Source organism: Microbacterium sp. SZ1 (assembly GCF_002362255.1).
Taxonomy (GTDB): domain Bacteria; phylum Actinomycetota; class Actinomycetes; order Actinomycetales; family Microbacteriaceae; genus Microbacterium.
Genome location: NZ_LPVV01000038.1, coordinates 57672 through 167741, shown reverse-complemented (window position 1 = coordinate 167741; position 110070 = coordinate 57672). Strand labels below are relative to the sequence as shown.

The window sequence follows — 110070 nt, the reverse complement described above, 5'->3', positions numbered from 1 at the left end:
GCGCGGCTTCATCGAGCCGATCGCGCGCGAGCTGCCCATGGAGTACGCGATGGAACTGAACAAGCTCATCGAGATGGGCATGGAAGGATCGGTCGGCTGAGATGACGACCCCGACGACGACGCCCACCGCGTCGCGCTTCTCCAGCGCGCACGTGGACCCCGCCGCCCAGGTGGCCGACGCCGGTTTCGTGCCGGTCCAGACGCGTTCCGAGCGACCGCACTCGTACGATCCGACCGACTTCGGCACCCCCTCGGGGCGCGAGGTCAACTGGAAGCACACGCCGGTCGCGAAGCTCGCTCCGCTGTTCGCTGTCGCCGGCACCACCGACGGTGTGACCCACTCGTTCGGGGCGGGGGAGCAGTACGCATCGGCTCCGCTCGCCGCCGACGCGGCTCCGCGGGGCGAGGTGTTCCTCGCCGAGGACGTCACGTCGGCGGTCGCATGGCAGGGTGCGTCCGAGGCGCTGCACATCCGTATCCCTCGCGAGGAGGAGGTCGCCGAGCCGATCTTCCTCACCATCGAGGGCCAGGGCGCTGACCAGCGTGCCGACGCGCACATCGTGATCGAGGCGCTCGAGCACAGCGCGGCGACCGTCGTGCTGCAGCACACCGGCTCCGCCCAGTACGCGCAGAACGTCGAGATCATCGTGCGGGACGGCGCGAAGCTCAGCGTCATCAGCCTGCAGCAGTGGCAGGATGACGCCGTGCACGCGTCGGCCCACCAGGCCCGCGTCGCGGCCGATGCCACGCTCAAGCACTTCGTCATCAGCTTCGGCGGCGGCGTCGTGCGGGTGAACCCGAGCGTCGAGCTCGCGGGCGCCGGCTCCGAGGGCTACCTCTACGGCCTCTCCTACGCGGATGCCGGGCAGCACCTCGAGAGCCAGGTCTACCTGCACCACAAGGGCCCGCACACGAAGGGCGACGTGCTCTACAAGGGCGCCCTTCAGGGCGAGAGCGCTCACTCGGTGTGGATCGGCGACGTGCTGATCGGCCCGGATGCCACGGGCACCGACTCGTACGAGGCGAACCGCAACCTCGTGCTCACCGAGGGCGCGCGCGCCGACTCGATCCCGAACCTCGAGATCGAGACCGGCGACATCGTCGGCGCGGGCCACGCCAGCGCGACCGGTCGCTTCGATGACGAGCAGCTGTTCTACCTGCAGGCCCGCGGCATCACCGAGGAAGAGGCGCGCCGCCTGGTCGTGCTCGGCTTCCTCAGCGACATCGTGCAGCGCCTCGGCATCCCCTCCCTGGAGGAGGAGCTGCTGGCCGCCATCGAGACCGAGCTCGCCGAGGTGAACGCATGACCGCCCAGCGCGTGTGCGGCGTCGACGAGCTCGAGCTCGACACCCCTCTGCGTGTCGAGCCGAACGGCATCCCCATCACCGTGATCAAGGACTCCGAGGGCGTGATCCACGCGATCGGCGACACCTGCACCCACGGCGACATCTCGCTCTCCGAGGGCTTCGTCGAGGGTGACACGGTCGAGTGCTGGGCCCACGGCTCCGCATTCTCCCTGATCACCGGCAAGCCCCAGAACCTCCCCGCTTATGAGCCCGTCCCGGTCTACGTCGTCGAGATCGACGGCGACGACGTGCTCATCGACCCGACTGTGACGAAGGAAGTCTGAATGTCTGTTCTCGAAATCCGCGACCTGCACGTGACGGTCGAGACCGAGGCGGGGACCACCCCGATCCTCAACGGGATCACCCTCACGATGAACACGGGTGAGACCCACGCCATCATGGGCCCCAACGGCTCCGGCAAGTCCACACTCGCCTACACGATCGCCGGTCACCCGAAGTACACCGTGACGTCCGGCTCGATCACCTTCGACGGCCAGGACGTGCTCGAGATGAGCGTCGACGAGCGTGCGCGCGCCGGCCTGTTCCTCGCGATGCAGTACCCCGTCGAGATCCCGGGCGTCACCGTCACGAACTTCCTCCGCACCGCGAAGACGGCTCTCGACGGCGAAGCGCCCTCGATCCGCCAGTGGACGAAGGACGTCAAGGCGTCGATGGCGAACCTGCGCATGGACCCGAAGTTCGCGCAGCGCAACGTCAACGAGGGGTTCTCCGGCGGCGAGAAGAAGCGCCACGAGATCCTGCAGCTCGAGGTGCTGAAGCCGAAGTTCGCCGTGCTCGACGAGACCGATTCGGGTCTCGACGTCGACGCGCTGAAGATCGTCTCCGAGGGCGTGAACCGCGCCAAGGAGGCCACCGGCCTCGGCGTGCTGCTCATCACGCACTACACCCGCATCCTCCGCTACATCCGTCCGGACTACGTGCACGTCGTCGTCGCGGGTAAGATCGTCGAGGAGGGCGGCCCCGAGCTCGCCGACCGTCTCGAGGACGAGGGATACGACCGTTTCCTCGACCCCGCGGCTCCTCTCGAGGCGTAGGCTGATCGCATGACAGCCGCCACCCTCACCGACGAGAAGTACGACGAGGTCACCGAGGCTCTCAAGGACGTCATGGACCCGGAGCTCGGGATCAACGTCGTCGACCTCGGTCTCATCTACGACCTCGCGTGGGATGACGAGAACGACGCTCTCGTCATTCACATGACGCTCACCAGCGCCGGCTGCCCGCTCACGGACGTGCTCGAGGACCAGACCGCTCAGGCCCTGGACAACGTCGTCGAGCGCTTCCGCATCAACTGGGTGTGGATGCCACCGTGGGGCCCCGAACGGATCACCGACGACGGCCGCGACATGATGCGCGCCCTCGGCTTCGCGATCTGAGGATGCTCGAGGTCACGGCGCTTCCGCTCGCCGAGCTGCGACAGCGCACGAGCGAGAAGTGGCGCGAGTACCCCGACGACGTGCTGCCGCTGTTCGTCGCCGAGACGGACTTCCCGCTCGCTCCGACGATCTCGAAGACGCTGCACCACGCGATCGACATCGGCGACACCGGCTACATCGCGTCCCGCACCTCGCTTCCCGCGACGTTTGCGGCGTTCGCCGAGCGCCGTTTCGGCTGGATCCCCGATCCTGCTCGCATGCGCACCACGGCGGACGTCAGCATGGGGATCGTGGAGATCCTCCGCCGCGTGACGCAGCCGGGGGAGCGCGTGGTCGTGACCCCTCCGGTGTACCCGCCCTTCTACGACCTCGTCGACGAGGCGGGCGCCGAGGTCGAGCGGGTACCCCTGCGCGACACCGGCACAGCGTGGGAACTCGACCTCGACGGCATCCGCTCCGCCCTCGAAGACGGCGCGACCGCGGTCCTGCTCTGCAATCCGCACAACCCGACCGGCACCGTGCATGATCGTGAGTCGCTGCGAGCCCTCGCCGAGCTCGCCGACGAGTTCGGCGCCGCCGTCGTGTCCGATGAGATCCATGCGCCGCTCGCACAGCCTGGGACCGGCTTCACGCCGTTCCTCGACACCGGAGAGGCGGCCGAGCGTGTCGGCTACGCGGTGGTCAGCGCGAGCAAGGCCTTCAATCTGGCGGGGCTCAAGTGCGCGCTCATGGTCACGGCGTCCGACGCGACGAGCGCGGTCGTGCGCGGCCTGCCGATCGAGGTGGAGTGGCGCACGGGTCAGCTCGGTCTGCTCGCGGCGACCGCGGCGTTCTCGGAAGAGAGCGATCCGTGGCTCGACGGCCTGCTGCGCACTCTGGACGAGAACCGCGTGCTGTTGGAAGACCTGCTCGCGGCTCGTCTCCCGCAAGCGCGGTATCGCATACCGGAGGCGGGCTACCTCGCCTGGATCGACCTGTCGGGACTCGGGTGGGGTGACAATCCGTCTCGTCGCATTCTGCGCGAGGCGAAGGTCGCCCTGCACTTCGGTCCCGCGTTCGGCGCGGAGGGCGCGGGATACGTGCGACTGAACTTCGGCACGAGTCCCGAGATCATCACCGAGGCCATCGAGCGCATCGCCGCGCTCGTCGGTCGATGAGCGACGCCGCCGCCGTCGTCTCCATCTGGGACCGCGAGCGGATATGGGTCACCGCCGGCTCGGTCGCCCTCATCTTCCTGGCGGCCATCGAGGCGCTGGCCGTCACCACGGTCATGCCCATCGTGAGCGACGCTCTCGACGGGCAGGCGCTGTACGCTGTCGCGTTCGCGGGTACGCTGGCGACCAGCGTGATCGGGATGGTCGCGGCCGGAGCCTGGTCGGACGCCCGCGGGCCGCGTGGCGCGCTGTACGTCGCCGTCACGCTGTTCATCGTCGGGCTGCTGCTGTCGGGGCTCGCCACGACGATGCACCAGTTCCTCGTCGGCCGCCTCGTGCAGGGGCTCGGCACCGGCGGACAGACCGTGGCCCTGTACGTGGTCGTGGCCCGGCTCTATCCGCCGCACCTGCACGGGCGGATCTTCGCGGCTTTCGCAGCGGCGTGGGTGGTGCCCTCGATGATCGGACCGTTCCTCGCCGGGGCGGTCGCGGAGTACCTCGACTGGCGCTGGGCGTTTCTCGGGGTGGCCGTTCTCACTGCTGTCGCATTCGTGATGATCGCCGTGCGTCTACGCGGACTCGACCTCGGGCAGGGCGAGCCGCAGAACCGGCGTGCGCTGGTCGTGCGGATGGCGCTGGCGGTCGTGGTCGCGGTGTGCGCCGTCGTCGTCGGGTTCAGCGCCGACATGGATGCCGCGTTCGGCTGGCCGGTCGCGCTGGGCGCGATCGCCGTGATCGCCATCGCCGTGCTGCCGCTGCTGCCACGTCGAACCCTGCGTGCCGGCCGCGGTCTGCCGAGTGTCGTGCTCATGCGGGGGATCGTCGCCGGCACGTTCTTCGCCGCGGAGGCCTACATCCCGTACCTCCTCATCGAGCGGTACGGCTTCACCGCGACGTGGGCGGGGCTCGCGCTCATGTTCGCCGCCTTCGCGTGGGCCGGGGCCTCGCAGCTGCAAGGGCGGTACGGCGAACGGCTCGGGAACCTGCGCATCACGCTGCTCAGTCTCACCCTGCTTTTCGTCGCCATGATCCTGGTCATCCTGGCCGCTCTCGGCGCTGTCTCGCCGGTACTCGTCGTCATCGGCTGGGGCTTTGCCGGGGGAGGCATGGGGCTGCTCTATCCGCGGCTCACCGTGCTCACGCTCGCCTACTCCGAGCCGGGCAACCAGGGCTTCAACTCGTCTGCCCTGTCGATCTCGGACTCCACCGGTGCGGCCATCGTGATCGCGGTCGCCGGTTTGTCGGTCGCCACACTCGGGGGTGGGGTCGATGCCTTCCCGGTGGTCTTCGCGCTGTGCATCGTGCTGATCGTCGTCGCGCTCGTCCCGGGCCTGCGGCTGGGTCACGGCGGGGAGCCGGCCGCAGAGCCGGCCACGACCTCGGGCTCCTGATTCAGGAGACGGATCGGGAGCGCGCGGAGCCGGCCAGGGCCGCGATCCCGAGGTCGAAGACACGGTCGAGGCCCGCGGTCGCGTCGTCGCCGGCAGCGGGCGATGCGGCGCCGTAGCTGTCCGCGTGCATACGCTGCTGGACGAGGGTCGCGTGGCCCAGGATGAAGTGCATCAGCGCGAGCGCCCGGTTCGGCGGGTCGTCGGCATCCGCTCGCCTCAGCGCGTCTTCGAGAGCGGACTGCGCGTGCGACGATCCGAGCCCGAGTGCGGACGTGCTGAGCACCAGCTCCGCGCCGTCGCGATAGGTGAACAGTGCGTCACGGATGCGGCGAGCGAGGGCGACAACGTCGTCGTCGGCAGCACGGACGGGGGCGGTGATCCGATCGCTGAGCGCGGCGAGCAGCTCCTGCTTGCTGGCGAAGTGCCAGTACAGCGCGCTCGGCTGCACGTCGAGGCGGGCTGCGATCCGCCGCATCGAGAGATCGGCCAGGCCGACCTCGTCGAGCAGCGCGAGAGCGACGTCCGCGACGCTGTCGCGGTCGTATCGCACCGAGTTGTGCTGCGGAGTCATGACCTCACTATAGTGAACACCGTTCAGGTGAACACTGTTCAGGAGGAGTTCCATGACCCCGCACCGCCCCGAGATCGGCCGCGATCTCGCCCGCATCGCCGTCTTCGCCGCGCTCATCGTCGTGCTCGGCTCCGTCACCATCCCGATCCCCGGGGGCGTGCCGATCACCGCCCAGACGCTGGGAGTGATGCTCGCCGGCGCCGTGCTCGGCCCGCGCCGCGCTCCGCTCGCGGTCATGCTCGTCCTCGTCCTCGCAGCCGTGGGTCTTCCCGTCCTCGCCGGCGGCCGCGGCGGACTCGGGGTGCTCGTCGGACCGACGGCGGGATATCTGGTCGGCTGGGTCTTCGGAGCCGTCGTGATCGGTCTCATCGTCCACGCTGGTCGGATCACGTGGTGGCGCACGGCGCTGGGTGTCGTGGTCGGCGGGATCACCGTCGTCTACGCGTTCGGCATCCCCGTGCAGGCTTTCGTGCTCGGTATGGATCTCGTCCCCACGGCGCTCTCGAGTCTCGCCTTCCTGCCCGGAGACCTCCTCAAGGCGGCCGCCGCCACCGCGCTCGTCCTCGCCCTGCGCCGCGCCTACCCGCCGGCGTTCGGGCTGCGACCGACGACGACCGCTCCGTCGCGTGCGGTCTGAGGTCGGCCACCCCGCGCACGCGGTCGATGGGGCTGCCGCGGACCGCGTCTCGATCGACGGGGTCTCCGTGCTCAGGGAGGGGCGGAGGATCCTGCGTGACGTGACGCTGGACCTCTCCGCTCGGCGCACGGCGGTGATCGGCGCGAACGGCTCGGGCAAGTCGACGTTCGCACGCCTCCTGAACGGACTGGTCGCGCCGACCAGCGGCCGGGTGCTCGTTCACGGAGTCGACGTGCAACGAGACCTCAGGGCCGTGCGGCGCGAGGTCGGATTCGTCTTCACCGATCCGCAGGCGCAGATCCTCATGCCGACTCCCGCGGAGGACCTCCTGTTATCGCTGCGCGATCTCCCTCGCTCAGAGGCGCGGGAGCATATCGCAGCGATCCTCGGTGAGCATGGTCTCGCCGGCCACGCCGACGCCCCGGTCTCGACCCTGTCGGGAGGCCAGCGTCAGCTGCTGGCACTGGCCTCCGTGCTCGCCACGAGGCCATCGCTGATCGTGGCGGACGAGCCGACCACCCTGCTCGACCTTCGCAACGCACGGCGGATCGGCGACCTCCTGCTGGCCCAGGATGCCCAGGTGATCATCGTCACGCACGACCTCGACCTTGCGGCGAGATGCGACCACGCGGTGCTGTTCGACGACGGGGGCGTCGTGGCATCCGGCCAGCCCGGCGCGGTGATCGACGACTATCGCCGGAGCTGCGCGTGATCCAGCTCTACCGCCCCGGCACCAGCATCCTGCACCGACTGCCGGCAGGACCGAAGCTCGCGGGGCTCGCCGTCGTGGCGGTCGCCGTGTCGGCGTTCGCGCACGACGTGTGGGCGTCGTCGGGTGTGCTCGTCGGCGTATGCGCGCTCTACGCCCTGGCGCGGATGCCGTGGCGAGTCCTCGCAGCGGAGGTCTGGCGTCTCCGGTGGCTGGTGCTCGTGCTGGGCGGATTCCTCTGGGTCTTCGTGTCGCCGACGGCAGCGTGGGTGAGCACGAGCCGCGTCGTCGCTCTCATCCTGCTCGCGAGCCTGCTCACGCTCACCACCCGGATGGGAGATCTGCTGGCGACTCTGCGTCGTGCCCTCCGACCATTCCGGCGCTGGGGTGTCGACGTCGACGCGGTCGCGATGACGATCTCCCTTGTGATCACGATGATTCCGGTGGTGGCCAGCTTCGCGAGCGATCTGCGTGACGCGCAGCGGGCGCGGAACGCGCGGGTCGGCATCCGCGGCATCGTTCCGTTGCTGGTGCGCACGCTACGCCACGCGGACGACGTCGGCGACGCCCTCGCGGCGCGAGGGCTCGTCTGAGCGGCGCGCGAGCCGCAGGGCTGCAACGAACGCGAGCACCGCGATGGCGGCCGTGAGGATCGAGGTGCCGGCCGTCAGCAGCAGCACGACCGCGCCGATGGCGACGACGAGGGCGGACCGCAGCCGCCGATGCGATGTCGTCGGCGCCGGTGCCGCACGGTTCTCGAACCGCCCGAGCAGTACGGCGACGAGCGCGGTGACGGCGAGAGCGGTCGCGAGCCAGAGCGGACGCTCCATCCACCAGACAGCGCTGCCGGGTTCCGACGGCAAGACCCCGGTGAACATCGCGGCGAGGGCCGTCAGCCCCGCCATCGTCAGCAGGACCGGCATGTGCCAGAGGTAGATCGTCATGGTGCGGCGATTGACGAACGCCGAGAACGCGGCGGGGGTCCGACGACGGCTGACCCGCGCGATGCGCTCGCGCAGCAGCGAGACGGCGCTGAGGTGCACGGTGCCCACGAGAAGCAGCGCGCCGGTCGGCGGGTTGATGTTCGCGACGAGATCGGGGGAGTAGACGCCCGAGACGAAAGTCGCCATCAGCGCGACGAGCGCAGCACCGCCGGTGGCGGCGACGATGCTCCGACGCAGACGACCGATCGTGCCGTCGGCGAGGAAGAACCCGAGCTGCTGCAGGGTGAGCCAGACGAACGCGAGGTTGAGGAAGCCGATGCCGTCGATCCCGGTCATGGCGCGCGCCACGTCGACGACGATCGACGCCAGCACGAGCACCGCGAGCGTCAACGCCGGTGCACGGCGATGCGCTGCGGCCAGAGCGGGCAGCAGGGCCTGGCACAGCAGGAACACCCCGAGGAACCAGAGCGGCTGACCGAAGCGGAAGCCGGCGGTGGCGACGATGTCGGCCGGAACGCCGTTCAGACTCAGCACGGCGAGCAGGACTCCCACCACACCGACCGTGAGGGCGGCCGGGCGCAACAGCCGGTGCACGCGGCCCGCCACGAAGGATGCGGCGGTTCCTCCCCTCTTCGCGGCGCGGCGGTGGGCGAGATACCCGGCGAAACCGCCGATCACGAAGAACAGCGGCATCACCTGCAGCGTCCAGCTCACCGGGACGATCCACCACGCACCCTCGCTCGCGTTCTCGAAGACGGGGCCCGTATCGGTCACGGTGACGCCGACCATGATGGCGTGCAGCAGCACGACACCGAGCACGCAGAGCGCGCGGAGCAGGTCGATTCCGGTGTCCCGCCCGCCGGGCTGCGATGCGGGTGGTGCAGTGAGACGGGGTGCCTCGACGATGGCCATGTGTCCTCCTCGGATCAGCTGTCCGAGGAGCGTATGGAGCCGATGACACCGCCCGCATCACACCGGGGTGTCGTTCCGCCCCCTACCGGGGTGGGAGTCAGGAGGCCGGTTCGACGAGTCCGGTGTCGTAGGCGAGGATCACCGCGTGCACGCGGTCGCGGAGGCCGAGCTTCGACAGCACCTTGCCGACGTGGGTCTTGACCGTCTGCTCGGCGATGAACAGGTCTGACGCGATCTCGGAGTTCGACCGGCCCCTGCCGATCAGCACGAGGACCTCGCGCTCGCGATGGGTCAACTCCGCAAGGACGGTGGATGCGCGCGGCGCGCGCGGACGGCGCCCCGCGAACTGCTCGATCATGCGCCGGGTGACGCTCGGTGCCAGCAGCGCATCGCCCGCGGCGACCACTCGGACGGCGTGCACGAGCTCCTCCGGCAGCGCATCCTTGAGCAGGAACCCGCTGGCTCCCGCCTCCAGAGCGTCGTACACGTAGTCGTCGATGTCGAAGGTCGTGAGCATGAGGATGCGGGGCACATGCGCGGCGGGGTAGGTCGGCCCGAGGATGCGGCGGGTCGCCTCGATGCCGTCGACCTCCGGCATCCGCACGTCCATGAGGATCACATCGGGATCGAGCCGAGCGGCCATCGTCACGGCTTCCGCGCCCGTCGCGGACTGTCCGAGGACGCGGATCCCTTCGTGCGCATCCAGCAGGGCGGCGAAGCCCGCTCGCACCATGGCCTGGTCGTCGGCGATCAGGACGGATACGGTCACGAGGTCTCCTGGGAGTCGGGGGCGGAGGAAGGAAGAGGGACCGAAGGAGAGAAGGGCAGGGACGCCGCGACCTCCCAGCCTCCCTCGGCGGTCGGGGACGCGATGAAGGTCCCGCCCAGCAGCTCGACGCGCTCCCGCATGCCGCGCAGGCCGTGACCTGAGCCTCGGGATTCGGTGACCTCTTCGGGCGGCGAGTTGCGGACCCGGATGCTGATGGCGGCAGCGTCCGCCTGGATGCGCACCGTCGCGGCAGCCCCGTGCGCGTGCCGCACCGCGTTGCTCAGCGCCTCCTGGGTGATCCGGTATGTCGCGATCTGCACGGCCGACGGCGCGTCGGTGACCGGACCCGTGATCTCCAGACCGACCGTCACCCCGGCGCGGCGGATCGTGTCGACGAGGGTCGGGATGTCGTCGATGCGCTGCTGCGGCGCGAGATCGACGGTCTGATCCTCGGTGCGGAGCACACCCAGCATCCGGCGCATCTCGGTCAACGACGAGCGCGCGGTGGCCGCGATGCTCTCGAACTCCGCGATCGCCGCCTCGTCGAGGTCGGTCAGACGGTAGCGGGCGGTCGACGACTGCACCTGGATCACCGACATGCTGTGGGCGATCACGTCGTGCAGCTCGCGTGCGATGCGTGTGCGCTCCTCCACGAGGGCTCGTCGCGATTCCTCGAGGGCCGAGTGCTCCCGCTCCCTCGTGAGCTCGGCGGCGACGCGGAGGCGACCAGCGATGAGGGTGGAGATGAGATAGGCGGCGGTGGCGACGGATGCGGTGACGACGAGGTTCGCCGTGACGTTCGCCGCCGCGGCGCCGCTGGAGACGACGTCGGAACGCAGCATCGGGGCGGTGAGCGAGGCGAGCGCGCCGATCACGAGCGGGAACGCCCCGAGTCGGGCGCCGTGGCGGAACGTGACCACGCCGACGGTGAGCACGAATGCGAGGAGCGCCGGGACCGACCAGGGCCACGGTGCCTCGGTCGCGAGCTCCGCCGGCACGAGCAGCGGCAGAACGAACGATGCTCCCGTGAACGCCACGATCGCCCACCGCGGCCGGGTGACGGCGAGGAGCGGTGCGCCGCAGAGCGCGGCGGCCAGGATGAACGCGAGCGGCAGGGGAGTGCCGTAGAGGACGGCTGCGAGCGGCACGAGCGTCGCATACAGCGTGATCGACGCGGCGCACAGCAGTGACAGAATCACCGCGCTGCGGGTGAGACGCGGGCGCTCTTTGCGCTGCCGATCCCGTGCCATGACAGTCATCCTGCCAGGTGCGCGACCGGCACGCGCCGACGACGGGCCGCCGTGACCCGGTCGATCATGAGGCCGAGGGTGAGGGCGATCACGATTCCGATGCCGGCGCTCGCCAACGGCTGGTCCTTCACCCAGCTGCCCGCGATGAGACCGATGGCGAGACTGAGCGTGCTCCAGCTCACGCCGGCGATCAGGCTCAGCGGCAGGAAGCGCCGCCACCCGAAACCGAGCGCACCCGCCGACATGTTCACCGCCACGCGGCCGACCGGGATGTACCGAGCGCCGAGGATCAGTGAGGCGCTGCGCCGGTCGAGCGCCCTCTCAGCGTGGGCGAAGGCGGCGGCCACTCGAGGTCGCCGCATCCACGCCCACCGCGTCGTGCCCATCGAGCGCCCGATCGCGAACGCGATGTTGTCGCCGATCGCGGCGCCGATCGCCGCGATGAGGCCGAGCGGCACCAGCATCCACCATTTTCCTGTGGATGCCGCGACCGCGGCCGCCGCGACCAGCACCGTCTCACTCGGTACGGGCGGGAAGAACCCGTCGATCACGGTGACGGCGAACAGCACGACGTACAGCCAGGGAGAGGCGACGGTCTGCAGGATGAGCTCGTTGATGACGTCCACCCGAGAAGGCTAGGAAGCCGGGCGGGGCGCGGTCATCACTCCGCGGTATCGTCCGCATCACCCAGGAGAGTGAGATCGCGACGCGGCGGGTGCTCTCAGCTCGGCGATCTATACTGGGAGGCTGGCCGCTCGGCCGCCCTCCCCTCTGACGAACGGACATCCGCTGTGCTCGCCGTGCACGACCTCGAGATCCGCGTGGGCGCACGTCTCCTCATGGAGAACGTGTCGTTCCGCGTCAGCGACGGCGACAAGATCGGACTCGTCGGCCGCAATGGAGCCGGCAAGACGACGCTCACCAAGGTGCTGGCCGGAGACGTGCTGCCGTCGGGCGGGAACGTGACGCGCTCGGGCGAACTGGGCTACCTGCCGCAGGACCCGCGCTCCGGCGACCCGGAGATGCTCGCGCGCACCCGCATCCTCGACGCCCGCGGGCTCGGCAGTCTCGCGCTCGGCATGGCGGAGGCGACTGTGGCGATGGGATCGGACGACCCCGCCGTGGCCGACAAGGCCATGAAGCGCTATGCGCGGCTGACCGAGCAGTTCGAGGGCCAGGGCGGATACGCCGCCGAGGCCGAGGCGGCATCGATCGCCAACAACCTCTCGCTGCCCGACCGCATCCTCGACCAGCCGCTGAAGACCCTCTCCGGAGGTCAGCGTCGTCGCATCGAGCTGGCGCGCATCCTCTTCTCGGATGCCGAGACCATGATCCTCGACGAGCCGACCAACCACCTCGACGCCGACAGCGTCGTCTGGCTGCGCGAGTTCCTCAAGAACTACAAGGGCGGACTGATCGTCATCAGTCACGACGTCGAGCTCGTGGGCGAGACCGTCAACCGGGTGTTCTACCTCGATGCGAACCGGCAGGTCATCGACGCGTACAACATGAACTGGAAGAACTACCTCCGTCAGCGCGCCGCCGACGAGGAGCGCCGTAAGAAGGAGCGCGCGAACGCCGAGAAGAAGGCGACGACCCTGCAGCAGCAGGCCGCGCGCTTCGGTGCGAAGGCGTCGAAGGCCGCCGCCGCGCACCAGATGATCGCCCGTGCCGAGAAGCTCCTCGCAGGACTCGACGACGTCCGTCAGGAGGATCGCGTCGCGAAGCTGCGCTTCCCGAAACCGGCACCCTGCGGCAAGACGCCGCTCATGGCCTCCGGGCTGTCGAAGTCCTACGGCTCGCTGGAGATCTTCACCGACGTCGACCTCGCGATCGACCGCGGCTCGAAGGTCGTCGTGCTCGGCCTCAACGGCGCGGGCAAGACCACGCTGCTGCGCATGCTCGCCGGCGTCGACCAGCCAGACACCGGGCAGCTCGAGCCGGGGCACGGCCTGAAGGTCGGCTACTACGCCCAAGAGCACGAGAACCTCGACGTGAACCGGTCGGTGCTCGAGAACATGGTCTCTGCCGCGCCGCACATCACCGAGACCGAGGCGCGCAAGGTGCTCGGCTCGTTCCTGTTCACCGGTGACGACGTGCTCAAGCCCGCCGGCGTGCTCTCGGGTGGCGAGAAGACACGACTGTCGCTCGCGACGCTCGTCGTGTCGTCCGCGAATCTGCTGCTGCTCGACGAGCCGACGAACAACCTCGACCCCGCATCGCGCGAGGAGATCCTGGGCGCTCTGGCGCACTACGAAGGCGCGGTGGTGCTCGTCTCCCACGACCCGGGAGCAGTGCAGTCGCTCAACCCCGAGCGAGTGCTCATCCTGCCTGACGGCGTCGAAGACATCTGGAACCAGGAGTACCAGGAGCTCATCGAGCTGGCCTGATCCGCTCCGCGGGCGTCGGTCCGGGTGTCTTAGGCTCGAGACGTGACCCACGACGACTCGACTCCCGGCACCGCGCTCAACGACGGGCTGCGCGGCAGGCACGCCCTCACCGGCGACGCACCTGAGTGGGATCTCGAGGCGCTGCCCGACGACCCGGCGGTGCTCTTCGCCGAGTGGCTGGCGGCGGCGGATGCCGCGGCGGTTCCCGAGCCGCACACCGCGACGCTCGCGACGGTGGATGCCGAGGGCATGCCGGATGCGCGCACCCTCATCCTCAAGCGCGTCGACGAGCGCGGATGGGCGATCGCGAGCACGCGGTCGTCACGGAAGGGAGCGCAGCTCGATGCCGCCCCGGCCGCAGCGCTGAACTTCTGGTGGCAGCCGCAGGTGCGCGCCGTGCGGGTGCGCGGTCGCGTCGAGGAGGCGACAGTGCAGGAGAGCGCCGCCGATCTCGCCGCTCGGTCACCGGCCGCCCGGGCACTCGTCGCTGAGGGGGACTGGGTGCTCTGGCGCATCGTTCCCGAACGCATCGAGTTCTGGCAGGGATCACGAGGCCGACGTCACACCCGCGCTGTGTACGTGCCGGACGGGTCCGGCTGGTCGCACACCGTCACCGTCGACTGAGCAGGCTGCCGACCAGTCAGACGTTCGCGTCGAGCAGCTCGTCCTCGACGTCGGCATCCGCATCGCGGCGGCGCGACTTCTTCTCGGGCACCGGTCGCCCCTCGACCTCTTCGCGATGCTTCACGATCTCGGTGCGGATGATGTACCCGATGAAGATGAAGCCCATGAGGGCGAACAGGATCCACTGGATCGCGTACGACAGGTGGGGTCCGGGGTCGTCGGTGGGGGATTCGAAACCGCCCAGTGTGCCCGCGCCCGCCGGGTCCTCGCTGACGAGCTGGCCGTATGCGCTCGTGATGACGTCGTCTCCCACGATCTCGGCGATCGACGGAACGTTGATCGTCGGCACCTGCCCCTCGGGCGCGCCACGGCCCGAGGCGGGAAGCTGCTCGCTCGGCCGCAGACGCACCACGACCTCGACCTGGCCCTCAGGTGGCGCTGGGACGGCGTCGGGAGAGTCGCCCTCGCCCGGCGGGACCCACCCGCGATCGACGATGAGGACGCGGCCGTCGACGTCGCGGAAGGGCACGAGCACCTCGTAGGCGCTCGTGCCGCCGTGCGGGCGGTTGCGAGCGAGGAGCTGCTCGTCGGCCAGGTACTCGCCGCGGAGGACGACCGGATGCCACACATCGCCCCGGTCGAGCTCGCCGTCGGTGCCGATGAGGTCAGCGAGAGGGACAGGCTCGGCGTCGTAGTTCTTCTCGACGAGCGCGATCTGCTCGGCGCGGGACTCGTTCCGCTCGAACTGCCAGTTCGACAGGAACGCGCAGGCCACGGCGAAGCCGATGGCGATCAGCACGTACACGGTCCATCGCAGCATCCGCGCGCTCATGAGGGCACCCCGTCTCGCACGGTCACCGGAAAGTCGCGAGCGGCGAGGTAGTCGCGAAGGAACTCCACGTGCTCGGCGCACGCCAGCCAGATCTTCTCGCGATCGGCGGCGTGGATGCGGGGATTGCGCCACACCACTTGAGCGATCGCCGCGTCCCGGCACCCGGCGCGCGAGCACTGCAGTTCGCTCACGCGTCGCCCTTGCGGCGCTCGTGGATCGTGATCACCAACGGGTCCGAGGTGCTCTCTTCGACCACTGTCGGCGGGGGAGCCGGGGCCTCCAGCTCCTGCACGGGCGACTCCGCCGTCGTCTCGGTGCTGTCGCTGCCGGCGTTCGCGAACACGACAGCGATGTAGGGGAGCACTGCCGCCGCCAGCGCGAAGACCCACGTGTACCAGCCGTAGGGCTGCACGAACATCATCAACGCGAAGCAGACGATGCGGATCGTCATCGTGATGGCGTACCGGCGCACGCGGTGGTCCGCCTCGGCCTGCGGCGCCTGCGGCAGGGAGGTGACAGCGGGGACCAGTCGCTTGTTCTTCACGATGAGTCCAGCCTACGCCGCTGCGCGGTCGACGGCGCGCCGAGGACGGCACGAAGAACGCCTCGACCGCGGCGGTCAGGACGAGAAGACGAAAGGCAGCGTGAACGCCCCCATGAAGAGGAAGCCGAAGATGAACACGGCAGCGACGATCAGCTGGATCCCGACCATGATGTACCCCATGATCAGCCCGGCAAAGGCCATGCCGCGACCGCCGACATTCGGGTCCGACTTGGTCTTGCGCAGCGCGATGTGGCCGGTGACGATCGCCACGCCGGAGGCGATAAACGGCAGGAAGAGCCAGAACAGGAAGGTGCCGAAGACCACGCCTGCGATGCCGCAGACGAGCGACGTGATCGCAAGTCCGCTGGTCGGGCGCGACGCCGGATAGATCGAAGCCGGATACACGGATCCGTACTGCTGCGGCGGAGCGCCGTAGGGCTGCACTCCGCCCGCCGTCGGCGCCGAACCCGGGTACGCCTGCGCCGGAGGAGTCGAGGACGGATAGGCGGGAGCCTGCGGGTAGGCGGGAGCCTGCGGATACGAAGGAGCCTGTGGGTACGAGGGCGCTGCTCCGTAGGGCTGCGGCGGCTGATAAGGCTGCGCCGGTGGAGCCGCAGGAGGCGGCGGGGGAGTCGGCTGTACGCCGGAGGGGTGGTTGTCGTCGCTCACGGGCATGCCTTTCGTCGCGTTCAGCGTTCCAGTCGCACCGTGGTTCTGTCAAACATGCAGCCATTCCCGACGAGGAGCGGCGGATAGGATCGATGGCGACCCGGCCGTCGATCCTGCGCGGCCAGATCTGGAGTGGGAAATGAGTACTGATCGCGTCGTCCTCGTCACCGGCGGAAACCGCGGCATCGGCCGCGCCATCGCCGAGAGGTTCGTCCGTGACGGTTATCGCGTCGCCGTCACCGCCCGCAGCGGCGAGGGTCCGGAAGGCACGCTCACCGTGCGCGCGGACGTGACGGATGCCGCGGCCCTCGATGCCGCGTTCACCGAGGTCGAGCAGCAGCTCGGCCCGGTCGAGATCGTCGTCGCGAACGCCGGGATCACGAAGGACACCCTCCTGCTGCGCATGAGCGAAGACGACTTCGACAGCGTCGTCGCCACCAATCTCGGCGGGACCTTCCGCGTGGTCAAGCGGGCGTCGAAGGGCATGCTGCGCGCGCGCTTCGGCCGCGTCATCCTCATCTCCAGCGTGGTCGGACTGCTCGGCTCGGCCGGACAGGTCAACTACTCGGCCTCGAAGAGCGCGCTGGTCGGGTTCGCCCGTTCGCTCACCCGCGAGCTGGGCGGACGGGGGATCACCGCCAACGTCGTCGCACCCGGCTTCATCGAGACCGACATGACCGCGGAACTGCCCGAGGACACCCAGAAGCAGTACAAGGCGAGCATCCCCGCCGGTCGCTTCGCGACGCCCGACGAGGTCGCCGGTGTCGTCACCTGGCTCGCCGGCGACGATGCGGGCTACATCTCCGGCGCGGTGATCCCCGTCGACGGCGGACTCGGTATGGGGCACTGACGCGGCAGGGCGTCACCCGTTGCGCGTGGCCGCGGCGTCGATGAGGGCAGCGAGTCGCCCCGGCACGGAGAACTGCGGCCAGTGGCCGGAGCCGATCTTCACGACCTCGACGTCGTCGATCGCGCGGAACTCGTCGGCGTAGGGCCCCCAGTTCTGCAGCCGCGATTCCAGCGACGGCTGATCGAGACCGCCCATCAGCAGCGTCGCCGGCACGCGGTGCCGACCGCCCTCGAGGACGATGTCATCCGTCGGCACTTGCGCCGGGACGCTCTTCGTCAGCGGAGCCGTGCGGGCTCGCGTCTCGTCGTCGAGGTCCGCCACATCCTCGGCGTCGAAGCTGTCCCAGCCGGGGAAGAGGACGACCCCGTCGACGACCTCGAACTCGCTGATGCCGAAACCCGACGGCGGCGGAACGGTGTCGACGAAGATCACGCGGGAGACGGCGTCGGGCCGAGCGTCCGCGACGCCCCAGGCGACGTTCCCGCCGCCGCTGTGCCCGACGACCACGACCGGTCCGTCGATCTCATCGACCGCGGCGACGCCAGCGCTGACCCAGTCGGCGATGCCGATGTCGGCGGACTCCGATGCCGGAGCGCCGACTCCCGGCATGGTGAGCGCGCGCACGCGGTGACCGGCGCGCTCGAGGTCGGCTGTCACGTCATTCCAGCTCGAGGCGTCGAGCCACAGCCCGGGGATGAGGATGATGTCCATGGCCCGACGATAGACCGGGCCTCCGACATCCGCTACGGCAGCAGCGGGATGACCTCGGAGAGGTCTTGCGGCCCGATCACGAGGCTCGCCGCGGCGCGCACCGCGGGCTTCGCGTTGAAGGCGAGTCCGAGCCCTGCGACGCCCATCATCAGCAGGTCGTTCGCGCCGTCGCCGATCGCGATCGTCGCGTGACGGCGGACGCCGAGCTCGTCGGCCCACTCCTGCAACGACGCGGCCTTGGCCGCGGCATCCACGATCTCGCCGTCGACGACCCCCGACAGCGCGTCATCGGCCACCGCGAGGCGGTTGGCGCGCCAGCGGTCGACGCCGAGCTGCGGAGCGATGTGGTCGAGGATCTCGTGGAAGCCACCGGACACGACGCCCACGACGCCGCCGCGCGCGTGCACGGCAGCCGTCAGCTCGTGCACGCCGGGTGTCGGCTCGACGCGCGCCCGCACCCGCTCGAGTCGTGCCACGGGGACGTCCTCGAGCGCGGCGACCCGGGAGCGCAGACTGGCCGCGAAGTCCACCTCACCGCGCATCGCCGCCTCGGTCGCGGCCTGCACCTCGGCACGGCGTCCGGCCTCGTCGGCGATCAGCTCGATCACCTCATTGCGGATGAGCGTGGAATCGGCATCGAGAACGACGAGGAAGCGCGCTGCGGTCACTCGACGAGCCTACCGAGCGCGGCAGCCCGATCCGCGCCGGGCGTCAGAGTGCGTCATCGATCGATGAAGACGCCCTTGCCCACCACGGTGATGCCGGAATCGGTGACCGTGAAGCCGCGGGCGAGGTCGCGTTCGCGATCCACCCCCACCGTGGCGCCGTCGGCGAGGACGACGTTCTTGTCGAGGATCGCTCGATGCACCCGGGAGCCAGCGCCGACCTGCACGTGATCGAAGACCACGGAGTCCGTGATCGTCGACCCGCCGCCGGCGAGGGTCCACGGGCCGACGACGCTGCGCTCCAGGTGCGTGCCTGACAGAACGGACCCGAGCGAGACGATCGAGTCGATCGCGTTGCCGATGCGGCCCACCGAGTCGCGCACGAACTTCGCGGGCGGCGAGTTGACCGCCTGCGAGTGGATCGGCCACTCCATGTTGTACAGGTTGAAGATCGGCAGCGTCGCGATGAGATCGCGGTGCGCGTCGTAGAAGGAGTCGATCGTACCCACGTCGCGCCAGTAGGAGCGGTCGCGCGGCGAGGAGCCGGGGACCTCGTTCTGCTTCATGTCGTAGTAGCCGGCCTCGCCGCGGTCGACGAAGTAGGGGACGATGTCGCCGCCCATGTCGTGCCCGGAGGTGGGGGACTCGCCGTCCGCCTCGACGGCCGCGATCAGCGCATCCGCGTCGAAGATGTAGTTACCCATCGATGCCAGCACCTCGTGCGGGGAGTCCTCAAGACCCGTCGCATCGGTCGGCTTCTCGAGGAACTGCTTGATGCGTCCGGTCTCGGTGTCGGCGTCGATCACGCCGAACTGCGACGCCATCGCGAGCGGCTGGCGGATGCCGGCCACGGTCGCCTTCGCGCCGGATTCGATGTGCGCATCGAGCATCTGCCGGAAGTCCATCCGGTAGACGTGGTCGGCGCCGATCACGACGACGATGTCCGGCTTCTCGTCGTTGAGGAGGTTCATGCTCTGCAGGATCGCGTCGGCCGATCCGGAGAACCACCGCTTGCCGAGACGCTGCTGCGCGGGCACCGATGCGACGTAGGAGTCGAGAAGAGCCGACATGCGCCAGGTCTGCGAGATGTGCCGGTCGAGACTGTGCGACTTGTACTGCGTCAGCACCACGATCTGGCGCAGGCCGGAGTTGATCAGATTCGAGATCGCGAAGTCGATCAGACGGTACTGCCCGCCGAACGGCACGGCGGGTTTCGCGCGATCGGCCGTGAGCGGCATGAGCCGCTTGCCTTCGCCACCGGCGAGGATGATCCCGAAGACCTTCTTTGGTGCTGACATGCACCCACCATAGATGCCGTTCGGCTCAGGCAACTAGCATCTGGACAAGTGAGTCACTAGCGTCTAGGCATGCGCGTCGAAATGATCACGAAGGAATACCCGCCGGAGATCTACGGAGGTGCCGGCGTGCACGTCGCGGAGCTCGTGACCGCGCTGCGGCGCGACGTCGACGTGCGTGTCCGCGCGTTCGGCGGGGAGCGTGACGAGCAGGGGACCTTCGCCTACCGAACCCCGTCTGGCCTGGCCTCGGCGAACCCGGCCCTGCAGACCCTCGGCACCGATCTCGAGATCGTGGCGGCCATCTCCGACGCCGACGTCGTGCACAGCCACACCTGGTACGCGAACTTCGCGGGACACCTCGCCTCGCAGCTGCACGGCATCCCGCACGTGCTCACGGCGCACAGCCTCGAGCCGCTGCGCCCCTGGAAGGCCGAGCAGCTCGGTGGCGGGTACGCGGTGTCGAGCGGCATCGAGAAGCTCGCCTACGAGAACGCCGCCGCCGTCATCGCGGTCAGCGCGGGGATGCGCGCCGACATCCTCCGCAGCTACCCGGCCGTCGACCCGACCCGTGTTCGGGTGATCCACAACGGCATCGACGTCGACAAGTGGCACCCCGTGCAGAACGACGCGTTCCTGCAGTCGATCGGAATGGACCCGACCCGTCCGTCGGTCGTGTTCGTCGGGCGCATCACCCGACAGAAGGGCCTCCCGTACCTGCTCCGCGCTGCGGCACTGCTCCCGCCCGAGGTGCAGCTGATCCTGTGCGCGGGCGCGCCGGACACACCGGAGATCATGGCGGAGGTGCAGGAGGGGGTGCGTCTGCTGCAGCAGACGCGCGAGGGCGTGGTGTGGATCGAGCGGATGCTGCCGCGCGAGGAGCTCTCTGCGATCCTCACCGCCGCGACGACCTTCGTCTGCCCCTCCGTGTACGAGCCCCTGGGCATCGTCAATCTCGAGGCCATGGCGTGCGGCGCCGCCGTCGTCGGCACCGCGACCGGCGGCATCCCCGAGGTCGTCGCAGACGGAGTGACGGGCCGGCTCGTCCCGATCGACCAGGTGCAGGACGGCACCGGCACGCCGGTCGACCCCGATCGCTTCGTGTCCGACCTGGCCGCGGTGCTCACCGAGGTGGCGACGGATCCGGCACGTGCACGGGAGTACGGCGACGCCGGACGCGAGCGCGCTCGGACCGACTTCAGCTGGGCCGCGATCGCCGACACCACGCGCGCCCTCTACGCGGAGCTGACCGCCTGAGCCGATAGGCTGGAGGGCATGTCGAGCGCTCTGGAATTCACCGACGTCGTCGTGCGCCGCGAGGGGCGCAACATCATCGATCACGTGACCTGGCAGGTCGCCGACGATCAGCGGTGGGTGATCCTCGGACCGAACGGCGCAGGCAAGACCACGCTGCTGCAGCTCGCCGACACTCTCATGCACCCGACCTCGGGGACCGTGACGGTGCTGGGAGAGACCCTCGGGCGGACGGATGTTTTCGAGGTGCGCCCGCGCATCGGCTTCGCATCGTCGGCGATGGCGAAGCGCGTGCCCCGCGACGAGACCGTGCTCAACACCGTGCTCACGGCGGCGTACTCGGTGCTCGGACGCTGGAACGAGAGCTACGAGGACATCGACGAGCGCCGGGCCCTGCGGGTGCTCGGCGACTGGCGGCTCGACCACCTGGCGGACCGCACGTTCGGAACCCTCAGCGACGGAGAGCAGAAGCGCGTCCAGATCGCGCGTGCCGTCATGACCGACCCCGAGCTGCTGCTGCTCGACGAGCCGACGGCGTCGCTCGACCTGGGCTCCCGCGAGGAGCTGCTCGCGCTGCTCAGCGGCTACGCGTCGTCGCCGACCACCCCGGCGATGCTCATGGTCACCCACCACGTCGAGGAGATCCCCGTCGGCTTCACGCACGTGCTGCTGATCCGCGACGGGTCGGTCGTCGCGGCGGGGCCGATCGCCGAGACGCTGACAGCCGAAGCCCTCGGCGAGACCTTTGGCATGCCGATCGCCCTGAGCAGCGAGGACGGCCGCTACTCGGCCCGCGCGGCATCCTGATCGACCGGTCACCGAGCACGCGCAACTCCTGTTAGAATTGATCCTTGGTGCATTCGGCACCGCAGACTTCCCTCGTCCCTGGCACAATCCAGGGCAGTAGCTAAGGAATCCCATGAAGACTGACATCCACCCCGAGTACAAGGCCGTCGTGTTCCGCGACCTCGGATCGGGCGAGACCTTCCTCACCCGTTCGACCGTGACCAGCGACAAGACCGTCGAGCTGGACGGCGTGGAGTACCCGGTGATCGACGTCGAGATCTCCTCGGCCTCGCACCCGTTCTACACGGGCAAGCAGCGCATCATGGACTCGGCCGGTCGCGTCGAGAAGTTCAACCAGCGCTTCAAGGGCTTCGGCGGCTCATCGAAGTAACGACATCGCCACGACGAAGGCCCCGGTTCCTCGGAACCGGGGCCTTCGTCGTGTTCGGGGCGCCGAACCGGCGGTCGCCCTGTCAGAGATCGAGCGTGATGCGGTCGCCGCGGATGCCCTCGGGCGGGTCTCCCGCGACGGGAGCCGGTGCCGTGCGCTTCGTCTGACGGTCGCGCTCGACGCCGGCGTCGTGCGCGGACGGCATCCAGACGGCGTCGAAGGAACCGCCGAGCCCTCCGCCCGGGCCCTCGTACTTCCGCTCGAGGGGCATCCGCGAGTAGACGGCCACGATCACGACGACGATGGCGATCACGACCAGGAGAACGATCGCGATCGTCAGAAGCATCCCTACCGTCTCGGCCATGGAACCAGGCTAGGCGACCTCGCGGTCAGCGACATCCGCCCGTGGGATGATCTCAGCGGATGCGCCGGCCGTGGGCCAGGTCGATCAGGTGCGTGAGCACCGGACCCGAGCGCAGGCCGTTGTGCTCGTGCTCGCTCGTCACCCAGAGCTCGACGCCCGGAAGCAGCCGACCTGTCTCGAGCGAGAACTCCAGCGGCACGTACACGTCGTTCGCGTAGACGGCGGCGGCGCCCGTGGTGCCGGAGGTCTCGATGGCCACGCGGTCGTACAGGCGCGGCCACTCGAACTCGGCGAGCTCCAGCGCGACCTCGCGCCACGGCTGGAACGCCGGGACGGTCTCCGTCCACTCGCGGCGGATGTGCTCGCCGGTGAAGAGCGTGACGTCATCGCGGAAGTCGTCCGGCTCGGTGCGCTCCGCCGACCACCGCGTCGCATGTCCGTCGGCGTAGCTCGACTCGTGGAAGACGAAGTAGAGGGGGTTGCGGCCCCCGTACGGCATCGCGTTCATGAGGTCGTAGCGGAAGGCGTTGGAGCGGTGATCGCGCTCGAGGAGCGACCAGAGCGTCTGCCATCCCTCGTTCATGCCGAGCGCCGAGCCCACGGAACGCAGGCGTGAACGGGACACGACCTCGCCGTCGGGAAGGACGATCTCTCCTGCGTCGGCATGATCGACCAGGCGGCGCATGCGGTCGCGGTGCTCAGGGAACCGGCGGTAGTAGCGCTCCGAGGCCTCGCGCATCTTGTCGTAGCAGAGCGCGTAGACGTCGTCGGGGTGTCGTCCGACCGCGCTGAGTCCGCCGGTGATGAACACGTCGGCGAGCGAGCTCGCGTCGGTCGAGAGATAGGCGAGCGTCGTGAACCCGCCGAACGACTGTCCGAGCACGCTCCAGGTGATGGCGCCCAGATGCTCGCGCATCGCCTCGCAGTCACGGACGATCGCGTCGGCGCGGAGGTGGGTGAGGTACTCGGCGACGACGGATGAGCCCCGGCTCAGGTCGTCGTCTCCGACCGGCGTCGACAACCCCGTGCCACGTTGATCCAGCATCACCACTCGATAGTGGGCGAGCGCCTCATCGAGCCAGGCCGGCGCGGTCGACGAGTGGAACGGTCGCGGAGCCTCGTGCCCCGGTCCGCCCTGGAGATAGACGAGGTAGGGGAGCGAATCCCCGCCGTCCCTGGTCACCACCCGCGCGAAGATGTCGATCGTGCGGGTGTCGGCCGGATCGTCCCACACGAGCGGGACGGGCAGGGTGTGCTCCTCGATCGCGAGGTCGAGCAGGCGGTGGATGGTGGTGGTGCCGGTCATGTCACATCACGTTCCCGATGTAGGAGTACTTCACGAAGACCTCCGAGGCGATGACCGCCTCCTGGAGCACGCCCTGGACGGCGCTCATCATGTAATTGGAGTCCCAGCCCATGTAGAGGTGGTGGGTGTCGTCGAGCTGGTCCCACTGGCCCTTCCATGCGGTCTGATCGTAGATCGGTCCGCCGTGCGCCGCACAGTACGAGACTGCCGCGTCGCGGGTGTCGGTCCAGGCGCGGCGGAAGACCCGGTTGAAGAGGTGCTTGACGTCGTACACCTCCCAGCGCTCGCCCCGGTACTCGACGTACTCGAACTCGCGCTCCCATCCTGCGGGCCAGCCGCGGCGCCGCACGGCGTCGAGGATCGGAGTCAGTCCGTCGTCGTCGATCTCGGGCAGCGCCGGTCGCGCCCAGATCCGCAGCAGCTCGGCGGTGAGGCGCACCGTGCGGTGCGAGATGGCCGCTGTTCCCCAGGTCTCGGTCTGCTGCAGCTCCGCCGTCTCGGTCACGGTGCTCCCGGCGTACGCGGAGTCGCGCTTGACCGGGTAGGACTCGCCGAAGTACCGCTCCGACAGCGCCTGCTCCAGCAGGGTGAGGTTGCCCAGCGTCGGGGCGAGGGCGCGGTGCGCGTTCCGCTCGTCGTCGGAGTAGTCGATCCACTCGCGCACGCCGTCGCCCGACCAGCTGTCGCTCGGGACGGTCGGGACGATGTGCTCGACGTCGAAATCGGCGGTGTCGTCGACGCCTTCGAGGCGGCCGAGCACGTACGCGGGGTGGGGGAGCTCGCTGTACTTGAGCACCGCGCTCACCCGCTCGTCCGAGGGTGTGATGCGCGCGAAGGCCCGCTCGAGTGCCTCAGGGCCGAGCGCGCGCGCCCGGACCAGCCGTGCCACGAGGCGCTCGTTCGGAAGGTTCACGAGGGTGCGCCGCAGGTACATCGCCTGGATCCGCTCCAGGGTGAGGATCAGCTGGTCGCGGGGGATCAGGCCGCGCGCGTGGTCGCTGTAGGCGCTCAGCACGAGCGGATACGCCGCGCGTCCGAAAGTGTTGACGAACTGCAGCTGCCTGGCGATCTCGGGATCGCTCTCGAGCGAGGGATCGAGCAGGATGCCGTAGATCTCGGCGTAGTGGCGCCAGACCTCGGCATCCGCCTGCAGGTGCTCGACGTCGACACGTGGGAAAGAGTGCCGGAACGCGCTGTAGACCCCGTGCTCGCCGTTGGCCGCGACTTCCCTTCCGGTCGTCATGACGAGGTAGTGGCGCCAGAAGGCGCCGATCGTCTCGCCCGTGTGCCGCTCGATCGGAAGCCAGAATCGCGCTTCGACGTCGAGCTGCTCGGCGTGCGTGAGGCCCATGAGGATGTAGTTGTGGATGAGCTCGTGGTCGCGAAGCGGCTCGCCCGTCGAGTTCAGGCTCTCGAAGATCTGCTGCGCGTTCGCGCCCGAACCGAGCGTGATCGACACGTGCTCGAGCCGTCGCAGTCCGCGCCAGATGGCCGCTGCCTCGTCGGCGTGCACCTGGCTGCGGAAGAACGCGTAGTTGTCGTCGAACCTCGACTCGCGTTCGGTGCTGTCGCCGCGCTCGAGCACGACCGACTCGTACAGGTCCGCCCAGGCGTCGTGCGGTCGGAGCTTGGTGCGGTCGGCATCGTCGGGCCGCACCAGCACGCGGGCGAGCTCCGCCGCGAGCGCGGGGTCGCTGTCGCGCACGGCGTGCTGCAAGGCGGCGACGAGCAGCATCAGTGTGGTGATGCGCTGCTGCCCGTCGATGAGTACGAGGTCGGTGTCGGCATCCGAGTCATCCGCTGCCGAGAGGATCGAGCCGAGGAAATGCCGGTGCGAATCGTCCTCGGCAGCGACCGCGCGAACGTCGGCGAGCAGCCGCTCGCATCCGCCGATGTCCCAGCGATACTGCCGCTGGTACACCGGTACGACGATGGTGGTGGAGTCCGCTGCGAGCCATTCGATCGTGTTGACAGCTGTCGCCTCGACGTTGGTCGCAGTGCTCATGCTGATGTCTCGCCCTCCCATGACGCCGGCCGCCGTGGAGTCGCCAGGCGCCCGATTCAGTCTATTCGCTTATTCACGGCGGCCCTCGGCTGGCGCTCCGCGGCCCGCTGTTAGGCTTGCCTTATCAGGGCCTGTTAAAACGTGCTGGCCCCCGATGAGAGGACATGACTCAGATCATGGGATACATCAAGTCCAAGGCGCTCGAAGACAAGGGCTTCGTCGTGCTCGACAGCTACAACCAGGAGCTCGACCCCAAGGAGTGGCTCGACATCGAGTACAACGACTGGAAGTCGTCCGGCGACACCCGGTTCGCGCCGCTCGCGAGCGCCAAGGGTGAGATCGAGTGCAACGGCTTCTGGAACCACAAGCCGCCGCGCACCGACAAGGACGGCGTCTGGATCGACTCGCAGACCGCCAAGGCCCCGAACCTGACGCGCCGCGCTCAGGAGCCCGGTGCGAACGTGGGCCGTTGCCGCGTCATCGAGCTGCAGCCGACGCCGTACGGGGAGTGCCTCTACAACCTGCACCAGGACGACAACAACCGGCTGAACCCCGATGGCACCGGCTGGGTCGTCCGCGGGTTCTTCAACCTCACCGATGACAAGGACAGCTTCTTCGTCCTGCGCGAGAACCGCACCGACCCGAGCATCGAGTACCGCATCGCTCTGCCGGCCGGCGCGCAGCTGATCGTCGACACGCAGCGTCTGTGGCACGCCGCCACCCACGTCGGCACCGAGCCGCGCTACTGCCTCATCACCTCGTGGACCTCGGGCCCCGAGCTCGACGCCTACATCGAGAAGTACCACGGCACCCAGGACGTCCCGAACGTCGAGGTGCCGCAGGATGTGCTCGAGGCCGGTTACGCGGAGCAGGCTCGCCGGGACGCCGCTCGCGCCGCCTACTACGCCGCCAAGGGACAGCAGGTCAAGCAGGCCATGAGCGAGGCGTGACGCTCTTCTGAGCAGACCCGTACGGGTCGGAGGGCCCCGGTCGCGAGACCGGGGCCTTCCTCATGGGAATGACACGCTTGTGATTTCCTCGTCTCTGGGCGAGAATGGGCGCATAACCGCATAGATCCGCCGGACTCTCGGTGGTCAGGTCGTTGGGGAAGACGCACCTGATGAAACGGAGAGATCATGGCGACGACGTACGCACGCGGAGTGGTGTTCATCCACTCCGCACCTCGCGCGCTCTGCCCGCACCTCGAATGGGCGGTGGGACGCGCTATCGGTCGTGCAGTGAACTTCGATTGGTCGGACCAGCCTGTGCTCGACGGCGCTCGCCGAGCGGAGTTCTACTGGGACGGACCGGTCGGCACCGGTGCTGCTCTCGCGACCGCGATCCGCGGCTGGGAGCACCTGCGCTTCGAGGTCACCGAGGATCCGACGCCCCGCAGCGACGGCGGTCGCTGGCTGCACACTCCGGACCTCGGCATCCACTACGCGCAGACGGATGCCGCGGGCAACATCGTGATCGGCGAGGACCGCATCCGGTACGCGATGGAGATCGCCGCGGGAAGCGCCACGGAACTGCAGCGCGAGCTCGACATCGCGCTCGGGTCGGCCTGGGACGAAGAGCTCGAGCCGTTCCGTCACGCCAGCGACGACGCGCGCGTCGTCTGGCTGCACAAGGTCGGTTAGGCGCGGAGACGTGGAGCGGGGAGGCGCGAGTATCGGATGCCGGTGATCTCTCCCGGACGCTGAGAAGGCGTATCCCCCTCCGGATGACGAGGACCCCGCCCCACCAGGGACGGGGTCCTCGTCTGCGTCAGATGACGGCGGAATGCGGGACGTCAGCCGCGCGCGGCGTGTGGCCGGCGTAGACGTCGTTCCAAGCCGCACGGAGTCGCTCCATCGCGAGCGCCGTGCGTTCCGGCGGGAGCGTGATGGGGATCCGCAGCCGCCGCTCCAACACGCCGCCCATGGCGAATCGCGGTCCCGGCGGCACGACGAGCCCGCGGGCGCGCGCCGCCAGCGACAGGGTCGTCGAGACGGGCGCGCCGAGATCGAGCCAGGCGGAGAGGCCACCCGGCGCGGGAGGCATGTCGACGCCGTCCAGGTCGGCGACACCTCGGGCCACGGCACTGCGTCCGTCGCGCAGGCGGGAGCGGATGTGCGCGGTCAGGGCGGGCATGTCCTGCAACAGTTCGAGCGCGATGCACTGTTCGAGGAGAGCTGTGCCCAGTTCGAACGAGGGCCGCACGGCGAGCAGACGCGTCACGAGGGAGCGCTCCGCGCGCATCCATCCGATTCGCAGGCCTCCCCACGCGATCTTCGACATCGATCCGACCGTGATCACCTCGGGGCTGAAGGCCGCCAGAGGTGTCGGAGTCCATCCCCGGTCGATGTCGAGCTCCGCCGTCGTCTCGTCGACGATGACGTGCGTGCCGACGTTGCGCGCGGTCGTCGCGATCCGAGCACGGGCGGACTCGGGCAGCGTCGCCGCGGTCGGGTTGTGGAAATCGGGGATGAGGTACGCGATGTGCGGGCGGCCGTGCAGGAGCGTGTCGGTGACGTGACGCTCGTCCCAGCCGTCGTGATCGACCGGTGTGGGGAGCATCCGATACCCGTGGCGGTGGATGGCTTCCAGGGCGTGCGGGAAGGTCGGCTGCTCGACGAGTGCGCGGTCGCCGCGGCGGTTGAGGGTCGCGAGGATGAGGTTCAGCGCGTTCAGGGCGCCGGAAGTGATGATGATCTGCTCGGGGGTGGTCGGCACACCGCGGGCGGAGAAGCGCTGCGCTACGGCATCCCGCAGCTCGGGAAGTCCCTGCAGCGAGTATCCGCTGGTCCTGCGCAGGGTCGCCAGGCGGGGGAGAGAGCGGACCGTGGCGTCGTACAGCCCCGGTGTCGAGTCCATCGACGCGATGGACAGATCGATCATCGTGTCGTCGTCGACGGTCGGGATCACGGTGTCGGAGTGGGGAAGCGCCGCTCGGGTGCCGCCGCCGTGCACGCGTGAGACGAAGCCGTCGGCCTCGAGGAGGCCGTAGACGCGGGTGGTCGTCGAACGCGACCGACGCAGCTCGATCGCGAGTGCTCGTTCGCTGGGCAGTCGTTCGCCGACGGTGATGCGCCCGTCGAGGATGAGGGCGCGGATGCGATCGGCGAGCTCGATGGCGGTGGCACCGGCGACGTGGCGCGCGCCGAGCTGTTCGACGAGGCGGGAGGTCATGTCCCCATGATGCCCGAAAGTGGCCTGGTTTCTGCATGCCACTTTCAGAGGAGTGGACTCGCCTTCGCTGCGCGCGGTGCCGTCACGATGGAGAGATGCAGCTTCGTTCCGTGTTCCTCCCGATCGCCGCGACCAGCCGTCGCGACCTCGTCGAGCGTCTCGTCCAGCTCCTCGTCGGCCTGTTCCTCTATGGCGTGGCGCTCGGTCTGATGGTGCGCGGTGGCATCGGTGTCGCACCGTGGGACGTGCTCGCCCTCGGAGTGTCGGAGCAGTTCGGGCTGGGATACGGGTTGGTGACCGTCCTCGTCTCGATCGTCGTGCTACTGCTGTGGATCCCGTTGCGCCAGCGCGTGGGCATCGGCACCGTGCTGAACGCCCTGCTCATCGGACCGGCGGCCGATCTCACGCTCGCGGTGCTGCCCGCGCCCACGACGGTCTGGATCGGTGCCCCGATGTTCGTGGCGGGGCTCGTGCTGCTCGCCTTCGCGACCGGCCTGTACATCGCCGCCGACTTCGGTCCCGGCCCGCGCGACGGGCTCATGACGGGGCTCGTCCGTCGCACCGGATGGCGGGTGTGGATCGTGCGAACCCTCATCGAAGGAAGCGTGCTGCTGATCGGCTTCCTTCTTGGGGGTCCCGTCGGCGTAGGTACGGTGCTGTTCGCCTTCGGCATCGGCCCGCTCGTGGGCCTGTTCCTGCCCTGGGCGACGCGCCTGCGCGAGGCGCGCTCCCGACAGCTCGCCACGCTCTAGGCCGCCGCCGCATCCGCGGCGTGCGCCGTCTCGGCGTGTGGCACACCTGAGCAGCTACGAAAAAGCGCCGTGCCGCTCTGCGAATCGCGGAGCGGCACGGCGCTGTCGTCGAACCGACTCAGTCGGCGGACGGATTCAGTCGGTGCCGGCGAACACCGCGACGGCGTTGTGGCCGCCGAAGCCGAACGAGTTGCTGATCGCGATCTGCGGCCCGTCGCCGAGGGGCTGCGCCTCGCCCGAAAGCCGGAACGGCACGGCGGGGTCGGGCTCGGTCATGTTGATCGTCGGCGGCGCGACACGGTCACGCAGCGCGAGGATCGAGAAGATCGCCTCCAGTGCGCCGGTCCCACCGAGCAGGTGTCCCGTGGACGCCTTGGTCGCCGAGACGGGGATCTCATCGATCCGGTCGCCGAACACCTTCTTCAGTGCGACGTACTCGTTCGGGTCGCCGACCGGGGTCGATGTGGCGTGCGCGTTGATGTGCGTGACCTGGTCGGCGCTGATGCCGGCGCCCTCGAGCGCCTGGGTGACGGCGCGAGCCGCCCCGTTGCCCTCCGGGTCGTTGCCGGTGATGTGGTAGGCGTCTGCGGTGACGGCGCCGCCGAGCACATAGCCGTAGATCTTCGCACCGCGAGCCTTCGCGTGCTCCTCGGTCTCGAGGATGAGAGCTGCAGCGCCCTCTCCCATGACGAAGCCGTCTCGGTCGACAGCACCGGGGCGCGAGGCCGTGGACGGGTCGTCGTTGCGACGCGACAGGGCCTGTGCGGAGGCGAAGGCGGCCATGGTGATCGGGTGGATCGCCGACTCGGTGCCACCGGCGATGACGACGTCGGCGAGCCCCTCCTGCAGGTGGTCGTACGCGTGGATGAGTGATTCCGTGCTGGACGCGCAGGCGCTGACGACCGTCTGGGCGTAGGCGCGGGCCTCGAACTGCAGCGACAGGTTGCCGGCCGCAGCGTTCGGCATCAGCATCGGCACCGTCAGGGGCATGACGCGACGCGGGCCCTTCTCGCGCAGAGTGTCCCACGCGTCGAGGAGCGTCCAGAGGCCGCCGATGCCTGTCGCGAAGTCGACGCCGAGGCGCTCGGGTGCGACCTCCGGAGACCCGGCGTCGGCCCAGGCCTCGCGCGCCGCGATGAGGGCGAACTGCGAGGACGGATCGAGGCGCTTCGCCTCGTGGCGGGGCAGCACCTCTTCGGGGCGGACGGACGCCTCGGCGGCGAAGGTCACGGGGAGGTCGTACTGCTCGACCCAGTCGTGCTCGAGCGTGCGGGCACCCGAGACGCCGGCCAGCAGGTTGGTCCAGTTCTCGGGGGCGGTGCCGCCGATGGCGGACGTGGCACCGATGCCGGTGACGACGATGCGCTTGGTCATGTGTGGTTCCTTGTCAGGCGGATCGAACAGAAGATGGGCAAGGCAGAGGATGCCACGCCCCGCGAGCGCGGGGGTGGCATCCTGAGTGGATTACTCCTGGCCTGCGACGATGAAGTTGACGGCGTCGCCGACGGTCTTGAGGTTCTTGACCTCGTCGTCGGGGATGGTGACGCCGAACTTCTCCTCAGCGTTGACGACGATCGTCATCATCGAGATCGAGTCGATGTCGAGGTCGTCCGTGAACGACTTCTCGAGGGCGACCTCGGAGGCGTTGATGCCGGTCTCGTCGGTGATGAGCTCGGCGAGGCCTGCGAGGACCTCATCGTTGGTGAAAGCCATGGTGGTCTTCCTTCTCTTACGGGGTTGATTTCGGAACCGTGGAACAGTCTAGGGAAGGTCGGCGCGTTCTCAGGGGAGGACGACGACCTGGGCGGCGAAGACGAGCCCCGCGCCGAACCCGATCTGCAGGGCGAGACCGCCGGACAGCTCGGGGTGCTCGGCCATGAGCCGGTGGCTCGCCAGCGGTATGGACGCCGCGGAGGTGTTGCCGGTCGTCTCGATGTCACGCGCGATCACCGTGGTCTCCGGCAGCTTCAGCTGCTTCGCGAACTCGTCGATGATGCGCATGTTGGCCTGGTGCGGGATGAACGCCGCGATGTCGTCGGGACCGACGCCCGCCTTGTCGAGGGCCTCGCGGGCGACCTTCGCCATCTCCCACACGGCCCAGCGGAAGACCGTCGGCCCCTCCTGTCGGAGAGTCGGCCACGCCGCCGCTCCGTCGCGGAAGTCGGTCAGGGTGTTGTTCATGCCGACGGCGTCGGCCTTCGAGCCGTCCGAACCCCACACCGCCGGGGCGATGCCCGGCGTGTCGCTCGGACCGATGAGCGCCGCGCCTGCGCCGTCGCCGAGTAGGAACGAGATGCTGCGGTCGGTCGGGTCGACGATGTCCGAGAGCTTCTCGGTGCCGATCACGAGGGCGTAGCGCGCAGCGCCGGCCCTGATCAGGGCGTCCGCCTGCGTGACGGCGTAGGCGTATCCGGCGCACGCCGCATTCACGTCGTACGCCGCCGCGGGGTTCGCCCCGACGCGGTCGGCGACGATGGCCGAGACGGAGGGCGTCTGCTTCGGGTTGCTGATGGTGGCGACGATCACGAGGTCGACCTGGTCGGCCGGCACGCCGGACTTCTCGATCGCCTCGGCGGCAGCGGTGGTGGCGAGATCGATCGCGTCGGTGTCCTTGCCGGCGCGGGTGCGGGTCACGATTCCGGTGCGCTGACGGATCCACTCGTCGCTGGAGTCGATCGGTCCCACGAGGTCGTCGTTCGGAACCGCGTTCTCGCCGCGGGCGGCGCCGTACGAGTAGATGCGCGTGTACGCGGGACCGGTGAGCTGGGTCAGCGTGGCGGTCATGCGGCTTCTCCGTTCAGCAGCGCGACGGCCGCGTCGAGGTCTTCGGGGGTCTTGACGGCGACCGTCGGCACGCCGCGGAGCCCGCGCTTGGCAAGCCCGGTGAGGGCGCCGGCCGGGGCGAGCTCGATGAGTCCGGTGACTCCCTGCTCGGCGAAGGACGCCATGCAGAGGTCCCAGCGCACCGGCGACGACACCTGGTCGACGAGGTAGTCGAGCGCCTGCTGACCGCCGGAGACGACGGAGCCGTCGCGGTTGGTCCACAGGGTGATCGACGGGTCGGCGGGGGTCACGGTGGAGACCGCGTCGCGCAGCGCATCCACCGCCGAGGCCATGAACGACGTGTGGAAGGCACCGGCGACCTGCAGCGGGATCACGCGGGTGCCCTTGACCGGCTCGGCGGCCAGCGATGCGAGGGCGTGGAGCGAGCCGGCGACGACGAGCTGTCCACCGCCGTTGTAGTTCGCGGGGGAGAGGTCGAGCTCGGCGAGACGCGAGAGGACGGCGTCCTCGTCACCGCCGAGGACCGCGCTCATGCCGGTCGGGGTCTGCGCCGCGGCATCCGCCATCGCGCGACCGCGGATGCCGACCAGACGCATGCCGGTCTCCGCATCGATGACGCCGCTGTTCACGAGAGCGGCGATCTCGCCGACGGAGTGCCCGGCGACGCCGTCGGCGCGGCGGCCCGCTCGCGACTCCAACGCAGAGGCGGCGACGAGCGACGCGGCGACGATGAGCGGCTGCGCGATGCGCGTGTCGCGGATCGTGTCGGCATCCGACTCCGTGCCGTGGAGGCGGAGGTCGACCTCTGAGGCATCGGAGAACGCGGCGACGGTCTCAGCAACGCCGTCCAGCTCGAGCCAGGGGGAGAGGAAGCCGGGGGTCTGCGAGCCCTGTCCTGGGCATACGACGACAATCACAGACCAAGTCTGCCAACGATCCTCGGGAAACGGTGGATGAACCATCACAAGATTTCGAAGAACCCTTGTGTGTGGCGAACAGATCCGAGCCGTGGAACCGGGTCAGCGTGTCGGACGACGCAGCGGCGCCCGACGACGGCCCTGGTCGGCCGCCCCGATGGAGCCCAGGATGAGAGCGGTCTGCAGGATCAGCGCCTCGCGCGGACCCGTGGCATCCCATCCGATCACCTCGCTCACCCGCTTGAGACGGTAGCGCACGGTGTTGGGGTGCACGAACAGCTCGCGGGCGGTCGCCTCGAGGGAGCGCCCGTTGTCGAGGTAGCTCCACAGGGTCGTGACGAGATCGGTCGAGTGCGCCTGCAGCGGGCGGTAGATCCGCTCGATGAGAGTCTGCTTCGCGAGCGGGTCGCCCGCGAGGGCGCGTTCGGGGAGCAGGTCGTCGGCCTCGACGGGGCGGGGCGCGCTGCGCCACGCCCGGGCGACGGCGAAGCCGGCGAGGGCGGCCCTCGCGCTCTGGCTGGCGTCGACGAGAGCGGCCACTGCCGGTCCGAGCACGACGTAGCCGGGTCCGAAGGACGGTTCGAGACGCGAGGCGATCTCCTCGAAGCCGAGCTCCTCCTCCTCGGTCTCCTGACCGGGCACCCGTGCGCGGCCGATCACCAGCACGAGGCGAGAGCCCTGGACGCCGATCAGGACGTCGACGGCCAGCTTGCGAGCAGTGCGCCGCACGAGGTCGACGTCGAACTGCGGGGGAGTCGTGCCGACGAGCACCGCGACCTCGCCGTGGCCGTGCCAGCCGAGAGCAGCGATGCGGCTCGGCAGCTCCTCGTCGGCCTCGCCCGTGAGGATCGAGTCGACGACCAGGGCCTCGAGACGGGCATCCCACAGTCCGCGCGCCTCGGCGGCACGCGCGTACACATCGGCGGCCGCGAAGGCCACGTCGCGCGAGTAGAGCAGGATCGCCTCGCGGAGATCCTCACCCTTGCCGGCGACGCGCTCCTCGGTCACCTCGACCGTCACGCGGATCAGCTGCAGGGTCTGCTGCAGACTGACGCTGCGGAGCAGTTCCCGCGGAGCCGCGGCGAAGATGTCGGCGGCGATCCACGGCGTCGACGTCGGGTCGTCGTACCACTGGATGAACGACGTGATGCCCGCCTGGGCCACCAGCCCGACCGCAGAGCGGCGGGCCGGTGGCATGTCGGCGTACCAGGGGAGCGTGTCCTCCAGGCGCTTGATCGTCACCGAGGCGATGTCACCGGAGATCCGTCGCAGCCAGGTGAGTGTCGCGGCCTTGTCCATGCCGCGAGGAGACGATCCTGTCACCGATGGCTCAGCTTTCGCCGCCCGCGTTGCCGCTGGTACCGGCGTTCACGTCGTGCAGGCGGTACTTCTCGATCGCCTGCGCGGCGAGCGAGCGGTCGACGGTGCCTTCCTCGGCCAGCGCCTGCAGCGTGCGCACCACCATCGAGGGTCCGTCGATCTTGAAGTAGCGACGAGCCGCCGCGCGCGTGTCGGAGAATCCGAAGTCGTCTGCGCCGAGCGTGGCGTAGCGGTTCGGGACCCACGGGCGGATCTGGTCCTGGACGGCGTGCATGAAGTCGCTGACCGCGACGACCGGCCCCTCCGCGCCCTGGAGCTTCTGCGTGAGGTAGGCCGTGCGGGGTTCCTCCTCGGGGTGCAGGAAGTTGTGCTCGTCGGCGGCGAGGCCGTCGCGGCGCAGCTCGGTCCAGGACGTGACCGACCAGACATCCGCGATCACGTTCCAGTCGTTCTTCAGCAGCTCCTGCGCCTCGAGGGCCCAGGGCAGGCCGACGCCCGACGCGAACAGCTGGGCGCGGGGCCCGTCGCCCTCGCCGACGGAGACGCGGTGGATGCCGCGCACGATGCCGTCGACATCCACGTCCTCCGGCTCCTTGGGCTGGACGAGCGGCTCGTTGTAGACCGTCATGTAGTACATGACGTTCGGGTCGGGGTGGTTGCCGCCGTACATGCGCTCGAGACCGTCGCGCACGATGTGCGCGATCTCGTAGCCGTAGGCCGGGTCGTACGACACCGTGGCCGGGTTCGTCGACGCGAGCAGGTGCGAGTGGCCGTCGGCGTGCTGCAGGCCCTCACCCGTCAGGGTGGTGCGGCCCGCGGTGGCTCCGATGATGAAGCCGCGCGCCATCTGGTCGCCGGCCGCCCACTGGGCGTCGCCCGTGCGCTGGAAGCCGAACATCGAGTAGAAGATGTAGATCGGGATCAGCGGCTCGCCGTGCGTGGCGTACGAGGTGCCCGCCGCGGTGAACGCGGCCAGTGCTCCGGCCTCGTTGATGCCGACGTGCACGATCTGACCCTGCGGGCTCTCCTTGTAGGCGAGGAGCAGCTCACGGTCGACCGAGGTGTAGTGCTGGCCGTTCGGGTTGTAGATCTTGGCCGTCGGGAAGTACGCGTCCATGCCGAACGTGCGCGCCTCGTCGGGGATGATCGGCACGATGCGGTGGCCGAACTCCTTGGTGCGCAGCAGGTCTTTCAGCAGACGGACGAACGCCATGGTCGTGGCGATCTCCTGCGTGCCGGAGCCCTTCTTGGGCAGCGCGTACGCCGAGTCGTCGGGGAGCGAGAGACCGACGTGCGTCGAGCGGCGCTCCGGCAGGAAGCCGCCGAGGGCCCTGCGGCGCTCGAGCATGTACTGGATCGTCTCGTCCTGGGGCCCCGGGTTGTAGTACGGGGGCAGGTACGGGTTCTCCTCGAGCTGCGCATCCGTGATCGGGATGTGCATCGTGTCGCGGAACGTCTTGAGGTTGTCCAGCGTCATCTTCTTCATCTGGTGGGTCGCGTTGCGGCCCTCGAAGTGCGGACCGAGGCCGTAGCCCTTGACCGTCTTCGCCAGGATGACCGTCGGCTGGCCCTTGTGCTCGGCCGCGGCCTTGAACGCCGCGTACACCTTGCGGTAGTCGTGGCCACCGCGCTTCAGGTGCCAGATCTGCTCGTCGGAGTAGTCGGAGACCAGGGCTGCAGCGCGCTCGTCCTTGCCGAAGAAGTGCTCGCGGACGTACGCGCCGGACTCGGCCTTGTACGTCTGGTAGTCGCCGTCGGGCGTCTGGTTCATGATGTTGAGCAGCGCGCCCTCGGTGTCGCGGGCGAGCAGGTCGTCCCACTCACGCCCCCAGACCACCTTGATGACGTTCCAGCCGGCGCCGCGGAAGTACGACTCCAGCTCCTGAATGATCTTGCCGTTGCCGCGGACCGGGCCGTCGAGGCGCTGCAGGTTGCAGTTGATCACGAAGTTGAGGTTGTCGAGGCCCTCGTTGGCCGCGACCTGCAGCTGGCCGCGGCTCTCGATCTCGTCCATCTCGCCATCGCCGAGGAACGCCCACACCTGTGACGACGAGGTGTCCTTGATGCCGCGGTTCTCGAGGTACTTGTTCGACATCGCCTGGTAGATCGCGTTGATCGGGCCGAGGCCCATCGACACGGTCGGGAACTGCCAGTAGTCCTGCATCTGCCGCGGGTGCGGGTACGAGGGGATGCCGAAGGGAGCCTGCGACTGCTCCTGGCGGAATCCGTCGAGGTGCTGCTCGGTGAGGCGACCCTCGAGGAAGGAGCGGGCGTAGATGCCGGGGGAGGCGTGGCCCTGGATGAAGATCTGGTCGGCGCCGCCCGGGTTGTCGGCACCGCGGAAGAAGTGGTTGAAACCGACCTCGTAGAGCGCAGCCGAGGACGCATAGGTGGAGATGTGGCCGCCCACTCCGATGCCAGGGCGCTGTGCGCGGTGCACCGTGACCGCCGCGTTCCAGCGGATCCACGCGCGGTAGCGGCGCTCGACCTCTTCGTCGCCGGGGAACTCGGGCTCGTTCTCGGCCGCGATCGTGTTGATGTAGTCCGTGGTCGGGACCATCGGCACGCTCACGTGCAGCTCCTTCGAGCGCTTCAGCAGGCTGAGCATGATCTCTCGCCCGCGTCCGTGGCCCTTGGCCTCGACGAGCTCGTCGAGGGACTGCTGCCACTCGCCCGTCTCTTCCGGATCGCTGTCGAGGTTGCCCTGGGAGTACGGATCCTGGTCGTGCACAGTCACGGGGAGCCTTTCGTCATGCTGGCAGGTCATGCCAAGGAAACGGGAAGCGACGCGGGCAGCCTTGTCGGCTGTTCACAACGCGTGCCGCCCTCAGCCTATCCCTCTTCCACGACATCGGTGCGCATCCGTCTGCCGATACACTGAGGACACCAGGGCCTTTAGCTCAGCTGGTAGAGCGCCACGTTTACACCGTGGATGTCGTCGGTTCGATCCCGGCAGGGCCCACCGGATTGCCAGGCGTCTCGCCGGTTTCGAGCCATGAGAGCGGGAAGCCCGTTCGCATAGCGATAGCCATCAGGTCGCGCCGGCGCGGGGCGTTGTGACCGTTGATCCAGTTCCCAACGGTATTGCGGTTGACCTGGAGTGCGTCGGCGAGGTCAGTGACCCCGACGCCGGCGACACGCATCGCGCGCCGGATGCGGTCTGCCTGGTCGAACTCGAAGCGTTCAGCATTCATGGGTTCCATCGACATAGCTCGATTCTGCCGTGTTGCATCAACTTATGCAAACAGCGAAACGCGGCGACACGCCAAGTTAGGCAATGCGTGACTTTCCCCCAAGTTTAGGCAACGCTGAACTTGTGACAACGCTAATCGGGTCCGCAGAAGCGGCAGGCATCCTCGGCATCGACCGCAGCGTGCTGCTGCGTCGAGTCGCGTCCGGGCAGCTGGAGCCTGTCCAGAAGCTCCCGGCACGAACCGGCGCGTACCTGTTCGATCGCGAGGCCATCGAGCAGCAGGCGAGAGCGACGTCATGAGCATCGAATCAGTGGCGATCGCCCTTCATCACTCCCGAGCCACCGGAGCGACGAAGCTCGTGCTCATCGGCATCGCTAATCACGACGGTGACGGCGGCGCGTGGCCGTCTGTAGAAACCCTTGCGAAGTACGCCGGCATCATCCCTCGCAACGTGCAGAAGGCGGTCAACCGACTGGAGCAGCTGCACGAGGTTCGCCGGTTCGTGCAGGCCGGAGGCGACCACCGCGTGCCAGAGCACCAGCGCCCGAACCGCTATCAGTTCCTGCTCCAGTGCCCGCCCGATTGCGACCGAACCAGCAAGCACAAGACGCGCGCGCAGACGGCCGTCGAACTGCCGATCGAGGAGTTATCCACACGGGTGTCGCTGGCGACACCCGGTGTCGCTACCGACGGGGGAGGGGTGTCGCTGGCGACACCCAAACCACCCTCTAACCACCCAACTACCTCGAAGAAGAGAACTTACGTACCTGAACGTGCGCGAGGCGCATGCGGGCACGACCTCATCGACGACCGCCACTGTGAGCGCGGATGCCCCGTCGCTCTGATCCAGAGGGAGACCGCATGAACCGCCGCAGCACATACCAGCCGGCACGAGGCATCCGCCGAGTCACTTACCGCGAGCACGTCGCCGCAGCGCTCGGAGCCGCGAGCGGCATGCTCGCTATCTCGCTGCTCGTCATCGGCATGGCGGTGACCCGATGAACATCCACACCGACGCCCCGACGCTCATCGACCGCGTGGCACTTAGCAACAGCCTTTACGAGCTCGCCGAGTCGTTCGCGCTGGAGGCCACGCTTTGGACCGTCGGCAGCCCCATGCGCGCCGAACTGGAGCGATCTGCACGCCTGCTCGCCGAGCTCGCCCGACACGTACTCACTGGCCGCGCAGACCACGCCAAGGCGGAAGCATTCCTCGACGGCGGGCAGACCCGCCTCGCCGAAGCCCAGAGCATCCGCAGGTTCAGAGACACCCTGAACACCCCCCCTCGCCGCACGAAGGGAGCGAACCGTGATTGACAACATCGAGCCCGCTGCCGGCATCACCACAGCGCTCATCGCGTGGGCGCTGCTCGGAGTACTCAAGATCGCCGACCGACGGAAGGCACGCCGATGACCGAGTGGGGAGGGCGGTACGCACAGGGCCTGGTGGCCACCACCCTGGAGACCTACGGCACACGGTGCCACCTCTGCCTGCGCGGTGGAGCGACGAGCGCCGATCACATCGTGCCTCGCTCGCACGGCGGACCCGACAGCCTCGACAACCTCCGTCCCTCGCACAAGCTCTGCAACAGCCGACGAGGTGACCGGTCGATCGCGTGGTTCCGTGCTCGCTACTGTCCCGAGCTCGTCGCCGAGGTTGTCGTCGCTGATGCGGTGTCGTTCTTTGGAACGACGACCGCTGGACATCCCGCGCCAAGCCCGTCCATTTTTTCTCGACCCAAACAAATTCGGAATAGCGAAGAGCCCGCCGTCGACCTCGAATTCTTCGCTCTGGAGGCCAGCTGATGGACGACACGCAACCGTTCCTCCCCGGAATGGCACCGCTCGACGCCGGCCCCAGCCCTCTGGAGCAGGCAGCACGCCTCCAGATCCAGCACATGCGGGACCGCAACCTGCTGACAGCCGAGCACGCCATCGCCGTGCAACTGGTGCTTGACCTCGCGCGTGCCATCGGAGTGAGTGCGACCCGAGGCCGCGCATCCGCCATGGCCCTCGCGGCGCGCGAACTCCGCGAAGCGCTGCTGCTGCTGCCGGCCGGCGATACCGACGAGTTCGCCGAGCTCATGAAGCAGCTGGAGTCCGAGGACGACACCGCCACCGCAGAACACGAGATTCGGAGACAGCCATGACCCTCGAAGAGGCGCTCACCAAGCGCATCACGGAAGCCAACCTGACCGAGCGCGACGTCGCGGGAGTGATGAACTACGCAGACGGGATGGAGCCCGGCGACGCCGAGCATCTTGCCTCGTGCCTGTGGTCGATGGGCGGCGGCATCGTGCACGACGGTTGCCCGTATGCGGACGGCGACAGCGATGCCGACTACGAGAACGACTGTCCGACGTGCGCCGCGCATCTGCTGGCCGTTTCGCGCTCGGTGCTCAGCGACGCCGCAGATGTCGAGATTCGGAGAAAGCCATGAAGTGGTCGAGTGAGCCTTTCCCGAGCACGGCCGCGGCGCTTGCAGCTGTCGAGGCGCTTCCGGTGATCGAGCCGGCCGTCGGCGACCTCGTGCGCTACAAGATGCCGTGGCGTTCGCAGGTCATCACGTCGGAGACGATCTACGAGGTGCGCGCGGTCACGACGGACTACGACATGCACGAGTACGCCCGCTCTCTCGGAGCCGACCTGCCGCCGCTGATCGTCACGAAGTACGCACTCGTCGACGCGGCACGGCCCAACGACAACTCGCAGCGCTGCTGGCCGATCGCTGGCCAGCCTGACATGCCGATCCGCTTCGAGCTCGTCGCCGAGGCTCCGCCCGTCGAGGTCGACCTGCTCGGCCTGCTCGACCTGCTCGGATGGACGACCCCGTGACCCTGCCGGCGGAGTGGCTGGACCAGCTGGGCGATGCTGTGCCGGCGTACGCCACCGCGCCCCGCGCCGGCGTTCACGACCTCCGCGGCATCGAGACCATCGCCGCGGCGATCGGCACGCCGCTGATGCCCTGGCAGCGCCTCGTCGCGCGCGTGGCATCCGAGCGACACCCCGAGCGCCGCGCCGAGTTCCGATACAAGACCATCGTCCTGACCGTGCCGCGGCAATCGGGCAAGACGACCCTGATGCGCTGCGTGCTGATGCATCGCGCGCTCGTGAAGGCGCAGCGGCGATCGTTCTACACCGCCCAGACCGGCAAGGATGCACGCGAGCGGTGGCGCGACCTCGTGGACGCCGTGCAGGCATCGCCGCTGCGCTCCAAGATCACCGTCCGACGCGGTGCCGGCGACTCGTCGCTGTCGCTGCCCAACGGCTCCAGAATCCGCCCGTTCGCGCCGACCGCTGAGTCGCTGCACGGGTACACCCCGCACGACGTGTTCATCGATGAGGCGTTCGCGTTCGACGACGCCGAGGGTGCCGACCTCATGGGTGCGATCATTCCCGCGCAGTCCACGCTCGCCGACCGGCAGCTGTGGATTGTTTCGACCGCCGGCACCGCCGAGAGCGCGTTTCTCCGCCGCTGGGTCGAGCAAGGCCGCGCAGCCGCCGACGACCCCGACTCGTCGGTCGCGTTCTTCGAGTGGTCGATGCCCGAAGGCATGGATGCCGGCGAACCTGACTCGTGGCTCTGGCATCCCGCAGTAGGCCAGACGATCAGCCCGCAGACCATCCTCGATGCCGCGGCCACGATGTCGGCCGGCGAGTACATGCGCGCCTACGGCAACCGCTGGACGACGACGCGAGATGTGATCTTTGACGACGACCTGCTCGACGCCCTCTCGCTGGAGGACCAGACCCCGCCGCCGGCCGGCGAGCTCTCCATCGCCTACGAGGCCGCGATCGACCGCAGCGTCGGCGTCGTGTGGGCATGCTGGACCGACCCGGAGACCGGCGTGCCATCGCTGCGCACCATCGCCCGCAACCCCGGCGTCGACTGGATGCCGCAGACGATCCTCGCGCTCCGCGACCAGCTGCACCCGCACACCATCGGAGCCGACGACGCCGGCACCACACGCGCAGTGACCGAGGGCATCCGCCGACTCGATGAGTGGGCCGAGCTCACCACCCTGCACCCCCGCGATGTCACCCTCGCATGGGACGACATGCGTGACCGCATCCGCGGCGGCGGCCTCAACGTCGCCGACACCCCAGGATGGCGGGAAGCGTGCGCGAACGCCGTGCAGCGACCGCTCGGCCAAGGCTGGACCGTCGATCGCATGAAGTCCCGCGGCCAGGTCGCTGACCTTATCGCCGCGATGGTCGCGCTGCGCCTCCACGAGCACCGATCCGCCGATGCGGGCTCACCGCTCGTCGAGTTCGCCTGACTGCATCAACTTAGGCAACACGCCGACGAATTGAGCAATGCCCAAGATTTTTCGACTATTGGGCAATGCTGAATTCCGTGAGCATCCTCGACCTCTTCCGCCCCCGGAACGTGACAGCCGCGCTGACCGCCGACGGCACCATCGGGATCGCCGCGCCGGATGCCTGGCTGCACAACTCTGAGTCGCCGCTGACCTCCGTCGTCCTCTCCGATCTGTTCCCTGAGGTGAACCTGCCCATCGGTCGCAGCCGCGCGATGGGCATCGCTCCGATCGCGAAGAGCCGGCACATCATCACCGGCATGATCGCCCGGTTTCCTCTCACGCACATGAACGGCACGAACCGCGCCGAGGTGCAGAACCAGCTCGTCAAGCAGCCTGAGATCGGCCGGCCGCTCTCCACGTCGCTGACGTGGTGGACCGACGCGCTGCTGTTCCATGGCCGTTGCTGGCTGCTGATCGTCGAGCGGTACGCCGAGGACGCCCGCCCGCGCCGTGTCCGCTGGGTGCCCGAGCACCGCGCCGGCGTCGACGCGCAGGGCAATCTCGTGAAGGCGTTCGGCGAGCCCGTCAACCCCGGCGACTACATCCGCATCGACGGCCCCCATGAGGGCATTCTGAACTTCGGCCGCAGCCTGCTCCGTGAAGCTCTCGACGTGGCCGACGCCGCCGCCCGCGCCGCGGCCAACCCCGTCCCGTCGATCGAGCTCCACCAGACCGGCGGCACGCCGCTGACCAAGGAGCAGCGCAGCGAGCTCGTCGAGTCGTGGTCGAAGGCACGATCTGGCCGCAACGGCGGAGTCGCGTACACGAACCAGGTGATCGAGGCCAAGACGCACGGTCAGGCCGCCGAGCAGCTGCTTATCGCCGCGCGCAACACGGTCGCGATCGACATGGCACGCCTCACCGGGCTCCCGGCATGGGCGGTCGACGCCGTGGTCGAGGGCTCGTCGATGACGTACAACAACGCCCCCTCCCGCGCTCGCGAGCTCATCGACTTCGGCCTCCAGCCCTACATGACCGCGATCACCGACCGGCTCAGCCTCGACGACGTGCTCGCCGCCGGTCACTGGGCCAAGTTCGACACGACCTCTGCGCTATCGCCCGACTTCAAGACCCGCATGGACGGGTACAAGGTCGCGATCGACGCCGGGATCTACACCGCTGAGGAGTGCAAGCAGATGGAAGCCGGAATCCCGCTGGAGGACGCACGATGACGACCCTGCACCTGTCCGCCGCCCTCGCAGGCGTCGACGAGACCAACCGCACGATGACCGGTGCCATCACCGAGTACGGCGTCGTCGGCTTCACGTCGATGGGGCCGACGATCTTCGAGCCCGGATCGATCACCGTCCCCGCCGAGCTCCGCCGCGTCAAGCTGCTCGTGCAGCACGACACCTACTCGGCAGCCGTCGGGTACATGACCGCGTTCACCGACGACAGCCGGCTCCCCACCGCGACATTCGCCGTCCCAGAGGGTGAGCGCGGCGACCTCGCGCTCTTCGAGGCGCAGAACGGCCTCCGCGACGCATTCAGCGTCGGCGTGAGCATCCAGGAATGGCGCATCGACGAGAACGACAACCTCGTCGTCAGCGCCGGAACCCTCTACGAAGTGTCCCAAGTCACCATCCCCGCATACGACAACGCCCGCGTCCAGGACGTTGCAGCCGCACGAAAGGAACTGCCCAGCATGACCACTCCCACCACCCCCAACGTGGCCACCCCTCCGGCCGCACCCACCGCGTCGGCGGCCGCTGAACCGGTCACCCCCGCAGCGCCGGCCCCTGCTGCGCCGGTCGCGGTCGTCGACGCGCCCACCCCGGTCACGGCATCCGCCGAGACCCGCGAGCCGCAGGCCGCCCCGCCGATGGCCGGCGGTCAGGCGTTCGGACTCTCCGCCATGGCTCGCACCATGGGCGAGTACTTCCAGCGCCGCTTGCCGGCAGCCGGCCTCCAGGCCGCGCTGACCGACGTGACGCCGGTCGACGTGAACCCGACCGGCGAAGGGGAGCAGTCGATCTTCCCGCGCGCCCAGTGGGTCGACGAGGTGTGGACCGCAAGCAACGTGCGCCGCCCGCTCATCGACGCGCTGAACAAGCAGGCGCTGCGCGCGCTGAAGGTGTTCGGCTACCGGTTCACCGGCACGCCCACCGTGTCCGAGTACGCCGGCAACAAGCAGCCGATCCCCGGAGGCGGCGACATCGGCACCGAGCTCGTCGAGGCCACCGCCCAGCGTTTCGCCGGCGGATGGGACTTCGACCGCGCGTTCACCGATTTCGGTGCCACCGGCATCATGGAGACGGTCGTTCGCAAGGGCACCGACGACTACCGCCGTCGCACCGAGGAGTACGTCGCCGCCCAGCTGGCCGCTGAGGCGACCGTCATCGCCGAGCAGCCGTCGCTCATCGCCGCGCTCGCGACCATCGGCGCTCAGGCATCCGTGCTCGGCACCGATCTGTCGTTCGTGCAGTTCGCGCCCGACGTGTGGGCGCAGTTCGTGCAGCTGCCCGACACCGAGGTGCCGTGGTGGCTCCGCGCGCAGGGCCGCATCAACCTGTCGACGGTCGACGGCAACGCCGGCGGCATCACGTTCGCGGCCAACCCCGGCCTCCCCGCCGGTACGATCCTCGCCGGCGACCGCAGCGCGGCCACCGTGTACGAGGTCGACCCGCCCGTGAACGTGCAGGCGCTCGACATCGCCAACGGCGGCGTCGACGTGGCCGTGTACGGCTACATCGCCCTCATCATCAACGACCCGCGTGCCCTCTTCCGCACGACCGTCGCAGCCCCCGCAGCGGGCGCTCAGGCGTTCACGCTCGTCGTCCCCGAGGGATCGACCGTCGTCCCCGAGTCGGCCCCGGCCGCGGGCGACGAGTAAGCACGGAGCGCGGCGAGCATGGCGACCACCAAAGAGAAGGTCAGGACCTGGATGCAACTCCAGGGCAACGACCAGGACGCGCACGTCACGGTCTGCGTCGAGGCGGTGAACGCCTTCATCGGCGGACTCCCCGTGATCGCAGACCGCGCCACGGACGCGGAATGGCCGAAGCAGGTCGACCTCGCAGCCACCATGCTCGCCGCGCGCCTCGTGCGCCGGCGCAACAGCCCCTCTGGCGTCGAGGCGATGACTGAGGCCGGCACGTCGTACGTGTCGCGCTACGACCCCGACATCGCCCGGATGCTGGAGCTCGATGGGTACGAGCGGCCGGCGATCGCATGATCGCCCAGGCATGCGGATTCGTCGCCGAAAAGCTCACCGCCGCCGGCATTCCCACTACTCACGACCCCCGCGACCTCAACCTGCCGGGAGCGTGGGTCACCCCCGGCGAAATCGACCTGAACCGGCTCGGCAAGGGAGCCGGTGACTACGAGGTTGTGATCGCGCTCATCGCGCCGGATGCCGGCGGCCTCTCGACCCTCACCATGCTCGACGACCTGCTCGCGAAAGCGATCACCGCCGGCGTCGGACTCACCACCGTCGAGCCCGGAACCGTGCAGCTGGAGAACCTCGCCCCCGGCAGCCTTCCGGCGCTCATCGCCACCGTCACCATCGAGATGTCCTAGGAGGACACCATGCCCACCCCCAAAGTCACCCAGGTCGGCCCCGGCGAACTCACGCTGGGCGACACCGGATCGCTCAAGTCGTTCGCGCTTACGTGCGTCGGCTGCAAGATCGTCCCCTCTGTCAACAAGGCCGACCCGCGCACCGTGCTGTCGGGCGACGTGATCCCCGGCGCGCGCACCGAGTCCGCGCAGGCCGAGGTGAAGCTGCTCGACGACTTCGGCCAGGACGAGTCCAACACCGAGTGGCTGTGGGCGAACCGCGGCCAGCAGGTGCCCTTCCGGTACACCCCGAAGAACGGGCTCAAGTCCATCGTCGGCACGATCACCGTCGAGCCGATCGACATCGCCGGCGACGTGGGCACCAACCCCGAGCAGACGGTCACCTTCGACTTCGTGGGCATGCCCACGTTCGAGGCGGCAGGCGGAGGCGCGTAAACATCATGGCCGACGGGATCAGCGCCCGCGTTGACGGAGCAGCCCAGCTGCGCCGCACGCTCCGCAAAGCGGGCGCTGACATGTCGGACATGCGCCAGGTGCACAAGCGCGTCGGCGGAGTCATCCTGCCGGCCGCTCGTGCCGGCGCTCCCGTCGGCCCCGACGCCGGCGGCCACATCGGCTCCACCGTCCGCGTGGGTGCCAGCCAATCCGCCACCACGATTCGCGCCGGAAACAAGCGCCTCGTGTACGGCCCCCGCACGCACTGGGGATGGCTGCGCCGGCGGCAGCTGCCGAACATGTGGATCACTCGCGCCGCGCAGTCCACCGAGGCCCGTTGGACCCAGGTCTACTTCGACGGCATCACAGACATCATCAACACGATCAAGGGGAAATAAGCCATGGCTGATCCGATCCTGAAAACGCCCATCGTGAGCGTCATCATCGAGCAGGACGACAAGCTCGTCGAGTACGTCGTGCAGACCGACAACCGCGATGCCGTCGCGTGGGACATGCACCGCAACCGGGTCAACTGGCCCGCCGGCACCGACGCACCAATGCTGTGGATGACGTACCTCGCATGGTGCGCCATGCGTCGCGACACCAGCACGCCGGCCGCGAAGCTCACCTTCGACCAGTTCAACGACGCCGTGCGCGGGATCAGCAGTGCCAAGCCTGCTGACGAGCAGGAGCCCGTGGACCCTACCCACGCGGGAGCCGAGCCCGCCTAGCCGTCGAGATGGCCATCGAAACCGGCATCGACCTGCACACGATCATGACCGCCGACGATGGCCTCTTCGCCACGATCCACGACATCTGCGCAACCGCGTGGGAAGCCCGAAAGAACAGGAAGTGACACATGGCCGGCAAGACCGCCGTTCTGTCGATCCGCGTGGTGTCGGACAACAAGCAAGCCCGCACGGGGCTCAGCCAGGTCGACGACTCCGTGAAGGGTCTCGAAACCACGATGAAGCGTCTCGGCGAGACCGTGGTCCTGCAGCGCATCGGGTCCGAGCTCGTCGGCCTCGCCAACCAGGCGGTCGACGCCGCGAGCCGCGCTGAGCAGGCCGCCGGCGCGGTCCAGTCGGTATTCGGCAGTCTGGCCGACGAGGTGGAGGCGAACGCCGCCCGCGCGGCCGAGGCGGTCGGCCTCAGCGCCTCGCAGTACAACGAGCTTGCATCTGTGCTCGGCGCGCAGCTGCGCAACCTCGGCACCCCCGTTGACGAGCTCGCCGGCCAGACCGACAATCTGATCGCGCTCGGCTCCGACCTCGCAGCCACGTTCGGCGGCACCACCGCGGATGCCGTGAGCGCCCTGTCGGCCCTGTTCCGAGGGGAGCGCGACCCGATCGAGCGATACGGCGTATCGATCAAGCAGGCCACTGTCGACGCCTATCTCGCCGCCAACGGCCTGGATGACCTGGAGGGGTCCGCGAGGACGGCAGCGGAGTCTCAGGCCACGATGGCTCTGCTGCTGGAGCAGACCGCCGCCGCGCAGGGCCAGTTCAACCGTGAGACCGACACCTACGCGGTGTCGCAGCAGATCGCGAACGCGAAGATCGACGACGCGATGGCCACGCTCGGCGAGGTATTCCTGCCGATCATGTCCCAGGGCGCTCAGCTGCTTTCTGAGTTCGCCGGGTTCGCCGCCGAAAACGCCGAGCTCGTGCAGATCCTTGCCATCGTCATCGGCGGCTTCACCGCGGCGATCCTGCTCATGAACCTTGCCATGCTCGCCAACCCCATGACGCTCATCATCGCCGGCATCATGGTCGCGATCAGCCTGCTCGTCGCCGGCATCTACTGGCTCGCCCAGAACTGGGACGACGTGTGGTCGAACATCAGCGACACGTGGAACGGCTTCGTCGGCATGATCAACGACGGCATCGACGGCATCATCGGATGGATTCAGGACGCCATCGGCTGGTTCCAAGATCTGTTCAACTGGGGCAACTCCAGCGGCGGACTTACCGCCGCGATCAACGCCAGCGCGACCGCCGACGGCACCACAGGCGACAGCTGGATGCTCGCCCGCGCCGCGCTCACCGCCAGCCCGTCCGCCTCCACCATCGGCCCCGTGAGCTCATCGAGCAACGCAGCGCCGGCCCCCGTCATCGTCAACATCAGCGGAGTCATCGACAGCGCCAGCGCCGCACGGGAAATCCGCAAGGTGCTCACCGATGACACGCTGCGCACCGGCCGCCGCCGCCCCGGTCAGGACGTGCCATGGTAGCCCCCACGATCACCATCAACGGCCGCGACATCTCGCCCAGGTTCGTGCGCTCGGCTAAGCACGTCGGGCGCGCCCGAGTGCGCATCGAGTGGGGCCGCGAAACGCTGTTCGACCGCCCCGTGCCAGGCGTGGCCACCGTCACGATCATCAACCGCGGCATCGATACGCCCACCCACCGCAAGGGCGACTCGATCATGATCGCGTACCCGAGCTTCGGCACGCTCTACCGCGGAACGATCGCCGAGACCACCACCACCACGGACTACGTGACCCACGCCAACGGGCTCCGGGAGAAGATCACCGAGACCGTCATCACCGCGCACGACCCCGTAGCGAACCTGTCGCAGTTCATCCCCGTCGGACCCGCCGATGCACTCGGCGCGAACTCGTACCCCGGCGAGGGCGGCTGGTACCTCAACCCCAACAACACCCGCATCGCCGAAATCATGAACGCGGGTGCCTCCCGCTTCATCGACTCGCACCTCGCGCCATCCTCCACCGTTCAGAGCACCCCGACGACAGTGCTGTCGTGGGCAGCCGCACGCAAGCCCGACGACGTGACCGCCCTCGACCTGCTCTACGAGGCGTACTCGATGGCTGGGCCACTCACCGCGTTCTACTACGACCCGACGCTCCACCGACTCGGCACCGCGCGCCATCAGCCCGCAACGCACGCCGTCGTCACCCTCGCCGGCGCGGCCGCGGGCGCGCTCACCATCGCCCTCGCAACCGGCGTCACCGCCTTGCCCGCCGAGCTCGCAGAAATCGACAGCACGACGCTTGACGCCCCAGCAGAGGACGTTGCCGTAGCCCGCCTCGAAAGCCTCCGCCTCGACCTCGCCGGCGGCGTCTACACCTACGTCGACGCCGCCGCATCTATCGACGTCCCCGGAGCAAGCAGCGGGCGCACGTTCACGGCACCCGGCCGCTCGATGATGTTCCTGAACCCGTCCGGCACCCAGCAGGCCCAGGTGAACGCCTACCGCGCGTGGTGGCTCGCCGCGGCGGCCGCCACCTTCGGCGCGATCAACGGCACCAAAGCGATCCCGCCCCTCACCATCGACCCCGAGAACCCCATTGTGCAGGGCTCCGGGCAGTCTTTCCACACCTACCACCGCGCCCAGTCGTTCTACCTGAACGGCTCGATGTTCAACGGTGAGGAAGGCGCGCCGTCCGTCGTGCAGGTGGTCGGCGGAGTGCTCGAGTACGACGACGGCAAGTGGTCACACACGCTGACCGTCGCGCCTACGGCCGGCGGAGCGCCGCCGACCTTGACGCTTGACCAGATGTTCCCCACCAGCAGCACGGATCGACTCGATGCCTGGGACGAGAACCTTACGATCAACGACCTCGCCGCAGTGACCAGGAGAACATGATGCCCAACAACACCCCGATCTACGGTCTGCCCTACCTCGTCGGCTCCGACCGCGGCCGCAACATCCAGCAGGTGTCCGAGCAGCTGGCCCTCACGCTCGACGCCACGCTCGCCGCGACTGGGAACCCGCCACTCGACAGCGACCTCGTATCGCTGCTCCAGCGCCTCGGAGAACTGGAGAACCAGGTCGACGAGCTCCCGAAAGAGATGTTCGTCACCAATCGGCCCACCTCCGGCGGTCAGACCGTCGCAGCGGCATGGAACACCCTCGTCGCGGCAGCCTACGGTGCGCCCGCCGTCAACGAGGTCGGCGCATGGGCAGGCGGTGCGCTCACCATTGCCGAGGCCGGCGTCTACCAGCTGTCGCTCAATGTCGGCTACGCCGGCGTCGCCAACCCCATCGCCGTGCAGATCGTCCGGAACACGACCACGCCCGACACCAACGTGCTCGCCTCCGCCTGGGTCCCATCATCCGCGACCACGGGAACCACCGTGATCGCACCACTGAACGCCAACGACGTGATCCGCGGGCTCGCGTACTCGTCCATCGGAACCACCGCGACCGCGGCGCTGTCGCTCGTGAGGCTGCGCTGATGCTCTGGCCCAACGGGCTCAAGTCCCGTCCCCTGACGAGCAGCCCCTACGGCTGGAGAATCCACCCCGTCACCGGCCAACGCAAGCTGCACGCCGGCGTCGACCTCGTGGGCTATCAGCTCGTGCGAGCCATCGAGGGCGGCACCGTCGTCGCCGCCGGCACACCGAGAGGCTGGGAGGGCGGCGGCATCCAAGTGTGGGTGCAGCACGCCGGCTACCTCAGCCGCTCGATGCACCTGAAGAGCACCCCCAACGTCCGCGTCGGCGACTACGTACCCGAGGGCCGCATCCTCGGAGTGATGGGAATGACCGGCACCGCGACCGGCGTGCATCATCACCTCGAAATCGTCGTGAACGGCGTCCAAATCGACCCCATCCCCTTCATCACCGATCGCCTCGCGACACCCGCCGGCGGCAGCGGCGGCGCTGCCCCTGGCCCCGCACCCATCCCGATCCCCACAGGAGACGACCCCATGTTCATCAAAGCCCTCACCGCCGGCGCGTGGGCTCGCGCCGGCGTCATCTACTCCAACGACATCGGCGGCCACTGGCGCGGCCTCTCCAACCTGGAGGGGAACGGATACGTCATCCCGCTCACCCGCGCCGGCGTACTCCCGTATGCCGAGTTCAACGGCCCCGATCTGGATCTGCTGTTCGCGCTGAACGGTGTCTGGGAGCAGAAGACGATCGACCCCGCCGCCGGCATGCAGTGGGGGAGCGGAACGCCGCTCATCGGCCTCGGAGCGCTCACCGGCAAGCTCATGTACCCCGGATCGAACTCGTGGCACTACCCGCTCACCCAGACCCCCGCCGACGCCATCGTGGCGTCGGCCGACTGACCGCCCAGAGAACGGACATCACATGAACAAGCAGGTCATCTTCATCATCATCGCGATTCTCGCCGGCATCGGCCTCGTCGGCGTATTCGCGCTCCAGTTGATCCGACCGGACGCCACGGCCACGCTCATCAATTTCCTCTTCCAGCTGCTGATGCTGCTCGGCGGCTTCGGCGGCCTCGCCGCGATGCAGGCGCAGCAGAACAAGGAAATCGAGACGATCAAGACCAACACCAACGGCACCCTGTCACGCAAGGATGAGGAAATCGCCGCACTGCGCGCCACACTCGCCGAGCACGCCCCGCAGGCGCTCGTCGAGACCGACACCGCGGCGATCCCCATCACGCGCGCCCAGCTGCGTCAGGAGCGCGAGAGCGACTAGCCTGACGGCATGGAACCAGGTCTCGCCCTCGTCGTGATGATCGCCGCAGCATCGCTGCTCGGCCTCGTGATCGGCCTGTTGCTGCTCTACATGGTGATCCGTCTAGGCGTGGCCCACGCACTGCGCTCGCATGACCGAGAGGTGCCGCGGCGCGTCGCGTGAGCTCACGCGGCGATGCTGGCGGCCCCTCTGCCGGATGATGTCGGGATATCGCGCGCCGCGAGCGTGCGGATGCCGGCATCTTTCCGCTGCTCGCTGACCTGGGTGTAGATCTGCGTCGTCGACAGGTGCTCGTGCGCGAGCAGTTCCTGCACGACGCGGATGTCGACGCCTTCCTCCAGCAGGTCGGTCGCGAACGCGTGGCGGAGCGAGTGCGGTGTGAGCTTGCGCTCGGCGATCTCGGCGCGCTTCTTCGCCCGCGTGATGAGGTTCGTGACGGACGACGGCAGTATGTGGCCGGCGCGGCCGCCGCGCGCGGGGAACCAGTACCCGTCGTTCGGCATCGTGGCCGCGAGCTCGGCGATCATCGGGTGCAGCGGAAACCACACCTCCTTGCGTCCCTTCACGACGGTGCGGATGCGCTGGCTCACGAGGTCGATGTCGTGGCCGTGGACGGCGGCGATCGACGACACTCGGAAGCCCTGGTAGTAGCCGAGGAGGATCATCGCGCGCGTGCGGGTGTACGCGCCGGATGCCAGGAGCGTGTCGATCTGCTCAGCGGTGAACGGGCGCGGCTTACCCTTCGGCACGCGGATGACGGGGAGCTTCAACGCGGGGTTGTCGGCGCGCAGCCCCTCGTCGTGCAGGAACGTGTAGAACGCGGTCAGCGCGCCGCGCTCGGTGCGGCGCGTGCCGGCGGTGATCCGGGCGTCACGTCCGATGTAGCGGCGGAGCGTGAACGGGTCGCAGTCGACGAGCGTGCCGGTCGTGCGGGCGAACGTGGTCAGGATGCTCCGCCGGTTCGCTATCGTCGTCGCGGCGAGGTTCTGCGCGCGCTGGTAGTCGATGAACATCGCGAGGGCTTCGCGGTCGTGGTCGTGCATGGTTTATCCCCTCCGTTTGAATGCCCGTTCGAGCATGTGACTTGACCGTATGGATGCGCGCGAATAGGCCGCGACGACCGACGCGCCCAGGAATCCGGGGGACTCACTGGGCGCGTCGTTCACGCGGTACGAAAGCGTTTACGGTGTACGGCCGACCAGCAGCGGGCACCGACATTCACCCGGGTGATCTCGGTGCGACGGGCAGAAGTCGAGAAATGCGGAGTAGCCTCGCCCGGTGCCGACCTGGAGGCAGCGTGTCCATCCCAGCTCACCGGCTTGCCATCGCGCGTCATCCGCATCGTTGCCCCACCATGTGGCCACGTGCACCGACGTGCACTCGGCGGCGTCGCAGGTGATCGCGCGGTTGCCGTGAACCTTCGTCCGCGCACTCATGATGCGATCCGGTCGCGGATGCTGGTGATGGTGGCGAACCGTCCGGACTCCACCGTGGATGTCGTCGGTTCGATCCCGGCAGGGCCCACCATCAGGTCTGTCCGCCGTCCGCCCGCGCCTAGGATGATGCGAATGGCGGGGTGGACGTGGCAGGCGTGGTTCGGTCTCATCGGCGGCGGCGTCCTCTTCGCGGCCGTGCTCGTGCCGACCCTCCTGGTGCAGGTGCGCCGCTACGGCACGCTGTCGTTCCCGCGACTGCTCGGTGCGGCGGCAGTGAGCGTCTACGCGGTCGCCCTTGTCGCCTACACGCTGCTGCCCATCCCGGAGGTCCGCGCCAACTGCGGCGCGGGAGGCGGCGGTCTCGAGCTCGTTCCGGGGCACTCGATCGGCGACATCCTGCGCGAGACCGAGGGGATGTCCCTCCTGCGCACCCTCACGAGTCGCGCCACGCTGCAGGTGGTCCTCAACGTCGCCCTCTTCGTGCCGTTCGGGATCATCGCGCGTCGCTATTGGAATCGCGGACCGGTCGTCTCGATCCTGCTGGGCGCCCTGCTGTCCCTGGCGATCGAGGCGACGCAGCTCACCGGAGTCTGGGGCCTCTTCGAGTGCTCCTACCGCGTCGCCGACGTCGATGACCTGATCGCGAACACCGCCGGCGCCGCGATCAGCGTGGTGATCGCACCGGTGGTCCTGGGTTGGATGCCGAGCGCGAAGAACCTGCGTGCCGAGCGCGGGAAGCCGCGACCCGTCACGGTCTGGCGTCGCTGGTTCGGGATGATCCTCGACGCGGTCGCCGTGCAGATCGCCGTGACTCTCGTCTCGGCGATCGTGCTCGTGCTCACGCTCATCGTCTCGGGCGGATCGGGACCGGGCGTGCCGGAGAGCGTGACGGAGGTGGTGGTGATCGGGGTGGGCGCGGTGATCCTCGTCGTCGTGCTCCCGGCCGTCACCTCGTCGGGAGCCTCGATCGGGCAGCGACTGGTCTGGCTCGCGCCTGAGTGGTCGGGCGGCCGTCGCGGGCTGGGACGACGCCTCGCGAGGGCGGGAGTCGTAGGCCTGCCCTACACCGTGGCGACGACGCTCGGTCAGCTGCCGGATCAGGTGTCCGATGCCACCCAGACCGTCTCCGGTGTCATGGGACTCGTCAGCGCGCTCATCGTGGCGATCGCGGTGATCTCCGTCCCCTTCAGCCGAGGTCGGCGAGGTATCTCGCTCGTGCTCGCCGGGGGAGAGCTGCGCGACTCGCGCGCCTGACCGCCACGAGCGCATGATCCCGCTCCCTGAGCGGGAATGTCTGGCGTGCAAACTTTTTCCTTGGAGACGTGCGCTTCATGCTAATTTCACTGATAAACCAGTTGATAGAGCCATGGAGTCACATTGCTGAGCCAATCCGCTTCTTCTGCTGATTCCGCTTCCTCCCCTCAGACGCATCCGACTCCCGAGCAACTCGCCAGGGAGAACATGCCTCTGGCGACGTTCCTCGCCGTGGAGAAGGCGAGGTCGGCCGCGCACGTCGATCTCGACGACCTGCTCTCGGCCGCGCGCTTCGGTCTCGCGCGGGCGGCGATGTCGTACGACCCCGAGCGCGGCATCCCGTTCGGAGCGTTCGCCAGCAGTCAGATCAACTGGGCGATGCTCTCCGAGATGCGACGAGCAGACCCGGCGGGGGAACGCGGGCGCGACAAGATCGACCGCCTCCGTCTGGCTGCCGAGGCCGTGCTCGCGCGCACCGGCCGGCCTGCCGGCGTCGCCCAGCTCGCGAAGGAGTCGGGGCTCGACCCCGATGTCGTCGTCGAGATGATGCAGCTCGACGACATGGTGCGCGGAGCGACCAGCTTCGAGGAGCACTTCGACGCGGAATCGGGGCGGCAGGCCGCCGACCTCACCGACAGCGTCATCCTGCCCGAGCACGCCGCGGAGCAGACCGAGATGCGCACCATGATCACCCGCTGCGTCGATGCACTGCCGGCGGCGATGCAGCAGGTCATCCGAGGGATCTACCTCGACGACCGCATGGTGAAGGACATCGCAGAGGAACTGGCGGTCAGCCACGCCTACGTCTCCAAGCTCCGCACTCGCGGCCTCGCTCTGATGCGCGAGGCCATGCAGGCGTGGGAGGACGGGTCGACCGGAGACCGCTCGACCAAGGCCAAGGCCGAGTTCTTCGAGTCTCTGTTCGGCGCGGCCCGCCCCGCGGCGCCCGACAGGGCCCTCGCGACCGCCGTCTGACCGGCATCCGGAAATTCCCCCTCCGCCGCGGTTACGCGGCACGGGCATGTCGCGAATGTGGACTGTGCAGGGCCACGGACGGACCTGCATCCGACCCCACAACCACGGAGGAACACCATGGGTCTTCAGATCGCAACCAACGTCGGTGCACTCAACGCGTACCGCAACCTGTCGGTCAACCAGAACGACGTGTCGAAGTCGCTCGAGAAGCTCTCGAGCGGTCTGCGCATCAACCGTGCTGCTGACGACGCCGCCGGTCTCGCCATCTCCGAGGGCCTGCGCTCGCAGGTCAACGGCCTGAATGTCGCGGCCCGCAACGCCCAGGACGGCATCTCGGTCATCCAGACCGCGGAAGGCGCCCTGACCGAGGTCCACTCCATCCTGCAGCGCGTCCGCGACCTCGCGGTGCAGGCCGGTAGCGACTCGAACAACGCCGACTCCCGCACGGCCATCAAGACCGAGATCGACGCCCTGGGCGACGAGCTCACCCGCGTGGCCGCCAGCACGAACTTCAACGGCATCAAGCTGCTCAACAGCGACGACACCCTGACGTTCCAGGTCGGCGCGGGCTCGACCGCCGCCGAGGACCAGATCGCCGTCACCCTGACCGACTTCTCGGGTCTGGGTGCAGCGGTCAAGGCGCTGAACGTCGACTCGGCCGCGAACTCGCTCACCACGATCGCGGCGATCGACACCGAGATCACCAACGTCTCGACCGCTCGCGCCGGCTTCGGTGCGGTGCAGAACCGCTTCGAGTCGACGATCAACTCGCTGCAGGTCTCGGCCGAGAACCTCGCCGCTGCGAAGAGCCGCATCGCCGACACCGACATGGCTGCGGAGATGGTCAAGTACACCGCTGCCAACATTCTGCAGCAGGCCGGCACCGCCATGCTCGCGCAGGCGAACCAGTCGGGCCAGGGCGTCCTGCAGCTGCTCCGCTGAGCCGCTGCGCTCCTGGCGCACGCACTGATCACAGCGCGCTCTTCACCGAGCACGCTCTGATCGAGCACGGGGCGCTCGGGCGGACTTCCCTCCGCTCGGGCGCCCTTCTCGGCCCCGCTCCGCACTCGAAAGGCGAACCACGATGAAGCTGGACGGACTCATCTCCGGTCTCAAGACCGGCGAGCTCATCGACGCCCTGATGCAGGTGTCGGCCATCCCGAAGACGCAGATCACCGCGAAGATCACCGACCGCAACGCGATCATCACCAACCTCCAGTCGCTGAACAAGTCGCTACAAGACCTCATGGCGAAGGCGAGGACCGCGGCGTCCCCCAGCTCGCTCGCCGCCTTCACGGCGACGTCGTCGGGCGAGGGCGTCACGGTGACGGCCGGCCCGAAGGCCAGCGCGTTCTCCACCGGCGTGGTCGTGGATGCCGTGGCCGCACCGCACTCGATCGTCACCGCGGCGGGAGGCGCGACCGCGTGGGGCGGCACCTTCACGCTCGTCGCGGCAGACGGCGAGAAGACCGAGATCGCGCCGACCGGAACCGGACCGCAGGAGCTCGCCAAGGCCATCAACGCCGCGAACGCCGGGGTGTCGGCGACCGTGGTCCCCGCCGGAGCGGATGCCGACGGCAAGCCGCTCTCGCGCATCCAGCTCACCTCCACCGAGACGGGGGAGTCCGCCCGTTTCGCGCTGCACCGAGGAACGGAAGCCTCTGTGGATGCCGGTACGTCGACCGACCTCTCGACCCAGTCCGGCGCCGCGGTCATCAGTCAGGGCAGCGACGCCCGCATCCGGCTCTTCGCCGGAACGAGCGCCGAGCAGACCCTCACCAGCGCGAGCAACACGATCACCGTGGGCGAGGACATCTCCGTCACGGTGTCGAAGGTCAGCCCGGATCCCGTCACCGTCTCCGTCGCCCTCGACGCGAAGGCGCAGTCGGCGACGGCATCCGCCTTCATCAAAGAGGTGGCGGCACTCATCACGCGCATCGACAACGGATCGAAGGCGACCGTCGGCAAGGTGGGGGAGACGACGACGCTCGGCGTGTTCACCGGCGACAGCACCGTGCGGACCCTGCGCACCGCCCTCGCGAACGCTGTGCAGCACCCCGTCGACGGCGTATCGCCCTCGACGATCGGCATCTCGATCGACGACAAGGGAGTGCTCGCCTTCGACGCCGAGAAGTTCGCGAAGGCGTTGTCCGAAGACCCGCAGGCGACGCAGAAGGTCTTCTCCGCCGTCGGCGCTCGCCTGGAGGGTGTCACCGACCAGTACTCCGACAAGTACGACGGCCTGCTCACCCAGCGCATCACCGGGCAGGAGACCGAGGTCAAGACGCTCAAGACGCAGGTCGAGCGGTGGGACATCCGGCTGGAACAGCGTCGTGCCACCCTCGAGCGGACGTACGCGCAGCTCGAGGTGCAGCTGTCGAAGATGCAGTCGCAGTCGTCGTGGCTCGAGTCGCAGCTCGCCGGACTCGTCCCCACGTCCTCCTCCTGACCGGCCGACTTTCCGCACCCCTGGAGATCCTCACGATGCCCATCACGAACCTCGAACGCGCGAAGCAGCAGTACCTCGAGCAGCAGGTCGCCTCCGCGTCTCCCGAACGACTGCTCATCCTGCTGTACGACCGCCTGCTCGTCGACATCGACCGCGCCGCCGCGTCTCAGGCCACGCAGGACTGGGTCGCCGCGGGCACCCACCTCACGCACGCGCAGTGGATCGTCTCCGAGCTCAGCGAGACCCTCACCGACGCATGGGACGGATCCGAGCAGCTCCGGTCCGTGTACACGTACCTGACCGGGCGGCTGATCGCGGCCAACCTGTCGCACGACGCCGAGGCCACGGCCGAATGCCGCGAGATCGTCGCGCCCCTGCGCGACGCGTGGCGACAGGCCGCCGACCAGCTGACATCGGCCCCCACCCTGGGCGCCTCCGCGCTGGCCTGATCGCCGTGACCGACAACCTCCGTGCGTGGCTCGCGGTTCTCGATCGGTTCGAGCGGGCGCTCGACGCCGCCGACGGCGAACTCGACGACGATGCGTTCGACGCCCCGGCGGGGCCGGTGCCGGAGGAGCTGCGCGAACGCGCGGAGGCCGTGCTCGCGAGGCAGAAGCTCATGATCGACGGCCTCGCCGTCTCCCGCGCGAACGTGGCGCGGGAGCTCGCCGCGCTGCGGCGCGTGCCGACCGTGTCGACCGACGCGCCGGCATACCTCGACGTGCAGGGCTGACCGGGTTACGGCCGGGGCCGTCTGTCGCGATAGTGGGCGTCGAGCACGGATAGCTCGACGATTGGCCAGGGATCGGCTTCTCCCCACGAACGTCCGGAGTACCACTGTGCTCGAATCCGTCACCTCCTCCGCGCTCATCAGCGCGCTCGACGGGCTGGCGCTGCGACAGCGCTCGATCGCCGAGAACATCGCGAACGTCAACACCCCCGACTACCACGCCAAGCGCGTCCGCTTCGAGGACGAGCTGCGTGCCGCCGTCGAGAGCGGCAGCGGCACCGTCTCGCCGACCGTGCAGCGCTCGCTCGAGCCGACCCGGCTCAACGGCAACAACGTGAACCTCGACACCGAGACGCTGTCGAACATCGACACGGTGCTGCGATTCCAGTTCGCCAGCCAGGCGATCGGCGGTCAGGCCGCGTCGATCTCGAAGGCCATCGGGCAGGCGTCGGCATGACCTTCGACGCGATCGGCATCGCCGGCACGGGTCTGACCGCGCACCGCAAGTGGCTCGACGCGGTCAGCGACAACATCGCCAACGTGAACACCGCCACGCCTCCGGGCCAGGAGGCGTTCCGGGAGCGTCTCGTGACCGTGCAGGCGGGCACCGAGAGCCCGGGCGTCTACGTCGCCGGAGTCGTCGAGTCGGAGGCCACGCCGAAGCTCGTCTACGACCCCGAGCACCCCTATGCCAACGAGGACGGCTACGTGCAGTACCCGAACGTCGACCTCGGCGACCAGATGAGCATGCTCATCATCGCCCAGCGCGGATACGAGGCGAACGCCGCGGTCGTCGATCGCGCCAAGTCGACGTACGAGGCCGCACTGCAGATCGGACGCAGCTGATGAGCACTCCCATCGCCCCCATCCCCTCCGCCGGCGTGAGCCCCCTCGGAGCGCTGAGCTTCGAGCCGACCGCGCCCGAGGCGGCCGGATCAGCCTCGGCCGGTGCCTTCGCGACCTCGCTCACCGGAGCCGTCGAGAACCTGCAGCAGCTGCAGTCGACGTCGAACGAGCTCGCCGTGCAGGCTGTGACGGGCGACCTCCAGGACATCCATCAGGCGATGATCGCCTCGGCGCGGGCGTCGGTCACGCTCGACCTCGTCGTCGCGGTGCGCGACCGCAGCGTCGCCGCGTTCAACGACATCATGAGGATGCAGGCCTGACATGCCGAAGGTGCTGACCACGTACTACGACCGCGCGAAGCAGGTCGTCTCCGGCTTCTCCGTCGCTCAGCGCACGATCGCCGTCATCGGCGTCGCGCTGCTCGTGATGGGAGCCATCGCCCTCGGCGCCTGGCTCACCCGGCCGCAGATGAGTCCGCTGTTCACCGGCCTGAGCGCGGGCGACGCCTCGGCCGTCGTCGAGCAGCTCAAGTCCGCCGGGGTGAACTACGAGCTCGCAGAGGGCGGATCGACCATCCTCGTGCCGGACGACCAGGTGTATCCGCAGCGGCTGGCGGCGGCATCCGCCGGTCTTCCCGGTGACACGAGCGAGGGGTACACCCTGCTCGACAAGATGGGCGTCACGGCGAGCGAGTTCCAGCAGTCGGTGACGTACAAGCGCGCGATCGAGGGCGAGCTGGCCGGCACGATCGGCGCGATGGACGGCATCTCGATGGCATCCGTGCAGCTCGCGATCCCCGAGGAGAGCGTGTTCGTCTCGGAGAAGCAGAACCCGACCGCATCGGTGTTCGTGCAGACGCGCAACGGCTCGACCCTCAGCGACGAGAAGATCGAGGCGATCGTGCACTTGACGAGCGCCTCGGTGCCCGGCATGACGCCGGAGGACGTCGCTGTCACCGACCAGAACGGCCGCGTGCTGTCGGCGGTGGGCGCGGGCCTCACGGGCAACTCGTCGAAGCAGGCGACCGAGCACGAGGCGAAGGTCGCGGCGTCGGTGAGCAAGATGCTCGAGACCATCGTCGGAGCGGGCAATGCCACGGTGACCGTGTCGGCCGATGTGGCGAACTCGACCTCCGAGCGGATGGACGAGACGTACTCCGCACCCGACGGCGACCTCAGCCCTTCGGAGCAGACCAAGACCGAGACGTACACCGGCGGCGGTCCGGGCGGGAACACCGGAGTGCTCGGACCCGACAACATCGCGGTGCCGAACAACGCGAACGGCGACGGCGAGTACGAGTTCGAGGAAACCTCCCGCAGCAACGCGGTCAACAAGTCCACGGAGAAGACGATCACCCCGGCGGGCGAGGTCACCAGGCAGACCGTGAGCATCGCGGTCAACCGCGGCGAGGTCACCGGCGTGAGCGCCGCGCAGATCGAGTCCCTCGTCGCCTCGGCTGCGGGCATCGACGTCGAACGCGGCGACGAGATCGCGGTCGAGTTCGTCGATTTCGCGACCTCGGGAGCCACCGCTGCGCAGACCGCTCTCGCCGCGGCGGAGGAGGAGCGCGCGGCGGAGTTCCAGCAGGAGCTGCTGCGGTCGGCGATCATCGGAGGAGCGATCCTGCTCGCCGTCATCATCCTCGTCGTCTTCCTCGCGGTGCGCCGCAGGATGAAGCGCCGGGTGATGTACACCGACGACGGTCCGATCGAGTACTTCGCCACCGTGACGGAGGACGAGGAGCAGAAGCTGCGGTCGCTGCGGGACCTCAAGGATCCGGATGCCATCCCGCTGCCAGCTCCGACGAAGCTGCTGCCGTCGGCCGCGGTCGACCTCGACGAGGAGCCCGAGCCCGACAAGGTCCTCGTCGAGCGCCGCCGACGCGAGATCGACGACCTCGCCCGCCGTGAACCGGAGTCGATCGCCGGTGCACTGGCCGACCTGATGGACGAGGCGAAGGTATGACGCTGCTGACGGAGATGCTCGACGCCCAGGCCGACACGGTCGAGATGTCGACGGCCCAGACCGCGACCGCGTCCGTTCCCGAGATGTCGGGTCTGCGGAAGGCCGCGATCGTGCTCATGAACATGGACCGCGCGGCGAGCGCGGAGGTGCTGCGCCACCTCGGCGAGGAGCGATCCGAGATGCTGGCCGCCGAGCTGACCCAGCTCGGCGGAGTCGACGTGGCGGCGACGGCTCGCGCGCTCGGCGACTTCCGCCGGATCGCGAACGGCGGGTCGGTGCCGTCCCGAGGCGGTCAAGAGCTCGCCACGGGGCTGCTGGAGACAGCGTTCGGACGCGAGAAGGCCGTCGGCATGGTCGGCCGCGTCATGTCGCAGGGCACCGTGTCGTTCGACTTCCTCAACGCGGCCGACCCCGCACAGCTCGCGACCGTGCTCGAGGGCGAGCTGCCGACGACCGTCGCCGTGGTGCTCGCCAACCTCAAGGCCGACCGCGCCGCGGCGGTGCTCGCGGCGCTGCAGGATCCGCTCCGCACGGATGTGGCGCAGGCCATCGCGACGATGGGCACGGCGACGCAGGAGGCGATCTCGATCGTCGCCGACTCGCTGCGGTCGCGCACGGGTGTCTTCGCGATGCGCGACAATCACGAGTCGATCGGCGGGGTGCAGCCGCTCGTCGAGATCATCAACCGCTCCGACCAGGCGCTGGAGAAGTCGCTGCTGGCGAGCCTGGAGGGGCGGGACCTCGCCCTCGCCGAGGACATCCGCAGTCGCATGGTGACGTTCGCCGACATCGCCCGGCTCGAAGATCGCGATGCCCAGCGTGTGCTCCGCGGACTCGACCTCCGGGTCCTGGCGCTCGCACTCAAGGGTGCTGAGGAGCCGATCGTCGAGAAGGTCAGCACCAACATGACCGAGCGCAACAAGGAGAACCTCGCCGAGGAGACCCGGGTGCTCGGGCCGGTGCGCATGCGCCAGGTCGACGAGGCACGGGCCGAGATCGTCCGGGTGATCCGCGAGCTCGAGGCGGCGGAGGAGATCACGATTTCGCGCGAGGACGAGGATGAACTCATCGAGTGAGTCCGGAGTGGTTACCGTGCCGTCCGGGCGACGCGATAGTGGGCAGGGAGCACGGACAGCTCGATCTCCGGACCATGGAATGGCCCCTTCTTCGACTTCCGAGGTGCGCACTGTGCTCGATTCCGTCTTCACGCCGCTCACGGTGCCGCGGGTCGGCGAGACGCCGATCGACGTCCGCGGCGAGGCCGATCGTGCGCGCACTCGCGGATACGCGGAGGGGTTCGCCGAGGGGCGACGTATCGCCGCCGAGCAGGCACGCCTCGAGCAGGAGCAGCACGCCCTGCGGATGGACGCCCTGACGCAGGCGTTCGCGGAGCGTGCACGGTCGGCGGCGGATGCCGTGGCGGGTGCGCGCTCGGCTCTGGAGCGGCGCGTCGACGAGGTCGCATCGATCGACATCGCTCGCATCGAGGAGCTGGCGGTCGAGCTCGCCACCGCGATCGTGGGTGTGGAGCTCTCGGATCCCGCTCGCTCCGCCGCACACGCCCTGCGCCGTGCGCTCGACGAGGTGCCGCAGACCCGCTGGACCCGCATCGTCCTCAGCGAGCGCGATCTCGCCGCTCTGCAGGATGCCGACGCCCTCGCGGCACTGAGCGACGTCGAGATCGCCCCGTCGTCCATGGTCGACGACGGCGGAGTGATCGTCGACATCGGCGACGGCAGCGTCGACGCCCGCATCGCACCCGCCTTCGCGCGCGCACGGTCCGCTCTGCTCGGGGTCGACGACGAGTCCTCCGAGGTGACGCTGTGACGGCCGTCGCCACGGCATCCTGGCGTCGGGTGATCGACGCGTCGCGCCCCGAGCGCTCCGGCACGGTGAAGGCCGTCGTCGGACTCGGCGTCGAGGTGCTCGGCATCGACGCGGCGGTCGGAGACCGCGTGCGCATCGACGCGGTCGACGGAAGCGCGGTGGATGCCGAGATCGTCGCGGTCGACGGCGACGCCTCCCGGTGCATGCCGCTCGGCCGGCTGAGCGGCATCACCGCGAGAGCACGTGTGCGTCACGCGGGCGCGCCGCTGCAGGTGCCGACGGGACGGGCGCTGCTCGGACGCGTGCTCGACGGACTCGGCCGCCCGATCGACGGGAAGGGTCCGATCGACGCCCGCGCCCAGCGCGTCTCGCTCGACAACGTCCCGCCCAGCATCCTCGACCGGCAGCGGATCGATCGGCAGCTCGGTCTCGGTGTCCGGGTGCTCGACACCATGACACCGGTCGGCAGCGGCCAGCGTCTCGGACTGTTCGCCGGCTCCGGCGTCGGCAAGTCGTCGCTGATGTCGATGATCGCGCGCGGATCGAGCGCCGATGTGAACGTGATCGCCCTCGTCGGCGAGCGCGGTCGCGAGGTGCGGGAGTTCATCGAGGACGATCTCGGAGCCGACGGCCTGGCTCGCTCGGTCGTGGTCGTCGCGACCTCGGATCAGCCGGCGATGGCGCGTCTACGGTCCGCGTTCGTCGCGACGCGCATCGCCGAGCAGTTCCGCGACGACGGACTGGACGTCGTGCTCATGATGGACTCGCTCACTCGCGTCGCGATGGCGCAGCGTGAGATCGGACTCAGCGCGGGGGAGCCCCCGGCCACCCGCGGCTACCCGCCGTCGACGTTCTCGGTGCTCGCGCGCCTGCTGGAGCGTGCGGGGGCGGGTACGGCCGGATCGATCACGGGGCTGTACACCGTGCTCGTCGACGGGGACGACCACAACGAGCCGATCGCCGACGCCGCCCGCGGCATCCTCGACGGACATGTCGTGCTCGATCGTGCGCTCGCGGTGCGCGGACACTTCCCGGCCGTGGACGTGCTGGGCTCGGTGTCGCGGGTCGTCTCCAAGATCACCACGTCATCGCAGCGGGAAGATGCCGTGGCGCTGCGCAGCGTCCTCGCCGCGCGGCGCTCCGCGAGCGACCTCATCGACATCGGCGCCTACCGGCCGGGAGCGAACCCGCTGGTCGACGCCGCGCTCGCCAACGAGGCCGCGATCGGCGCCTTCCTCATGCAGAGCATGGATGAGCTCAGCACGACCGATGACTCCTGGCAGCGATTGGCTGCCCTCACCGACGCGTTCGGAGGACTGATCCCATGACCTTCTCCCTCTCCGGCCTGCTCCGCGTACGCGGCGCACAGGAGCGCATCGCCGCAGAAGAGCTGTCACGCGCCAGCAGCGAGCGTCGTCAGGCGGAGAGCGCCGTCCGAGCCGGTGCCGCGAGCCTCTCTGAGATCAGCAGCCAGGTCGACGACGCGGCGACTCTCCTGGCGATGGCCGCTGCTCGGGCCGCGGGGCGGAGTGCGCTGGGAGACCTGCAGACGCTCGCAGAGCTGAGCCGCGCGGCGGAGAGCCAGGCGAAGACCGCTCACGTCGAAGCCCGACGTGAGCTCAAGGGGCTCGAGCGCCTGGAGACCGCGCACCGGATGGAGGAACGCCGCGAGGAGCTCGCGGCCGAACAGGCCGCCCTCGACGAGATCGCCACGGCGCGCGGACGCCGGCCCGCGGGGAGCGCCGCATGAGCGTCGTGACGCTGACGGATGCACTGCTCACGGCATCCGCGCCCGCCGAATCGCCCGCACGGCCCGCGGCCGACGCCGGATCGCGGTTCGGCGAGGCTCTCGTGGCGGCGGGCGAGACGTTCACCGCGGAGTCGGCGCCCTCGGATCCCGTCGACGGGATGCAGGATGCCGGACCCGTGCTCGGAGCGCTCGAGCAACCGACTGCGGGTGAGCCGGAGGGCGGCATCGTGTCTGCAGCGCTCGCCCTGCTGCTTGCGCTGCCGACCATCGACGGTGGGGCGCCGGCCGCGGACCAAGCGGAGCTCGGCACCGACGTTGCGTCGATGGAGCCTTCGCCGGTCGAGGTCGTGGCGGCGGAGGTCGCCGCGGCCGTCGCGAGCCCGGCATCCGCCGCGGATCAGATCAGCTCGGCGGTGCTCGCCGGTCCGGCGGTCCGGGCATCCGTCGCCCCGGAGATGGCAGCCTCCGCCGCGTCAGAGGGAACGGATGCCGCGGGGCGGCTCTCGCCCGACTCTTCTCCGCGCCTCAGCACGGAGAAGACACCCGTCTCAGGTTCCGCGCCTGTACCGCTGCCCGCAGCCCCTGCGCCCGGTATCGCCGCCGACGGCGCCGCCCCCGCCGATGGTGCTGCCGTCGTCGACGGGGACGCCCCGCCGACGGCCGCGGCACCGGTGTCGGCATCCGCGGCTCTCCCCGATCGCATGGCGTCCGGCCATCGCGCGCCGGCCGCCCTCGCCTCGGCATCCGCTCTTCCGACGATCACCGCGGTGGCGTCCCCCTCGATGCCGACCGCGCCGCTCGGCCCGACGGAGGCGGCGGCTGCCGCGTCGCCGACTCCGCGCGCCGTCGCAGCCCAGGTGTCGCCGGTCGTCGTCAGCATCGCGCAGCGCCCCTCCGGCACTCACCAGCTCACGATGACGGTCAATCCCGACACGCTCGGCCCGGTCACGGTTCGCGCGCACATCGGCCAGGCGGGAGACGTCCGGGTCGAACTCATCGGAGCGACGGATGCCGGCCGCGATGCCCTGCGCGCCATCGTCACGGATCTGCGACGCGACCTCGCCTCCGCGATCCCGCACGCGTCGCTGAGCATCGCCCAGGGCTCGGCATCCGACCCGGGCGCCGACCGAGGGGCGCCCTCGTTCGGCAGCGGCGAAGCGGGCGGCGAGGCATCGAGCCGTCGCGATACGGCACCCGACGCCTCGCCGCAGACGCAGCCCCGTCAGGCCGCGCCCGCAACCCCGTCATCCGGGTCGATCGACCGCGACCCGGCCGCCGCCGGCCTCGACATCCTGGCCTGAGAGGACGCCATGACCATCCCCATCACCGCAGCCCCGACGATCGACGCGACGAGCTCGATCCACACCGGCGGCACGACCGACCCCGCCGCGCGCAAGCAGGTCATGGACGGCGAGGTGTTCCTCAAGCTGCTCGTGACGCAGCTGACGCACCAGGATCCGTCCAATCCCATGGACACCAACGAGATGATCGCCCAGACCACGCAGCTGGCCATGATGGAGCAGCTCACCACCCTCGCCGACAACGGAACCGAGGCGTTCGCTCTGAACATGCGACAGGCCGCGACCGCGCTCATCGGTCAGGAGGCCTCGTACAAGGACGCCGACGGAAAGGCCGTCACCGGGATCGTCACCAAGGTGTCGTTCGACGGGGCCGTGCCGCAGGTGACCATCGGCGACAAGACCATCGCACTCGACGCCATCACCGGCGTCACCTCCACGACCGCACCGGCCGTCCCGGCCGCCTGACCTCCGTCTCATACAGGAAGAGAGAACACCATGCTTCGCTCGCTCTACTCCGGGATCTCCGGGCTCCGCTCGCACCAGACGATGCTCGACGTCACCGGCAACAACATCGCCAACGTCAACACCGCCGGCTTCAAGGGCTCGTCCGTGCTGTTCCAGGACTCGCTCTCGCAGCTGATCGGCAACCCCGGCATCCCCGACGACCAGGTCGGCGGACGCAACCCCGCGCAGGTCGGACTCGGCGTGCAGGTCGCGGGCGTGCGCACCAACTTCGCGCAGGGCTCCGCCCAGGCCACCGGTCGCGGGGGAGACCTCATGATCTCGGGTGACGGCTTCTTCGCGGTGCGCTCCGGCGGCGAGACGCTGTACACCCGCGCGGGCGGATTCACGTTCGATCCGACGGGCAAGATGGTCACCGCAGACGGCTCGATCGTGCAGGGCTGGGCCGCGCAAAACGGCGTCGTCAACACCGGCGCTGCCGCGGGCAACATCGTGCTGCCGCTCGACGCCGTGGCTCCCGCACGCGCCACCACCGCCGCGACCGTCGCGGGCAACCTGCCGTCGACCGCGGCGACGGGCGACGTGCTCGTGCGGGACGTGACCGTCTACAACGCCCAGGGCACGCCGTCGACGCTCAGCCTGAACTTCACGCGCACCGCAGCGGGCTGGGACGTCACCGAGCCGATCAGCGGCGCCACGGGCGCTCTGGCCTTCACCGACGGCAAGCAGACCGGCGCAGGGCTCACCCTCACCGCCGGCGACGTGACGGTCGACCTCACCACCGTGACCGGGTACGCGACCCTCTCGACCGTGGCGGTCACCGACCAGAACGGCGCCGCCGCCGGCACGCTGAAGTCGTACAGCATCACGGGCGACGGCTCCATCGTGGGAACGTTCAGCAACGGCGCGACGCAGACGCTCGCGAAGATCGCGATGGCCGTGTTCGACAACCCCGAGGGACTCGAGAAGGCCGGGAACTCCTCGTACCGCGCGTCGGTGAACTCCGGTGCCGTGCGCATGGGCGAGCCCGGTCAGGCCGGGTTCGGCAACCTCCAGTCGGGGTTCCTCGAGATGAGCAACGTCGACCTCTCGCAGGAGTTCACGAACCTGATCGTGGCCCAGCGCGGATTCCAGGCGAACGCGCGCATCATCACCACGAGCGACGAGGTGCTGCAGGAGCTCACGCAGCTGAAGCGCTGATCGCCGCCGCATCCGCCGCCTCTGCCGCCTCCGCCGCCTCTGCCGCCTCCGCCGCGACCCACCCCTTTTCACCCGACCCACCCCTGTCGTGGCCGACGCGAGAGGGGTGGGTCGGCGGAAAGGGGGTGGGTCGGGACTCGCCACCCGTTCAGCCGCCCACGATCAGGACCGCGCGGGGCGCAGCGGGTGCAGGCCGAACGCGCGGAACCGAGCCTCGGCCGATTCGAGGGTGCGCATGTCGGAGCTGTCGACGCGCACGACGCGCCACCCCGTGACGCCTCGAATCCAGTCCTCGCGCGACTTCTCGTCGAGCACGACGTCTTCCACCGATCGATCGCCGCGCAACCCCGCATCACGGTACTTCGACAGGCCGTCGCACTCGATGAATGTGCGTGCCTCCTCGACCGCGATGTCCATCCAGAACCTGCCGCCGCCCGGTGCGGAGATCGGCATCTGCAGGGTGGGCGTCGCGAACCCGAGCTGGTGCAGACGATATCTGGTGACGCTCTCCAGCGGGAGCTGAGCTCGCCCATCCGCCATCGCGGTGATCTCCCTCGCCTGCAGTATCCCGCGGGCGCCCGGAGTGCGAGTCCGACGCTCGAGCGAACGCCTCAGATCCTCGGCGGCGAGCGCATCGAACGCCCACGGATCTCCCGCGATCCGTGCGACCGCCGCGTCCGCGACGGCGAGACGTGAGAGAACACGGGCCGCGTGGTCGTGGCCGACTGCGCGACAGCGAGGACTTCGGCTCGATGCCGCGATTCCGGCCAGAGGTCGTCCCAGTCGCCGCGATCGATGAACCACCCTCGACGCACGCGATGCAGGCGACCCCCGGCCGACGCCGCGCGGATCGCGCGCGGAGTCCATCCGCTGCGCTCGAGATGCCGACGGTCCATGAGGAGATGACGAAGTTCTGTCAGAGAGGCGTGCCGCATGCAGCGAATGTGGCTGCGTCGCGCCGTGATCGGGCCGCTCGCGACGTGATGTGGAGTACATGCCGCGCGTCCTCATTTTGTGCAGAACAGATGCAAGGGCCCGCGGCCGCCGCCGAACCACCCCCTTCCGTGCGACCCACCCCATTGCGAACAGTACCTACAGGGGTGGCTCGCGTGAAAAGGGGTGGTTCGCGGGGCGGGGAGGGAGCGAGAGGGAGGGGTGGCGGTTACCCGGGGCGGGCCTCGTCGCGATAGTCGGGGCAGACTCCCTCCTTCCCACGTCCGGAGACCCCGAATGATCACCGTCACCCGCCTCGACCACACGAGGTTCGCGGTCAACCCCGACCTCGTGGAGCGCATCCAGGAGTCGCCGGACACGACCCTGCACATGATCGACGGCCACGTCTACGTGATCTCGGAGAGCATGGATGCCGTCATCGACCTGATCGTGACGTATCGCGCGCGGGTGCTCAGCGCGGCGCAGGCGATGACCGGAGTGCCGATCACCGGTGAGTCGGTCGACGGACGGGCCGAGGTCTGATCGTGGATCCCGCGTTCATCATCGGCGTCATCGTCGCCTTCGGCGCCCTCGTGGCGATGATCACGATGGAGGGAGCGAGCTTCCAGGCGCTGCTCATCCCCGCGCCGATGATCCTCGTGCTGGGTTCCACCATCGGTGTCGGCATCGCCAGCCACACTCTGCGCGACACCAGGCTCGCCGCGGCCAGCCTCGGGCGGATGGTCCGCGGCCCGCGGATGACGCCGGAGGCAGTGATCCCCTTCCTCGTCGGCTACGCCGAGAAGGCGCGAGGCGAGGGCCTTCTCGCGCTCGAGCAGGAGCTCGAGGGCGCGCCGGACGACTTCACCCGCCAGGCCCTGCAGGCCCTCGCCGACGGCACAGATGCGGAAGACCTCCGCACCGTGATGGACGACGAGATCGAGGCGGCATCCTCCCGCACCCGCGTCGCGGCCCGCTTCTTCGCCTCCCTGGGCGGATACGCGCCCACGATCGGCATCGTCGGCACGGTCGTGTCGCTGACGCACGTGCTCGAGAAGCTCGACGAGCCCGATCACCTCGGCCCCATGATCGCCGCCGCCTTCGTCGCGACGCTCTGGGGTCTGCTCTCGGCCAACTTCATCTGGAACCCGATCGCCGGTCGCCTGAACCGCATCGGCGCCGTCGAACTCGAGCGCATGACCCTGGTCGCCGAGGGGATGCTCGCGATCCAGGCCGGCAGCGCGCCGCACCTGCTCAAGGAACGTCTCGAAGCCATGTCGACGGTGCGCCCGAAGGACAAGAAGGCAAAGGTGTCATCCGACCCGCTGGGGGAGGACGCGTGAGCACCGCCCGTCGCGCGCGCGGCCGCGGCCACGCGGACGATTCGCACGACGAGCCGGACGAGCGCTGGGCTGTGTCGTACGCCGACATGGTGACGGTGCTGATGTGCCTCTTCATCGTTCTCTTCGCGGTCTCGAACGTCGACGCGACGAAATTCGAGCTGCTGGCGAACAGCCTGGCGACCGGATTCGGGCAGGAGGAGAAGCCGGGCGGAGCGGCCGACACCGCGGAGGGCGTCGTCGTGCCGCCCGAGCTGCGCGACGACGACGGAGTGATCGACCTGCAGGCGCGGGCGAACGCCGAGTACGAGTCGCTGGAGGACCTGCGCAACCGGATGCTTCAGGCGCTCACCGCGCAGGGGTTGCAGAACACCGTGTCATTCGTGATCGACGAGCGTGGTCTGCGCGTCGGTCTGGTCGGCGCGGAGACGTTCTTCGGCGACAACAGCACCGCGTTATCGGGCAAAGCGGATGCCGTGCTCGACTCGATCGGCGACGTCCTCACCTCGGTCGACAACCAGGTGAGCATCGAGGGACACGCCGACCACCGCGTCTCCGCCTACCCGTTCGCGACGAACTGGGAACTGTCGGGCGGGCGCGCGACCCAGGTCGCGCGTTTCCTCGTCGAGCACGAGGGCATCGCGGGCGCACGGGTCAAGGCGACGGCGTTCTCCGACACACGGCCCATCGCCCAGGGTGACGCCCCGGAGGCCCTGGCCAGCAACCGCCGCGTCGACATCGTCGTCGAGTCCTCCGAAGAGGACCAGGTGCGCGCCCTCATTCCTGCCCTCGCCTCGGCCGCCGGAACGGGCTGATCCGATGACCACCACCGCTCAGGAGCCACGCATGTCCGCGACCATGATCGACGACCCGGCGACCCGGTACCCGGCCTACGACTTCAGCCGGCCCACGCAGCTCGACCGCGAGAGCACACGCCATCTGGAGGCCGCCTTCGAATCCTTCGCGCGCCTGTGGTCGTCGCAGCTCACCGCCAAGGTGCGCGTCAGGGCCCACCTCGCGCTCGAACGCGTCGAGCTCATCTCGTACGAGGAGTATGCCGAGACGCTGCCCGGTACGACCGCCATGGTGGCCGGTTCTCTCCCGGGGCGCGAGGAGCCGTGCGTCGTGCAGTTCGGCCTCGACAGTGCGCTGCTGTGGGTCGTGCAGATGATGGGCGGGCGCAGCACGTCGCTGCCGGCCGCCCGGACGTTCACGCCGATCGAGCTCGCGCTGGTCCGGCACCTGATGGAGGGCACGTTCGAGCACCTGCACGCCAGCCTCGACGGGCTGCTCCCCGGTGAGCCGCGCTTCTCGGCCGTGCACTACAACCCCCAGTACATGCAGGTGATCTCCGGAACGGCGGCCGTGATCGTCGCCCGATACTCCCTGCGCCTCGGCGACGTCGAGACCACGGCCACCGTGATGCTGCCGGCATCCGCCGTGGTCGACCGCCTCGCTGCCTCCGGCTCCGACGCGGCGACCGCGCACACCGCCGAGCACACCCTGGAGCAGGTGCGCAGCACCCCGCTCGAGGTGACACTGCGACTCGCGCCGATCACGATCGGAGCGGGAGAAGTGCTGGATCTCGCCCCCGGCGACCTCCTGCGACTCCCGCACCCCGAGACGCGCCCCTACGAACTCGTCGCCGACCGCACGACCATCGGCTTCGCGACCCCTGGTAGCCGAGGTTCCCGGCTGACCTGCCTGATCACCAGCACCCCCGAGGAGAACCACTCATGAGCACCTTCCACGAGACCGCCGTCGCCGCGGCGATTGCCGGCAGGATGCCGTTCGCCTTCCCCGTGATCCCTGCTCCCTCGACGGACCCCGGAGCCGTCGGCGATGCCGTGGCGGTCACCTTCACGGGGACCCCCGGCGCTCGCATCGCGATCCAGGTGGCCGACCCGACGCAGCTGGAGGACGGGTCGGCGACCGCACCGCTCGCCGACCGCCTGCATCCCGTCTTCGAGGCGGCCGTCGTAGTGCTCGGCGCCGGCTCTCTGGGTGATGGCGAGCTCGTTCCGGCCGCCTCGGTCTTCACGGACGCAGGGACACAGGTGTTCGACCTGATCGACGCGGACGGCGCGGTCGTCGCCCGCGCCGCTGTCCGTATCGACGGAGCGCAGTCGGCGGGACCTGCCGGACCGCAGCGACTCAGCCGCATCGCCGGTGTCGAGATGGAGCTCGTCGTGGAGATCGGGCGCACGCGGATGCCGGTGCGCGACGTGCTGTCGCTCGAACCGGGACGGGTCGTCGAGCTGGACCGCGCGGCCGGCTCTCCCGCCGACATCAAGCTCAACGGACGACTGATCGGTCATGGCACGGTCGTCGTGGCCGAGGGTGACTTCGCGATCCGCGTTGAGCGGATCCTCGACGGCGCTGAGGTCGTGTAACCGTGGACGACCTGCTGGTCGCGGTGCGCGCGATCGTCGCGCTGGCCGCCGTGCTCGGTCTGCTCGTCTTCCTCAGCAAGCGGCTGCAGAAGAGCCAGTCGACGGGAGCGAGTCCTCTCGGGGGCCTCGTGCCGAAGAAGCTCACCGGACTCGCGCGAACGCGTGCTCCCCGACCGGCGCCGGTTCGCCGCACGCGTCCGGAGAAGATCACCGTGGTCGCGCGCTCGGGGCTCGGCGGGCGCGCGCAGCTCGTCGTGGCCGAGTTCGGCGGCATCCGCTATGTGCTGGGTGTGACCGAGCAGGGGGTGAGCGTCGTCGACACGCAGGAGGCCCCGGCCGCCGAGGACGAGACTGTCACGGCCGACGAGGCCACAGCGAGCACCCCGCCCGACGACATCGTCGACCGGGCGCTGCGCTCCGTCGCCTGACACCGACGCCCGGGTTACGCCGGGGACGCTCTGTCGCGATAGTCGTCTGCGAGCACGGATAGCTCGCCCCCTCGGCTACGGATCGGCCTCGACACCCATTCCCGGAGTGCCGCCGTGTCCTCACCCGTGCCCCTCTCCGCGCCCCGTGCGCCAGAGCGAGGTCCGCGCGCGCTGGCGCACCGACGGGCCGTGACGATCGCGCTCGTCGCGGTCGGCGTGGCCGTCACGATGGTCGTGCTCGGGGCCGCGGATGCTCAGGCGGCGGTCCTGCCCTCCGAGACCGGCGACGGCGGTGGCGTGACCATCAACGGCATCAACGGAACGCCGTCCGACAGCATCATGACACTGCTCGGCATCACCGTCTTGAGCGTCGCACCCGCACTGCTGCTCATGATGTCGAGCTTCACGAAGATCTTCGTCGTGCTGGCCCTGACCCGGAACGCGCTCTCGCTGCCGTCCATCCCACCGAACCAGGTGCTCGCCGGCCTCAGCCTGTTCCTGACGCTGTTCATCATGTGGCCGGTGCTCACCGACATCAACACCGTCGCCGTGAGCCCGTTCACGGCCGGCCGGATCGACTTCGGTCAGGCGTTCGACCTCGCTCAGGCGCCGTTGCGCGACTGGATGCTGTCGTACACGCGTGAGGAGGACATCGCCCTCATGCACCGGGCGGCGCAGCTCGACAACCCGACCGACGCGGCGAGCATCCCGCTGCAGACGCTCGTTCCGGCGTTCATGATCAGCGAGCTCCGAGCCGCGTTCCTCATCGGGTTCGTCATCTTCGTGCCGTTCCTCGTCATCGACCTCGTCGTGGCCAGCGCCCTCATGTCGATGGGCATGATGATGCTCCCGCCGGTGATGATCTCGCTGCCGTTCAAGATCCTCCTGTTCCTGCTCATCGACGGCTGGGGAATGATCATCACGGCCCTGGTGCAGTCGTACAGCGGGGGTGGCGGATGAGCCCCGAAGCCGTCATCGACATCGGACAGGCCGCCCTGATCCTCGGCGCGAAGCTGTGCGCACCGCTCTTGATAACGGCCCTCGTGGTGGGATTCGCGATCTCGCTGCTGCAGTCGATCACGCAGGTGCAGGAGATGACGATCTCGTTCGTGCCGAAGCTGGTCGCGGTGGGCATCGCGCTGCTCGTGAGCGGGCACTGGATGATCGCCGAGCTCATCGCCTTCTCGAACGAGATGTTCGCCCGCATCCCCGGTCTGCTGAACGGCGGATGATGAACATCCCCATCGACTTCACCTGGCTCGAGGCCACGGCGCTCGCCTGCGTGCGCATCACGGCGTTCCTCGTGCTGGCGCCCCCGTTCAGCCATGCCACGATCCCGATGCGCATCCGCGCGATGCTCGGGGCGGGTCTCGCCCTCGCCGTCTCTCCCGTGGTCACGGTCGGATACGAGCGCCTCGACACCGGCGGCTTCCTGCTCGCCCTCGTGGGGCAGGCGTTCACGGGGGCGCTGCTCGGCTTCCTCGTCATGGTGCTGTTCAGCGCGATCCAGGGAGCCGGTCACCTCGTCGACACGTTCGGCGGCTTCCAGCTGGCGCAGGCGTTCGATCCGGGTATGGCGATCAACGGCGCCCAGTTCACCCGCCTGTTCCAGATGACGGCGCTGCTGCTCCTGTTCGCGTCCGACGGCTACCAGCTCGTGCTCGGCGGCCTCTTCCGCTCGTTCGACGCGATCCCGGTCTCGGGTGTCATCGACCTGACGAACCCGGCCGAGGCGCTCGTCGGTGCGACCGGACAGATGATGCTCAGCGCGGTCCAGATCGCCGGGCCGCTGCTGATCGTGCTGTTCCTCGCCGACGTCGGTCTGGGGTTGGTGACCAGGGTCGCGCCGGCGCTCAACGCCTTCGCGATGGGCTTCCCCGTGAAGATCGGGCTCACGCTCGTGCTGGTCGGTTTCGTCTACGCCGCCTTGCCCAGTGTGGTCGCCGCGATCGCCGAGGACGCGGCTCGGCTGCTCGTGGGGGTGACGCGGTGAGCGACGTCGACTCCGGGGAACGCACCGAGAAGGCCACCGAGCAACGGCTCCGGGACGCCCGTCGCAAGGGGCAGATCGGACGCAGTCAGGATTTCACGGCATGGGTGTGCATCGCCGCCGCCGCGGTGATGATGGTGCCGACCGTCGCCGCGGGCACCCAGGTCACCACCGATCTCTTCCTCCGTGTCTCGCAGGTCGCCCGGCACCCCGCCGACGGAGCCGCGATGGACGCGCTGGGCGCGGCCATCGCGTCGCTCGGGGGCGTTCTCCTGCCGATGCTCCTGGTGGTGCTGCTCGCCACGGCCGCCACCGCCATCGCCCAGGGCGGCATCCACCTGCGCGGCGTGCCGATGCGCGCCGAGCAGTTCAACATCGTGACCGGGCTCAAGCGCGTCTTCGGGCGACAGGCGCTGTGGGAGGGGGTCAAGGCGCTTCTCAAGACCGCCGCGATCGGCGTCTCGCTGTGGATCGTCGTGTCGGGGCTCGTTCCCGTGCTGATGGCGAGCGGCAGCCACAACATCACCTGGCTGCTGGAGCAGGCCGCCGGGGGAGCGGTCGCGCTGCTGCAGGTCGCGGTGGCCGTCGGCATCCTGCTCGCCGCGATCGACGTCGTGGTGGTGATGCGCCGCAACCGCAAGCATACGCACATGACGAAGAAGGAGGCGAAGGACGAGCACAAGAAGAGCGAGGGCGACCCGCTCGTGCGCTCCCAGCGTCGCTCGCGTCAGATCGCCCTCAGCCGCAACCGGATGATCGCGGCCGTCGGCGACAGCGACGTCGTGCTCGTCAACCCGACGCACGTCGCGGTCGCCCTCCGATACGAGCCAGGCAAGTCCGCTCCGCGGGTCGTCGCGAAGGGCGCGGGCGTCGTCGCCCAGAAGATCCGCGAGAAGGCGGAGGAGGCGGGCGTGCCCCTGGTGCGCGACATCCCGCTCGCGCGCGCGCTGCACTCTGCGTGCGAGCTCGGCTGCGAGATCCCGGAAGAGCTGTACACCGCGGTCGCCCAGGTGCTGGCGTTCATCGAGCATCTGAAGCGGCGAGGTTCGGCGCGCGGCACCCACACCATGCCGTTCGAGAGCACCCGCGACCGCGGGCTGTGACCCACGACATCCCGTACATCCACCGTCACGAGAGAACGAGACACCCATGATCGGACAGATCCTGTCGAAGGCCGCAGTGCCGGTCGGCGTCGTCGGCATCATCCTGCTGCTCATCGTCCCGATCCCCACCGGGCTGCTCGACGTGCTCATCGTCGTCAACATCTCGTTCGCTCTGCTGATCCTGCTCACGGCGATGTTCATCAAGAAGCCGCTGGAGTTCTCGGTGTTCCCGAGCCTGCTGCTGGTCGCCACCCTGTTCCGGCTGGGTCTCAACGTCGCATCGACACGCCTGGTGCTCAGTGAGGCGCACGCCGGACAGGTCATCCAGGCGTTCGGCCAGATCACGATCAGCGGATCCCTCGTGATCGGCGCGGTGATCTTCCTCATCCTCACGGTCATCCAGTTCGTCGTGGTGACCAAGGGCGCGGAGCGCGTCGCGGAGGTCGGAGCCCGCTTCACCCTCGACGCCATGCCCGGCAAGCAGATGGCGATCGACGCCGACCTCAACGCCGGGCTGATCACCGAGGCCGAAGCTCGCGCGCGTCGGGCCGAGGTCGCCGCCGAGGCCGACTTCTACGGTGCGATGGACGGCGCGTCGAAGTTCGTGAAGGGCGATGCGATCGCCGGGATCGTCATCGTCGTCATCAACTTCGTCGGCGGCATCGTCATCGGCATGGTCCAGCACGGCATGGAGGTCGGCGAGGCGCTCGAGACGTACAGCATCCTCACGATCGGCGACGGGCTGGTCACCCAGATCCCGGCGCTGCTCATGGCCGTGTCCACCGGCATGATCGTGACCCGTGAGAACGCCGAGGCGGAGATGGGGCAGGCGGCGGGCCGGCAGCTGCTGCAGTCGCGCAACGCGCTTCTCATCACCGGCCTCGCCGCCTGCGCGATGGGCTTCATCCCGGGGATGCCGCTGCTGGTGTTCCTCGCGATCGGTGCCGTGCTGCTGTTCGCCGCCTCGCGGGTGCGGGCGAACGAGGCGAAGGAGACGGCTGCGGCGCTCGACGCCCAGCAGCTCGAAGCGGCCGAGGCGGCGGCCGAGGGCCCCGAAGAGCTCATGGACCGGATGCGCGTGCACGCCCTCGAGATCTCGCTGGCCCCCGACATCGTCGATCTCGCCTCGGGCGGCCAGGGCGATCTGCTGACCAGGGTGAAGTCGCTCCGCCGCAAGCTCGCCATGGACATCGGCATCCTGATGCCGCCGGTGCGGACCCGCGACAACATCGACCTTCCCGCGCAGACCTACGCGTTGCTCATCGCAGGAGTGGAGGTCGGCCGTGGCACGGTGCCGCGCGGCCATGTGCTGGCCATCGGGACCGGGCTCGAACAGCTGCCGGGCACGGCGGTGACGGACCCGGTGTTCGGCCTCGAGGGCAAGTGGGTGCCGACCGAGATGTCGCACGCCGCCGACATGGCGGGGGCGACCGTCATCGATCGGGCGAGCGTCATCATCACCCACCTGTCCGACGTGGTGCAGAGCCAGGCCGACCGGCTGCTGTCGCTCGAGGACGTGCGGCAGCTGACCGAGCACCTCAAGCAGTCCAGCCCTGCCACGGTCGAGGAGCTCACGCCGGCGATGCTCTCCCTCGCGGCCATCCAGCGCGTGCTCGCCGGGCTGCTCTCGGAGCGCGTGCCGATCAACGACCTCGCCCGCATCTACGAGGCGCTCGCGCTCCGGGCGAAGACCTCGACAGACACCCCGGGTCTCATCGAGGCGGCTCGCACCGCACTCGGACCGGCCATCGCAGCCCGCTTCGCGCAGGACGGTCGCATGCGCGTCCTGATGTTCGATCCGATGCTCGAGCAGCAGATGCTCGAGGGCATGCGAGCCGTGGAAGGCCAGACCCAGATCGTGCTGAGCCCCGAGGCCACGATGCAGCTCCTCGAGAGCGTACGGCGGACCGTCGCAGAGCTCGACCAGTCCGGCTCCGAGCCCGTGCTGGTCTGCGCTCCCTCGCTCCGCGCGGCCGTGCGGAAGATGTTGACGGCCCAGGTGCGCGGGCTGCCGGTGCTGTCGTACGACGAAGCTGCGGCCGGCGGATTCGCGACCGATGTGGTCGGTGTCGTGCGCATCGCGCCCACCGCCCTCCCGATGGCGAATTAATTCACCCAGAGGGACCAGATTGCGCGGCAGTTCTCATCTTCAGACGCGATGGTCGTCGCCATGTGCATACTGCCATACCGGGCCAACGTGTGGACGATCTTCGTCGAGAGTTCATTTCCTCGATAGGAGAGCACCATGATGTTGCCACCCATCCAGAAGATCAGAATTGCGTCGGGCCTTCTCGCGGTAGCTCTCGCTACCTCGTCGACGGTCGCCAACCATGAAGCGAGTGAACAGGACGATCTCGATCCAGTGTCGGTTGCGGAACTCGTCGTCCCCGAGGTGCTGGCGGGAGCAGTCTCGGACAACTCTGAGGGTGAACGGGTGAAGGTTCCGGTGGATCCTGGCGGCGGACTAGCCCTTGCTTCGGCCGGAGGGATTATCACCGTCGACGTTCCGCGCGGTGATGACGCGGAGCAGACCGTCGTCTCGGACGAGGGCATCGTCGGGTACATCCACGGCGATGGCTCGAGCACTGTCTCAGTCCCGAAGGTGGGGGGATCAGTCCAGATGCTGACGGTGATTGAGGAGTCCGGAGCTCCCGAACGCTACGAGTATGACCTGACTCTTCCCGAAGGAGCGACAGCGGTTCTTAACGAAGATGGTAGCGTCACTGTCGAAACCGGGGACGGTTTGGTACTCGCCTATGTCGCGGCGCCCTGGGCGGTCGATTCCACCGGGGCGACGGTGCCGACTTACTACGACGTTCGCGGCGATACGCTGACCCAGACGGTGCGGCACGCTGGGGCGAGCTACCCGGTCGTGGCCGATCCGTTCTGGATTCCTCTGCTGAAGATCGTTGCGCAGTGGTCAAAGCATGCACTGAAGCAAATGGCAGAAACGAAACATCACTGAGAACCTCGTGAAGATCGCTCTGCAAGAAGGTCGCAGGACGAAAGGCAATGAGAAGGGGACATCGGTGTTCGAAGCGAACGGGATCCGAGTGGTCGTCAACGACAAAACCGGAACCATCATCACCGTCACCCGCGCAGGTGGCGGGGGAAGCAGTGGAGGGCGATGAAGATCCGATATGACTCCGAAGTAGATGCGGCGTACCTCGCTCTGGGGGATATCGCGGATGGGGAAGCGATCGTCCAGATCCCCGAGATTCATCCTCCGAACGGCCGAGGTGAGATCATCCTCGATTTCGACGCGCAAGGTCGCGTGATCGGGGTGGAGATACTCGCTGCCAGCGTGCTTCTTCGACCGGAGGTGCTGGACAATGCCGTGAGGATCTGAACTTGTTCCTCTCATTTACGAGCGGATCATGCGCTAGTTTTGTCTGGGCGCGCTCCTGCGTGCCGGCCATGGAAGGCGGACGAAGCATGCTGGTACTCACGAGGCGCGCGAACGAGAGCATCCTGATCGGCGACGACATCACAGTCACGATCCTCGCGGTCACACCGGGCGGCGTCCGTGTCGGCATCGATGCACCGCGCGACAAGCGCATCAACCGCGCGGAGATCGTGCTGGCGGTCTCCGACGCCAATCAGGAGGCCGTGCAGACCTCTTCCGACGACGCCGCAGAGAACGCCCTTCTGGGGGCGCTCGCGCGGATCAGCACGAAACCCTGAGGCTGTCAATGGGGAGTTCTCCCCATCCGGCCCGAGTTACCCCGCACATCGATGTCGCGATAGTCCTGAGTATGACGGGCAATCCCGTCGGCAAACCGCGACTGACGAGGTGACGAACCGTGGCCGCTCACGACCTGAGCATGCAGCTGATGCGAGAGCGCGATCTGCTCGAGGTGCTGCTCTTCAAGCTCGACGAGCAGCAGATGCTCCTCGCGACCGGACGGAACCGCTGGATCCACCACGCGGCGAACGAGATCGATCGGGTGCTGGCGGCGATGCCGACGGTCGCCCTCTCGCGCGACACACTGGTGGTCGCCGTCGCCGACGAATGGGGAGTCCCTGAGGCCACGACGCTGCGAGAGCTCATCGACGCCGCACCCACCGACGCCTGGCGCGAGGTCATGTCCGGTCACCTCGAGGCGATGACCTCGCTGGCCGAGGAGATCGCCCAGATGAAGAAGGTCAACGAGCAGCGCCTGCGTACGGCGATCCGCGTCACGCAGGAGACCATCGCCGGCCTCGGCACACCGACCGGTGAGTACGACCCGTCCGGCGACGTCGTCCGCGACGGCGATGCCCGCCTGCTCGACACGAGGGTGTGACCACGATGTCGTCGTTCGCAGGACTCCGGCTCGCCGAATCCGCTCTCGCCGCGGCTCGCGCCGGCATGACAGTCACGGGGCAGAACATCGCCAACCAGACCACCGCCGGCTACACGCGGCAGCGGCTCGAGCAGACGTCGCTGTCGGCTCCGGGGTCCACGGGGCTCTGGCCGACCACGTTCTCCGTCGGTGGGGGAGTCGGAGTCACCGGTGTCGCCCGCCTCGGGAACGACCTGCTCGACGCGCGGGTGCGCGACGCGCTCGGAACGTCCGGCTTCTGGGTCACGAGAGCGACTGCGGCCGGTCAGGCGGAGGCCGTGATGGCCGAGCCGACGTCCGACGGGCTCGCCGCGAACCTCAACCGGTTCTGGTCGGGCTGGTCCGACCTCGCCAACACCCCGGATGCCGGGGCGGCCAAGGTCGTGCTGACGAACGCCGAGGTGCTCGTCGGTCAGATCGCCGCCGGGTATCAGTCGATCGCCGGGCAGTGGACCGATCTGCGCGGTCAGGTGGACCGGCAGATCGCCGATGTCAACGCGATGGCCGGGCAGGTCGCTGCCCTCAACGGGCAGATCCGCGATGCCCTGCTCTCGGGGCGCGGCGCCAACGAGCTCATCGATCAGCGCAACGTGCTCGCGCAGCAGCTGTCGACCGCGGTCGGCGCCACGGGAGCGGTCGAGGCCGACGGCACCCTGACCCTCCGCATCGACGGCAACGCCCTGGTCTCCGGCGACGTCGGTCGCGCGCTGACGGTGAGCGGTCCGCGGGAGATCGCCGCGGGTGGCCGGATCACGGTGGCCTGGGCGGATCGTCCGACGGTGCCGGTCGCTCTGACGGGCGGTTCGGTCGGCGGTGCGATCAGCGCGCTCGGTCCTGCGGCCGATGGCGGCACGCTCGCCGGCGTCGCCGCGGCCTACAACGCGACGGCATCCGCCCTCGCGACGGCCGTCAACGACATCCACCGCACAGGTGTGACGTCAGCCGGCACGCCGGGCGGCGACTTCTTCACGATCGACGCGAGCGGACCGGCCGCTCTCGGACTCCGGGTGGTGCCCGACGGACTCGCCGACCTCGCGCTGGCCGCGCCGGGCGCCGGAGCCAAGGACACCACGATCGCCGACCGCATCAGCACCCTCGGGTCGTCGGCGTCGGGGCCGAGCACCGTGTGGTCGAGTTTCGTGACGGGCTTCTCCGTGACCGTCGGGGGAGACCGCCAGCGGGCCGACATCGCCGACATGGGCGCGGTTGCCGCCGTCACCGCGCAGCAGTCGAACGCCTCGGTCGACGGTGATGAGGAGACCATCAACCTCCTCACCTATCAGACCGCGTATCAGGCGGCTGCGCGCGTGCTCACCGCGGTCGACGAGGCGCTCGATCTGCTCATCAACCGCACCGGCCTAGTCGGCCGCTGATCCCGGAGGCATCATGATCGGGCGCATCACGAGCAACACCATGACGCAGCAGTCGCTGCGCACCCTGCAGAGCAACCTCGTCGACCGGGAGCGGCTGCAGCACCAGGCGACGTCGCAGCGTGCGTTCCGCACTCCGAGCGAGGACCCGGCCGCGGCCGCCACCACCCTGGGGCTGCACGGCGAGCAGTCGCGCGTGGCTCAGTTCTCCCGCAATCTCAGCGACGGACTCGCCTGGGTCACGACCGTCGACACCGCTCTCGACGCCAGCACCGACCTGCTCAACCGCGCTCGCGATCTCGTCGCGCAGGGGGCGAACTCGGGTGCGCTCAGCGCGACGGCCCGCGAGTCGATCGCGCAGGAACTCGAGACGATCAGCGCCGAGCTGCTCTCGCAGGCGAACACCACCGTTCTGGGGCGCAGCGTGTTCGCCGGCACCAGCGATGCGGCCACGGCGTTCGACCCGGTGACCTTCGGCTTCAACGGCACCGCAGGCGACGGTGTGCGTCGCCGCATCAGTGACAACGAGACCGTGCGGGTGGACTTCGACGGCGCTCAGGCGTTCGGATCCGGCCCGACGAGCGCCTTCGCGATGCTGCGCGACATCGCCGCAGAGCTGCGCGGCGGCGCGAACGTCGGCTCGCGTCTCGCCGACGTCGACGCACGCCTCACGGCATTCACTGCGGCGCGCGGGGAGACGGGGGCCCGTCAGGTTCAGATCGAGAGGGCCATGTCGCAGAACCTGTCGGTGTCGACCGACCTGGAGGCCCGCCGGGTCGAGGTCGAGAACGTCGACAGCCTCGAGGTGCTCGTGCGCCTGCAGTCCGCCGAGCTCGTGTTCCAATCCGCCCTGCAGGTGACCGCGAAGTCGCTGCAGACCAACCTGCTGGAGTTCCTGCGATGACCGTCCTCACCGATACCGCGGGCATCGCCGTCGACTTCGTCGCGCCCATGCCCGGCCTGCGGCCGCACACGTCGTTCTCGCTGGAGCCGATCGCGGGCGCCGACGGCCTCTACGCGCTCCGTGCGACGGATGCCGATGTTCGGCTCTTCCTGCTCGACCCGGTGTTCAACGATTACCACTACGGCCCGCGCATCTCTGCCGGAGTCCGATCCGATCTCGGGGTGGGCGAAGCCGCGGACGTACGGATCCTGATCGTGGCCAATCCGTCCGACGACGGTGTGTACGTGAACCTTCGAGCGCCGATCGTGCTCGATCCCGCGACCGGGCGGGCGCTGCAGATCATCCTCGACGACGAGGAGTATCCGATCCGCGTGCGGCTCGACGGCTGAGGGAGATCCTCTCAGCCTTTTCGGGTGTCCGGTGGATCGATGCTCAGAGGAATTCGATTTTCACCGCATATACCAAGGAACAGTAGTTATCCTCTGAGGAGCACAGGCTGGGGTACTGGCAGATCCGACGACGTTGCAGGAAGTGTGGGGCCTGCGCGCGTCGGCGGATGTCGCTGGTGGGGTACAGCGCAAGACGCCCGGTGACGGGTGACATTTCCATTGGACGGAAAATGAGCACATCCAGGACGCTCGACACGAGTCGGGTGAGCAAGAGGGAGTTCGTGCAGCGGTTCGCGCGGCGGGGCGGGATCTCCGTGGGCGCTGCGCAGACGGCGTACAACGCGATGATCGACGAGCTCGTCGATCTCGTCAGTCGCGGCAACACCGTGACCTTGACGAACTTCGGGAAGTTCTACCCGCAGACCCACAAGGGTCACCGGGTGCAGTTCTCGAAGGACGAGGGGGCCGGCGAGGTCGACGACTACACGGTGCTGAAGTTCTCGGCGACGCGCGAGGTGAACAAGCGCGTCAAGTCGACCGAATAGCAATCGTGATCTAAACGTAAACGAGAATTCACGAGCGTTTCGACGTTCGGTCCCTCTCCGCGCCCTCCGCGGCCCTAGCATGTAGACGAATGATGTTTCTCGTCACCGTGGGGTGGTGATGCTGTGGGTCGCTGGGGGGCTTGCACTGACAGCGGAAGAGGCGGGACCGTATGCCGTTGCGCGCGCGGAACAAGCTCGTGGTCGATCACCTGCACATCGTCGGAGCGGCGACCGCCGCTGTCGCCGCCCGGTTGACCCATGTCTCCAGAGAAGACCTCGCTGCCGCCGGCGCGTTCGCGCTCGTCCGCGCGGCGGACAGATACGACGCGGATCTCGGCGTGCCCTTCGGCGCCTATGCGCGCGAGCGGATCAACTGGGCCCTGAAGGATGAGCTGAGGGCGATGGACTGGGCGCCGCGCGACGTCAGGGTGAAGGCGAGGGAGACCGTCCGCGTCCGCGACATGCTGGGCGGTGTGCTGGGACGAACGCCGACGGTCACCGAGATCGCGGACGCGATGGGGATCGACGCCAGAGCGGTCACGCAGCAGCTCGCGGATGCCGAGCGCACCGTCACGAGCCTGGATGTGCTCGACGTGCATCAGATCGTCTGGAGCGGATACCTCCCCGAGGAGATGGCGATCGCGGCGGAGCGGGAGGAGCTCCTGCACATCGCCGTCGATGCCCTGCCCGAGCGCAAGCGACGCATCGTCAGGGCGATCTACTTCGAGGACCGCACCGTCACGGAGATCGCCGAGGAGCTCGGGGTCTCCCATGCTGCGGTGTCGCAGCAGCGTGCGGAGGCGGTGCGGATGCTGCGCGACGCGCTCGACCGTCATCTCGCCGACGGGCATGGCGGGGAGACCCGTAGGTCGCGCTCATCGACCGCCGTCCTCGACGCGTACTTCGACCGCTTGGCGATCGCGAGCGGTCACCGCTACGCGCGTTCGTTCCTGGGGCAGACCATCGGCGTCTGAGGCGCCCCCTCAGACCTGTCCCGAGCGTCGTCTCAGAGTCCGAACCCGTACGCGGTCTGGCCGACGAGGGTGAGGCTCACGCTTGTCGGATAGATCTCGGGCTCCTCGTCCTCGTCGTCGACGAGCTCGAGCCGGTCGATCGGTATGAAGATCGTGCCATCGGACTCGAATACGAGGTCGCGGGGGACGAACGATGCGAACAACGACCGGTTCGCGTTGCGCAGCTCGTAGGTGCGGCCCACATCACCGCGCTCGAAGAGGTTCATCTCCGCTTCCTCCGACCAGACCTTGCCGTCGGGGAAGCGCGCTTCGATGCGGTACAGGCTCGGTTCGATCGACTTGATGTTGAGATCCTGCACGATCTCCGAGAAGAGCGTGTCGGGTTGGGCGAGCTCGAACGCGATCGCGCGGAGGTGGTCGTAGTTCAAGCGTGCTCTGCGCGAGAACAGCGCGACATTCTCGATCTCGGTGGGGTCGGCGTTCGGCGCCTGATCGAGCAGGTACTGCCTCACCTCGTCGGGTCCTGGATACTCGAACCGCATGTGGTAGTGGAAACGCCCCGGCCGGTTCACGATGTACGTGCTGACGTCGTTGATGTCGTTGACCGTCAGGCAGTAGATGCGCTTGACAGACGAGAGGCCGTCGAAGAGTGAGAGGAACTGGTTCTGGCGGTTCGCGCCGTCGACGCCGCCGCGGCGGGCCACGGGGAACGTCTTCTCGAACTCGTCGAACACGATGAGGCACTCGTCGAGGCTGTCGAGGAACTCCACGATGCCCTCGTTGTCCTCCGAGACGATGACGACGGGCAGAGCCTGATCTCGTGCCTCCTCCGCGACCATCCGCAGGAAGAGCGTCTTGCCGATCCCCTTGTCACCGGAGAGCATGACCCCGAGACTGCGGTCGGACAGCGCGTACGAGCGGAAGATCTTCGCGACCTTCCTGTCGAGGCCGCCGTAGACGCGCTCCGTGCCGACGGTGAGGTCGTCGACCTTGATGAGGCTGAAACCCTCCTTCGACGTGAAGTGCACCCGGTAGGTGCCGAGGGGGAACACCTCGTGCGTCCGCACGGCGTCGTCGTAGACCCGTACATGGCCGCCGGTCTCGATGTAGGTGGTGGTCACTTCTCCTCTTCCTGCGCTCCCCGAACTGTAATATCGGTCGGCTCGCGCGGGGCGTAAGGTACGGATCGAAACTCGGGCGCGTCGTGACCGCACCGTGACAGACTCGGGGCAGGAGATTTCTCCGGGCGGTCGAGGATCGGGAGTCGGCATGAATGGACGCATCGTGGTCAGCGGAGCCTCCGGGCTCGTCGGGACGGCGCTCGTGTCGTCTCTCCGGGCCGACGGCATCTCCGTCACGACGCTCGTCCGACGCCCCGCCCGCTCGTCCGACGAAGTCCAGTGGGATCCGTCCGCGGAAGAGCTGTCTCCCGCAGCGCTCGACGGAGCCGTCGCGGTCGTCGCACTCGGGGGTGCGAGCGTCGGGCGGCTGCCGTGGACCCCGGGGTATCGGCGCGAGCTCGTGGACTCGCGGATCTCCTCGACGCGGACCATCGCCGCGGCCCTGCGAGCCCTCGGCGACGACTCGCCCGCCCTGGTGTCCGCCTCCGCCGTCGGCTACTACGGCTCGGCGCCGGGGGAGACCCTCTCGGAGACGGCGGGTCCGGGCGACACGTTCCTCGCGAAGCTCTGCGTGCGGTGGGAGGACGAGGCGCTCCGCGCCGGCGACCGCACGCGCGTGGCGCTTCTGCGCACGGCGCCCATCGTGCATCGGCAGGGTGTGCTCAAGCCGCTGATCCAGCTCACGCGCTTCGGGCTCGCCGGCCCGCTCGGGCGGGGAACCCAGGTGTGGCCGTGGATCTCGCTCGACGACGAGGTGCGCGGCATCCGCCAGGTGATCGATGCGAAGCTCGACGGCCCGGTCAACCTCTCGGGCCCCACTGCCGCCACCGCGAACGACCTCGGCCGCGCGGTCGCGGCGGCGATGCATCGACCGTTCTGGCTGCCCGCACCCGCGTGGGCGCTGAAGCTGGCACTGGGGGCGGCGGCCGACTCGCTGCTGCTCTCGGACGCCGATGTCCGCCCGACCGCACTGGAGCAGAGCGGCTTCTCGTTCACCCACCGCACGGTTCAGCAGGCGGTCGACGCAGCGCTCTGACGGCCAGCGCCGACCGCCGTCCGATCAGTTCCCGTGCGGGTCGCGGGCGTTCAACGTCGCCACGACCTGCTCGTAGTCGCCGCGCGCCTCGCCGTAGCGCAGGAACTTCACGTTCTCGACCTGGATCTCCCGTGCGTCGGGCTGCGACTCGATGATCTCCATGACCTCGGAGACGAAGTCGTCGAGCGGCATGGCGAAGTCGCTGGACTCCTGGCCGGGCATGAGGGCGGTGCGCACCGACGGGGGCTCGAGCTCCTGCACGGCGACGCTCGTCCCGGCGAGCTGCAGCCGCACCGACTCGCTGAGCATGTGGATGGCCGCCTTCGTGGCGTTGTACGTCGGAGTCACCCGCAGCGGCGCGAACGCGAGACCCGACGACACGGTCATGATCGTCGCATCCGGTCGGGTGACGAGATGGTCGATGAAGGCGGCGATCAGGCGGATCGGTCCGAGCAGGTTCGTCGTCACGATGGATTCCGCCGTCTCCAGGAAGCCGCTCGATGTCGTCCAGTCCTCGGCGCGCATGATGCCCGCCATCGTGATCAGCACGTTGAGGTCGGGGTGCGCGGCGAGCACCTGCGCGGCTGCCGAGCGGATGCTGTCGGCATCCGTCGTGTCGATCTGCACCGTGTCGATGCCCCGGTTCTCCGCGGCGATCCGCTCCAGCAGCTCGCCGCGTCGTCCGCCGACGATGACCGTGTTGCCGCGCTCGGCGAACCGCTGTGCGAGGGAGAGGCCGATGCCGCTCGTCGCTCCGGGGATGAAGATGGTGTTTCCGCTGATGTCCATGAGTCCAACTCTGCGCGGATCCCGAACGCCGCTCCAGGGACCGGTCATCCAGGGATCCGGGGTCCCTGGATGGCCTCGTCCACCGCGCGCGATACTGAGGAGGTGGACAGAGATGCGCTCGCGGACTTCCTCCTTGCGCGCCGCGCGCAGCTGCGGCCCGGCGATGTGGGGCTGAGCGCCGGGCCACGACGACGCACCCCGGGACTGCGCCGCGAAGAGGTGGCGCAGCTCGCCGCCATGTCGACCGACTACTACACCCGTCTCGAGCAGCGGCGTGGGCCGCAGCCGAGCGTGCAGATCCTCGCCGCGCTGGCGCGGGCACTGCGACTCAGTCCCGACGAGCGCGACTACCTGCATCGGGTGAGCGGGCACAGTGCGCCCGACCGGGCGATGTTCATCGACTACGTGCACCCCGGGATGCTGAGGATCCTCGACCGGCTCAGCGACACTCCTGCCTTCATCGTCTCGGTGCTCGACGAGGTCCTCGTGCAGAACGATGCGGCGAAGGCCCTGCTCGGGGACGCGAGCGCTCTGGAAGGGCTGGAGCGCAGCGGAATCTACCGCTGGTTCACCGATGTCGACGAAGAGCGCAGCCGATACCCGGAGGCGGATCATGACCACCGCAGTCGCGTGCTCGTCGCCTCGCTGCGCGCCGCCTACGGCGCGCTCGGGGAGAAGTCGCGCGCCGGGGAGATCGTGAGTGCACTGCGCGCGCAGAGCCCGGAGTTCGCCGCCCTGTGGGAGGTGCACGAGGTCCGTCGGCGGTTCGACGACCACAAGGTGCTCATCCACCCCGACATCGGCGAGATCGAGGTCGACTGCCAGGCGCTCTTCACCGAGGACGAGTCGCAGACGCTGGTCGTGCTGACGGCCGCGCCCGGGTCGGAGTCGGCGAGCAAGCTGGAGCTGCTCCGCGTGTTGGGCACCCAGCGGGTCTGATCTCGTCCCGCCGCGTCAGGACTCCTCGTGCGTGCGGGGGTCCGCGTCGAACAGGCGGCCGTCGGCACGGCCCAGCGCGGTGATCGCCTCAACCTCCGCCTCGTCCAGGACGACCTCGCCGGCGGCGAGGTTCGACCGCTGGTGATCGAGCGACGACGCCTTCGGAATCGCCACGGTCTCGCGCGCCACGTGCCAGGCGAGCACCGTCTGCGCCGCCGTGATGCCGTGCGCGGCGGCGACCTCGGCGACGACCGACTCATCGAGCAGTTCCTTCGCGCGTCCGAGCGGACTCCACGCCTCGGTGAGGATGCCGTGCTCGCGGTGGTAGGCGAGCTGCTCCGTCTGCGGGAAGTACGGGTGCACCTCGATCTGGTTCACGACGGGGCGCACACCCGTCTCGCGCTCGATGCGCTCGAGGTGCTCCGGCAGGAAGTTCGAGACGCCGATCTGCCGCACGACACCGCGCTGCTGTGCGTCGACGAGCGCCTCCCAGGCCTGCACATACTCGTCCTGGCTCGGGTTCGGCCAGTGGATGAGGTGCAGGTCGGTCGAGTCGAGGCCGAGACGCGAGCGACTCTCCTCGATGCTCGCGACCGCTTTCACACGGGCGTGGTGTCGGCCGGGGAGCTTGGTCGTGACGATGAGGTCGGCGCGGTCGACGTCGGACTGTCGGACTCCTCGGCCGACCGACCCCTCGTTCTCGTAGTTGAACGCGGAGTCGAGGAGTCGGTAGCCGGCGCCGATCGCGGTGGCCACGGCATCCGCCCCGGCGTCGCCGTTGAGCGCATAGGTGCCGAGCCCGAGGGCAGGCAGGGTGAAGCCGTTGTGGGCGGTGAACTGGGGGAGAGCGGTCATGACGTCAGCGTACGCTGGAGCGGTGACGGGAGCGGAGACCATGGCGCCGGATGACGGCAGCGGGCAGGATACGCTCCGGTGCCCGTGCGGCTCGGGCGATCTGTTCCGCTCCTGCTGCGGACCCCTGCTGGACGGAGCACCCGCGCCGACGGCCGAACGGCTCATGCGGTCGCGCTACACCGCGTTCGCGCGCGGCGACGTGCGCCATCTGCAGGCGACCTGGCATCCCTCGACACGCCCGGCCACGATCGATGTCGACGACGGTCTCGTGTGGCGGCGGCTCGCGATCCTCGATCGGGTGGCCGGCGGCCCGTTCGACCGTGAGGGCGTCGTCGAGTTCGCGGCCTCGTGGCAGCAGGGAACCGAGCGCGGCGTGCTGCGGGAGCGCAGCCGGTTCGTCCGCGAGGGCCGCAGCTGGCTCTACGTCGACGGCGACGTGTCGTGAGGCGCGCACTGCGGAGTCCGCTCGTCCGACCCACCGAGTAGATTTGAGAGCGTGAACGCCAGCCCCGAGCACCAGCGCATCCTTCTCGACATCGCCGACCTCGACCGCCGCATCGCTCAGGCCGAGCGAGCGCGCACCAAGCCCACGCAGGCGGCTCGTATCTCCGAGCTCGTCGCGATCCGTCAGGAGCAGCTGCGCGAGCTGACCGCCCTGACGGGAACGCGCGACGATGTGCGCACCGAGCTGAAGCGGATCGAGTCGGATGTCGCGCTGGTCGAGCAGCGGCGCGCGCGCGATGCCCAGCGCCTGGCCGCCGCCACGAATCCCAAGGAGGCACAGGCCCTCGAGCACGAGATCGCCAGCCTCGCGCGTCGGCAGAGCGACCTCGAAGACGCTCAGCTCGACGTGATGGGGCGGGTCGAAGACGCCGATGCCGCCGTGGCAGCCCAGCAGGCGCTGCTCGACACGACGACGACGGAGGGCACCGCTCTCACTGCACAGGCGAAGGCCGATGTCGCCGCCGCGACCGACCTCGGAGCACAGCTCGCCCGCGACCGCGAGGCCGTCGCCGCGACCGTCCCCGCGCCGCTGCTCGCCGAGTACACGCGCCGCGCCGCGAACAGCGCGGGAGCGGCTCTGCTCACTCGGGGAACCTGCGAGGGGTGTCGTATCGTGCTGCCCGGCACCGACCTGGCCGAGATCCGTCGTGCCGCCGAGGATGCCGTGGTCTCGTGCCCCGAGTGCGGCTGCATCCTCGTTCGTACCGAGGAATCCGGCCTGTGACACCCGCGCCGCGAGCGCGCCGGACGTGACCTCGCGGCGGACCCCGGAGCGCCGGATCGCCCTGGAGCGCGAGAGCGCCGGCGGCTGGACGGCGGTCGAGCTCGACGACGCGACGCAGGAGCAGCAGCGCCATCGCCTCGCCGAGGATGCCGTGGCCGACTGGGTCATGGAACAGGAGCGCGACGGCGCTCCACGGTGGATCATTCGCAGCGCCCGAGAGGTCTACCCCTCGCTGCTCGCGATGGGGGCACGACTCACGCGTACGCACGACCTGCTGCTGTGCCACGCGATCCTTCGCGACACCGATCGGGTCGCACGGCCCCTCGCCCCGTCGCCGGACTGGGTGCGACAGGATCCCGTCGTCGACGACGCTCCGTCGCTGTTCGACGTTCTGGAGCGCCCGTCAACCGGCGACCCTGTCGGTGGGCTGCTCGATCAGTATCGCCTGCAGCGCCGAGTGATCGACTCCTCGGCGGACGGTCGGCTCGCCCTCCTCACCTCCGCTGAATCGGCCGGCGGGCTCATCGCGGAGGAGATGCGCGCCGCGGGACTCCCGTGGAGCGAGGAGATCCACCATCGGATCCTCGTCGAGACGCTCGGCACCCGCCCGATCGCGGGCGGGCAGCCGAGCGTCATGCTCGCCGAGGCAGAGCGCGTCCGCAGCATCCTGGGTGACCCCGGGCTCAACCTCGACAGTCAGCCGAAGCTCCTGCGTGCGCTCCACCGGGTGGGAGTGAATGTCGAGTCGACGGGGCGTTGGGAGCTCGCGCGTCATGACCATCCGGTAATCGGCCCGCTCCTGGCGTACAAGAAGCTCGCTCGGCTGCTCAGCGCCAACGGGTGGGCCTGGCTCGCCGAATGGGTGCACGACGGGCGCTTCCGTCCCGTGTACATCCCCGGCGGTGTCGTCACCGGACGCTGGGCGTCGGCCGGTGGCGGGGCGCTGCAGATCCCCCGCAACCTGCGCCGCGCGGTGCGTGCCGACGACGGGTGGCGGCTTGTCGTGGCCGACGTTGCACAGCTGGAACCCCGTATGCTCGCGGCGATGGCCGGCGATCGGGCCATGGCGCGCGCGGCGCAGGGCGCTGATCTCTATGCGGGCGTCGTGGCGACAGGCGCCGTGGGCACGCGCGAGGAGGCCAAGTACGCGGTCCTCGGGGCGATGTACGGAGCGACGACCGGTGACAGCGGCCGTCTTGTACCGCGGCTCCGCAAGGTGTATCCGCGGGCGATGGCCCTCGTCGACGAGGCGGCCAGGGTCGGCGAGGACGGCGGGGTCGTGTCGACCTGGCTGGGCAGATCGTCGCCCCGGCCGTCGACCGAGTGGTCGCGGATGCAGGCGAGGGCGACGGATGCCGACGCTGAGCCGACGGACGTGAGCGTCGCGCGCCGGCGCGCACGGGATTGGGGCCGCTTCACCCGCAACTTCGTCGTGCAGGGCACGGCCGCGGAGTGGTCGCTCATCTGGCTCGCCGAGATCCGTCATCGTCTGCAGCAGTTCCCCGAGGCGGAGCGACCAGCCCCGGCATCCGGCGTCTTCCGCACCCGCGCCCACCTCGCGTTCTTCCTGCACGACGAGGTCATCCTCCACGTCCCCATGGAGCAGGCGGATGCGGCGGCGGATGCCGTGCGCGAGGCGGCGGCCGTCGCGACGCGTCGCTTGTTCGGCGATTTCCCGATCGACGTCCCGCTGGATCTGCGCATCGCGGAGTCGGCGGAGAAGTAGCGCCCGCGTAGACTGGAAGACGCGAATGGGTCGACTGGACGGTCGCGTGGCGGGAGACCGCACCGAGGAACGTCCGGGCTTCACAGGGCAGGACGGTGGGTAACGCCCACCCGGAGTGATCCGCGAGACAGTGCCACAGAGAGCAGACCGCCCCCGACCGCGAGGTCCGGGGGTAAGGGTGAAAGGGTGGTGTAAGAGACCACCGGGGGCCATGGTGACGTGGCCCGCCAGGTAAACCTCGTCCGGAGCAAGGTCAGACAGAGGATGATGACGCGGCCCGCCGAGTCCTCGGGTAGACCGCTAGAGTGCCACGGCAACGTGTCGCCGAGAGAGATGGCCGTCGAAGGGGCGAAGAACCCCGGAACAGAACCCGGCGTACAGGTCGGCCCATTCGCCTCAGACACGACGAAGGCCCCGCTGATCCAGCGGGGCCTTCGTCATTCTCGGGAGCTTGTCGTCGCCGCCGCGGGGATCAGTCGCCGGCCAGCGAGGCGGCGCCGATGATGCCCGAGTTGTTGCGGTGGATCGCGGGGACGATGGGGGTCTTGAGGTCGAGCAGCGGCAGGAAGTCGCCGGCGTTCTTCGAGACGCCGCCGCCGACCACGAACAGGTCGGGGCTGAACAGGAACTCGATGTGCGAGTAGAACTTCTGCAGACGCTCGGCCCACTCGGCCCACGAGAGGTTCTCGCGCTCGCGCGCCGACGTCGCGGCGTAGGTCTCGACCGACTCGTACTCGCCGAAGTTCAGGTGTCCGAGCTCGGTGTTGGGCAGCAGCACGCCGTCGTACAGGAAGGCGGATCCGATGCCGGTGCCCAGCGTGGTCAGCAGTGTGAAGCCGCGCACGTCGCGGGCGGCACCGTGACGCGCCTCGGCGACGCCCGCGGCATCCGCGTCGTTGACGAAGACGATGTTGCGGCCGAGGCCGTCGCGGAAGAAGCGCTCGGCGTCGAAGTCGATCCACTTCTTCGAGACGTTGGCGGCGGACAGGGTCTTGCCGCGCTTGACGATCGCCGGGAAGGCCACACCGAGCGGGAGGGTCGATTCGTGCACGTCGAGCGTCTTCAGAACCGTCTGAACGGCGAGCAGCACGTCCTCCGGAGCCGCGCCCTCGGGTGTGGGCACACGCACACGCTCCGAGGCCATAGTGCCGTGCTCGAGGTCGACGATGCCTGCCTTGATACCCGTGCCGCCGATGTCGACGCCGATCGCTTTCACCATGGTCGATAGCTTAGCGACCGCGCTCTGCGCCAGTAGGATCGATGACACCACGTGATGAAGGGGATCGGCCATGTCGAACGGCGATGAGAAGTACTGGTACAACCTGGAGACTCGACAGGTCGAGTTCGGCATGATCTCGCCGTCTGCCGATCGCGTCGGCCCGTTCGACACCGAGGCCGAGGCCGCTCGCGCCCCCGAGAAGCTCCAGGAGCGCGCGCGTGCGTGGGCCGACGAGGAGGCCGCGGAAGACGGCTGGGACGCCGGCATCGGCAAGAGCTCCGCAGAGTGACGATGGACAAGCAGAGGGACTTCGTCCTCCGGACGATCGAGGAGCGCGGCGTCAAGTTCGTGCGTCTGTGGTTCACCGATGTCATCGGCACGCTGAAGTCGGTGGCCATCGCGCCGGCAGAGGTCGAAGGGGCTTTCGCCGAGGGCATCGGCTTCGACGGATCCGCCATCGAGGGACTGACGCGTAGCTACGAATCCGACCTGCTCGCGCAGCCCGACCCCACGACGTTCCAGACCCTGCCGTGGCGCGGCGAGATCGACCCGACCGCGCGCATGTTCTGCGACATCACGACTCCCGACGGGCGTCCGGCGGTGTCCGACCCCCGCCACGTGCTCAAGCGCACGCTCGCGAAGGCCGCCGACGCCGGGTTCACGTTCTACACGCACCCCGAGATCGAGTTCTACCTCCTGAAGTCCTCGAACTTCGGACCGGAGGGACCGGTGCCGGTCGACTCGGCCGGCTACTTCGACAACGTGCCTGGTGGCACGGCGCACGACTTCCGCCGTCGCTCGGTGCGGATGCTGGAGGACCTCGGCATCTCGGTCGAGTTCAGCCACCACGAGGGCGGACCCGGCCAGAACGAGATCGACCTGCGCTACGCGGATGCGCTCACCATGGCCGACAACGTGATGACCTTCCGCACGGTCATCAAGGAGGTGGCCATCGAGCAGGGCGTCTACGCGACCTTCATGCCGAAGCCGCTCAGCGGCCACCCCGGCAGCGGCATGCACACGCACATGTCGCTGTTCGAGGGCGAGCGGAACGCTTTCTATGAAGAGGGCGCGAAGTACCAGCTCTCCAAGACGGGGCGCCACTTCATCGCCGGTCTGCTGCGCCACGCCAACGAGATGGCGGCGGTCACGAATCAGTTCGTGAACTCGTACAAGCGCCTCTGGGGCGGCGACGAGGCGCCGAGCTTCGTCACCTGGGGTCACAACAACCGCTCGGCCCTCGTGCGTGTGCCGATGTACAAGCCCAACAAGGGCGGGTCTTCGCGCGTCGAGTACCGTGCCCTCGACTCCGCGGCGAATCCGTACCTCGCCTACGCCCTCATGCTCGCCGCCGGACTCAAGGGCATCGAGGAGGAGTACGACCTCCCGCCCGAGGCCGAGGACAACGTGTGGTCGCTCAGCGACGCCGAACGGCGCGCCCTGGGGTACGCGGCGCTGCCCGCGAGCCTCGACCACGCCCTCGAGTACATGGAGAGCTCCGAGCTCGTCGCCGAGACGCTCGGCGAGTCCGTCTTCAACTACGTGCTGCTCAACAAGCGCAAGGAGTGGGAGGCCTACCGCGGGCAGGTCACGCCGCTGGAGCTGAAGAACAACCTCGAGCTCCTCTGACCGTCGCATGGCCCGCTCGCACGACTCCGTCTCGCTCTCTGCACTGGCGAGGCTCGGGTTCGCGGAGCTGAGCGAGGCGGCTGCGAACCTCGAGGAGCTGGCAGGGCTCCTGGGGATCGATCGCGCCGGCCTGCTCGACGGCGCCGTCGCGGCGGATCCTGATGCGGCGGTGGAGGGGATGCTGCGCGTGGCACGCCGAGACCCGGCACCGCTGCGCGCGCTCCTCGGCGATGCGGCGGCCCGAGATCGGTTGTGGCGGGTCTTCGGGGCCTCGCAGGGGTTCGCCGACTTCTTCTTCCGCCACCCCGAGCAGCTCTCCGTCCTCGCCGAGGGCGTGCCGACGCTGCCCTCGTCCGACGAGCTGCGCGAGCGGCTGCTCGGGGCCGTCGACGCGCACGACGGCTTCGCCTCGTCGGGGGAGGATGCCGCGATCGTCGCCCTGCGGATCGCCTACCGGCGCAACCTCGCCGCGATCGCCGCGTTCGATCTCACCGCGCACAATCCGGTGATGGTGGTCGGCGAGGTCGCTGCGGCTCTCGCCGACCTCGCGGGGGCGGCGTTGGAGGCCTCTCTCGCCGTGGCGCGGCGACGGGTATCCGACGCCTCCGGCGAGGAGCACGTCGCATCCACGCAGCTCGCGATCATCGGCATGGGCAAGGCGGGCGCGCGAGAGCTCAACTACGTCAGCGACGTCGATGTGATCTTCGTCGGCGGCACCTCGGATGAGGAGGTCGTCGCGGAGTCGCGGGCCATCGACATCGCCACGCGCCTGGCGCGCGAGACGATGCGCGGGCTCAGCGGCATCGAGGTCGAGCCGCCGCTGTGGGAGGTGGATGCCGCGCTGCGCCCCGAGGGCAAGCAGGGGGCTCTGGTGCGCTCGCTCGCCTCGCACGTGGCGTACTACGACCGCTGGGCGAAGAGCTGGGAGTTCCAGGCGCTGCTCAAGGCCCGGCCGCTCGCCGGCGATGCACAGCTCGGCGCCGACTACGTCGCTGCACTGCAGCCCAAGGTATTCTCCAGCGCTGCCCGCGAGAACTTCGTCGACAGCGTGCAGCGCATGCGCGAGCGGGTCATGGAGCACATCGACCCCGACGACGTTCCGTACCAGATCAAGCTCGGCGCAGGCGGCCTCCGAGACATCGAGTTCACCGTGCAGCTCCTGCAGCTCGTGCACGGACTCACCGATCCCCGGCTGCGGACGAGGGGCACCCTCGAGACGGTCGACGCTCTCGTTGACGGCGGCTACATCGGACGAGCGGATGCCGGGACCTTCGCCGACGACTACCGCATCCTGCGTCTCATGGAGCACCGCCTGCAGCTGCGCGAGCTCAGCCGCACGCACCTCATGCCCCGTACTGCCGCCGGTCTGCGGATTCTCGCGCGCAGTTCGGGGCTCGCCGACTCCGGCGAGGCGATCTGGGCGCGGTGGGAGAGCGTGCGCCGCGAGGTGCGCGACATCCACACGCGGCTGTTCTATCGGCCGCTCCTCAGCGCGGTCGCCGCGTTGCCCGAAGACGAGCGCACGCTGTCGACGGAGCAGGCGCACGACCGGCTCATGGCCATCGGCTTCCGAGACCCCGCCGGCGCGCTGCGCCACATCGGTGCACTGACCACCGGGCTCAGCCGGAAGGCGACCATTCAGCGGCACCTCATGCCGATCATGGTGCGGTGGTTCGCCGACGGCAGCGATCCCGACTACGCGCTGCTCTCGTTCCGTCGCATCAGCGAGAGGCTCGGCGACACACCCTGGTTCCTCCGAATGCTGCGCGACTCCTCCGGCGCCGCGGAGAGTCTCACCCGGCTGCTGTCGTCGTCGCGCTACGTCGGAGACCTGATGGAATGGATCCCGGAGTCGGTCGCGTGGCTCGACAGCAGCGATCTCCTGCGGCCGCGCAGCGGTGCGGCGCTCGACGACGAGGCCAGGGCGATCCAGACGCGGCACCGCGACATCGGCGATGCGCTGCAGGCAGTCCGCGCGCTGCGGCGCAGGGAGCTCCTGCGCACGGCCATGGGCGGCGTGCTCGACGTGCTCTCGATCCAGGAGGTCGCCACGTCGCTGACCGAGATCACCGACGCGACGATCCAGGCCGCGCTGAGGGCGGTGCGTCGAGAGATCGTGCCGCCGGAGGACGACGCGCTCGACTTCGCCGTGATCGGCATGGGACGGTTCGGCGGCGCCGAGCTCGGGTTCGGATCCGACGCCGACATCCTCTACGTCTACGACGCGAACGGTGTGGAGCCGCAGCGAGCCCAGACACTCGCCACACGCATCGTCGCGGGACTCCGCGAGCACCTGACCGACCATCGCGTGCCGCTCGACCTCGACGCGGGCCTGCGACCGGAGGGGCGCAACGGCCCTCTCGTGCGCACGCTCCAGGCGTATGCCGAGTACTACCGGCGCTGGTCGTTGTCGTGGGAGGCGCAGGCGCTGCTGCGCGCCCGCGGGGTGGCGGGAAGCGCGACGCTGATCGAGAAGTTCACAGAGCTCGCCGACAGCATCCGCTATCCGGCTTCCGTCGATCTGCAGGGTGCGCGGGAGATCAAGCGAATCAAGGCGCGGGTCGAGGGGGAGCGCCTCCCGCAGGGGGTCGACCCGCGGCGTCACCTGAAGCTCGGCCCAGGGACGCTCAGCGACGTGGAGTGGCTCGTGCAGCTGGTCCAGCTCCAGCACGCTCACGAGGTGCCCGCGCTGCGGACGACGTCGACGATCGCCGCGCTGGATGCCGCGGTCGAGGCGGGCTACGTGCCGCAGGACTCCGCCGAGCTGCTGCGAGCCGCGTGGCTCCTCTCCAGCCGGCTGCGGTCGGCGATCACCCTCTACACGGGCAGGACGAGCGATGTGCTGCCGACCGACCCCCGTGACCTCGATGCGATCGGACGGCTGCTCGGGTACCCGGATCGCTCGGCCAGCGTCATGGAGGACGACTACCTCGGTGTGACACGCCGCGCGCGACGCGCGTTCGAGCAGCTGTTCTACGGTTGACCGCCCGTCGAGTTGCCAAGCGGCCGGGATTGGAACAGGCTGACCTCATGGCGATCTCGAAGCTCGGTGTGATCTGGAACCCCTCGAAGCCGGGCGGGGACCAGCTGCGGTCCGCCGTGGAGGACGTGTTCGGCGACGCCGACGGGACCGAGGTCGAGTGGTGGGAGACCACCCTCGAGGACCCGGGCCGCGGACAGGCGGCGGACGCCGTCGCGGCCGGGTGCGATGTCGTGGTGGCCGCGGGCGGCGATGGCACCGTGCGCGCGGTGGCCGAGGGGCTCGCAGGCACCGATGCCGCGCTCGGCATCGTGCCGCGCGGGACGGGAAACCTGCTCGCGCGCAATCTGTCGATTCCGCTCAACGACCCGTCGGCCGCGCTCATCCGGGTGCGCGACGGCGAGGAGAAGAAGATCGACATCGGCTGGGTCGACGTCGACGGGGAGGAGCACGCGTTCGTCGTCATGGTCGGGTTCGGGATTGACGCGCAGATGCTCGTCGAGACCGATGAGGACCTGAAGGATCGGGCGGGGTGGCTCGCCTACGTCGAGGCGATGGGACGCGCACTCGCCGGCACGGAGATGACCGACATCGCGCTCTCGCTCGACGACGGCGAAGTACAGGAGCTGCGCGGTCACACGATGCTCATCGGCAACTGCGGCATGGTGCAGGGCGGCATCCGCCTGCTTCCCGACGCCGTGCTCGACGACGGACAGCTGGACATGCTCCTCGTGAGTGCGGAGGGCGCGCTGCAGTGGCTCGACACCGTGCGTTCGGTTGTCTGGGAGAACGGCATCCGCCGTATCTTCGGCGCGGTCGACGAGGCCGTCAGCACCAATTCCACGACCCATGTCGCCGCCGAGCGGATCTCGGTCGAGCTGTCCTCGCCTCAGATCTTCGAGATCGACGGTGAAGAGGTCGGCGAGGTCTCCCGCTTCAGCGTGCGGGTGCAGCCGGCGGCGATCAGCGTTCGCTGAGAGTTCCCGGCGGCACGACCTTCGCGTCCTGCGTCGGGAACACGACCTTCTGCACGATGATGATGATGCTCGCCGCGACCGGGATGGCGACGAGGGCGCCGAGGATCCCGCCGAGCGCTCCACCTGCGACCGCGGCGATGACGACGAGGGCGCCTGGCACAGCGACGGCCTTGTTCATGATGCGAGGGGACAGGACGTACGCCTCGATCTGCATGTACACCAGGTAGTAGATGAATGCGATCAGCGCCGTGATGGGGCTCACGATCAGGCAGATCAGCGAGTTGATGATGGACGCCGACAGCGTGCCGACGAGGGGGATCATCGAGCCGATGAAGGCGATGAGGGCCAGCAGTGCGGGGACGGGAGCTCCGATGATGGTCAGCATGATCAGGCTCAGGATGCCGTTGATCAGCGCGAGGCTCGCCTGGCCCATCACGTAGCGTCCGACGGCCCCGGACACGTCTTCGAGCAGACCGCTGAACGTCTCGCGCTGGTATGCGGGCACGAAGCGCGCGGAGACCTTCTTCATGCTGCGCAGCGACGCCATGAAGTAGAGCGTGAGGATGAGGACGATGGTGACGCCGGTGAATCCGCCTGCGATGCCGGCGCCGACCGCGAAGACGCCGCCGGAGATGTTGAGGATGTTGCCGGGGTCCTGGATGAAGCTCAGGACGCCCTGGGCCGCGTCGTCGAAGGTCGAGCCGAACTGCTCGCTGATGCTCTTGAACCAATCGCTGGCCATGAAGTCCTGGACCATCTTCGGCCCGTCCTTGATGAGGTTCGAGATCTGCTCCACGAGGATCGGCACGATCGCGAGCAGGATGCCGGCGAAGGCCAGGACGACCACCGAGACGACGATCGCGACGGCGGCCGGTCGGGGGAGCTTCCGTTCGATCCAGGTGACGATCGGGTCGAGACCGAGGGCGAGGAAGATGGCCACGCCGATGTAGACGAGCACGGTGGCGAGTTGATCGACGATGCCGCCGAGCACGAGGGCGACGAGCACTCCGAGTGCGCCCAGCAGCCCGTACATGAACGGATTGATCCGAGCGATCGCCGCCGCCGCCGTCTTCGGCTGGTTCATCAGCTCTTCCGTGGCCGCGGTCTGCGCCTTGATCGTCTTCCGACGCATGATGCCCCCTCTGTTGTTGCCGACCTCTCAGTTGACCATCGCCGCGGATGCCGGTCAAGCAGGGCACGCCGACTGGCGTCCGGGCACTCTCCGGTGCTATGCGGGATGTCGGTGCCCCGTGGCAGGGTCGATGAATGGAGACGCTGAGACTCCGGCCGTGGTCGGACGACGATCTGCCGCTGCTGCGTGACGCGAACACTCCCGAGATGACCGCGCACCTGAACGGTCCGGAGAGCGAACAGCAGGTCCGCGACCGCCACCGTCGATACCTCGGTCTCGACCCCGCGGAGGCGAAGATGTTCGTCGTGCTCGACCCGCAGGGCACCGAGGTCGGTGCGATCGGGTACTGGACCGTCTCGTGGCGAGACGAGCGGGCGTTCGAGACCGGCTGGTTCGTGCTCCCGGAGGCGCAGGGGAGGGGCATCGCTTCGCGCGCGCTCGCGCTGCTGATCGAGGACGCACGGGCACACCCCGCGGGCTTGCGCCATCTCGTCGCCTTCCCTGGTGTCGGGAACGCCGCGTCGAACGGCGTCTGCCGTCGCGCGGGGTTCGAGCTCGTGGGGTCGTCAGCGGGAGAGTTCCGCGGATTCCAGCTGCAGTCGCACGAGTGGGCGCTCGACCTGCATCCGCAGTCTGCGAGGCTGGAGTCATGACGCCGAGACCGGATCCGCTCGCCTACGACCTCGACGCGCTGCGCGCTCGGCTGGTGCCGGAGACCGGCGGAGCGGTCGATCGGAGCATCCCGGAGCTCGCCCGCGCCGACCCCTCTCTCGTCGCGCTGTCGATCGTGACGCTCGACGGCGCGACGAACGCGAGCGATGGCTCCGACGTGCAGGTGAGCATCCAATCCGCCGTGAAGCCGTTTCTCTTCGCCCTCGCGCTGCAGGACACCGGGGGAGACGCACTCGACCGGGTGGGCATCGAGCCGACCGGCGAGGCCTTCGACGCGATCAAGCTCGAGAGCGGCACCGGAAGGCCGCCGAATCCGATGGTGAACGCCGGCGCACTCCTGACAGCGTCTCTCGTCGACGGCGCGGATGCCGAAGCACGGAGCGCACGCATTCTCAGCGGGCTCTCCGCCTTCGCCGGACGAGACCTCGAGGCGGACGCCGACGTCGCGGAGAACGAACACCTTCTCGGCGATCGCAACCACGCGCTGGCCCATCTCATGCGCGCGGAGGACACGCTGGCGGTCAGCGCTGACGACGCGGTCGCGGTGTACGCGCGGGCGTGCGCGACGCTGGTCGACGCGCGCGACCTCGCCTTGATGGGCGCGACGCTCGCTGCGGGTGGGCGGAACCCCGTCACGGGTGTCGAGGTCGTCTCCCGTGACGTCGCCCGCGATGTGATCTCGGTGATGGCGACGTGTGGCGTGTACGACGGCTCAGGGCGGTGGATGCGGCAGGTCGGGGTCCCCGCGAAGTCCGGAGTCTCCGGTGTGATCGTGCTGTCGGCGCCGGGGCGCCTCGGAGCAGCGGTCATCAGCCCGCCGCTCGACGACCAGGGGACGAGCGTGCGAGGTCACATCGCCAGCGAGATCCTCAGCGCCGACCTCGACCTGCACTCCTTCCGAACCGGTTCCGTGTGAGCCGAACTTCCTGCTGAGCACACGGAGGCGCCGGAATGCGAACGAGAAGAGCCCGCCTCCGGCGCGATGCCGGAGGCGGGCTCCTCGGTACTGATCGGGATCAGACGCCGTAGTACAGCTCGAACTCGAACGGGTGCGGGCGCTGGGCCATCGGCAGGATCTCGTTCTCGTACTTGTACGAGATCCAGGTCTCGATGAGCTCCTCGGTGAAGACGCCGCCCTCCAGGAGGAAGGCGTGGTCGGCGCGGAGCGCCTCGAGGGAGTCCAGCAGCGAGTTCGGCACCTGCGGGATGTTCTTGGCCTCCTCGGGGGGAAGCTCGTACAGGTCCTTGTCGACGGGCTCGTGCGGCTCGATGCGGTTCTTGATCCCGTCGAGGCCGGCCATGAGCTGCGCGGCGAACGCGAGGTACGGGTTGCCGGAGGCGTCCGGCGCGCGGAACTCGATGCGCTTGGCCTTCGGGTTGGAGCCCGTGATCGGGATGCGGATCGCGGCCGAGCGGTTACCGGCCGAGTAGACCAGGTTGACCGGCGCCTCGAAGCCCTTCACCAGACGGTGGTAGCTGTTGAGGGTCGGGTTCGTGAAGGCCAGCAGGGCCGGCGCGTGAGCCAGGATGCCGCCGATGTACCAGCGCGCGACGTCGCTGAGCTGACCGTAGCCGGCCTCGTCGTAGAACAGCGGCTTGCCGTCGTTCCACAGCGACTGGTGCGTGTGCATGCCAGACCCGTTGTCGCCGAACAGCGGCTTCGGCATGAAGGTCGCGGTCTTGCCCCAGAGGTCCGCGGTGTTCTTGACGATGTACTTGAACTTCAGGATGTCGTCGGCCGCGTGCACCATGGTGTCGAAGCGGTAGTTGATCTCCTGCTGACCGGCGGTGCCGACCTCGTGGTGCGAGCGCTCGAGGATGAAGCCGGCGTCGATGAGCTTGAGCGTGATGTCGTCGCGCAGGTCGGCCGTCTTGTCCACGGGCGAGACGGGGAAGTAACCGCCCTTGTACGGGGTCTTGTTGCCGAGGTTGCCGCCCTCTTCTTCGCGACCGGTGTTCCACGCCGCCTCTTCGGAGTCGACCTTGTAGAAGCTCTCGCCCGCGGTCACGGAGTAGCGGACCTCGTCGAAGATGTAGAACTCGGCCTCGGGAGCGAAGTACGCGGTGTCGGCGATGCCGGTCGACGCGAGGTACTTCTCGGCATTCTTGGCGACCTGACGCGGGTCCTTCGTGTAGATCTCACCCGTGCGCGGGTTGTAGATGTCGAAGATCATGACGAGCGTGCTCGCCTCGCGGAAGGGGTCGACGTACGCGGTCGTCACGTCAGGGATGAGCTGCATGTCGGATTCGTGGATGTTCGCGAAACCGCGGATCGACGAGCCGTCGAAGAGCTGTCCGTTGGTGAAGAAGTCCTCGTCCACCGTGGAGGCGGGGATGTTGAAGTGCTGCTGCACACCCGGGAGGTCGGTGAAGCGGATGTCGAGGAACTTGACCTCGTTCTCCTTGATGTAGGCGAGAACCTCGGACGAATCTTTGAACATGGACGACTCCTGGATTGCGGATCGATGGCTTACGGCCATTCTGCACAGTACGGCTGGGGCGTTTCCCGGGAGTATCGGCTTTGTTTCGGGGATGTTACGCGCCGGTAGGCTGGAGACGTGACGGATGCTGTGAACACGTACCCCGGAGAGAGACTCGGATTGCCGAACACCGGGACCGGCAGCATCGCCCGTCCAGGGCGCCGGATCGGGGCGCTCGTGATCGACTACGTCGCGGCGACGATCATCGCCACCGCGTTCCTCGGGTACGACCAGTTCGCGCTCCCGTCCGAGGCGGGGCTGTCGCAGTTCGGACCGATCGCCGTGTTCGCCGTGCTGCAGATCCTGTTCATCCCGACCGCGGGCGGGAGTCCGGGTCACCGCATCCTCGGAATGCGGGTCGTCCGCCTGCACGGCGGGTGGGTCGGCCTCTGGCGACCCATCGTCCGGACCCTGTTGCTCGTGGTCGTCATCCCCGCAGTCATCTGGGATTCGGATCAGCGGGGTCTCCACGACAAGCTCTCGGGGCTCGTCCTCATCCGCGCCTGAGCCGGGTCACTCCCTGCCGCGATTACGGCGGCGCGCTTCACGAGGCGCGCGTCCGCCGACGAACGAGCGGGCGGGATCGACGACGTAGCCCTGCTTGAGGGCCTCTCGCCCGATCAGCATCCGGAAACCCATCTCGTCGCGGTTGCTCAACGTGACCTCGGCCAGCACCTCGCGGTCGTAGAGGCGGATGAGCAGCTCGACGACGAAGCGGTCCTGCGCGTGGCCCGAGGAGCTGCGCACCGCCCGGCGGTCGTGCACGGGGGACTCGACGTCCACGGCATCCTCCTGGCTGTCCTGCCAGGGCTTCACGCGGAAGCGCACCCATGCTGCGCCGTCACGCTCGAACTCATGGATGTCGAAGGCGTGCAACGACGAGGTCCGCGCACCTGTATCGATCTTCGCCTTGATCCAGTCGACTCCGAGATCGGGCAGGCTCACCCATTCTCGCCACCCGATAAGAGTGTTTGAATGGGATGACTTACTCACCCGACCATCCTGGCAGGAAATCCCCCGTGAAGATCGCAGTGCTCTCCCGTGCGCCCCAGGCGTACTCCACGCAACGACTGCGTGCCGCCGCTCTCCAGCGCGGGCACAACGTGAAGGTGTTGAATACGCTGCGCTTCGCGATCGATCTCACCTCAGAGGATCCGGACCTCCACTACCGGGGTCGCCAGCTCAGCGACTACGACGCGATCCTGCCTCGCATCGGCAACTCGATCACGTACTTCGGCACGGCCGTGGTGCGGCAATTCGAGCAGATGGACGTGTACACCCCGAACACCGCGAACGGCATCTCCAGCGCGCGTGACAAGCTCCGTGCGAACCAGATCCTGTCCCGACACAACATCGCTATGCCGCCGACCGCATTCGTGCGCAATAGGGCTGACGTGCGGCCGGCGATCGAGCGCGTCGGGGGAGCACCCGTCGTCATCAAGCTGCTCGAGGGCACCCAGGGCATCGGCGTGATCCTCGCGCCCCAGGTCAAGGTGGCCGAGGCGATCATCGAGACCCTCCACTCGACGAAGCAGAACGTGCTGATCCAGAAGTTCATCTCGGAGAGCCGCGGACGAGACATCCGCGCCCTCGTCGTCGGAGACCGCGTCGTCGCGGCGATGCGTCGCTCCGCCGCAGGAGACGAGTTCCGCTCGAACGTGCACCGCGGGGGATCGGTGGAGGCGATCGAGCTCGACCCGGTGTACGAGCGCGCCGCGGTCCGCTCCGCCCAGATCATGGGCCTGCGCGTCGCGGGCGTCGACATGCTCGAGGGCGACGAGGGACCGCTGGTGATGGAGGTCAACTCGTCTCCGGGGCTGCAGGGCATCGAGACCGCGACCAAGCTCGATGTCGCCGGTGCGATCATCGACTACATCGCCGGTCAGGTCGCCTTCCCCGAGATCGACGTCCGTCAGCGGCTCACCGTCTCGACGGGCTATGGTGTCGCCGAGCTCATGGTGCACAACGCGGCCGGTCTCGTCGGCAAGACGCTCGGTGAGGCCGGGCTGTGGGAGCGGGACATCACGGTCCTCACCCTGCATCGCGGCGTCTCGGTGATCCCCAACCCGCGCAAGCACGTGGTCTTGGAGGCGGACGACCGCCTGTTCTGCTTCGGCAAGCTCGACGAGATGCGGTCGATGATCCCGGAACGGCGTCGGCGCCGGGCCAAGGTGCGGAAGCTGCCGCGGCAGCCGCTGTCGGAGTGACAGACAGAAGCGCGGCCGTCCTCCTCGGGAGAACGGCCGCGCTTCGTCGTGTACGGGTGGGTCAACGCGGACGCTGCGCGCGAACCTTGGTCGGGTCGATGCCCTTCGGAATAGGCAGCGAGGAGATCGACTGCGACACCGAGTCGATGCGCTTGATGACGGCGGCCATCGTGGCCTTGTCGATGGCCTTGGGCAGCTTCTTGATGGTCTTGGCGAGATGGGCGATCGCGACGTCGTCGTCGCCGTGTCCGACGTAGAGCACGGTCACCGGCACGCCGTGGGCGACACGGGCGGCCTTGCTGCGTTCGTCGTTCACCAGACGCGTGAGGCGCCCGCGGGCACCCTCGCCGATCACGACGACGCCGCCGCGGCCGACGGCGCGGTAGACGGCGTCCTGGGTCTTGGGGTTGATGCCCACCGGGGTGTCGGAACCCTGCCAGCTGCGACCGAGGCTCGTGCTGATCACGTGACCGGTCGCACCGGGCATGCCGTCGATCTTCTGGTACATGGCAGAGGTCGACAGCCGCGTCATGAGGAACATGGCGCCGAGAACACCGAGCATCAAGCCCGAGATGCCCCAGAGGATGAGGGTCCACACCTGGAACGGCGGGATCAGGTAACCGACGATGAGGCCGATCAGCACACCGGCGATGAGCACGCCGATCTGCGCCCAGGGAAGCCAGGGGTACACCTCGCGGGTGAACCGGAAGAGCGACTTGATCTGAGAGAAGAAGCCGGGGCGCTTCTCGGGCGCGGACGATCGGTTTGCCATGGGTACAAGAATACCGATTCCCGGATGCCGTCATGTCGGCGTTCGCGGGAGGCGGACCGTCCGCACACCTCTTCTGCACAACGCGCGAACCGAGGGTGATTCGTGCACAGGCGCCTCTTTCGCGGCCAACGCGCGTGCGAATGCGCTGTCATGGGGGCATGGAGGCCCAGCAGGAGATCACTCGACGCGATCCGCAGCTCGTCCCCGGTGCGCACCGGGTCGTGCGGCGGTTGTCGGCGGAGGAGGGACCGTATCCCGGAACGCTGGTCACCCGTGGGGGCGGTGTGGCGGTGCTGCGGGATGTCGACGAGGTCAGCGGCTGGGACGGCTGGCGGCACGCGGGAGACCGCCATGTCGTCGGCCCACTCGACCTCGTGCGTCGTGTCGACGGACACGACGTGCTGCTGCCGTGGTGCACGGAGCGGGTCGCGGGCTTCATCGGGCAGCGCGGGCTGGGGGAGCCCGCGCTGTCCGCCGGCGAGGTCGGCACTCTCGTCGTCAGCCTGCTGCGAGGCATCGACGAGTTGATCCGGTCGGGCACGCTCGGGTCCGGTGGAGAATGGTGGCTCACGGACGAGGGATGTCCGACTTTCGTGATCGGAGCGGGGAGCCGATCCGATGCCCGAGCCGCGGCGGCGGATCTCGTCGCGGTGCTGGAGGACGGGCGGACAGACCGTGCCCAGCGGCGGTTGCTGGGGGCGATCCGCGAAGGCCTGCGTGCGACTCTGCAGCGGCCGGATGTTCCGCGACGCCAGCTCCTCGGATGGGAAGCCGAGCTTCTGGAGATCGCCGCGCCGCGACCCTTGCTGCAGATCGAGCATCGCGCGGAGGCGCAGGAGAGCGACGTCGCGAGTGGAGTTCGCGACCTCCTCGTGTCGCCGCCGGCACGACCGGCGCGGATCCGATCACGGGGCCGCGCGGATCGGTCCACACGGACGCGAGGCGGCGCCTCGAGTTCGGCTGTCGTTTCGGGCTCGTTCGTCGTGTCGCTCGTCCGCCGCTCGGTGGAACGGGTGTCGGAGATGGGGGCCCGTCTCGGGCGGCGCATGATCGAGAGGCGGCGGATGCAAGGGGAGCACGCACGTCCGCGGGCTGGTGTCGAGAACGCACGCGCCGGCCGCGGGCGACGTGTGCCGAAGATCGTCGTCGGACTCGGAGCCGCCGCACTCGTCCTCGCCGGAGGAGCGCTCTGGCCAGGGGGAGCGACGGGCGAGCCGACGGAGGCGCGGCCGGCCTCGACCACCCCGGGCGAGGTCGGTGACGATGCGGTGGGGACGGCGAGGACGGCGGAGGCGAGCCCGTCCCCGCAGCCGGACGAGGGCCCTGGAGTCGCCGAGCCCTCCGCAGAACCTCGGGAGGAGGATCCTGTCTCCGCGGCGCCCCGGTTGATCGGGACGATCGATGAGTGCGTCGATTCCGGCGATGGCGGGTGTCGTGACGCGGTCGCGGCTGGATCGGTGGGCGTCGTCGAAGCGCTGGGCTCCGCCCGCGGGCGAGGCACGGAGTCCGAGTTCACCCTGCTCGACGTCTATGGCGATATCGCGGTGATCCGGATGACGAGTCCTCTCGCTGAGGACGCGGACGGGCCAGGCGCGCTTGTCCTGGTGCTCGTGAAGACCGAAGAGAAATGGCTGGTCCGCGACGTCTACGACGCCGCGGACCAGCCGGAGTGAGGTGTTCGGATCAGGCGCCGAGCTGAGCGGCGAACTGTGCCGACTCGAGACGCGCCTTCACTGCGCCGAGGAAGCGGGCGGCGTCGGCACCGTCGATGATGCGGTGGTCGTACGACAGCGCCAGGTACACGTACGAGCGGATCGCGATCGCGTCGCTGCCGCCGACCTTGACCAGGCCCGGACGCTTGACGACCGTGCCGGTGCCGAGGATCGCCGACTGCGGCAGGAACACGACGGGAGTGTCGAACAGCGCGCCGCGCGAACCGGTGTTGGTCAGCGTGAACGTGCCGCCGGCGAGCTCGTCGGGCTTCAGCTTGTTGTCGCGCGTGCGCGCAGCCAGGTCGGCGATCTCGTGAGCGATCTCGGCGATGTTCTTCGTCGCGGCGTCACGCAGGACCGGAGTCAGCAGCCCGCGCTCGGTGTCGACGGCGATCGAGAGGTTCTCGGTCGCCGGGTAGGTGATCTGGTCACCGTCGACCGTGGCGTTCACGATCGGGAACGCCTGCAGGGCCTCGGCGGCTGCGAGGGCGAAGAACGGCAGGAACGACAGCTTGTCGCCCGTCTTCTCCAGGAAAGACGCCTTGACGCTGTCGCGGTACTCCGCGAGAGCGGTCACATCGACCTCGACCACCGTGGTGAGCTGCGCGGTCGACTGCATCGACTCCACGGCGCGCTGGGCGAGCACCTTACGCAGACGCGACATCGGCTGCGTGGTGCCGCGGAGCGGCGACACCTCGAGCGGGGCGGGCGCAGCGGGGGCGGCGGCCCCGGCGGGGGCCGACGATGCGGACTCCGCGGCCTTCAGAACGTCTTCCTTGCGGATGCGTCCTCCGACACCGGTGCCCTTGACGCTCGCGAGATCGACGCCCTGCTGGGAGGCGAGACGGCGGACGAGCGGCGTGACGTAGAGGTTGTCGCTCTCGGTCGGGAGCGAGAGCTTCGGCGCGGAGGCCTCAGCCGAGGGCGCCTGGGTGGACGAGGTCGCGGGTGCTGCCTCCTCCTTGGCCGCCTCGGCCGGAGCCTGAACGGGAGCCTCAGCGGCGGGACGCTCGGCCGGCTTCTCGACGGGAGTCTCGGACACGGAGGCCGTGGCGGTCGGAGCCTCCGAGGGCTGAGCGGCCTGCGGTGCCGCCGGAGCGGACTCGGCCGGGGCGGGCGCGGCCCCGGAGCCGACGCGGGCGAGCACGGCGCCGACGGCGACGGTCTCGTCTTCCGCGGCGACGATCTCCTGCAGCACGCCGGCGACCGGCGACGGGATCTCGGTGTCGACCTTGTCGGTCGAGATCTCGAGCAGAGCCTCGTCGACCTCGACGTTGTCGCCGACCTGCTTGAGCCAGCGCGTCACAGTTCCCTCGGTCACGCTCTCGCCGAGCTCGGGGAGGACGATGTCCTTCGCGTCTCCTGCGGGCGTGGCGGCCGGAGCAGCTTCAGCGGACGCGGCCTCGGCCGCGGGGGCCTCGGCCTGCGCGCCGACGCTCGCGTCGGCGGGTTCGGGCGTCGTCTCAGCGGCGGGTGCCGCGGTCTCAGGGGCGTCGGCGGCCGGTGCGGAGCTGCTGCCGTCGCCGATGCGCGCGAGCAGTGCACCCACCTCGACGGTCTCGTCCTCGGCGACGAGGATCTCCTCGATCACGCCGGTGACGGGGGAGGGGATCTCGGTGTCGACCTTGTCGGTCGAGATCTCGAGCAGGCCCTCATCCGCCTGCACGGTGTCTCCCACCTGCTTGAGCCAGCGGGTGACCGTACCCTCTGTGACGCTCTCACCGAGAGCGGGGAGGACCACGGATGTGCTCATGACGGAGTCTCCTTTAGAAGTTGTATGACGCTTGTCTAGCTTAGTGACCTGCGCGGCCCTTGGTGGTCCGCGCGGCCGGTGTGGGGGTCAGAGAGCGTGCAGCGGCTTCCCGGCCAGGGCCAGGAATGCCTCGCCGAGCGCTTCGCTCTGGGTCGGGTGGGCGTGGATGAGCGGTGCGATGTCCTCGGGGTGCGCCTCCCACGCGACGGCCAGCTGACCCTCGGTGATGAGCTCGCCCACGCGGTCGCCGAGGAGGTGCACGCCGAGCACGGGACCGTCCTTGAGGCGCACGACCTTCACGAGTCCGCCGGTTCCGATGATCTCGCTCTTGCCGTTGCCTGCGAGGTTGTACTCG

The 110070-nt window shown here is 68.9% G+C and carries 127 protein-coding genes, 1 tRNA gene and 1 other RNA gene (2 of these 129 running past the window's edge); 94 read left to right on the top strand and 35 right to left on the bottom strand.

From position 1 onward, the window contains the following. The 7 genes in view from sufB to AUC47_RS12535 are tightly spaced (at most 9 nt apart) and all read left to right on the top strand, a layout consistent with a single transcriptional unit that may run on beyond the window. Window positions 1-100, top strand: partial view of a Fe-S cluster assembly protein SufB gene (gene sufB, locus AUC47_RS12565; RefSeq protein ID WP_096715514.1) — the 3' end only. It extends 1319 nt beyond the left edge of the window; only the last 100 of its 1419 coding nucleotides appear in the window; the start codon falls outside the window, past its left edge; the stop codon is at window positions 98-100. Between the two features lies 1 nt (window position 101). Continuing rightward, window positions 102-1307, top strand: coding sequence for a Fe-S cluster assembly protein SufD (gene sufD, locus AUC47_RS12560; protein WP_096715513.1), 1206 nt, complete (start codon window positions 102-104; stop codon window positions 1305-1307). Beyond that, a complete protein-coding gene (locus AUC47_RS12555) occupies window positions 1304-1630 on the top strand; it encodes a non-heme iron oxygenase ferredoxin subunit (protein WP_096715512.1) in 327 nt (108 codons plus the stop codon). Before sufD ends, AUC47_RS12555 begins: the two co-directional genes overlap by 4 nt. Next, complete coding sequence (gene sufC, locus AUC47_RS12550; protein ID WP_096715511.1) at window positions 1631-2401, top strand: Fe-S cluster assembly ATPase SufC; 771 nt, start codon at window positions 1631-1633, stop codon at window positions 2399-2401. A 9-nt stretch (window positions 2402-2410) separates the two neighbouring features. After that, complete coding sequence (locus AUC47_RS12545; RefSeq protein ID WP_096715510.1) at window positions 2411-2743, top strand: metal-sulfur cluster assembly factor; 333 nt, start codon at window positions 2411-2413, stop codon at window positions 2741-2743. 2 nt (window positions 2744-2745) lie between these two features. Then, entirely contained in the window at window positions 2746-3900 is a 1155-nt protein-coding gene (locus tag AUC47_RS12540) for a MalY/PatB family protein (protein WP_096715509.1), read from the top strand. Continuing rightward, window positions 3897-5288, top strand: coding sequence for an MFS transporter (locus AUC47_RS12535; RefSeq protein WP_096715508.1), 1392 nt, complete (start codon window positions 3897-3899; stop codon window positions 5286-5288). The genes AUC47_RS12540 and AUC47_RS12535 overlap by 4 nt, the downstream gene beginning before the upstream one ends. A 1-nt stretch (window position 5289) precedes the next feature. On the opposite strand, the gene AUC47_RS12530 is transcribed toward AUC47_RS12535, so the two are convergent. After that, on the bottom strand, window positions 5290-5859 hold the full coding sequence (locus AUC47_RS12530) for a TetR family transcriptional regulator (RefSeq protein ID WP_096715507.1): 570 nt from the start codon (window positions 5857-5859) through the stop codon (window positions 5290-5292). A 52-nt stretch (window positions 5860-5911) separates the two neighbouring features. On the opposite strand from AUC47_RS12530, the gene AUC47_RS12525 reads away from it, so the two are divergent. From AUC47_RS12525 to AUC47_RS12515, 3 genes are all read left to right on the top strand, one after another. Continuing rightward, a complete protein-coding gene (locus AUC47_RS12525; protein WP_096715506.1) occupies window positions 5912-6496 on the top strand; it encodes a biotin transporter BioY in 585 nt (194 codons plus the stop codon). A 100-nt stretch (window positions 6497-6596) separates the two neighbouring features. Next, window positions 6597-7208: an energy-coupling factor ABC transporter ATP-binding protein gene (locus AUC47_RS12520; RefSeq protein WP_306453250.1), complete on the top strand. Its 612-nt coding sequence runs from the start codon at window positions 6597-6599 to the stop codon at window positions 7206-7208. Further along, window positions 7205-7798, top strand: coding sequence for an energy-coupling factor transporter transmembrane component T family protein (locus AUC47_RS12515; RefSeq protein WP_096715505.1), 594 nt, complete (start codon window positions 7205-7207; stop codon window positions 7796-7798). Before AUC47_RS12520 ends, AUC47_RS12515 begins: the two co-directional genes overlap by 4 nt. On the opposite strand, the gene AUC47_RS12510 is transcribed toward AUC47_RS12515, so the two are convergent. The 4 genes from AUC47_RS12510 to AUC47_RS12495 form a co-directional block, all read right to left on the bottom strand. Further along, window positions 7745-9061, bottom strand: coding sequence for an acyltransferase family protein (locus AUC47_RS12510; RefSeq protein WP_096715504.1), 1317 nt, complete (start codon window positions 9059-9061; stop codon window positions 7745-7747). The two genes, AUC47_RS12515 and AUC47_RS12510, sit on opposite strands and share 54 nt — an antisense overlap. 97 nt (window positions 9062-9158) lie before the next feature. Continuing rightward, complete coding sequence (locus AUC47_RS12505; protein WP_096715503.1) at window positions 9159-9830, bottom strand: response regulator; 672 nt, start codon at window positions 9828-9830, stop codon at window positions 9159-9161. Further along, a complete protein-coding gene (locus AUC47_RS12500) occupies window positions 9827-11080 on the bottom strand; it encodes a sensor histidine kinase (protein WP_096715502.1) in 1254 nt (417 codons plus the stop codon). Before AUC47_RS12500 ends, AUC47_RS12505 begins: the two co-directional genes overlap by 4 nt. A 5-nt stretch (window positions 11081-11085) precedes the next feature. Next, window positions 11086-11706 carry a DedA family protein gene (locus AUC47_RS12495; protein WP_096715501.1) on the bottom strand — a complete coding sequence of 207 codons (621 nt, stop codon included), beginning with the start codon at window positions 11704-11706 and terminating at the stop codon, window positions 11086-11088. 165 nt (window positions 11707-11871) lie between these two features. On the opposite strand from AUC47_RS12495, the gene AUC47_RS12490 reads away from it, so the two are divergent. Both AUC47_RS12490 and AUC47_RS12485 read left to right on the top strand, forming a co-directional pair. Continuing rightward, window positions 11872-13470, top strand: a complete 1599-nt coding sequence (locus AUC47_RS12490; RefSeq protein WP_096715500.1) for an ABC-F family ATP-binding cassette domain-containing protein — start codon at window positions 11872-11874, stop codon at window positions 13468-13470. Between the two features lie 42 nt (window positions 13471-13512). Further along, the gene (locus tag AUC47_RS12485) at window positions 13513-14094 is read left to right on the top strand and encodes a pyridoxamine 5'-phosphate oxidase family protein (RefSeq protein ID WP_256999571.1); all 582 of its coding nucleotides are present in this window, start codon (window positions 13513-13515) and stop codon (window positions 14092-14094) included. Between the two features lie 16 nt (window positions 14095-14110). Here the strand turns inward: AUC47_RS12485 and AUC47_RS12480 are convergent, their stop codons facing one another. From AUC47_RS12480 to AUC47_RS12465, 4 genes are all read right to left on the bottom strand, one after another. Next, on the bottom strand, window positions 14111-14926 hold the full coding sequence (locus AUC47_RS12480) for an SURF1 family cytochrome oxidase biogenesis protein (protein ID WP_096715499.1): 816 nt from the start codon (window positions 14924-14926) through the stop codon (window positions 14111-14113). After that, window positions 14923-15117 (bottom strand): hypothetical protein, encoded by a 195-nt coding sequence (locus tag AUC47_RS12475; RefSeq protein ID WP_096715498.1) that lies wholly within the window; start codon window positions 15115-15117, stop codon window positions 14923-14925. The genes AUC47_RS12480 and AUC47_RS12475 overlap by 4 nt, the downstream gene beginning before the upstream one ends. Further along, the gene (locus AUC47_RS12470; protein ID WP_096715497.1) at window positions 15114-15470 is read right to left on the bottom strand and encodes a DUF3099 domain-containing protein; all 357 of its coding nucleotides are present in this window, start codon (window positions 15468-15470) and stop codon (window positions 15114-15116) included. Before AUC47_RS12470 ends, AUC47_RS12475 begins: the two co-directional genes overlap by 4 nt. A 75-nt stretch (window positions 15471-15545) precedes the next feature. After that, window positions 15546-16139 carry a DUF4190 domain-containing protein gene (locus AUC47_RS12465; protein WP_256999570.1) on the bottom strand — a complete coding sequence of 198 codons (594 nt, stop codon included), beginning with the start codon at window positions 16137-16139 and terminating at the stop codon, window positions 15546-15548. Window positions 16140-16278: 139 nt separating this feature from the next. Here AUC47_RS12465 and AUC47_RS12460 point away from each other — a divergent pair, with 139 nt between their 5' ends. Next, window positions 16279-16989 (top strand): beta-ketoacyl-ACP reductase, encoded by a 711-nt coding sequence (locus tag AUC47_RS12460; RefSeq protein WP_096715495.1) that lies wholly within the window; start codon window positions 16279-16281, stop codon window positions 16987-16989. A gap of 12 nt (window positions 16990-17001) precedes the next feature. On the opposite strand, the gene AUC47_RS12455 is transcribed toward AUC47_RS12460, so the two are convergent. The 3 genes from AUC47_RS12455 to AUC47_RS12445 are packed head-to-tail and all read right to left on the bottom strand — an operon-like array spanning window position 17002 to window position 19663. Then, a complete protein-coding gene (locus AUC47_RS12455; RefSeq protein WP_096715494.1) occupies window positions 17002-17700 on the bottom strand; it encodes an alpha/beta fold hydrolase in 699 nt (232 codons plus the stop codon). 32 nt (window positions 17701-17732) lie between these two features. Further along, window positions 17733-18368: a phosphoserine phosphatase SerB gene (gene serB / locus AUC47_RS12450; protein ID WP_096715493.1), complete on the bottom strand. Its 636-nt coding sequence runs from the start codon at window positions 18366-18368 to the stop codon at window positions 17733-17735. Between the two features lie 53 nt (window positions 18369-18421). After that, window positions 18422-19663 (bottom strand): glucose-1-phosphate adenylyltransferase, encoded by a 1242-nt coding sequence (locus tag AUC47_RS12445; RefSeq protein WP_096715492.1) that lies wholly within the window; start codon window positions 19661-19663, stop codon window positions 18422-18424. A 69-nt stretch (window positions 19664-19732) separates the two neighbouring features. On the opposite strand from AUC47_RS12445, the gene glgA reads away from it, so the two are divergent. The 3 genes from glgA to AUC47_RS12430 all read left to right on the top strand — a co-directional run bounded on the left by glgA (window position 19733) and on the right by AUC47_RS12430 (window position 22091). Further along, window positions 19733-20917 carry a glycogen synthase gene (glgA, locus tag AUC47_RS12440; RefSeq protein ID WP_096715491.1) on the top strand — a complete coding sequence of 395 codons (1185 nt, stop codon included), beginning with the start codon at window positions 19733-19735 and terminating at the stop codon, window positions 20915-20917. Between the two features lie 18 nt (window positions 20918-20935). Beyond that, window positions 20936-21721 carry an ABC transporter ATP-binding protein gene (locus AUC47_RS12435; RefSeq protein ID WP_096715490.1) on the top strand — a complete coding sequence of 262 codons (786 nt, stop codon included), beginning with the start codon at window positions 20936-20938 and terminating at the stop codon, window positions 21719-21721. A 112-nt stretch (window positions 21722-21833) separates the two neighbouring features. Beyond that, entirely contained in the window at window positions 21834-22091 is a 258-nt protein-coding gene (locus tag AUC47_RS12430) for a type B 50S ribosomal protein L31 (protein ID WP_096715489.1), read from the top strand. 82 nt (window positions 22092-22173) lie between these two features. Here the strand turns inward: AUC47_RS12430 and AUC47_RS12425 are convergent, their stop codons facing one another. The 3 genes from AUC47_RS12425 to AUC47_RS12415 are packed head-to-tail and all read right to left on the bottom strand — an operon-like array spanning window position 22174 to window position 25766. Next, complete coding sequence (locus AUC47_RS12425; protein ID WP_096715488.1) at window positions 22174-22455, bottom strand: hypothetical protein; 282 nt, start codon at window positions 22453-22455, stop codon at window positions 22174-22176. A gap of 52 nt (window positions 22456-22507) precedes the next feature. Beyond that, entirely contained in the window at window positions 22508-23761 is a 1254-nt protein-coding gene (locus AUC47_RS12420) for an alpha/beta fold hydrolase (RefSeq protein WP_096715487.1), read from the bottom strand. A 1-nt stretch (window position 23762) separates the two neighbouring features. Continuing rightward, on the bottom strand, window positions 23763-25766 hold the full coding sequence (locus AUC47_RS12415; protein ID WP_096715486.1) for a DUF262 domain-containing protein: 2004 nt from the start codon (window positions 25764-25766) through the stop codon (window positions 23763-23765). Window positions 25767-25942: 176 nt separating this feature from the next. Here AUC47_RS12415 and AUC47_RS12410 point away from each other — a divergent pair, with 176 nt between their 5' ends. Both AUC47_RS12410 and AUC47_RS12405 read left to right on the top strand, forming a co-directional pair. Further along, window positions 25943-26716 carry a hypothetical protein gene (locus tag AUC47_RS12410; RefSeq protein ID WP_096715745.1) on the top strand — a complete coding sequence of 258 codons (774 nt, stop codon included), beginning with the start codon at window positions 25943-25945 and terminating at the stop codon, window positions 26714-26716. Between the two features lie 186 nt (window positions 26717-26902). Next, window positions 26903-27406, top strand: coding sequence for a DUF3145 domain-containing protein (locus tag AUC47_RS12405; RefSeq protein ID WP_096715485.1), 504 nt, complete (start codon window positions 26903-26905; stop codon window positions 27404-27406). A gap of 127 nt (window positions 27407-27533) precedes the next feature. On the opposite strand, the gene yczR is transcribed toward AUC47_RS12405, so the two are convergent. Continuing rightward, window positions 27534-28937 carry a MocR-like transcription factor YczR gene (yczR, locus tag AUC47_RS12400; protein ID WP_096715484.1) on the bottom strand — a complete coding sequence of 468 codons (1404 nt, stop codon included), beginning with the start codon at window positions 28935-28937 and terminating at the stop codon, window positions 27534-27536. 95 nt (window positions 28938-29032) lie between these two features. Here yczR and yczE point away from each other — a divergent pair, with 95 nt between their 5' ends. After that, window positions 29033-29689 carry a membrane protein YczE gene (gene yczE / locus AUC47_RS12395; RefSeq protein WP_096715483.1) on the top strand — a complete coding sequence of 219 codons (657 nt, stop codon included), beginning with the start codon at window positions 29033-29035 and terminating at the stop codon, window positions 29687-29689. Window positions 29690-29824: 135 nt separating this feature from the next. Here yczE and AUC47_RS12390 read toward each other — a convergent pair whose 3' ends face one another. From AUC47_RS12390 to aceE, 6 genes are all read right to left on the bottom strand, one after another. Beyond that, entirely contained in the window at window positions 29825-31063 is a 1239-nt protein-coding gene (locus AUC47_RS12390) for a beta-ketoacyl-[acyl-carrier-protein] synthase family protein (RefSeq protein ID WP_096715482.1), read from the bottom strand. Window positions 31064-31153: 90 nt separating this feature from the next. Then, entirely contained in the window at window positions 31154-31402 is a 249-nt protein-coding gene (locus AUC47_RS12385) for an acyl carrier protein (RefSeq protein ID WP_017202249.1), read from the bottom strand. Between the two features lie 69 nt (window positions 31403-31471). After that, window positions 31472-32473 (bottom strand): beta-ketoacyl-ACP synthase III, encoded by a 1002-nt coding sequence (locus AUC47_RS12380; protein WP_096715481.1) that lies wholly within the window; start codon window positions 32471-32473, stop codon window positions 31472-31474. Next, a complete protein-coding gene (locus tag AUC47_RS12375; protein ID WP_096715480.1) occupies window positions 32470-33390 on the bottom strand; it encodes an ACP S-malonyltransferase in 921 nt (306 codons plus the stop codon). The genes AUC47_RS12380 and AUC47_RS12375 overlap by 4 nt, the downstream gene beginning before the upstream one ends. A 102-nt stretch (window positions 33391-33492) precedes the next feature. Further along, window positions 33493-34689 (bottom strand): PucR family transcriptional regulator, encoded by a 1197-nt coding sequence (locus tag AUC47_RS12370; protein ID WP_096715479.1) that lies wholly within the window; start codon window positions 34687-34689, stop codon window positions 33493-33495. Window positions 34690-34720: 31 nt separating this feature from the next. After that, the gene (gene aceE, locus AUC47_RS12365) at window positions 34721-37447 is read right to left on the bottom strand and encodes a pyruvate dehydrogenase (acetyl-transferring), homodimeric type (protein WP_096715478.1); all 2727 of its coding nucleotides are present in this window, start codon (window positions 37445-37447) and stop codon (window positions 34721-34723) included. Between the two features lie 152 nt (window positions 37448-37599). On the opposite strand from aceE, the gene AUC47_RS12360 reads away from it, so the two are divergent. Then, window positions 37600-37672: transfer RNA gene (locus AUC47_RS12360), tRNA-Val, on the top strand. Here AUC47_RS12360 and AUC47_RS17010 read toward each other — a convergent pair. Continuing rightward, the gene (locus AUC47_RS17010) at window positions 37632-37904 is read right to left on the bottom strand and encodes a helix-turn-helix domain-containing protein (protein ID WP_373557869.1); all 273 of its coding nucleotides are present in this window, start codon (window positions 37902-37904) and stop codon (window positions 37632-37634) included. The genes AUC47_RS12360 and AUC47_RS17010 overlap by 41 nt on opposite strands. Before the next feature lie 122 nt (window positions 37905-38026). Here AUC47_RS17010 and AUC47_RS16805 point away from each other — a divergent pair, with 122 nt between their 5' ends. From AUC47_RS16805 to AUC47_RS16785, 22 genes are all read left to right on the top strand, one after another. Then, the gene (locus AUC47_RS16805; RefSeq protein ID WP_179297619.1) at window positions 38027-38203 is read left to right on the top strand and encodes a hypothetical protein; all 177 of its coding nucleotides are present in this window, start codon (window positions 38027-38029) and stop codon (window positions 38201-38203) included. A gap of 11 nt (window positions 38204-38214) precedes the next feature. Beyond that, window positions 38215-38769 (top strand): helix-turn-helix domain-containing protein, encoded by a 555-nt coding sequence (locus AUC47_RS12350; protein WP_179297618.1) that lies wholly within the window; start codon window positions 38215-38217, stop codon window positions 38767-38769. Continuing rightward, window positions 38766-38906, top strand: coding sequence for a hypothetical protein (locus AUC47_RS16800; RefSeq protein ID WP_179297617.1), 141 nt, complete (start codon window positions 38766-38768; stop codon window positions 38904-38906). Before AUC47_RS12350 ends, AUC47_RS16800 begins: the two co-directional genes overlap by 4 nt. Next, window positions 38903-39220, top strand: coding sequence for a hypothetical protein (locus tag AUC47_RS12345; protein WP_096715476.1), 318 nt, complete (start codon window positions 38903-38905; stop codon window positions 39218-39220). Before AUC47_RS16800 ends, AUC47_RS12345 begins: the two co-directional genes overlap by 4 nt. A gap of 129 nt (window positions 39221-39349) precedes the next feature. Then, window positions 39350-39709, top strand: a complete 360-nt coding sequence (locus AUC47_RS12340) for an HNH endonuclease (protein WP_218838223.1) — start codon at window positions 39350-39352, stop codon at window positions 39707-39709. Then, window positions 39709-40053 carry a hypothetical protein gene (locus AUC47_RS12335; protein ID WP_096715474.1) on the top strand — a complete coding sequence of 115 codons (345 nt, stop codon included), beginning with the start codon at window positions 39709-39711 and terminating at the stop codon, window positions 40051-40053. The genes AUC47_RS12340 and AUC47_RS12335 overlap by 1 nt, the downstream gene beginning before the upstream one ends. Beyond that, entirely contained in the window at window positions 40050-40343 is a 294-nt protein-coding gene (locus AUC47_RS12330) for a hypothetical protein (RefSeq protein ID WP_096715473.1), read from the top strand. The genes AUC47_RS12335 and AUC47_RS12330 overlap by 4 nt, the downstream gene beginning before the upstream one ends. Further along, complete coding sequence (locus AUC47_RS12325) at window positions 40340-40738, top strand: hypothetical protein (RefSeq protein ID WP_096715472.1); 399 nt, start codon at window positions 40340-40342, stop codon at window positions 40736-40738. Before AUC47_RS12330 ends, AUC47_RS12325 begins: the two co-directional genes overlap by 4 nt. Continuing rightward, entirely contained in the window at window positions 40723-42183 is a 1461-nt protein-coding gene (locus AUC47_RS12320; protein ID WP_096715471.1) for a terminase large subunit domain-containing protein, read from the top strand. Before AUC47_RS12325 ends, AUC47_RS12320 begins: the two co-directional genes overlap by 16 nt. A 65-nt stretch (window positions 42184-42248) precedes the next feature. Beyond that, a complete protein-coding gene (locus AUC47_RS12315) occupies window positions 42249-43397 on the top strand; it encodes a phage portal protein (RefSeq protein ID WP_096715470.1) in 1149 nt (382 codons plus the stop codon). Next, complete coding sequence (locus AUC47_RS12310) at window positions 43394-45058, top strand: HK97 family phage prohead protease (protein ID WP_096715469.1); 1665 nt, start codon at window positions 43394-43396, stop codon at window positions 45056-45058. The genes AUC47_RS12315 and AUC47_RS12310 overlap by 4 nt, the downstream gene beginning before the upstream one ends. 18 nt (window positions 45059-45076) lie before the next feature. After that, window positions 45077-45400, top strand: coding sequence for a phage gp6-like head-tail connector protein (locus AUC47_RS12305; RefSeq protein ID WP_096715468.1), 324 nt, complete (start codon window positions 45077-45079; stop codon window positions 45398-45400). After that, window positions 45397-45744, top strand: coding sequence for a hypothetical protein (locus tag AUC47_RS16795; RefSeq protein WP_096715467.1), 348 nt, complete (start codon window positions 45397-45399; stop codon window positions 45742-45744). Before AUC47_RS12305 ends, AUC47_RS16795 begins: the two co-directional genes overlap by 4 nt. Before the next feature lie 9 nt (window positions 45745-45753). Continuing rightward, window positions 45754-46179 (top strand): hypothetical protein, encoded by a 426-nt coding sequence (locus AUC47_RS12295; RefSeq protein ID WP_096715466.1) that lies wholly within the window; start codon window positions 45754-45756, stop codon window positions 46177-46179. A 5-nt stretch (window positions 46180-46184) separates the two neighbouring features. Then, entirely contained in the window at window positions 46185-46577 is a 393-nt protein-coding gene (locus AUC47_RS12290) for a hypothetical protein (protein WP_096715465.1), read from the top strand. A 3-nt stretch (window positions 46578-46580) separates the two neighbouring features. Further along, window positions 46581-46910: a hypothetical protein gene (locus tag AUC47_RS12285; protein WP_096715464.1), complete on the top strand. Its 330-nt coding sequence runs from the start codon at window positions 46581-46583 to the stop codon at window positions 46908-46910. Between the two features lie 128 nt (window positions 46911-47038). Continuing rightward, window positions 47039-48412, top strand: coding sequence for a hypothetical protein (locus AUC47_RS12280; protein ID WP_096715463.1), 1374 nt, complete (start codon window positions 47039-47041; stop codon window positions 48410-48412). Continuing rightward, the gene (locus tag AUC47_RS12275; protein ID WP_096715462.1) at window positions 48406-49788 is read left to right on the top strand and encodes a hypothetical protein; all 1383 of its coding nucleotides are present in this window, start codon (window positions 48406-48408) and stop codon (window positions 49786-49788) included. The genes AUC47_RS12280 and AUC47_RS12275 overlap by 7 nt, the downstream gene beginning before the upstream one ends. Continuing rightward, window positions 49788-50381 carry a hypothetical protein gene (locus AUC47_RS16790; protein WP_179297616.1) on the top strand — a complete coding sequence of 198 codons (594 nt, stop codon included), beginning with the start codon at window positions 49788-49790 and terminating at the stop codon, window positions 50379-50381. The genes AUC47_RS12275 and AUC47_RS16790 overlap by 1 nt, the downstream gene beginning before the upstream one ends. Beyond that, on the top strand, window positions 50381-51220 hold the full coding sequence (locus tag AUC47_RS12270; RefSeq protein WP_179297615.1) for a M23 family metallopeptidase: 840 nt from the start codon (window positions 50381-50383) through the stop codon (window positions 51218-51220). Before AUC47_RS16790 ends, AUC47_RS12270 begins: the two co-directional genes overlap by 1 nt. A 22-nt stretch (window positions 51221-51242) precedes the next feature. Further along, window positions 51243-51599 carry a hypothetical protein gene (locus AUC47_RS12265; protein ID WP_096715460.1) on the top strand — a complete coding sequence of 119 codons (357 nt, stop codon included), beginning with the start codon at window positions 51243-51245 and terminating at the stop codon, window positions 51597-51599. Window positions 51600-51608: 9 nt separating this feature from the next. Then, on the top strand, window positions 51609-51761 hold the full coding sequence (locus AUC47_RS16785) for a hypothetical protein (RefSeq protein WP_179297614.1): 153 nt from the start codon (window positions 51609-51611) through the stop codon (window positions 51759-51761). A 2-nt stretch (window positions 51762-51763) separates the two neighbouring features. Here the strand turns inward: AUC47_RS16785 and AUC47_RS12260 are convergent, their stop codons facing one another. Then, window positions 51764-52642: a tyrosine-type recombinase/integrase gene (locus AUC47_RS12260; RefSeq protein WP_096715459.1), complete on the bottom strand. Its 879-nt coding sequence runs from the start codon at window positions 52640-52642 to the stop codon at window positions 51764-51766. A gap of 525 nt (window positions 52643-53167) precedes the next feature. Here AUC47_RS12260 and AUC47_RS12255 point away from each other — a divergent pair. The 17 genes from AUC47_RS12255 (at window position 53168) to AUC47_RS12175 (ending at window position 67794) form a co-directional block, all read left to right on the top strand. Continuing rightward, window positions 53168-54289, top strand: coding sequence for a VanZ family protein (locus AUC47_RS12255; protein ID WP_179297613.1), 1122 nt, complete (start codon window positions 53168-53170; stop codon window positions 54287-54289). Between the two features lie 123 nt (window positions 54290-54412). Next, the gene (locus tag AUC47_RS12250) at window positions 54413-55264 is read left to right on the top strand and encodes a sigma-70 family RNA polymerase sigma factor (protein WP_256999569.1); all 852 of its coding nucleotides are present in this window, start codon (window positions 54413-54415) and stop codon (window positions 55262-55264) included. Window positions 55265-55381: 117 nt separating this feature from the next. Then, window positions 55382-56206 carry a flagellin N-terminal helical domain-containing protein gene (locus tag AUC47_RS12245; RefSeq protein WP_096715456.1) on the top strand — a complete coding sequence of 275 codons (825 nt, stop codon included), beginning with the start codon at window positions 55382-55384 and terminating at the stop codon, window positions 56204-56206. A 142-nt stretch (window positions 56207-56348) separates the two neighbouring features. Then, window positions 56349-57713, top strand: coding sequence for a flagellar filament capping protein FliD (gene fliD, locus AUC47_RS12240; protein WP_096715455.1), 1365 nt, complete (start codon window positions 56349-56351; stop codon window positions 57711-57713). Window positions 57714-57748: 35 nt separating this feature from the next. Next, window positions 57749-58162, top strand: coding sequence for a flagellar export chaperone FliS (fliS, locus tag AUC47_RS12235; protein WP_096715454.1), 414 nt, complete (start codon window positions 57749-57751; stop codon window positions 58160-58162). Window positions 58163-58167: 5 nt separating this feature from the next. Beyond that, complete coding sequence (locus tag AUC47_RS12230) at window positions 58168-58446, top strand: hypothetical protein (protein ID WP_096715453.1); 279 nt, start codon at window positions 58168-58170, stop codon at window positions 58444-58446. A 106-nt stretch (window positions 58447-58552) separates the two neighbouring features. Continuing rightward, window positions 58553-58900 carry a flagellar basal body rod protein FlgB gene (gene flgB, locus AUC47_RS12225; protein ID WP_096715452.1) on the top strand — a complete coding sequence of 116 codons (348 nt, stop codon included), beginning with the start codon at window positions 58553-58555 and terminating at the stop codon, window positions 58898-58900. Further along, entirely contained in the window at window positions 58897-59289 is a 393-nt protein-coding gene (flgC, locus tag AUC47_RS12220; protein WP_096715451.1) for a flagellar basal body rod protein FlgC, read from the top strand. The genes flgB and flgC overlap by 4 nt, the downstream gene beginning before the upstream one ends. Further along, window positions 59289-59609, top strand: a complete 321-nt coding sequence (gene fliE / locus AUC47_RS12215) for a flagellar hook-basal body complex protein FliE (RefSeq protein WP_096715450.1) — start codon at window positions 59289-59291, stop codon at window positions 59607-59609. The genes flgC and fliE overlap by 1 nt, the downstream gene beginning before the upstream one ends. A gap of 1 nt (window position 59610) precedes the next feature. Then, window positions 59611-61254, top strand: a complete 1644-nt coding sequence (fliF, locus tag AUC47_RS12210; protein ID WP_096715449.1) for a flagellar basal-body MS-ring/collar protein FliF — start codon at window positions 59611-59613, stop codon at window positions 61252-61254. Further along, window positions 61251-62330 carry a flagellar motor switch protein FliG gene (gene fliG / locus AUC47_RS12205; protein ID WP_256999568.1) on the top strand — a complete coding sequence of 360 codons (1080 nt, stop codon included), beginning with the start codon at window positions 61251-61253 and terminating at the stop codon, window positions 62328-62330. The genes fliF and fliG overlap by 4 nt, the downstream gene beginning before the upstream one ends. Before the next feature lie 103 nt (window positions 62331-62433). Next, a complete protein-coding gene (locus AUC47_RS12200) occupies window positions 62434-63081 on the top strand; it encodes a FliH/SctL family protein (RefSeq protein ID WP_179297612.1) in 648 nt (215 codons plus the stop codon). Then, the gene (locus AUC47_RS12195; RefSeq protein ID WP_096715447.1) at window positions 63078-64409 is read left to right on the top strand and encodes a FliI/YscN family ATPase; all 1332 of its coding nucleotides are present in this window, start codon (window positions 63078-63080) and stop codon (window positions 64407-64409) included. Before AUC47_RS12200 ends, AUC47_RS12195 begins: the two co-directional genes overlap by 4 nt. Next, a complete protein-coding gene (locus tag AUC47_RS12190; protein WP_096715446.1) occupies window positions 64406-64831 on the top strand; it encodes a flagellar FliJ family protein in 426 nt (141 codons plus the stop codon). The genes AUC47_RS12195 and AUC47_RS12190 overlap by 4 nt, the downstream gene beginning before the upstream one ends. Next, entirely contained in the window at window positions 64828-66132 is a 1305-nt protein-coding gene (locus AUC47_RS12185) for a flagellar hook-length control protein FliK (protein ID WP_096715445.1), read from the top strand. The genes AUC47_RS12190 and AUC47_RS12185 overlap by 4 nt, the downstream gene beginning before the upstream one ends. Window positions 66133-66141: 9 nt before the next feature. Then, window positions 66142-66597 (top strand): flagellar hook capping FlgD N-terminal domain-containing protein, encoded by a 456-nt coding sequence (locus AUC47_RS12180; RefSeq protein WP_096715444.1) that lies wholly within the window; start codon window positions 66142-66144, stop codon window positions 66595-66597. A gap of 30 nt (window positions 66598-66627) precedes the next feature. After that, window positions 66628-67794, top strand: a complete 1167-nt coding sequence (locus AUC47_RS12175) for a flagellar hook protein FlgE (RefSeq protein WP_096715443.1) — start codon at window positions 66628-66630, stop codon at window positions 67792-67794. Window positions 67795-67956: 162 nt separating this feature from the next. On the opposite strand, the gene AUC47_RS12170 is transcribed toward AUC47_RS12175, so the two are convergent. Then, window positions 67957-68334 (bottom strand): hypothetical protein, encoded by a 378-nt coding sequence (locus AUC47_RS12170; protein WP_096715442.1) that lies wholly within the window; start codon window positions 68332-68334, stop codon window positions 67957-67959. Between the two features lie 690 nt (window positions 68335-69024). Between AUC47_RS12170 and AUC47_RS12160 the strand changes: the two genes are divergently transcribed. The 20 genes from AUC47_RS12160 to AUC47_RS12065 all read left to right on the top strand — a co-directional run bounded on the left by AUC47_RS12160 (window position 69025) and on the right by AUC47_RS12065 (window position 84488). Beyond that, a complete protein-coding gene (locus tag AUC47_RS12160; protein WP_096715440.1) occupies window positions 69025-69270 on the top strand; it encodes a flagellar FlbD family protein in 246 nt (81 codons plus the stop codon). A 2-nt stretch (window positions 69271-69272) separates the two neighbouring features. Continuing rightward, the gene (locus AUC47_RS12155; RefSeq protein ID WP_096715439.1) at window positions 69273-70070 is read left to right on the top strand and encodes a motility protein A; all 798 of its coding nucleotides are present in this window, start codon (window positions 69273-69275) and stop codon (window positions 70068-70070) included. Beyond that, a complete protein-coding gene (locus AUC47_RS12150; RefSeq protein WP_256999567.1) occupies window positions 70067-70882 on the top strand; it encodes an OmpA/MotB family protein in 816 nt (271 codons plus the stop codon). The genes AUC47_RS12155 and AUC47_RS12150 overlap by 4 nt, the downstream gene beginning before the upstream one ends. A 31-nt stretch (window positions 70883-70913) precedes the next feature. Beyond that, window positions 70914-71807, top strand: coding sequence for a flagellar motor switch protein FliM (locus tag AUC47_RS12145; RefSeq protein WP_179297611.1), 894 nt, complete (start codon window positions 70914-70916; stop codon window positions 71805-71807). Continuing rightward, window positions 71804-72460 carry a FliM/FliN family flagellar motor switch protein gene (locus AUC47_RS12140; RefSeq protein WP_096715437.1) on the top strand — a complete coding sequence of 219 codons (657 nt, stop codon included), beginning with the start codon at window positions 71804-71806 and terminating at the stop codon, window positions 72458-72460. Before AUC47_RS12145 ends, AUC47_RS12140 begins: the two co-directional genes overlap by 4 nt. Before the next feature lie 2 nt (window positions 72461-72462). Next, on the top strand, window positions 72463-72888 hold the full coding sequence (locus AUC47_RS12135) for a flagellar biosynthetic protein FliO (protein ID WP_096715436.1): 426 nt from the start codon (window positions 72463-72465) through the stop codon (window positions 72886-72888). A gap of 189 nt (window positions 72889-73077) precedes the next feature. Further along, the gene (fliP, locus tag AUC47_RS12130) at window positions 73078-73848 is read left to right on the top strand and encodes a flagellar type III secretion system pore protein FliP (protein ID WP_373557865.1); all 771 of its coding nucleotides are present in this window, start codon (window positions 73078-73080) and stop codon (window positions 73846-73848) included. Next, window positions 73845-74120, top strand: coding sequence for a flagellar biosynthesis protein FliQ (gene fliQ, locus AUC47_RS12125; RefSeq protein WP_096715435.1), 276 nt, complete (start codon window positions 73845-73847; stop codon window positions 74118-74120). The genes fliP and fliQ overlap by 4 nt, the downstream gene beginning before the upstream one ends. Further along, the gene (locus tag AUC47_RS12120; RefSeq protein ID WP_096715741.1) at window positions 74120-74881 is read left to right on the top strand and encodes a flagellar biosynthetic protein FliR; all 762 of its coding nucleotides are present in this window, start codon (window positions 74120-74122) and stop codon (window positions 74879-74881) included. Before fliQ ends, AUC47_RS12120 begins: the two co-directional genes overlap by 1 nt. Further along, the gene (locus AUC47_RS12115; protein ID WP_096715434.1) at window positions 74878-75981 is read left to right on the top strand and encodes an EscU/YscU/HrcU family type III secretion system export apparatus switch protein; all 1104 of its coding nucleotides are present in this window, start codon (window positions 74878-74880) and stop codon (window positions 75979-75981) included. Before AUC47_RS12120 ends, AUC47_RS12115 begins: the two co-directional genes overlap by 4 nt. Before the next feature lie 46 nt (window positions 75982-76027). Beyond that, window positions 76028-78091 (top strand): flagellar biosynthesis protein FlhA, encoded by a 2064-nt coding sequence (locus AUC47_RS12110; protein WP_096715433.1) that lies wholly within the window; start codon window positions 76028-76030, stop codon window positions 78089-78091. A 135-nt stretch (window positions 78092-78226) separates the two neighbouring features. Then, window positions 78227-78946 (top strand): hypothetical protein, encoded by a 720-nt coding sequence (locus tag AUC47_RS12105; RefSeq protein WP_096715432.1) that lies wholly within the window; start codon window positions 78227-78229, stop codon window positions 78944-78946. 162 nt (window positions 78947-79108) lie between these two features. Further along, window positions 79109-79330, top strand: a complete 222-nt coding sequence (locus AUC47_RS12100; RefSeq protein WP_096715431.1) for a DUF2283 domain-containing protein — start codon at window positions 79109-79111, stop codon at window positions 79328-79330. An 86-nt stretch (window positions 79331-79416) separates the two neighbouring features. Further along, the gene (csrA, locus tag AUC47_RS12095) at window positions 79417-79665 is read left to right on the top strand and encodes a carbon storage regulator CsrA (protein ID WP_096715430.1); all 249 of its coding nucleotides are present in this window, start codon (window positions 79417-79419) and stop codon (window positions 79663-79665) included. A gap of 119 nt (window positions 79666-79784) precedes the next feature. Then, window positions 79785-80267, top strand: a complete 483-nt coding sequence (locus AUC47_RS12090; protein ID WP_096715429.1) for a flagellar protein FlgN — start codon at window positions 79785-79787, stop codon at window positions 80265-80267. Window positions 80268-80272: 5 nt separating this feature from the next. Next, the gene (flgK, locus tag AUC47_RS12085; protein WP_096715740.1) at window positions 80273-81679 is read left to right on the top strand and encodes a flagellar hook-associated protein FlgK; all 1407 of its coding nucleotides are present in this window, start codon (window positions 80273-80275) and stop codon (window positions 81677-81679) included. 13 nt (window positions 81680-81692) lie between these two features. Beyond that, window positions 81693-82580: a flagellar hook-associated protein FlgL gene (flgL, locus tag AUC47_RS12080; protein ID WP_096715428.1), complete on the top strand. Its 888-nt coding sequence runs from the start codon at window positions 81693-81695 to the stop codon at window positions 82578-82580. Next, window positions 82577-82969: a flagellar assembly protein FliW gene (locus AUC47_RS12075; protein WP_096715427.1), complete on the top strand. Its 393-nt coding sequence runs from the start codon at window positions 82577-82579 to the stop codon at window positions 82967-82969. The genes flgL and AUC47_RS12075 overlap by 4 nt, the downstream gene beginning before the upstream one ends. Window positions 82970-83199: 230 nt before the next feature. Then, window positions 83200-83514: an HU family DNA-binding protein gene (locus AUC47_RS12070; protein ID WP_179297610.1), complete on the top strand. Its 315-nt coding sequence runs from the start codon at window positions 83200-83202 to the stop codon at window positions 83512-83514. Between the two features lie 170 nt (window positions 83515-83684). Further along, window positions 83685-84488: a sigma-70 family RNA polymerase sigma factor gene (locus AUC47_RS12065; protein ID WP_096715425.1), complete on the top strand. Its 804-nt coding sequence runs from the start codon at window positions 83685-83687 to the stop codon at window positions 84486-84488. A gap of 32 nt (window positions 84489-84520) precedes the next feature. On the opposite strand, the gene AUC47_RS12060 is transcribed toward AUC47_RS12065, so the two are convergent. Further along, window positions 84521-85609: an AAA family ATPase gene (locus tag AUC47_RS12060; RefSeq protein WP_179297609.1), complete on the bottom strand. Its 1089-nt coding sequence runs from the start codon at window positions 85607-85609 to the stop codon at window positions 84521-84523. Window positions 85610-85757: 148 nt separating this feature from the next. Between AUC47_RS12060 and AUC47_RS12055 the strand changes: the two genes are divergently transcribed. Continuing rightward, window positions 85758-86645, top strand: a complete 888-nt coding sequence (locus AUC47_RS12055; protein ID WP_096715739.1) for a TIGR01777 family oxidoreductase — start codon at window positions 85758-85760, stop codon at window positions 86643-86645. A 24-nt stretch (window positions 86646-86669) separates the two neighbouring features. Here AUC47_RS12055 and AUC47_RS12050 read toward each other — a convergent pair whose 3' ends face one another. Beyond that, window positions 86670-87434, bottom strand: a complete 765-nt coding sequence (locus AUC47_RS12050; protein WP_096715423.1) for an SDR family oxidoreductase — start codon at window positions 87432-87434, stop codon at window positions 86670-86672. A gap of 102 nt (window positions 87435-87536) precedes the next feature. Between AUC47_RS12050 and AUC47_RS12045 the strand changes: the two genes are divergently transcribed. Beyond that, window positions 87537-88373 (top strand): helix-turn-helix transcriptional regulator, encoded by an 837-nt coding sequence (locus AUC47_RS12045; protein ID WP_096715738.1) that lies wholly within the window; start codon window positions 87537-87539, stop codon window positions 88371-88373. Window positions 88374-88388: 15 nt separating this feature from the next. Here AUC47_RS12045 and AUC47_RS12040 read toward each other — a convergent pair whose 3' ends face one another. Beyond that, window positions 88389-89228, bottom strand: a complete 840-nt coding sequence (locus tag AUC47_RS12040) for an aldo/keto reductase (protein WP_096715737.1) — start codon at window positions 89226-89228, stop codon at window positions 88389-88391. 40 nt (window positions 89229-89268) lie between these two features. Between AUC47_RS12040 and AUC47_RS12035 the strand changes: the two genes are divergently transcribed. The 4 genes from AUC47_RS12035 to rnpB all read left to right on the top strand — a co-directional run bounded on the left by AUC47_RS12035 (window position 89269) and on the right by rnpB (window position 92576). Further along, window positions 89269-89673 carry a YchJ family protein gene (locus tag AUC47_RS12035; RefSeq protein ID WP_096715422.1) on the top strand — a complete coding sequence of 135 codons (405 nt, stop codon included), beginning with the start codon at window positions 89269-89271 and terminating at the stop codon, window positions 89671-89673. A 51-nt stretch (window positions 89674-89724) separates the two neighbouring features. Further along, window positions 89725-90456 (top strand): zinc ribbon domain-containing protein, encoded by a 732-nt coding sequence (locus tag AUC47_RS12030; RefSeq protein WP_096715421.1) that lies wholly within the window; start codon window positions 89725-89727, stop codon window positions 90454-90456. Between the two features lie 25 nt (window positions 90457-90481). Continuing rightward, window positions 90482-92182 carry a bifunctional 3'-5' exonuclease/DNA polymerase gene (locus AUC47_RS12025; protein WP_256999565.1) on the top strand — a complete coding sequence of 567 codons (1701 nt, stop codon included), beginning with the start codon at window positions 90482-90484 and terminating at the stop codon, window positions 92180-92182. 26 nt (window positions 92183-92208) lie between these two features. Continuing rightward, window positions 92209-92576, top strand: an RNA gene (gene rnpB, locus AUC47_RS12020) — RNase P RNA component class A. A gap of 78 nt (window positions 92577-92654) precedes the next feature. Here the strand turns inward: rnpB and ppgK are convergent. Further along, window positions 92655-93401, bottom strand: coding sequence for a polyphosphate--glucose phosphotransferase (ppgK, locus tag AUC47_RS12015; RefSeq protein WP_096715419.1), 747 nt, complete (start codon window positions 93399-93401; stop codon window positions 92655-92657). Between the two features lie 70 nt (window positions 93402-93471). Here ppgK and AUC47_RS12010 point away from each other — a divergent pair, with 70 nt between their 5' ends. From AUC47_RS12010 to AUC47_RS11995, 4 genes are read left to right on the top strand one after another with little or no spacing between them, the layout of a single operon-like run. Next, window positions 93472-93690 (top strand): hypothetical protein, encoded by a 219-nt coding sequence (locus AUC47_RS12010; protein ID WP_096715418.1) that lies wholly within the window; start codon window positions 93472-93474, stop codon window positions 93688-93690. Window positions 93691-93692: 2 nt separating this feature from the next. Beyond that, window positions 93693-95030, top strand: a complete 1338-nt coding sequence (gene glnA, locus AUC47_RS12005; RefSeq protein ID WP_096715417.1) for a type I glutamate--ammonia ligase — start codon at window positions 93693-93695, stop codon at window positions 95028-95030. A gap of 7 nt (window positions 95031-95037) precedes the next feature. Next, window positions 95038-98013, top strand: coding sequence for a bifunctional [glutamine synthetase] adenylyltransferase/[glutamine synthetase]-adenylyl-L-tyrosine phosphorylase (locus AUC47_RS12000; RefSeq protein WP_096715416.1), 2976 nt, complete (start codon window positions 95038-95040; stop codon window positions 98011-98013). A gap of 47 nt (window positions 98014-98060) precedes the next feature. Further along, window positions 98061-98987 (top strand): diacylglycerol/lipid kinase family protein, encoded by a 927-nt coding sequence (locus AUC47_RS11995; RefSeq protein WP_096715415.1) that lies wholly within the window; start codon window positions 98061-98063, stop codon window positions 98985-98987. Here the strand turns inward: AUC47_RS11995 and AUC47_RS11990 are convergent. Beyond that, complete coding sequence (locus AUC47_RS11990) at window positions 98974-100119, bottom strand: AI-2E family transporter (RefSeq protein ID WP_096715414.1); 1146 nt, start codon at window positions 100117-100119, stop codon at window positions 98974-98976. The genes AUC47_RS11995 and AUC47_RS11990 overlap by 14 nt on opposite strands. Before the next feature lie 134 nt (window positions 100120-100253). Between AUC47_RS11990 and AUC47_RS11985 the strand changes: the two genes are divergently transcribed. Then, window positions 100254-100772, top strand: coding sequence for a GNAT family N-acetyltransferase (locus AUC47_RS11985; protein ID WP_096715413.1), 519 nt, complete (start codon window positions 100254-100256; stop codon window positions 100770-100772). Further along, on the top strand, window positions 100769-101707 hold the full coding sequence (gene glsA, locus AUC47_RS11980; protein WP_096715412.1) for a glutaminase A: 939 nt from the start codon (window positions 100769-100771) through the stop codon (window positions 101705-101707). The genes AUC47_RS11985 and glsA overlap by 4 nt, the downstream gene beginning before the upstream one ends. 100 nt (window positions 101708-101807) lie before the next feature. Here the strand turns inward: glsA and glnA (AUC47_RS11975) are convergent, their stop codons facing one another. Beyond that, window positions 101808-103232, bottom strand: coding sequence for a type I glutamate--ammonia ligase (gene glnA, locus AUC47_RS11975; protein WP_096715411.1), 1425 nt, complete (start codon window positions 103230-103232; stop codon window positions 101808-101810). A 117-nt stretch (window positions 103233-103349) separates the two neighbouring features. Between glnA (AUC47_RS11975) and AUC47_RS11970 the strand changes: the two genes are divergently transcribed. After that, complete coding sequence (locus AUC47_RS11970; RefSeq protein WP_256999564.1) at window positions 103350-103778, top strand: RDD family protein; 429 nt, start codon at window positions 103350-103352, stop codon at window positions 103776-103778. 6 nt (window positions 103779-103784) lie between these two features. On the opposite strand, the gene AUC47_RS11965 is transcribed toward AUC47_RS11970, so the two are convergent. Then, window positions 103785-104264, bottom strand: a complete 480-nt coding sequence (locus AUC47_RS11965; protein ID WP_096715410.1) for an ATP-dependent zinc protease family protein — start codon at window positions 104262-104264, stop codon at window positions 103785-103787. 26 nt (window positions 104265-104290) lie between these two features. On the opposite strand from AUC47_RS11965, the gene AUC47_RS11960 reads away from it, so the two are divergent. Next, entirely contained in the window at window positions 104291-105478 is a 1188-nt protein-coding gene (locus tag AUC47_RS11960) for a RimK family alpha-L-glutamate ligase (protein WP_096715409.1), read from the top strand. A gap of 61 nt (window positions 105479-105539) precedes the next feature. Here the strand turns inward: AUC47_RS11960 and AUC47_RS11955 are convergent, their stop codons facing one another. Next, entirely contained in the window at window positions 105540-106250 is a 711-nt protein-coding gene (locus AUC47_RS11955) for a DUF4191 family protein (RefSeq protein WP_096715408.1), read from the bottom strand. A gap of 158 nt (window positions 106251-106408) precedes the next feature. Between AUC47_RS11955 and AUC47_RS11950 the strand changes: the two genes are divergently transcribed. Then, a complete protein-coding gene (locus AUC47_RS11950) occupies window positions 106409-107923 on the top strand; it encodes a hypothetical protein (RefSeq protein WP_096715407.1) in 1515 nt (504 codons plus the stop codon). 10 nt (window positions 107924-107933) lie between these two features. Here the strand turns inward: AUC47_RS11950 and sucB are convergent, their stop codons facing one another. Further along, a complete protein-coding gene (gene sucB, locus AUC47_RS11945; protein ID WP_096715406.1) occupies window positions 107934-109715 on the bottom strand; it encodes a 2-oxoglutarate dehydrogenase, E2 component, dihydrolipoamide succinyltransferase in 1782 nt (593 codons plus the stop codon). Between the two features lie 87 nt (window positions 109716-109802). Then, window positions 109803-110070, bottom strand: the final stretch of a protein-coding gene (gene lpdA, locus AUC47_RS11940) for a dihydrolipoyl dehydrogenase (protein ID WP_096715405.1). It continues 1106 nt past the right edge of the window; only the last 268 of its 1374 coding nucleotides appear in the window; its start codon lies off the right edge, out of view; its stop codon occupies window positions 109803-109805.

Coding starts and splice junctions, on each gene's coding strand:
- sufD (WP_096715513.1), top strand. CDS start 102: ATGACGACCCCGACGACGACGCCCACCGCGTCGCGCTTCTCCAGCGCG.
- AUC47_RS12555 (WP_096715512.1), top strand. CDS start 1,304: ATGACCGCCCAGCGCGTGTGCGGCGTCGACGAGCTCGAGCTCGACACC.
- sufC (WP_096715511.1), top strand. CDS start 1,631: ATGTCTGTTCTCGAAATCCGCGACCTGCACGTGACGGTCGAGACCGAG.
- AUC47_RS12545 (WP_096715510.1), top strand. CDS start 2,411: ATGACAGCCGCCACCCTCACCGACGAGAAGTACGACGAGGTCACCGAG.
- AUC47_RS12540 (WP_096715509.1), top strand. CDS start 2,746: ATGCTCGAGGTCACGGCGCTTCCGCTCGCCGAGCTGCGACAGCGCACG.
- AUC47_RS12535 (WP_096715508.1), top strand. CDS start 3,897: ATGAGCGACGCCGCCGCCGTCGTCTCCATCTGGGACCGCGAGCGGATA.
- AUC47_RS12530 (WP_096715507.1), bottom strand. CDS start 5,859: ATGACTCCGCAGCACAACTCGGTGCGATACGACCGCGACAGCGTCGCG.
- AUC47_RS12525 (WP_096715506.1), top strand. CDS start 5,912: ATGACCCCGCACCGCCCCGAGATCGGCCGCGATCTCGCCCGCATCGCC.
- AUC47_RS12510 (WP_096715504.1), bottom strand. CDS start 9,061: ATGGCCATCGTCGAGGCACCCCGTCTCACTGCACCACCCGCATCGCAG.
- AUC47_RS12500 (WP_096715502.1), bottom strand. CDS start 11,080: ATGGCACGGGATCGGCAGCGCAAAGAGCGCCCGCGTCTCACCCGCAGC.
- AUC47_RS12480 (WP_096715499.1), bottom strand. CDS start 14,926: ATGAGCGCGCGGATGCTGCGATGGACCGTGTACGTGCTGATCGCCATC.
- AUC47_RS12460 (WP_096715495.1), top strand. CDS start 16,279: ATGAGTACTGATCGCGTCGTCCTCGTCACCGGCGGAAACCGCGGCATC.
- AUC47_RS12455 (WP_096715494.1), bottom strand. CDS start 17,700: ATGGACATCATCCTCATCCCCGGGCTGTGGCTCGACGCCTCGAGCTGG.
- AUC47_RS12445 (WP_096715492.1), bottom strand. CDS start 19,663: ATGTCAGCACCAAAGAAGGTCTTCGGGATCATCCTCGCCGGTGGCGAA.
- glgA (WP_096715491.1), top strand. CDS start 19,733: ATGCGCGTCGAAATGATCACGAAGGAATACCCGCCGGAGATCTACGGA.
- AUC47_RS12435 (WP_096715490.1), top strand. CDS start 20,936: ATGTCGAGCGCTCTGGAATTCACCGACGTCGTCGTGCGCCGCGAGGGG.
- AUC47_RS12430 (WP_096715489.1), top strand. CDS start 21,834: ATGAAGACTGACATCCACCCCGAGTACAAGGCCGTCGTGTTCCGCGAC.
- AUC47_RS12425 (WP_096715488.1), bottom strand. CDS start 22,455: ATGGCCGAGACGGTAGGGATGCTTCTGACGATCGCGATCGTTCTCCTG.
- AUC47_RS12420 (WP_096715487.1), bottom strand. CDS start 23,761: ATGACCGGCACCACCACCATCCACCGCCTGCTCGACCTCGCGATCGAG.
- AUC47_RS12415 (WP_096715486.1), bottom strand. CDS start 25,766: ATGAGCACTGCGACCAACGTCGAGGCGACAGCTGTCAACACGATCGAA.
- AUC47_RS12410 (WP_096715745.1), top strand. CDS start 25,943: ATGGGATACATCAAGTCCAAGGCGCTCGAAGACAAGGGCTTCGTCGTG.
- AUC47_RS12405 (WP_096715485.1), top strand. CDS start 26,903: ATGGCGACGACGTACGCACGCGGAGTGGTGTTCATCCACTCCGCACCT.
- yczR (WP_096715484.1), bottom strand. CDS start 28,937: ATGACCTCCCGCCTCGTCGAACAGCTCGGCGCGCGCCACGTCGCCGGT.
- yczE (WP_096715483.1), top strand. CDS start 29,033: ATGCAGCTTCGTTCCGTGTTCCTCCCGATCGCCGCGACCAGCCGTCGC.
- AUC47_RS12390 (WP_096715482.1), bottom strand. CDS start 31,063: ATGACCAAGCGCATCGTCGTCACCGGCATCGGTGCCACGTCCGCCATC.
- AUC47_RS12385 (WP_017202249.1), bottom strand. CDS start 31,402: ATGGCTTTCACCAACGATGAGGTCCTCGCAGGCCTCGCCGAGCTCATC.
- AUC47_RS12380 (WP_096715481.1), bottom strand. CDS start 32,473: ATGACCGCCACGCTGACCCAGCTCACCGGTCCCGCGTACACGCGCATC.
- AUC47_RS12370 (WP_096715479.1), bottom strand. CDS start 34,689: ATGGACAAGGCCGCGACACTCACCTGGCTGCGACGGATCTCCGGTGAC.
- AUC47_RS17010 (WP_373557869.1), bottom strand. CDS start 37,904: ATGAATGCTGAACGCTTCGAGTTCGACCAGGCAGACCGCATCCGGCGC.
- AUC47_RS16800 (WP_179297617.1), top strand. CDS start 38,766: ATGAACCGCCGCAGCACATACCAGCCGGCACGAGGCATCCGCCGAGTC.
- AUC47_RS12345 (WP_096715476.1), top strand. CDS start 38,903: ATGAACATCCACACCGACGCCCCGACGCTCATCGACCGCGTGGCACTT.
- AUC47_RS12335 (WP_096715474.1), top strand. CDS start 39,709: ATGGACGACACGCAACCGTTCCTCCCCGGAATGGCACCGCTCGACGCC.
- AUC47_RS12330 (WP_096715473.1), top strand. CDS start 40,050: ATGACCCTCGAAGAGGCGCTCACCAAGCGCATCACGGAAGCCAACCTG.
- AUC47_RS12325 (WP_096715472.1), top strand. CDS start 40,340: ATGAAGTGGTCGAGTGAGCCTTTCCCGAGCACGGCCGCGGCGCTTGCA.
- AUC47_RS12320 (WP_096715471.1), top strand. CDS start 40,723: ATGGACGACCCCGTGACCCTGCCGGCGGAGTGGCTGGACCAGCTGGGC.
- AUC47_RS12315 (WP_096715470.1), top strand. CDS start 42,249: ATGCTGAATTCCGTGAGCATCCTCGACCTCTTCCGCCCCCGGAACGTG.
- AUC47_RS12310 (WP_096715469.1), top strand. CDS start 43,394: ATGACGACCCTGCACCTGTCCGCCGCCCTCGCAGGCGTCGACGAGACC.
- AUC47_RS12305 (WP_096715468.1), top strand. CDS start 45,077: ATGGCGACCACCAAAGAGAAGGTCAGGACCTGGATGCAACTCCAGGGC.
- AUC47_RS16795 (WP_096715467.1), top strand. CDS start 45,397: ATGATCGCCCAGGCATGCGGATTCGTCGCCGAAAAGCTCACCGCCGCC.
- AUC47_RS12295 (WP_096715466.1), top strand. CDS start 45,754: ATGCCCACCCCCAAAGTCACCCAGGTCGGCCCCGGCGAACTCACGCTG.
- AUC47_RS12290 (WP_096715465.1), top strand. CDS start 46,185: ATGGCCGACGGGATCAGCGCCCGCGTTGACGGAGCAGCCCAGCTGCGC.
- AUC47_RS12285 (WP_096715464.1), top strand. CDS start 46,581: ATGGCTGATCCGATCCTGAAAACGCCCATCGTGAGCGTCATCATCGAG.
- AUC47_RS12280 (WP_096715463.1), top strand. CDS start 47,039: ATGGCCGGCAAGACCGCCGTTCTGTCGATCCGCGTGGTGTCGGACAAC.
- AUC47_RS12275 (WP_096715462.1), top strand. CDS start 48,406: ATGGTAGCCCCCACGATCACCATCAACGGCCGCGACATCTCGCCCAGG.
- AUC47_RS16790 (WP_179297616.1), top strand. CDS start 49,788: ATGCCCAACAACACCCCGATCTACGGTCTGCCCTACCTCGTCGGCTCC.
- AUC47_RS12270 (WP_179297615.1), top strand. CDS start 50,381: ATGCTCTGGCCCAACGGGCTCAAGTCCCGTCCCCTGACGAGCAGCCCC.
- AUC47_RS12265 (WP_096715460.1), top strand. CDS start 51,243: ATGAACAAGCAGGTCATCTTCATCATCATCGCGATTCTCGCCGGCATC.
- AUC47_RS16785 (WP_179297614.1), top strand. CDS start 51,609: ATGGAACCAGGTCTCGCCCTCGTCGTGATGATCGCCGCAGCATCGCTG.
- AUC47_RS12260 (WP_096715459.1), bottom strand. CDS start 52,642: ATGCACGACCACGACCGCGAAGCCCTCGCGATGTTCATCGACTACCAG.
- AUC47_RS12255 (WP_179297613.1), top strand. CDS start 53,168: ATGGCGGGGTGGACGTGGCAGGCGTGGTTCGGTCTCATCGGCGGCGGC.
- AUC47_RS12245 (WP_096715456.1), top strand. CDS start 55,382: ATGGGTCTTCAGATCGCAACCAACGTCGGTGCACTCAACGCGTACCGC.
- fliD (WP_096715455.1), top strand. CDS start 56,349: ATGAAGCTGGACGGACTCATCTCCGGTCTCAAGACCGGCGAGCTCATC.
- fliS (WP_096715454.1), top strand. CDS start 57,749: ATGCCCATCACGAACCTCGAACGCGCGAAGCAGCAGTACCTCGAGCAG.
- flgC (WP_096715451.1), top strand. CDS start 58,897: ATGACCTTCGACGCGATCGGCATCGCCGGCACGGGTCTGACCGCGCAC.
- fliE (WP_096715450.1), top strand. CDS start 59,289: ATGAGCACTCCCATCGCCCCCATCCCCTCCGCCGGCGTGAGCCCCCTC.
- fliF (WP_096715449.1), top strand. CDS start 59,611: ATGCCGAAGGTGCTGACCACGTACTACGACCGCGCGAAGCAGGTCGTC.
- fliG (WP_256999568.1), top strand. CDS start 61,251: ATGACGCTGCTGACGGAGATGCTCGACGCCCAGGCCGACACGGTCGAG.
- AUC47_RS12190 (WP_096715446.1), top strand. CDS start 64,406: ATGACCTTCTCCCTCTCCGGCCTGCTCCGCGTACGCGGCGCACAGGAG.
- AUC47_RS12185 (WP_096715445.1), top strand. CDS start 64,828: ATGAGCGTCGTGACGCTGACGGATGCACTGCTCACGGCATCCGCGCCC.
- AUC47_RS12180 (WP_096715444.1), top strand. CDS start 66,142: ATGACCATCCCCATCACCGCAGCCCCGACGATCGACGCGACGAGCTCG.
- AUC47_RS12175 (WP_096715443.1), top strand. CDS start 66,628: ATGCTTCGCTCGCTCTACTCCGGGATCTCCGGGCTCCGCTCGCACCAG.
- AUC47_RS12170 (WP_096715442.1), bottom strand. CDS start 68,334: ATGGCGGATGGGCGAGCTCAGCTCCCGCTGGAGAGCGTCACCAGATAT.
- AUC47_RS12160 (WP_096715440.1), top strand. CDS start 69,025: ATGATCACCGTCACCCGCCTCGACCACACGAGGTTCGCGGTCAACCCC.
- AUC47_RS12145 (WP_179297611.1), top strand. CDS start 70,914: ATGTCCGCGACCATGATCGACGACCCGGCGACCCGGTACCCGGCCTAC.
- AUC47_RS12140 (WP_096715437.1), top strand. CDS start 71,804: ATGAGCACCTTCCACGAGACCGCCGTCGCCGCGGCGATTGCCGGCAGG.
- fliQ (WP_096715435.1), top strand. CDS start 73,845: ATGAGCCCCGAAGCCGTCATCGACATCGGACAGGCCGCCCTGATCCTC.
- AUC47_RS12120 (WP_096715741.1), top strand. CDS start 74,120: ATGAACATCCCCATCGACTTCACCTGGCTCGAGGCCACGGCGCTCGCC.
- AUC47_RS12110 (WP_096715433.1), top strand. CDS start 76,028: ATGATCGGACAGATCCTGTCGAAGGCCGCAGTGCCGGTCGGCGTCGTC.
- AUC47_RS12105 (WP_096715432.1), top strand. CDS start 78,227: ATGATGTTGCCACCCATCCAGAAGATCAGAATTGCGTCGGGCCTTCTC.
- AUC47_RS12100 (WP_096715431.1), top strand. CDS start 79,109: ATGAAGATCCGATATGACTCCGAAGTAGATGCGGCGTACCTCGCTCTG.
- csrA (WP_096715430.1), top strand. CDS start 79,417: ATGCTGGTACTCACGAGGCGCGCGAACGAGAGCATCCTGATCGGCGAC.
- flgK (WP_096715740.1), top strand. CDS start 80,273: ATGTCGTCGTTCGCAGGACTCCGGCTCGCCGAATCCGCTCTCGCCGCG.
- flgL (WP_096715428.1), top strand. CDS start 81,693: ATGATCGGGCGCATCACGAGCAACACCATGACGCAGCAGTCGCTGCGC.
- AUC47_RS12075 (WP_096715427.1), top strand. CDS start 82,577: ATGACCGTCCTCACCGATACCGCGGGCATCGCCGTCGACTTCGTCGCG.
- AUC47_RS12070 (WP_179297610.1), top strand. CDS start 83,200: ATGAGCACATCCAGGACGCTCGACACGAGTCGGGTGAGCAAGAGGGAG.
- AUC47_RS12065 (WP_096715425.1), top strand. CDS start 83,685: ATGCCGTTGCGCGCGCGGAACAAGCTCGTGGTCGATCACCTGCACATC.
- AUC47_RS12055 (WP_096715739.1), top strand. CDS start 85,758: ATGAATGGACGCATCGTGGTCAGCGGAGCCTCCGGGCTCGTCGGGACG.
- AUC47_RS12050 (WP_096715423.1), bottom strand. CDS start 87,434: ATGGACATCAGCGGAAACACCATCTTCATCCCCGGAGCGACGAGCGGC.
- AUC47_RS12040 (WP_096715737.1), bottom strand. CDS start 89,228: ATGACCGCTCTCCCCCAGTTCACCGCCCACAACGGCTTCACCCTGCCT.
- AUC47_RS12035 (WP_096715422.1), top strand. CDS start 89,269: ATGGCGCCGGATGACGGCAGCGGGCAGGATACGCTCCGGTGCCCGTGC.
- ppgK (WP_096715419.1), bottom strand. CDS start 93,401: ATGGTGAAAGCGATCGGCGTCGACATCGGCGGCACGGGTATCAAGGCA.
- AUC47_RS12010 (WP_096715418.1), top strand. CDS start 93,472: ATGTCGAACGGCGATGAGAAGTACTGGTACAACCTGGAGACTCGACAG.
- glnA (WP_096715417.1), top strand. CDS start 93,693: ATGGACAAGCAGAGGGACTTCGTCCTCCGGACGATCGAGGAGCGCGGC.
- AUC47_RS12000 (WP_096715416.1), top strand. CDS start 95,038: ATGGCCCGCTCGCACGACTCCGTCTCGCTCTCTGCACTGGCGAGGCTC.
- AUC47_RS11995 (WP_096715415.1), top strand. CDS start 98,061: ATGGCGATCTCGAAGCTCGGTGTGATCTGGAACCCCTCGAAGCCGGGC.
- AUC47_RS11990 (WP_096715414.1), bottom strand. CDS start 100,119: ATGCGTCGGAAGACGATCAAGGCGCAGACCGCGGCCACGGAAGAGCTG.
- AUC47_RS11985 (WP_096715413.1), top strand. CDS start 100,254: ATGGAGACGCTGAGACTCCGGCCGTGGTCGGACGACGATCTGCCGCTG.
- glsA (WP_096715412.1), top strand. CDS start 100,769: ATGACGCCGAGACCGGATCCGCTCGCCTACGACCTCGACGCGCTGCGC.
- glnA (WP_096715411.1), bottom strand. CDS start 103,232: ATGTTCAAAGATTCGTCCGAGGTTCTCGCCTACATCAAGGAGAACGAG.
- AUC47_RS11955 (WP_096715408.1), bottom strand. CDS start 106,250: ATGGCAAACCGATCGTCCGCGCCCGAGAAGCGCCCCGGCTTCTTCTCT.
- AUC47_RS11950 (WP_096715407.1), top strand. CDS start 106,409: ATGGAGGCCCAGCAGGAGATCACTCGACGCGATCCGCAGCTCGTCCCC.
- sucB (WP_096715406.1), bottom strand. CDS start 109,715: ATGAGCACATCCGTGGTCCTCCCCGCTCTCGGTGAGAGCGTCACAGAG.